We start from the raw sequence: 114,791 nt of genomic DNA, 5'->3' as shown, positions 1-114,791 counted from the left end.
AGGAAGAGCCCGGCAAGGATGCGACCCAGACACGGCTGTTGCAGATCATTCATGACAACACTCATCGTCTCGACCGGATGGTTCAGGATGTTCTGAAGCTTAACCGCAGGGACCGCGCCACGCCGGAAACGTTCTGCATGGGCACGATTTTGCACCAGTTCACCGAACGGTTTTGCCAGACCGAGAAAATCCCGTCGAGGGTTGTTGTTCTGGATGTGGCGGACGACCTGATGGTACGCTTCGACCGGCATCACTTTGACCAGGTGCTGTGGAATCTGTGCAGTAATGCCTGGCGCTACTGCCAGCGGCGGGATGGCAGCATCCGTCTGCACGCGGCATTTGCCTCGCCCGGGAATGTTGTACAATTGGATGTGGCCGATGACGGGCCCGGGGTTGCCGAAGCGTTGCGCGCCCAGCTGTTCGAGCCATTTTTTACCACAGACAGCACCGGCACCGGTTTGGGACTTTATATTGCCCGCGAACTGTGCGAAGCGAACGGGGCCACGCTCGATTATATTGAAGCCCCGCAAGGCGGGCAATTCAGGATAAGTACTGAAGGGGAGTTGCGTTGAACCGGACACTGCCAGTTTCTCGGAATAACGAAGAGCAACCGCGCCGTGTGCTGGTTGTGGATGACGAAGCCGACATCCGCGAACTGCTGGTAATGACGTTGCAGCGCATGGGCTTGGATGTCGATGCGGCGGCTAGCACGTTCGAAGCGGAGCAGTACCTGCACAAGAATTACTATAATCTTTGTCTTACCGACATGCGTTTGCCAGACGGGGATGGCCTTGGTTTTCTGGAATATGTGACCAAAAATTACCCCGGCAAACCGGTGGCGGTGATCACCGCCTACGGCAGCGCTGAAAATGCGGTCGCCGCCCTAAAGGCGGGCGCATTCGATTACCTTTCCAAGCCGGTTTCCCTGGCCCAGTTGCGTGCGCTGGTCAATTCCGCGCTCAAATTGCCCAGCTCAAGTCAGTCAAGAAAAATAGAAGAAAACCAGACTGCTGTCGGCCAGCCGGTATTGCTGGGTAATTCCCCCCTGATGCTGCAGACCCGCCAGATGATAGCCAAGCTGGCGCGCAGCCAGGCGCCGATTCATATTTCCGGGGAATCGGGTAGCGGCAAGGAACTGGCGGCACGGTTGCTCCATCTTGATGGCCCGCGTGGCGATGCGCCCTTCGTCGCAGTCAATTGCGGGGCGATTCCCGAAAACCTGATGGAAAGCGAGTTTTTCGGTTACAAGAAAGGCGCCTTCACCGGGGCCAATCAGGACAAGGAGGGTTTTTTTCAGGCTGCAGCCGGCGGAACACTGTTTCTGGATGAAGTGGCGGACCTGCCCTTGCCGATGCAGGTGAAGCTGTTGCGCGTCATCCAGGAAAAAATGGTGCGCAAGGTGGGTGCCACCCAGGAAGAACCCGTGGATGTGCGCATCATAAGTGCCACTCACCAGGATCTGACGCTATGCGTGGAAAGTGGAAAATTTCGCCAGGACTTGTTTTACCGGCTCAACGTGATCGTGTTGAAGATGCCGGCTTTGCGCGAGATCCCTGACGATATCCCGCTGCTGGCCGGGGAGATGCTCAAGAAAATGGCGGGTCTGAACACCGAGCCGCCGAAATTGAGCCTGGCAGCGTTGAAGGATCTGCAAGAGTACGATTTCCCCGGCAATGTACGCGAAATGGAAAACATCCTCGAGCGGGCGATGGCGCTAACTACGGGTGGTGAGATATGTCCCGAGGATTTGCAACTCGCGGCGAAGCAGCCAAAGGACATGGCACAGATGAAAAGCTTGCCGTTACAGGAATATCTCGACGCCGTGGAAAAAGAGGCGATTCTGGAAGCGCTGGAAAAAACCCGTTTCAACAAGACCGCGGCAGCCAAGCTGCTTGGCATCACCTTTCGGGCGTTGCGTTACCGACTGGAACGACTGGGGATGGATTAGTCTGGAAATGCAGTGCTGAGTCCGGAGTGGAAAGTGCCGAGTGCGTTGTATCGCTGCGCGATAGTTTTGAACTCAGACCTCAGGTCTCAGGACTGATTTCACTCCCCAGATGTTCTCCGCATATTCCCTGATGGTGCGGTCGCTGGAGAACTTGCCCATGCCAGCCACATTGAGGATGGCCTTGCGCGCCCACTCTGCCGGGTTGCGGTAGAGCGCATCGATTTTTTCCTGGCAGGCAATGTAATCGGTGTAATCGGCGAGCAGCAGGTATTGGTCGCCGCCAGCTGTCAGCGAGTCGATGACCGGTCTAAAGCGCTCGGGTTCATCCGGTGAGAAATAGCCGGAACCGATCATGTCGAGCACCTGCCGGAGTTCCTGATTGCCATGGTAATAATCCCAAGGGTTGTAGCCCTTGCTAGTTATTTCGGCGACTTCCGCCGTATTCAGCCCGAAAATAAAAATGTTGTCCGTGCCGACTTCGTCGCGAATTTCGATATTCGCGCCGTCCAGCGTGCCGATCGTCAGCGCACCGTTCAAGGCAAGCTTCATGTTGCCTGTTCCGGACGCTTCGGTGCCGGCGGTGGAAATTTGTTCGGAAAGGTCTGCAGCGGGAATGATTTCCGCGGCGGTGGTGACATCGTAGTTGGGTATGTACACTACCTTGAGCTGGTCTCCTATGACGGGGTCGTGGTTGACGATGTCCGCTACGTCATTGATCAGCTTGATGATCAGTTTGGCTCTGGCGTAGCCGGGAGCCGCCTTACCGCTGAAGATCACGGTACGGGGCACCCGGTTTTCCCCAGGATTGGCGCGGATTCGGTTGTACAGGGTGACTACGTGGAACAGGTTGAGCAATTGTCGCTTGTATTCGTGCATGCGCTTGATCTGCACGTCGAACAGGGAGGCGGGGTTAATTTTGATGCCCAGTTTTTCCTCGATTACTTTAGCCAGAGATTCCTTGTTGGCTTGTTTGACCCGCAGGAATTTCCCCTGGAAGGCCTTGTCGGTGGCGAATTTATTGAGCTTGCTCAACTGATCCAGATGGGTGATCCAGCCGTCGCCGATGTGCTCCGTGATCAGCCCGGCAAGGCCGGGATTGGCCTGGTTGAGCCAGCGCCGCGGTGTGATGCCGTTGGTGATGTTGATGATCTTGCCGGGATAGAAGCGATCGAAGTCGGCAAAAATGGTCTGGCGCATCAGCTCGGTGTGGATTTGCGCCACGCCGTTGACCTGGTGGCTGCCGACGATGGCCAGGTGAGCCATACGGATGCGCCGTCCGTTGTCCTCGTCAATGATCGAGATGCGCTTCAATAGCTCGGTATCGCCGGGATTTTGGTGTCTGACATCATTCAGGAAGAGGTGGTTAATTTCGTAGATGATTTGCAGATGACGCGGCAGGGTTTTCTCGAGCAGGCTTACCGGCCAGGTTTCCAGCGCTTCCGGCATGAGCGTGTGGTTGGTGTAGGAGAAGGTGCGGGTGACGATGTCCCAGGCACGATCCCAGTCAAGGTGGTTAAGATCCAGCAGGATGCGCATCAGTTCGGGAATCGCGATCGACGGGTGGGTGTCGTTGAGCTGCATCGCCACCTTGTCGGGCAGTTCATCGAAGTTTTTGTGAAACTTGTTGAAGCGGTAGAGCATGTCCTGCAGCGAAGCGGATACGAAGAAATACTGCTGCTTCAATCTTAATTCACGGCCCATTGCCGTGGTGTCGTCCGGATAGAGCACCTTGGACAGGTTTTCCGATTCATTCTTGTCCTCCACCGCCTTGATGTAGTTGCCCTCGTTGAAATACTTCAGATCGAAGTCGCGCGACGATTTGGCCGCCCATAGCCGCATGTTGTTCACCGACTTGCCGCCATAGCCTGGAATCGGGGTGTCGTAGGCCATCGCCATGACATCCTCGGTATCCACCCAATGGTGGCGTAAGCTTCCTGCCTCACTGGTGTATTCAACTAGCCGGCCGTAAAACTTGACCGGATACAGGACTTCCGGGCGAGGAAATTCCCAGGGATTACCGTAGCGTAACCAGCTGTCAGGGTGTTCCACCTGCCAGCCGTTTTCAATGCGCTGGTTGAACATGCCGTACTCGTAGCGGATGCCGTAACCATAGCTCGGCAGGCCGAGTGTTGCCATGGAGTCCAGGAAGCAGGCGGCCAGCCGCCCCAGTCCGCCATTGCCGAGAGCGGCATCGGGCTCCATCGCCCGCGCCTGCTCCAAGTCCAGTCCGGCCTCGGCCGCCATCTTCAGACATTCGTCATAATGGCCCATATTCATCAGGCTGTTGGTCAGGGTGCGGCCGATCAGAAACTCCATCGACATATAATAAATCCGTTTGGCGTCTGCTTCGTAATAGCGCCGCATGGTTTCCATCCAGCGTGCAGTCATCTGGTCGCGCGTGGTGTGGGCGAGCGCGAAGAACCAGTCGCGGGGGGTGGCGGTGTAATGGTCCTTGCCGACTGAATAGGTGAGGTGATTGGCGAGCGCCTGGCAGAAAGGTACGGAATCTGTGCTTTTCGCGGGTTGAGGTGATGGCTCTGTGGTTGCCGGTTTCTTGGCCATTGCGTTATCTCCCGATATGCGGATCTATCGAAGCAGATCCATGCATTACGGGCAGAATACCTCCATGCAGATTGGAGGTAAAGGTTCGGCTAAGAAGCTGTCTCAATAAATATCAGCCATTTACAGAGACAGCTTCTTAGCTCAGTACAATAATCAGGTAAGAAACATACATCGCCCCGTTAACGGCCAGATGCCAGACCTTGATCTGTCCGCGGCTAACCATCAGCCTGACCCATAGCGCGGCCAGAAGGGTGATGACGATGCCGGCCAGCACTTCCTGGCGTGGTTCCCAGGGCGTCAGCATGATGCCGATAGCGGGTAGCAGGGTGCCCTGGAATACCATTGCGCCGGTGATATTGCCGAAGGCCAGAGTATCCTTGCGCTTGCGGATCCACAGGATGCTGTTGACCTTTTCCGGCAGTTCGGTGGCGATCGGAATAATCAGGAGCGACAGCAGCAGGGGAGAGATGCCAAGCAGGCTGGATGCGTCTTCCACGCCATGAATGAAGCCCTTGGCGCCAGCCACCAGCAGAGCCAGGCCGAGGGCAAGCTGGAACAGGATTGCCGCCATGTTCTGCGGCAGTCCCAGACGGCACAGGAACATCTTTTCATTTGCTTCGGTACCATGGCCCTCCTTGACCAGATGGGCGGAAGCGCGCAGGGTAAGCATGATGTAGACGAAGTAAGTCAGAACCAGGGTGAAGCCGATGGCAGCGCGGATAGCGGCCTGTTGGTGCGGCACGAACAGGGCGATGGCGGAAAAGGCAAATGCCGCCAGGAAAAAGTTCAGGTCGCGGGTCAGGCCGGTTCGTTCCGGCGTGAAATGGCCGTGGGCACCGCGTGTTTTTAGTACCGCCAGTGCCATCAGGGAGATCGACAAGGTAGACAGCATCAGCGGTGCGCCGAGGATCGCACCGACCCCGATCTCCTCGTTGAGGTGGGTGTCGGCAGTGCCCGCCATCAGCGCCAGCAGAGGCACCATGGTTTCCGGCAGGGCAGTGCCCACAGCAGCAAACAGCGAGCCGGTGACACCTTCCGAAATCTTCAGCTTCTCGCCCAAATGCTCTAATGCGTTGGTAAATACCTCGGCGGCAATTAAAATGACGATCAGCATCAGGAACAGAGTGGCAAAAGTGGTCATGGGCAGTTTCCCTGAAAAAACGTGGCGCGATTATAGCATTGTGAAATTTACCAACTTGACCGAATTCGACTTCTACCCGCGACTGGCGCAAAGTCCCGGCTCCAGCCTGGTGCTGTTTTCAGGGCCGCACTGCGGCACATGCCGCAAAGCCGAGGCAGTATTGCCTCAGGCGCTGGCAGGCTGGGTCGACCGCTTGTACAAGGTAGATGTGGAAAAAAGCATCGCACTGGCGCGTGAGTATGAGATATTCCATCTGCCAGCGCTGATACTGTTCGTGGATGGCCATTTTCATGCCTGGATACATAGCCCGCTGCTGCCTGAAATGCTGCAGCAGGTTGTGGAGAAGGCCTTAATATTACCTGCCGAGGAGGCACCGTGAAGATAGACAAGTCAGGGTTCCTGCAGGGCGTGCATTTCATCGCCTCGCCCAACTGCGATGATCGACCGCCTGAAGTGGAGTTCGATATTCCGCTGCTGGTGATCCACAACATCAGCCTGCCGCCGCGCAGCTATGGTGGCAGCGGCGTGATCGATTTCTTCACCAACCAGCTCGATATCTGGCAGCATCCTTATTACGAGATGATTGCCGATCTCAAGGTTTCTACCCATTTTTTCATCCGCCGCGAAGGCGAGGTGATCCAGTTCGTGTCGTGCAACAAGCGCGCCTGGCATGCCGGTGTATCGAACTGGCACGACCGCATTCGCTGCAACGACTTTTCAATCGGTGTCGAGCTGGAGGGCAGCGATGACGACCCGTTTACCGATATTCAGTACGAGAAGCTGGCGGAGCTGACGCGTGCCCTACAGGAGGCTTACCCGATCAAGGAAATCGTCGGTCATTCGGATATCGCCCCGGTGCGCAAGACCGACCCAGGGCCGTGCTTCGATTGGCAGAGATACCGGAACCAGATTGCCACCACAGGGTCAGATTAATGAGCATACCTTTTTCGATGTCCAACCTGAACCATCATTACGCATGAGTAAAATCTTACCTCCTGTCGGTTCCGACTGCGTCAGTTGCAGCATCCGCAAAACGGTTCTGTTTGCCGGGCTGGAAATCAGCGATTGCGAGAGCATACACCACCCCATCGACGACATCGCGCTTGCCCCGAATGAAGTGCTTTACCGGGCGGGCGATACGGCGCGGGCGGTATTTACCATTCGTAGTGGTCTGCTCAAGCTGGTCCAGTATCTGCCTGATGGTCGCCAGCGCATCGTCCGGTTGCTCCGCGCCACCGATGTCACCGGTCTGGAAGCGCTACTTGGCCAGCCCTATCAGCATGACGCCATTGTTTTGCAGCAGTCTGAAATTTGCCGTATTCCGCTGGAAGTGATCCAGCGGCTTGACCAGGAGAATCACAAGCTGCGCAAGGAGTTGATGGTGCGCTGGCAGCGTGCGCTGGACGAGGCGGATGCCTGGCTGACCCAGCTCGCCACCGGCAGTGCCAGGGCGCGCATGGCTCGCTTGCTGCTGCGCCTGGTCAGCGGCAGTGAAGGCAACAGCTGCGAGCTGTTCGGGCGCGAAGACATGGGGTCGATGCTCGGTATCACCACCGAAACCGCCAGCCGCATCATCGCCGAATTCAAGCGTAGCGGGGCATTGCAGGAGATCCCTGGTAGTGTCTCGCTCAAATGTGATACCGCTACGCTTAACAAAATTGCCGCCGATTGAGAATTGTCAATGACGGTGCTTTCCCTCCTCGACTAATATCACTCTATCGCGTTCGTTCCCAAGGCGGCGCGCTAGACCCTTGGTTGGGTTGTCCTCCATGAGCCGCCCGCAAGCGGTTCTTTGACCCGCCTGTCTCCCCTGACAGGCGGGTTTTTTTATTTCCACTGTTACTCCCTGTCTGGCCCATCAATTTAGGGTCTTCTCCTATTCCGGCTGAACCGTGTTGCCGCTATGCTTCGGCTATGACTGTCTGGCCGGAATGAGAGGAAAAAGAATGAGTTTGAATCAGAGGAATGTCGGTCCTGCTTCGAGTATGGAGCTTCTGCTGCGCTGGCTTTTGATGTGCTTCGCCGCCGTGGCGATGCTTGCAGCTGCTTGCGAATCCCGGGCTGAAGAGGCGAATACCAACGCGACCAGCAGCCACCCTCTTCTGGGCAACGCGCGTATCGTTGACCCCAAGGAAGCGCGGCGCAACGATCCTTTCGCCACGCTGCACGACAAGCCAATGTCTGAAAATGAGGCGCTGATCCCGCAATTGATTGCCAGCGCCAATGTGCTCCCCCCGCAGTACCTGTACGAACTTTCGCGGCGCTTGTGGCCTGCCGATAAGACGGCGGCGATGGAATGGCTGGCCGTCGGCATGGCGCGCGCCCGCTACGATGCCTTGCGCTGCACTGACAAGACGGCACGGCAGGGGATTCTTTACCTGCCGATGATTGCCGAGGAAGTGGTCAAGGGTACGGAGCAGGACCGCAAGGCTTTCGGCGAGGCCGGCAAACGGGCCTTGGCCAGGTCGGATTTGTTTGTTGATACGGTTTCACCGATGTGGATCTGCATGCATGGGATGTCCGCCATCAACTCGGCCATTCAGGGCAGGAAAATGGCGGAGAGCGACTGGCTCGCCCCAGCTGCAGAGTGGACGGCATTGCGCGAAAATGTGCGCAAGGATCTGGCGAGCTACTTCGACGAGCAGGGCAAACCGCAAGACGATCCCATCCCTATGAGCAAGACGCCTTATCCCCGAGTTACCTTGCCGTGGCGTATCACAGGCGGCTACGCATGGCTCGACGGCGAACACTTGGTGGCGGCCACCACCGAGACCGGCCCGGCCGGCAAGCAGGCGGCGCGCTTGGCGGTCTGGAAACTGGACGGATCAAAGGAGGAAATCGGCGCACCGAATGGCATCTGGTGTGCCGGCAATGGGGTGATCGCCTGGCAAACCGAGAGCGAGAAACTGGTGAGCAAGGCCGAACGGCTGACTTTCAACGTCGGCCTGCCCGGTGCCTGGACGTCGCAGAGCATGGAGCTGAGGCGGCCGTTTCTCAATGCGGGCATGGCGCAGGGTTTTTCCCAATCCTGGAACCTGCCTGCCAACCCGGCGCGGCAAAGCCCTTTTGATTGCCACTGGGAAACGAACGAAAGCTTGTCCGGCACAAAATTCGCCACCCAGTGGTTTCCCCTGCTGTCTGGTCACGGTGCCATCCAGTTCGAGCCGCCGGTAAACACCAGCCTGGCCAGAAAGGCTGCCTGGGTGCGCAAGGATGGCGAGACCGTACGCCTGCCTGTGGATGAGCGTGCCCTGACGCTGGAATCGTTCCGCTATTTTGCCTGGAAGAAAGCCTATTTCGTGGCTCCGCTCTGGTCGCGTTTCCGTCAGGAAAGTGGGCCTCCTGCCTGTGTGCCAGCGGCCTGGATTTATCCGGCCGAGGGCCGCGTCGAGGAAGTCTGCGTGCCTTTCGATACCGCCAACCAGAGCAATGCGGTCCTGTTCTCGCCTTCGCGCGCGGGCTGGTTGCGTATGGCGTCAGCGCGCATCACGGCGCACGGCCAGAAGCCGGGCGGGCTGTATCTGGTAAAGCCCAACGGCCAAACGGAGAAGCTTGCCGAAACCCAGATGGATAGCTGGAACGTTTCCCCCGACGGCTGCAGAGTCGCCTTCCGGCATCGCAAGTCGGACACGGGTCCGTATGAGCTCGATATTCTGGATCTATGCCGCGCTAAATAATCGGGGGGCTTGTCCCAGCCTTTTCCGTATGTTGAACCCTTGGCTGGCTAGCGTCTTTCGTTCAGCTTGAGCCACAGCACCACCGCGGCGAGCGCCAGGGTGATGCCGTTGCCGATGATGATCGGCGTGCTGGCGATGATCAGGCCGTAGGCCAGCCAGAATGCGACGCCAAGGGTGAACAGGGCATACATCGGCAGCGAGATGCCGGACAGGTCGCGGGTACGCCAGGATTTCCTGGCCTGCGGTACGAAGGCCACGGTGGTGAGGATTGCGGCAGGGTAGCCGATCAGTTCGCTGAGTTCGCCGGACATCTTAGTCAAAAACCACTGTTTTGTTGGCATACAGCAGGATGCGGTTTTCGATGTGCCAGCGCACCCCGCGAGACAGCACGATCTTTTCCAGGTCGCGGCCTTTCTGGATCAGATCGTCGATCGCGTCGCGATGCGAGATGCGGGCGACATCCTGCTCGATGATCGGGCCGTCGTCGAGCATTTCGGTGACGTAGTGGCTGGTTGCGCCAATCAGTTTGACGCCGCGCTCAAAGGCACGATGATAGGGCTTGGCGCCGAGAAAGGCGGGCAGGAAGGAATGGTGAATGTTGATGATGCGGCTCGGGTAATGCCGGATGAAATCTGCGGACAAGACCTGCATGTAGCGCGCCAGCACGATCAGGTCGACATGGTGGTGGCGTAGCAGGGCGAGCTGGGTCTTCTCCGCTTCCTCCTTGCTGTCCTTGTGTACCGGGATGTGCTGGAACGGAATCCCATAGGAATCGGCGATCCATCGGGTGTCGTCGTGGTTGCCGATGATCAGCGGAATGTCGCAGTGCAGTTCGCCAGCCTGGTGGCGGTAGAGCAGATCGACCAGGCAGTGGTCATAGCGCGACACGAATATCGCCACCCGGGGACGATGGGTTGACAGTGCCAGGCGCCATTGCATCTCGAATTTTTCGGCAATCGGCGCGAAGAGTTGAGCAAACTGCTCCGGGGTCAGGGCGAAATCGTGCAGATCCCATTCCACGCGCATCAGGAACAGCCCCAATTCGCTATCCTGATGCTGGTCAGCGTGCAGAATATTGGCATTGTGGCGGTAGAGGAAGTCGGCAATGCCTGCGACCAGGCCTTTGCGGTCGGGACAGGAAATCAGCAGGGTGGCGGTATTTTTAGTCATTGTTGTTACAGAAGGGGGCCAAAAAATTCAATCATACACCAGCTTTAAGCTTTATTCGGAGGCCATCCCTGAGCGTGTCGCCGGGATGTACGATGACTTTTTCACCCGGTTCCAGTCTCTTTTCCACTACCGCCTCAAGACCGCCGCGCCGGCCCAATTGTACCGTGCGCCTGGCGGCTTTGCCGGCTGCGTCGTCGCGAACCTGGAGCAGAGCGGCACACAGCCTGTTGGCTTCAGCCACACCCACACGTCCGGTAAGCTCCCGTTCGGTGCGTGCATCCAGCAGGGCCGGCGAGCCGGGGTCGATTACCGCCAGTACCATGCCGGCGGTGACCCGTCGCCGGCCTTGAGCGTGATCCGCTGGAGCTTGACAGCCGGAGATCAGTATCCTTTATAACTGATGGTCACTATCCATGGTGGTGGTTCGCCATGATCGTTAACTCAATCTCAGTCTGCGCGCCCGCAGCGATGCGGAAGTACGGGCAAACTCAAACGGTGCTTGCGACGTGCCATGGCCGAGGATACGCGCCAGCGTGGCGAGCACGGTCGGCTTATCGTCGTCGAAATCGCCGTGGTGGCGTGCCGTGGAATGGATGGGGGTGCCGTCCTCGGCGGTGTTCGGTGAGCGTACCCAGTCGGCTTTGCCGTTCTTGAACAGTGTAGAGAGTTCCTTGTCGAGACGGACGAATTTCTCCATCCCCAGGATCGGCTCGCCATCTGGCTGGAATAGCGGGATGCGCACCCGCTCTTCGAAGGCGTTGGACACCAGATACAGCAGCGACTTGTGGTAGACGTTGGCGCAATTGTCGTCCTGTTCCACCTGGTCGGTGAGGGTAAACAGGGCAAAGCGCTTGATGTTGCCGCTTTTGACCGCCGGCAGGTAGGTCTGCTTGAACAGATCGACGGTGCAGGCGGGTGCCCACAGGGTGCAGGTTTCGACCTTGCGCCCCAGGCCGGTCGCTCCGCTCATCGGGCCGGCGGCGATTTTTCCCTTGGTGGTGATCAGCTGGATAATCGGTGCATTGAAAATGCTGCCCGCGCTGTGACCGGCAAAGTGGATTTCGATTGATGAATCCTGCGCCAGCAGCTGGTTCAGGTGGCCAAGCGCGATGCGTGCTCCACCATTCTCCTTCATCGTGGCGAACACACCATTTTCCTTCATCTCGCTCCACATCGCCTTGCCGCCCAGCATCCGCGCCAGAGGTTCGAGTGCATCGTCGAGCCGGTTGAGCATGAAGTCTTTGGCCGCATCGAGCAAACCTTCCGGGCGGCGCCGGCTGTGGGCGTCTTGCAGAATGTTTTTGATCGTGGTCCAGGCGTCGGTTTTCCAGCTAAAGGCCAGCGGGTACACTTCCTGCTCCAGCAGCGCATTGCGGTAGTCGGCGACGCGCTGGATGGCTGATTCCTCGTTCACCAGTCCGCCGTGGGCGTAGATCAGCAGGCGTTTCTTTTTCCAGCTTTGGGTGACGCGCAGGAAGTCCTTCTTGATAATTTCCTCCACGTCGCTAGCCGTGGTGCCGAAGGTGCCGCTGGTACGTAGCGCTCCGTCGTTGCCGATGCTGATGATGTGCGGCCGCAGATCGGGATAGGAGTAGGCCTTGGCGCGCGCGATGCCGGCGTGGCGTGGCGCGACGCCCTTGGCGGCAGTTTCCAGTATTACCGGCGCGCCCAGCCGGGCCACCCACACGTCGGTGCCGTTGGCGAGCCAGTCCTTGTAGGTGACCAGCGCATAGCCTTGCTTCCCCCAGTCCGGGCCCCACGAATTCTGGATCCAGAAGCCGCGCTCGTCGAAGGCGACGATGGCGAACGCATGGCCGCCCAGTATCTCGTCCTGCAGCGGGATCACGCCATTTTCGCCCACTGCTTCCCATCCCGCATGCACGCTGGCGGTGGCGTACAGAATACCGACTTCAGCCAGCGCCGCGTGCATCGCCACCAGATCCTGGTGGTTGACGCGGAAGTAGGCTCCCAGCGGACGCCCGGTGGCGTCTGCGAGGCGCGTCTCGGTCAGTCGCGGGTCGGGTTTTTTTGGGTCGTAGGGCCACACCGATGCGGCGCACACCCCATGCTTGTGCCAGCCCTTCATCGCGCCGCGCGCGCTGGAGCCGTCGTATTTTTCTCCCGGCCATTCGTCGTAGCGCTTGGCCATTTCATACAGCATGCGCGGGCTGACCGAGTCCTTGCCCTTTACTTCCTTGCGCTTGCGCAACAGGTAGTTGGCCACGGTTGCCAGCCCGAAGCCGGTACACGCGCCTTCCTGGCCCTGGTTGAGTATGGGCACTTGCACCTTGGCATAGTTTTCGAGGGGGATGTGCTTCGGCACTTCGATCAGCGTCGCCTCGTACATCTTGTCGCGAAAATCCATCGTGTCCGGTCGGACGTTGTAGACGCGTTGGGGAGTCTTGATTTTCTTGCCAGCAGCCATGATTGTTCTCCTTACTTGGTTAACGTGATGCCAAACTGTTCTTCCAGGTTGTAGCGGACGCCGTGGACGATGCCTTCGCCATTGGCGATGCATAGCTTCCTCGTTCTGACATCTTCGACCCAGCGCGAGTTGGCCGCTTCGGCGCGTCGGTTGGCGACGATTTTCATCTTCTCCATCTCCAGCGCCGCGCGTGGCAGGCCGGTTGCAAGACTGGCGAAATCTGCCAGTATCTGTGCCCTGGTAAGATCCCGGATACTGCCGTTCTGAACCTTGATATCGAACATCAGGGCGGCGGCGCGTTGCGACCAGAGGCCGAAATCGGAACACAGGTCGAGCGCCGACTGGTACAGCGTCGCCGCGTATTTTTGCTCGATCGTCTGGAACTCTCCGGTTCTCCCCAGGCTTTTGAACATGCCGCGCCAGGGTTCGTTGATGGTGTGCCGGACCGGGTGCTGGATGCTGGCTGCGAAACTCATCAACTCGCGTTTGCCGCCGTTCAGGGCCGTGGTCAGCACGTCATGCTGTTGCCGGAAAATGGACTGAACGATATCGGGGTGTTGCACTATCATCTCCTTGAGCAGCGGCTGAAGCGAACCCTGGCCGAAATTCCACTGGCACACGCCGAAGCTGATGCCCTGGCCATCGAAATTGCCAGAGAGACCAGCAAAGCAGTCGGGAAAGCCGGAATTGGTTTCGAACGCGCCGGTCAGCGCCAGGCAGCGATAGGCCAGGGGTTTGGAAAACAAAGAGGGGGCTGGAATTTTGGCATTGAACAGCGCCTTCCAGGTAATGGGGCCGATGGCGCCATCCACTTCGAGACCGGCTTTCTGCTGGAAAGTTTTGACCGCTGCTTCGGTGCCGCCGCCGAAGGCGCCGTCGATCGGGCCGCGGTAAAGCCCCTGAGTTTGCAGCTTTACCTGGATTTGTCTGACTTCTTCTCCGCTGGAGCCGAGCCGGTAAGTGGCCATGTCGATCCTCCTCCTGATTTTGTAATTAGTATCAATATAGTCAACTTTTGGAGACCTGCCAGCTATCAGGCCGGGCTGGGGATGCATCAAGAGAGATTGGCGGGAGGGTGATGCGTTTCCGTGCTTATTCAGCTCGCTGTCTGGTGTCAGTCAAGGGCGTTGACAGGGAAGACCCGCTCACTTTCTGGTTTTTAATACAGCTACCAGATCCAGGCAATCTACCCGGTTGCGCACGATCAGCGAGCTGACCACGCCGGCGGCCAGGATGACAAGGGCGGCGTAGGCATAGGTGCTGGAGGTGATGACAACCGGGAAGGTGATGGTCTCGGCCGTCATCATGGAGACGATCAGTACCGACAGCAGGTAGCCCAGCCACAGACCGAGCGGAATCGCCAGCGCGATTTCGATATCCAGCGCGCGCAACGCCGGTACCTCCGCTTCCCCCATGTGGTCAGTCTTGGTCAGGCCGCGAGCGACGAATACGATTATGGGTGAGGGCTTTATGTACAGGGATTTCTTATATTCAAATATAGTAAGTATCGCACTGTTTTGGAAATTCAATGACCTAGGTAAAAAGGTCATTAGACCTGAAAACCCGGCATGAAATAGCGGTTGCGTTTTGTCAACTGCGATACTAGAATTAGTGGTAACTTGATAGGCCAGACACAAGATGTTGTGGATATGTCAGGAATATGCAGTGGATATGTTGTGGACAAAACAGCCAAGACATACCGATGTATCGCAATAATAAAACCGGAGGATAACCACCCATGCAGCTTGCTACCGATTCCGTTTCACCTTCCCCTTTTGCAGCATCGAACTTCGGTTCCGGCGAAGCCGTGACGGGGACTGAATCCCTTTATACCCAATACCGGATCATCCGCCGTAACGGCTCGGTGGTCGGTTTCGAGCCCGCCAAAATCTCGATTGCACTGACCAAGGCGTTCATCGCTGTCAACGGCGGCCAGGGCGCGGCTTCTGCGCGTGTTCGCGAGGTCGTCGCCGCGCTGACCGAGAGCGTGGTGTCTGCCCTGATGCGCCGCCAGCCTAACGGCGGTACGTTCCATATCGAAGATATCCAGGACCAGGTCGAACTGGCGCTGATGCGCTCCGGCGAACACGACGTCGCCCGTTCCTACGTGCTGTACCGCGAGCAGCGCACCCAGGAGCGCGCCCGGCAGAAGCTGGAGCAGCCCGCTGCCGCGCCGCATGTCATCAACGTCATAGAAAATGGCCAGACCTCCCCGCTCGACATGGCGCACCTCAACGCGCTGCTGCAATCGGCCTGCGCCGGACTGGGCGAGGCCGTTACGCCGCAGCCTATCCTCGAACATACCCTGAGGAATCTGTACGACGGCGTGCCGATCGAGGAAGTGGGCAAGGCGGCCATCCTCTCCGCCCGTACCCTGATCGAGAAAGAACCGGCCTACAGCTACGTCACCGCGCGCCTGCTGCTCGACACCATCCGCAAGGAAGTGCTGGGCGAGACTACCAGCCAGGCCAACATGGAGACCCGTTACGCCGAGTATTTCCCCGACTTCATCAAGCAGGGTATCGAAGCCGAACGCCTCGACGAGCGTCTGGCGCAGTTCGACCTGAAGCGCATGGGCGCCGCACTGGTGGCATCGCGTGACCTGCAGTTCGGCTACCTCAGCCTGCAAACCCTGTACGACCGCTACTTCCTGCACATCGACGAGCGCCGCATCGAGCTGCCGCAGGCGTTCTTTATGCGTGTGGCGATGGGCCTTTCGCTCAACGAAATCGACCGCGAAACCCGCGCCATCGAGTTCTACAACGTGCTCTCCAGCTTCGACTTCATGAGCTCGACGCCGACCCTGTTCAACTCCGGTACACGTCGCTCGCAGCTTTCTTCCTGCTACCTGACCACGGTGAGCGACGACCTCGACGGCATCTACGAGGCGATCAAGGAAAACGCGCTGTTGTCCAAGTTCGCCGGCGGCCTCGGCAACGACTGGAGCCGGGTGCGCGCGCTGGGCAGCCATATCAAGGGCACCAACGGCAAATCCCAGGGCGTGGTGCCGTTCCTGAAAGTGGTCAACGACACCGCCGTGGCGGTGAACCAGGGCGGCAAGCGCAAGGGCGCGGTGTGCGCCTACCTGGAAACATGGCACCTCGACATTGAGGAATTCATGGAGCTGCGCAAGAATACCGGCGACGACCGCCGCCGCACCCACGACATGAATACCTGCAACTGGATTCCGGACCTGTTCATGAAGCGCGTGATGGAAGCCGGCGACTGGACCCTGTTCAGCCCGAACGACGTGCCCGACCTGCACGACCTGTTCGGCAAGGCGTTCGAAGAGGCTTACACCGCCTACGAAGCCAAGGCCGAGCGCGGCGAGATCAAGCTGCACAAGAAGGTTCCCGCCCTGCAGCTGTGGCGCAAGATGCTCACCATGCTGTTCGAAACCGGCCATCCCTGGATCACCTTCAAGGATCCGTGCAACATCCGCAGCCCGCAGCAGCATGTGGGCACGGTACACAGCTCCAACCTGTGCACCGAGATCACGCTCAACACCAACGAGCACGAAATCGCGGTGTGCAACCTGGGTTCGGTCAACCTGGTGGCGCATCTGAAAGATGGCGTGCTCGACACCGCCAAGCTGCAGCGCACCGTGCGCACCGCGATGCGCATGCTCGACAACGTCATCGACATCAACTACTACGCCGTGGCCAAGGCGCGCAACGCCAACCTCAAGCACCGCCCGGTAGGCATGGGCATCATGGGCTTCCAGGACTGCCTGCACGCCCTGCGCGTCCCCTACGCCAGCCAGCCTGCGGTCGAGTTCGCCGACCGCAGCATGGAAGCGGTGGCCTACTACGCCTACATGGCTTCCACCGAACTGGCCGAAGAGCGCGGCCGCTACGCTACTTTCACCGGTAGCCTGTGGGATCGCGGCATCCTGCCACACGAGTCCAACGCCCTGGTAAAAGAGGCGCGCGGCGGTTATCTGGAGCTGGACGAGTCCGTCACCCTGGACTGGGAAGCCCTGCGCGCCCGCATCCAGCAGTTCGGCATGCGCAACTCCAACTGCCTGGCGATCGCGCCGACCGCGACCATCGCCAACATCGTCGGGGTCTCCGCCAGCATCGAGCCGACTTACCAGAACCTGTACGTGAAATCCAACCTGTCCGGCGAATTCACCGTGGTTAACGATTACCTAGTGGAAGACCTGAAAGCGGCCGGGCTGTGGGACGAAGTGATGATCTCCGACCTCAAGTATTTCGATGGCACGCTGGCCAAGATCGACCGCATCCCGGCCGAACTGCGCCAGCTTTACGCCACCGCCTTCGAGGTCGACCCAAGCTGGCTGATCGAAGCCGCCGCCCGCCGCCAGAAGTGGATCGATCAGGCGCAGAGCCTGAACATCTACATCGGCTCGCCGTCCGGCAAGAAGCTCGATGAAACCTACAAGCTGGCGTGGCTGCGTGGCCTCAAGACCACCTACTACCTGCGTAGCCTGGGCGCCACCCACGCCGAGAAATCCACCTCCAAGGCCGGCGCACTGAACGCCGTGCCGGTGGACGGCGGGATAGTGGCGGAAACCCAGTTTTGTTCGATTGACAATCCTGAGTGTGAGGCATGCCAATGACGAACGCTCATGATTGCGGTGCAGGCTCACATTTCGCCGCAGGCGCAATGTTATGCCGTAGCCACAACCCCGAGTGCGAGGCTTGCCAGTAAAAGGCTTTATTCACCGCAAAGGACGCAAGGTTACGCGAGGTAAAGCAATATAAACCTTCGCGTCCCTTGCGGTGAAATCAAGAAATTAAAGGAGACAATAATATGCTGAATTTCGAAGACACCACTCCAACCAGAGCCGCCGCCCCTATGCCACAAGACACGCCACAACCCGCCGAGCCCGTTTCCGCTGCCCTCACCGGCATCCACGACACCCGCCGCATCAAGGCCGAAGATAAGCGCATCATCAACGGCGACGCCGACGTTAACCAGCTGGTGCCGTTCAAGTACAACTGGGCCTGGCAGAAATACCTGGATGCCTGCGCCAACCACTGGATGCCGCAGGAAGTGAATATGAACCGCGACATCGCGCTGTGGAAAGACCCCAACGGTCTGACCGACGACGAGCGCCGCATCGTCCTGCGCAACCTCGGCTTCTTTACCACTGCCGACAGCCTCGCCGCCAACAACATCGTGCTCGGCACCTACCGCCACATCACCGCGCCGGAATGCCGTCAATACTTGCTGCGCCAGGCATTTGAGGAGGCCATCCACACCCACGCCTACCAGTACATCGTAGAAAGCCTGGGCCTGGACGAGGGCGAAATCTTCAACATGTACCACGAGGTGCCGTCGATCCGCGACAAGGACGAGTTCCTGATTCCGTTCATCGACACTCTGTGCAACCCGAACTTCAAGACCGGCACGCCGGAAGACGACCAGAAACTGCTGCGCTCGATCATCGTCTTTGCCTGCATCATGGAAGGCATCTTCTTCTATGTCGGTTTCGTGCAGATCCTGGCGTTGGGCCGGATGAACAAGATGGTGGGCGCCGCCGAGCAGTACCAGTACATCCTGCGCGACGAGTCCATGCACCTGAACTTCGGCGTCGATCTGATCAACCAGATCAAGATGGAAAACCCGCATCTGTGGACGCCGGAATTCCGTGTCGAGATCGCCGGCCTGATCAAGAAGGCTGTGGAACTGGAATACGCCTATGCCGAAGACACCATGCCGCGCGGCGTGCTCGGCATGAATGCCTCGATGTTCAAGGAATACCTGCGCTTCATCGCCAACCGTCGTTGCCAGCAGATCGGGATCGACCAGCTTTATCCGGGGGCGGAAAATCCATTCCCGTGGATGAGTGAGATGATGGATTTGAAGAAGGAGAAGAACTTCTTTGAGACTCGGGTTACCGAGTATCAATCTGGGGGGGCTTTGAGCTGGGATTAAGGCTCGGTCAGGAAGGCGCAGGAGACTGCGCCTTTTTTGTTTTTGAATTGGAGCTTATATCTATTTAGCCCTCATGAGCAGACCTTATGAATAGCCAGTTATTGTTCGCGGACTATTTCGGCATAAACCAAGCCGTTATTGACCAATATGGTGCCCTCAACATCTGCTTGGAGGCTGATCTTCCTCTGTTCATTGATCCTTTCCTGCTCTTCGCTTCCGACAAACCTGAGTACCAATCTTTGCATGATCAAATTGTCGGTCATCTGATCAACCTAAAGAAACATGCGGTAACCAATCCTGGGGCAGGCCTAAATTTATTTCAGTTCCCGGAAGTCAGACAGAACTGGCTGGGCGTATGCAAGTGGGGAAACAATGGGAAGGGACTAGGACCGAAATTCGCCAATAATCTTATCAAAGCCTTCAACGGGTTCTATTCAAACTTTGGCGATGAAACAGTCACGTCTTCGTCACACATAGAGAAGCTTACGCTTGTTGGGTCCGGCATCGGACGTGACTTCATCAGCGATTTCACGACAAACTTGATGCTTGAGTACCTGCTGAACTACTCGCAGGATTTTGCGAGATCACATTTAGACGCGAAGCAGCGCAAAGTTTTTTCCGTTCGCTGTGCGTTTGATGTGGACTTGATGGTTTGGAAACCGAAGTGCTTTGAACTTCCGTACTTCTATAAAGGAGATAGAGAAGAAGACTTCATACTCCTTACGCCAATAGACATCCTCACAAAGGATGATGCCTTCATCTGCCATGGCGACTTTACAAACAACTTTAGGCAGATAACAAGCGCACTGGATAATTCATCTCTGCGGGGCGCAATTAACCTGTATTTTCAGAAGAGGCTTCCAACAAACCCAAGGAAGGAAGATATTGAACGAGCCATAGATGCAACGGTCCAGAAGTATCCAGAAATCCTTGACTATTACATCCGCAACAAAGAGAGCAATCGAAACAATGCAGTAGCGTTATCTTCGGAGAAGGTTAACAAGCTAAGAGCGGAACTGCTCGCAACGCTTGTCGAGTTCTGTGAGCACGTAGTCAGCAATAGTAACTTTTACAGCATCCCTCCGAATAGTTATCAGGAAGCATTGAAACGAGTTCGCTATTTGAAACAGGTCATCGAAGACAATGATGGCTATAGAATTTTCTATAAAAATGGCAAGCCAATAGCTTCGGAAGACACCATACAACGAATATTTCGGTTGACTTGGTTCGCCTCTCCGATAGATGTTAATGCTGAAGTCAATAATGGTCGTGGGCCGGCTGATTATAAGGTGTCCTACGGTAATAGGGACTCCACAATCGTCGAATTTAAGCTTGGAAGTTCGACATCTCTGAAGAAGAATTTGCTCAACCAAACCGAAATATACAAGAAGGCCTCAAAATCCATATCCGATATTAAGGTCATTTTGTGTTACACGAAAGCTGAGATAGCTAGGGTTGGGCGGATCATGAAAAGCATTCAGCAGGAAGGAGCAGAGAATGTCATTGTTATTGACGCAACCCAAAAGATCTCAGCGTCCAAGGTATAAGCTAATGGCTAACAATGCTTTGCAGATGACGTTCTGCCCGCGTAGGGCGCAATAAGCGAAGCACATTGCGCCGGATGTTTGGGGGTGCGCTATGCGCACAAATGCTTAGATGCCGGGGGCTGCCCGGCAGCAGGTTACTTTATTTTGCTTGTCCAAAATACAAGTAACCAAACAAAAAGACACCCTGCCGCGCCGGCCCTGCGGGCTACCTTCGGTTTGACGGCCAAATTGGGCGGCTGCGCAACTCGCCCTGACAGCTTGCACAAACCGCAAGCTGCTGCGGAGCTCGGACAGTGCTCGCCTTCATCCCAATTTGGCCGTCAAACCGAAGCGGCGCAGAAGGGGATTTAGGTTTTGTGGGCGAGGTCTCGCCGTTGTCCCCCTCACCCCAACCCTCTCCCCACTGGGGAGAGGGGGCAGGTGTTGTGGGGTTGTTGGGTTCCTTCCCCTTCAAGGGGAAGGCCAGGATGGGGATGGGGTGGTTTTGATGTTCGGTCCCCTTGGGCCGCCGTCGAGTAGCGCAGACGAGCCGGGAGATTTCTGCGAGGACTGTCTGAGCGCAAAGCGCGAGTTCCGCAGCAGCCCGGCTTGGTGAGCAACGCAGGGAACCCCGAAGGGGCGGTGGAGAGGGGCGGCTTTCTTTGGTTACTTTCTTTAGCCGTTTAAAGACAGCAACTAGCCCGCCGGGCTACCCCCGGCACCCAAATAATCGGTGCGCATGGCGCATCCCACAAAACCAGAAAGCCACAACCAAACAACCATGACTACTAAACCCAAATCCCTCCTCGCTGTAATCGAATTCATCACCCACGGCCGATTGCCTGATCTCTACAAGCAGCTCGGTTTCGAAGTGACAACCGAGTGGCGGGTGCGCAAGGCGGTTTCGCTGGTGCGCAAGCTGAAGCCTGACGTGATCGTGGCGGATTTCTATTTCCAGTCGGATTTTCGCGATCGCCTGAGCAATCTCGAATCCCTGCTGGCGACGGCTCAGCCGTTCAAGGACACCCGGATACTGGTGCTTTACGATCCGCAGGATACGCATGCGCTGGACCGGGTGCGCCAGCGCATGCACATCGATGCGGTATTGCCTACGCCTGTTTCTGACGAGGCGATCAAGGCTGTGCTGAGCGAGTGGCTATAATCCGGGCTGAATAAGAAACGATCATGTCCATAAAATTGTTCTCTCTGCATAACGTGCCCGATGACGAGGCCGAAGAAATCCGTGAATTATTGCGCAGCAATGAGCTCGACTTCTACGAGACTCCCGCGGGAAACTGGGGCGTATCGCTGCCTTACCTATGGCTGCATGATGAGAATCAACTGGAGAAAGCCAAAGTGCTCATCGATCATTACCAGCAAGAACGGCTGGTCAAGGTCAGGGAGGAATATGCACAACTCGAACAAATGGGAAGGCAGCGAACGTTAGGTGATGTGATCAGGGAAAATCCGCAACGCTTCTTTGTCTATCTGGTGGTCATTGCCACCGTACTGTATTTTTCCATCAAGCCTTTTCTGGATATCGGGAAATAGCGCAATGCAGCCCGGGTATCTGGGGGTATTGGCATTCTTCTGAGAGGCAGGCCGGAAGTCTCGCCGGTGCGCTCGTTCGATTGGCGCGCTTAATCCGCATATAACGACTTATTGGTCTGAATATCTAAATAATAGAAGCACTTGCATTTCAGAATGAGATGGGTATTCTTCAAATTGTAGGGTTTGCTGGATCGCTGGATCAGGGATTTGGCGGGTTAAATAAAATTAGAGTTGAACCGGAGAACAAGAAAACAGAAAGCTGTTGTTTCACCTAAAGGAGAACTGGAACATGAAAGACATATCCGATTACCTGTGGCGCATGTTTATGGCAGCTTTTCTTTGCCCTGTGGCCGCCACGTTCTGGCTGGCGTTTGGAAGTTTTGGGTTCGATCCGGGCAGGTTCATGCTGTTTATCGGTTCGCAGGGGCAGCACTATGTTGCTCTGGATAGTGACGGCCAGATGGCTTTTCTTTTCCAGGCACTCTTCGGCTGGGCCGCGCTGGCCTTTGTGTTCATGCTGATTTCTTTTGTGGTGAATCCGCCCCGTTTCCGTTATACCCTCAACAAGAAAAGCGGGAAAGCCGATGTTTCCGTAGTGCAATAAGCCTATCCAGGGTGCGTTCTGCGCACCCTGTCCATTTTCTCCCTTGTGGTTTACTGGGGACGTTTCTGACTTTTCCGGCCGGATTGCTGTTACTGTTGTTGCGTCGCTCGCAAAGTCCAATCCCGTGTCTGGTGCTATGCATTAAGCATGGGGTACAATTTCAGCCTGATAATATCCTCATTCATAATAGATAAACGTGGAACAAAACCCTCTCGGTAGATCCGGCATCATCAAACGCACACTCAAGCACATTTTCTTCGCATTTTTGATCCTGGCTTTTCTCGTCCTCGTCATACTGGGTATCCTTATTTTCAGGGAGACAGAATCATCGGCATTTCAGGCGGATTATCTGTCGCGGCTTGCCAAGGACCTGCGCTGGACAGTCAAGAGCGGGCCTAATCCGGGGCTGTCCATTCCACAGGCCGGGCCTTACGACGAGCGCCTGGGCTACAGCCGGTTGCCGGCCATGATCCCGCGCCTTGCGGGCCAGGGTTTCCAGGTGGGCGCTCAGGCACGGCTGTCGCCGCGCATGCAGGAGCTGGTCGATCTGGGATTGTTCATCCCCTACCGGGAAAAATCCCAGGCCGGTCTGCTCATCACGGATTCCAGCGGCCAGCCATTTTTCAAGGCGCTTTCCCCGGGGCGCGTCTACGAGAATTTCGAGGCGGTTCCTTCGATCCTTGTGAATAGCCTGTTGTATATCGAGAACCGCGATTTGCTGGACCCCAGCCACGTCATGAAGAATCCGGCCGTGGAGTGGACCCGGCTCGGAAAAGCCGTGCAGGACAAGGCGATCCAGCTTTTCCGTCCGGAACATGACGTGCCCGGAGGCAGCACGCTGGCCACGCAAATCGAGAAGTACAGACATTCTCCCAATGGCCTGACCCTCACTGCCAGCGACAAGCTGCAGCAGATCGCATCCGCTTCCGTGCGTGCCTATCTGGACGGGGAGAGCACGCTGCCTGCACGTCGGCGCATCGTGTTGAACTACCTCAACACGGTTCCGCTCGCCGCGGTTTCCGGGTTCGGGGAAGTGAACGGCATCGGTGACGGGATGTGGGCCTGGTATGGGTGGAACTTTAATCACGTCAATCGGACATTGCAGTCGATACCGGCGAGCGGTGCCGACCTGGGCGAATTCGCAAGGGTCTACAAACATGTGTTGAGCCTGATGATCGCTCAGCGTCGGCCATCGGCTTACTTGCTGAAAGAGCACAAGTCCCTTGAGGAGTTGACCAACAGCCATCTGAGGGTGCTGGCGCAGGCTGGCGTGATTTCGCCTGCGGTCAGGGATGCCGCCCTGAAGGTGAAGCTCCAGTTTCTTACCGCGGCAGTGCCGGAAGAAACCGGGGATTTCCTGCCCCGCAAGGCGGCCAGTGCCGTGCGTGTAAAACTGGCTTCCCTCCTGGGGTTGCCCCGTCTGTATGAACTCGACCGCCTGGACCTTTCCGTGCAAAGCACGCTCGACGGGGAACGGCAGCACAAGGTCACGGATATTCTGCGCGGTCTCAGGAAACCGGAGGCTGCGAGCGCTGCCGGGCTCTATGGCAGCCGGATGCTGGGCAAAGCCGATCCGGGCAAGATTATTTACAGTTTTACGCTCCATGAATTGACGCCGCAGGGCGCCAAACTTCGGGTTCAGGCCGACAATTTCGACCAGCCGTTCGACATCAACCAGGGCGCCAAGCTCGACCTGGGTTCCACTGCCAAGCTGAGAACGCTGGTGACTTACCTGGAAATCATCGAAAGTCTGCACGGACAATATGCATCTCTGCCCCCGAAAGAGCTGCGGCAAATTAAGGTGGAATCCGGTGACAACCTCACCCGCTGGGCAATCGACTATCTGCTGCAAGGCGGTGACAAAAGCCTCTCGGCCATGCTCGATGCTGCCATGGAGCGCAAGTATTCCGCTAACCCGCAAGAGCGGTTCTTTACCGGCGGTGGTGTACATGTCTTCCACAACTTCAAGCACGAGGACGACAGCAAGGTTATCAGCGTGCGCGAAGCCACCCGCTTTTCTGTCAACCTGGTTTATATTCGTCTGATGCGGGATGTGGTGCGCTACACCATGCACCAGACGCCGGGGGCGAATATCCTCAAGGACATGGACGACCCGCAGCGCCAGGAATACCTCAAACGTTTTGCGGACAAGGAAAGCAAGGAGTTCCTTATCCGCTTCTATCATAAGTACAAAGGCAAATCGGCAGCGGAGATCAAGGATATTTTCTTTTCCGGCATTCGGGTCACGCCGCGCCGGCTAGCAGCCGCTTACCGCTATCTTGAGCCGCAGGCGACCCTGGAGCAGTTCGCCAAATTCATGGAGTCTCGCCTGCCCGGATTCAAAGGTTCTGACGGTCATGCCTTGCGTGCCATGTATGAGAGCTACGGACCGGGAAAATACTCGCTGGCTGACCAAGGCTACCTTGCGAACGTCCATCCGCTGGAGTTGTGGTTGGTGCGCTACCTGAGCACTCATCCCGGCGCACAGTACAAGGATATGATCGCGGCCAGCAGCGCCGAACGTATTGACGTCTATGACTGGCTGCTCAGGACCGTGCACAGGAACGCGCAGGATGTCCGCATCCGCAGCCTGATCGAAGTGGAGGCCTTCCTGGAAATTCATCGTCGCTGGAAGCGGCTCGGCTACCCGTTCGATTCGCTGGTTCCCTCGCTGGCCACCGCCATCGGCAGTTCAGGGGATCGCCCCGCTGCGCTCGCCGAACTGATGGGCATCATACTTAACGATGGGGTCCGGGCTCCGCCAGTGATGATTGAAGGTATGCGCTTCGGTGCGGATACACCCTATGAAACCGTCGTCGAGCGCGCCCCCGTCAAAAACGAGCGTCTGTTTTCGCCTGAACTGGCGACTACGGTACGCAGCGTGCTGATCGACGTGGTGGAGGGAGGGACGGCCTCGCGCCTTGCCCACGCCATCGTGAGGGAGGACGGTACGCAGATCCCGCTGGGGGGCAAGACCGGTACCGGCGACCATCGCTACGTCACTTTCTCAGCGGCGGGCGTGATCAAGGAATCTCGCGCGGTGAACCGCTCCGCCACGTTCGTGTTCTTCATCGGGGATCGTTTCTTCGGCTCGCTAACCGCGTTCGTGCCTGGCGCAGACGCCAACGACTATGAGTTCACTTCGTCGCTTTCGGCGCAAGTCCTGAAGCACTTGTTGCCTACTTTGAAGCCGCTCACCGATACGGCCAGGCCCCTTCCTGAGCAACTGCGGATGGCGGCCGAGAAGAAAGGCAAGGCGAAAAAACCGGTGCCCGAAGCGGAGCAAAACGGCGATGGGGCGGTCAATTCCACGCAGCAGGCGGAGCCTGAGACGGAATAGCTGTCCGGCTTCAACTTGAACGCCTGCGCCGCTTACGCTATACAGAAAAATCCGGAAGTTTTGCGCTGCACGGAAATGCTGCCGTTGCGGGGCGATCATCGAGCCCATGCAGGGCCGACCAGCGAAAGGAATCCATGATGAAACGCATTCTGTTGCCCATGTTGTTGGGCTTGGCATTAACCGTGTCCGCAGCCGAAAACAGGGAAGAGGGCGCTCCGCCCAGGACGGACTCCGCCGATGTACGGAAAGAGACCGGGGAGGCCATCGATGCCATGACAGCCAAGGCCAGGCAGGAGCGCGACGAGTTCGTCGTCAAGGCGCAGAAGGAAATGGCGGAACTCAACCAGAAAATGGCGGAACTCAAAAAGAAGGCGAAGAAGCTTAGCGGGGAGGCGAAAGCCGAGCTTGACCGGCAGATCCAGAACCTGGAGCCGGAACTGAAGGCAGCGGAGCAAAAGCTTGCCGACCTGAAGACCGACACCAGCGAAAAATGGGAAGAACTAAAAGCCGGCGTTTCCGGCGCCATTGACCGCCTGAAGCAGTACATGCAAAAAACCAGGGAAGGCGACCGTTGATCCGGTAAGCCTGGCCACGAACTTTCTCGGTGCCTATACCGCATCCATTGCGATCACCGTGCCGGCCTTTCCGTCCAGTGTAATCACGATGTGCATGGGTCAATCCTGAGATGGCATCGCCTGTCGGTCCATCAGGCGCAGCCAGCCCCGCACGATGCGGTACAGCACCCACAGACCGGCGATGATGAAGACCGCTATCCCGAAGGGAATGCCAAACAGGGTGATAATCAACAGCCAGGCGATGGCCACCCACAGCAGCGCAAACCAGAAAGTGCGGATCTGCCAGCGGAAGTGGGATTCGAGATAGGTGCCGCGCGCCTCGTCCCGCTTCAGGTAGTTGAGAATCACTGCGAGGATCGATGGCCAGCCGGTGAGAAACGCGGTCAGGATGAAGGCCGAGCTGATGATGCCGGTGACCACTGTGAATGCGTGCAAGGCGTAAATCACATGGGTGAGGGTAACGAGCGAGTCTGCAGGTCGTGGGTTGCTGAATGTCGCATCGATGTCTGTCATGATTCCTCCGGGTGTACGAACTTTCCTAAGTATACAGTCACGCCAGCGGTGCGGCGGGAAGAGCGCGACCGTAGTAAAATGAATCTTCCTGACATGCTTCTGGCGGAACAGCCCCTGGACCCAACGACCATGAAATTCTCCCTGATTGACCCCGATACCGACCTTGCCCACGAATGCTACGCGCTGGTTTATGCGCCGACCCCCAATCGCAAGCGTTTCCCGGAAAACTGCGTGGAGGTGAAAGCGTCCGAGGAAGAGGCGCGAACCGGCGCCGATCCTGCCAAGCGGCTAGTGCCTGCCGTGGTATTCGGTCCCTCGCGTTCGTCCGAGGGTTTCAGGCTGTTCTATCTGGTGCGTTGGCTCGATTAGCAGGCTCAAGACCTGATTTGCGACTTTTTGGTCCGCACCTCGATAAGGGAAACTCCTAGGCAGTTGCAAGGGTTTTCTGTTAATTTATCAGCAACTTCAAAAAACTATCCAGCTTCTAATAATAAATACTTAGTCCACAAATAAAACTGTGGCCTGGGAGGGTTACGTGTGCATTTCCTTTTTTTCTTCCCACTTTAGCCCCGGACATGGCTTGCTGGGGAGCGCTTTGTTGCTTTCTGCCAGCATGGCGTCGGCGGGAGAATATGGTGTGTTTTCAGAAGACGCTTTTCTGGATGAAATGCCTGTCGTACTCAGCGTTTCGCGGCTTCCCCAACGGGTGGACGAAGCGCCTGCGGCCGTGACCGTAATCGACCGCGACATGATCAGAGATTCCGGTGCCTGGGACCTGTCGGAGGTAATGCGACTGGTGCCGGGCATGTATGTCGCTTACCACGCCAGCAACGTGTATACCACCAATTCCATGGTCAGCTATCATGGCTTGAGTGACGCCTATGCCCATCGCATGCAGGTTCTGGTGGACGGGCGCTCGGTGTACTCCCCCCTGTTCGGCGGTGTGCTGTGGGCTGACATTCCGATTGTGCTGGATGATATCGAGCGCATTGAGGTGATCCGCGGCCCTAATTCCGCCAGTTACGGCGCCAACTCCTTTCTCGGTGTCATCAATATTATTTCTCGTCATCCGGCGGAGCAGCAAGGAACGTTTGTTTCGGTTTCCTCCGGGCGCAGCCGGGACGAGGTGGTTGCACGGTACGGCGGCCGCAGCGACGATCTGACTTACCGCTTGACTGCCAGCCAGCGTAATGACAAAGGTGAAAATGTCAGGATCGACAACCCCCTGTCAAACTCGAATGTCTGGGCACTCAACAAGTTCGATGACAAGCTGATCAAGATGCTCAACTTCCGAGCTGATTACCATCTCAGCGCTGTTGACCAATTTGAGTTTCAGTTTGGTTTCAACGGAGGGAGCCGCCAGGAAGGTTGGTCGGTTGACAGTTTTTATCCGCGCAACAAGAGTGTCGAAAACCATTTCGAACAATTGCGTTGGCGCCGCAGCCTGGATTTGGGCAACGAATTGTCGGTACAGTTTTATCACAGCCAGGAAAGCACCGCTGACACCCTCTATCCGACCGCTTCCGGATATCAGGGGCTGAGCTTCAATGCCGACGTGGTCGCCCATCGTTATGACCTGGAGGTGCAGCACACCTTCTCGCCGAGCGATCATACCCGCCTGGTATGGGGAGGCAGCGTGCGCCTCGATCAAACCTATTGGCCGCTGTATCTGAACCGGCAGGATAGCTTTGATTTTCATCTTGCACGGCTGTTCGGCAACCTGGAGTGGCGCGTCAAGCCTGAAGTGTTGGTGAATGTGGGCGCGATGGCGGAGAACAATGATTTCACCGGTACTGATGTCACCCCCCGCATGGCGGTTAACTGGCATTTCGCAGCCGGCCATACATTACGCGCCAGCCACTCCAAAGCGACTCGTACCCCGACTTTGTATGAAGCGGAGGCCGACAACCGTTACCGTGTCCCGACCGGAGTGCCTGCATTTCCCCAGGCAGATTTGATTTTTCGCTCCGCCACAAACGGCCTGCGGCCAGAGCGCATCGCCTCGACAGAGCTTGGGTACATCGGACATCTGGCCTCGCTCAACGTGGATTTCCGCCTGTTCCATGACGAACTCACTGATCTGATTTCGCCTTACAAATACAATCCCTGCAATCCCACGGGTACTTTGCCGAATTTAGGGGGTTATGTGGTGCCACCTTTTGTGCCTGCGGGTTTGACTGTGCCGGGCATTGCCTGTTATGGAGTATCTTCAACCGCAAGCCATAATGCCGGCAGTGCCGTGGTCAAAGGTTTCGAAACCCAGTTGCAGTGGCAACTGGGTCAACGCACCAAACTGATTTATGGTTTATCCCATACCCGTATCGCCAGCCCCAACGAGGATGGACAGGCTTATACCAATTCAGCGCCTACCAACAGCCAGAGCCTGATGCTGACGCACCGGTTCAATGATCGATGGAGCGGCAGTCTGATGGGTTACCAGGTGGGTGAGGTGCGTATGGTGGGAGCAGATTCTGGTCCTGATAAGTTAAGTTATTTCGTCGATACTTACCGCCGTTGGGATGGCCGTGTGGCCTATCGTTTCAAGGCTGGAACTGGAAATGGCGAACTAGCTCTGGTGGTGCAGAATCTGGCTGATTCAAATTACTTCGAATATCGTCACGACAACCAACCACCTGGCCGCAGCGCCTGGCTTAATCTGAAGCTTGATCTCTGATGGTGATGGATAGCGCCATAATATGAGGGAATCCCCTATACGAATGGGAGAGGCTTTCTGGTAATTTGTCCTATCCTCCAAAGCCAGCTGACTTGACCGAATCAAAACCATGCTCGTATCTACGTACAAAGCGTGTCACCGCAATCCAGGCAAGAGGCTAAATGAATAAAACCCGTTCCAATTTAGTATCCGGCTTGCTGAGAAGCTCTCTGCTGTTTTACGCAGGCATGGCATCGGCGGCTGAAAACAACGCATTTTCTGAAGACGCCTATCTGGATGAAATGCCCGTCGTGCTCAGTGTCTCGCGCCTTTCCCAACGGGTGGACGAAGCGCCTGCGGCAGTGACCATCATTGACCGGCAGATGATCAAGGATTCAGGGGCCTGGGACTTGTCGGAGGTGATGCGGCTGGTGCCGGGGATGTTCGTGGCGTATCACGCAGCGCGTTATTATTCCAGCGAAAGTGTCGTTAGCTATCACGGCTTGATGTCGGAAACCATCTCTCATCGTATGCAGGTGCTGGTGGATGGCCGCTCGGTCTATTCGCCCCTGTTCGGCGGCGTGATCTGGAGCGATATTCCGGTAGCGATAGATGACATCGATCGCATCGAAGTGATACGCGGGCCAAACGCGGCTAGCTATGGCGCCAATTCATTCACCGGGGTGATCAACATCATCACATCCCATTCGGCCGAGACCCTGGGCCAGCATCTTTCCCTCTCCGGTGGGCGAGGTCGGGAGGAAGCGGTAGCGCGTTATGGCAGCAAAAACGATGGCCTTACTTATCGTATCACCGCCAGTCTGCGAAATGACAAGGGGGAAGATGCCGATATCAATAACCCTGATTTGCGGGGGGCCCCTGCCGCCATATATTCTTGGACCAAAAATAAATTCGACGACAAAAAAATTCGTCAGCTGACTTTCCGTGCCGATTATCAGGTTAATCTCGCAGATACGCTGGAGTTTCAGTTCGGCTACAACGGCGGGCCAAGACAGTCAGGGGAGGTGGATGGGTGGTATGCGCCAGACAAGCAGGCTGACAACCATTTTGAGCAGCTGCATTGGCGGCGGGCTTTGTCGGATGGAGGAGGGCTTTCGGTACAGTTTTACCATATGGTTGAAAGCAGCAGTGCACAGTTGATAAACACTAGCTCAGATCCGTTAAAGTTCAATGCAAGATCGAATGGCGATGTAATCCTTCAGCGTTACGACCTGGAAATTCAGCATACTTTCGCGCCAATCGCCAACACCCGTTTGGTGTGGGGTGGCAGCGTACGTCGTGACACTACTTACGCACCTCACGAGCTTGGAGACCTAGGGCTTGCACTTGGTCCGCCACGAGCGGATGATTTTGATACGCGTCCTTTTGATTTGTCCCGCTTGTTCGGCAACCTGGAGTGGCGAGCACGACCGGATCTGGTGTTCAACGTCGGAGCCATGGCTGAGAACAACAGCTATACCGGTACCGATATCACACCAAGGTTGGCGGCTAACTGGCATTTCCTGCCGGGACATACCCTGCGTATCTCGCATTCCAAGGCCACACGTACTCCTTCCGTGTTTGAGAAAGCCTGGGAGGTATATCAGCGCGTAGATAAGAACCATCCATCCCTTCCTATCTTGAATCCGGAAAGGGTTCACACCACCGATATCGGGTATCTGGGGAAGTTCTCCCGGCTGGATGTGGATTTTCGTTTGTTCTATGAGGAATACTCCAGCCTGATTGCAGATCGCAGAAATGATGCGGCTGATCATGGCAATCTCAATGCCGGCCGCGCCACCGTTAAAGGCTTTGAAACCCAGTTAAAATGGAACATCGGGCCGCATACCCGACTGACATATGGATTGTCTCATGCGGATACGGTGAGTCCCGATGTGGACAGGATTATCTACAGTTATTCGGTGCCGACCAACAATCAGAGTTTGATGCTGTCTCACAGTTTCGACAATCACTGGAGAGCCAGCGTGACGGGGTATCAGACTGATGAAACTCATTTTGACAGAACGGATGCTGATCTTAATCAAGGCAGGGGATATTTTATCGCCCCCGTACGTCGCTGGGATAGCCGCATCGCCTACACTTTCAGTACCGGAGGGACGAACGGTGAACTGGCGCTGATAGTGCAAAACCTCGCCGATGCGCGATATTTCGAGTTCCGTCACGACAACCAAGTTCCGGGTCGGACTGCCTGGCTTAATCTGAAGCTGGACCTCTGACAGCCTGATGTACTACCTGCGCGTCCTTTCCGCTCTGTGCCTTAGCCTGGCCATGCTCTGTCTGCCGCTCACTGCGGCAGCGCTGGATGGGGTGACTGTGGTGCTCAGCGAGGAAGGCGGCGCCTATGCCCAGGTGGCGGACAAGCTGCGCGCGGTCCTTTCCCGGAATGGCGGCACAGTCAGTCTGCCGGTCAAAGTAATCTCGCTGATGGAAGGGGCATCACTCCGTGCAGAACAGGGACAGGTGCTGGTGGCGGTCGGTACTGAGGCAATGGATGAGCTGGCGAAAAAGAAGCTACCTCAACCCATACTCAACGTGCTGGTGCCGCGCGCAGCGTTCGAAAAAACTGCCCGACAGAGCGGGCGCCTGGGCGATCCGCGTAATTTCTCCGCGATCTACCTGGATCAGCCATGGGCACGCCAGTTTGCCCTGATTCGCCATGCGCTTCCCGGCCGGATAAAAGTCGGTATCATGCTGGCCCCCAATTCCTCCGAACTTGCCACGGCGCTGAGTGCGGCGGCCAAGGCTGCCGGTTTTGTTGCGATCACCGAGACGGTGGATGGCGAGGCCGACCTGTTGCCGTCATTGAAGCGGCTGCTGGGTGAATGTGATGTGCTGCTGTCGGTGCCCGATCCGCTGATCTACAACCGCAATACCGTCCAGAGCATTCTCCTTACCTCCTATCGTCATCAGGTGCCGCTGATCGGGTTTTCACCTTCCTACGTCAAGGCAGGTGCGATTGCGGCGGTGTTCAGCGTGCCCGAGCAAATCGGCCAGCAGGCAGCTGAAGTGATCCAGCGCCTGGCGGCAGACAGGCGGTTGTCATTGCCCCAGCCACCCCGGTATTTCTCGGTCGGTGTCAATGCTCAGGTCGCCCGTTCGCTCGGGATCAGTCTCGATGATGAAGCCAGCCTGAACAACAAGCTGAAGGGCGCTTCAGAGGGCGAGCCGTGAAAAACTGGAACATTAAATACAGGATATTGTTCCTGGCGATGTTCCCGGTGGTCGTCATTTCCGCTTTACTGAGCATTCTGGTGGTGATTGGTGGCATCGCGGAAATGGATAGCACCCTGAAGTCGAGGGGCATGCTGATTGCCCGTCAGCTTGCGCCGGCCAGCGAATACGGTGCGTTTTCCGGCAACCGTGAAATTCTTCAGGCGCTCTCTCAGGCGCTCATGAAGGAAGAAGACGTCAACGCGATCATCATTACCGATGACCGCGACAAGATCCTCGCAGTGAGTGGCCACCCCAGCCATTTTGACTATAAATCGGCTGGACTTGTCGGTGTCGGCCAATTCGACTCGACCGGAAAGGATTCCCTGGTTTTTGCAGCGCAGATATACCAGAATAAAAACGATATCGACGAATATGGCCTGGTTGATTATGCGAAACCTCCTGCCGCCGATAAAAAGAAAGTACTTGGGAGGGTTTACGTTGAACTGTCCACGGCTGCCACCCAGCAGCGCAAAAACCATTTCATTCTGATCAGTATAACCATCGGCTTGCTCGGCTTTTTCGGGGCATTGTTGCTGGCGCTACGCATGAGTCGCGATGTCACCCATCCGCTGTTACGCCTGCTCGATGCGGTCGTGCGCATGACCCACGGCAAGCTTGATGCTCGCGTTGCGGTGGATTCCGGGGGTGAGTTGGCGAAACTGGAGCAAGGTTTCAATGAAATGGCAGGAGAATTGCAATCGGCCTACTCTGACATGCAGGAACGCATCGAGGAACGCACGCGAGATCTGGCAAGGCTCAAGGATGAGGCTGAGAAAGCAAAAGCCAGCGCGGAAATGGCCAATCAGGCCAAAAGCCAGTTTCTTGCCCACATCAGCCATGAAATCCGCACGCCCTTGAATGGCCTGATCGGATTCCTCGGTTTGATGGGTAAGACCCGCATTGACGATGTTCAGCAGGATTATCTCAATATTTGCGAAACTTCATCCCGAAGTTTGCTGGCGATTATCAACGACATCCTGGACTTATCCAAGATCGAAGCGGGCAAACTGTCGATTGAATGCCTGGCATTCGATCTGGGCTACTTGATCGAGCAATGCATCCTTTTCTATACGCCTAGTGCGCAGAGCAAGGGATTGCGTCTGATCCTGGAGATCGATCGAGATATACCTGTCAACCTGATCGGCGATCCATCCCGTATCCGTCAGATCCTGGCCAATCTCCTCGGCAATGCCATCAAGTTTACCCACTCCGGCGTTATCACCGTCACGGTGAAGCATCTGGATGGAGGCGACGGTTCCACACAAGTCGAAATCAGCGTGGCTGACACGGGTATCGGCATAACCGACGAACAACTGGGGCAACTGTTTCAGCCATTCAGCCAGGGGGATGCCTCGATTACCCGCCGCTACGGAGGCACCGGGCTGGGGCTGGCAATTACCCGGCGTCTGGTCGAAATGATGAATGGCACCATCGCGGTTGAAAGCGAGTCAGGCAAAGGATCACGATTCACGATTTCGCTGTGCCTCAAGGAAGCGGGCGGGGACACGGCTTTGCTTCCTTCACGACCTGTTGAGAGCCAAGTTGTCTCAACCCACTTCCCCTTGCCGGGGGAGGAGGAAAATCCCCTGCCCGACCAGTTACGGATTCTGGTGGTGGATGACAACGAAATCAACCGCAAGTTGAATTTGATTTTGTTACGTCAGTGGGGTGTTGCCGTGGATGAGGCCGCAGATGGCGTTGCTGCCATGGCGGCTTGCGGCAGGCAGCACTACGATCTTATCCTGATGGATGTGCACATGCCGACGATGGATGGGATCGAGGCGACGAGACGCATCCGGATGTTGCAGGAGGGGGGCAAGCAGACTCCCATCGTTGCGCTGACCGCCAATGCGCTGAGTGGGGACAGGGAGCGCTACCTGGCTGCCGGGATGGATGACTACCTGGAAAAACCCCTGACTGAGGAAGCTCTGCGCAAGGCCATAGAGAAATGGTGTCTCCTCCCTCCTCTTGGTGTTCAGGACGCCGGAAAGAAAGAGGAGTGGACTGTTGAGGAATATTTCCCCGATTCGCCTCACTCCGATCTGCCGATTATCGATGCCGAACTTGGCATGGAACGGGCAGGCGGTTGTCGGCAAGACTGGCTGGCTTCACTGAGAATGCAGCTTGCTGAATTGCCCTCCTGCCTGGATTCCTTTGAGACAGCCTATTCGGCTGCCGATCTTGAAAAAGTAGAGGAACTGGCTCACCGTCTGCGTGGCGGTGCGCTCTACTGCGGCATTTCTGCGCTTGAAATTGCCGCTTTGCGCCTGGAAGTGGCGTGCCGTAATCGCGCCCCGGATGTGGCTGACAAGCTCGCTCTTCTCCAGCAGGAGGCGGAAAGCCTCCTGACGCTGGAAGCGAGCGGAGCCATTCCGGAAGCTTAAGGGAAACGCTGATTTATTTGTCGCACCGGCGAAAGTCGGTGTCCAGTGCATTGCATTTTCTAGATTCCGGCCTTCGCCTGAATAACGATTTGTCACTTAATCGGCGCTTCCTTAGGAAAAGAAAAACCCGCATGCCTTCCAGCATGCGGGTTACAAGTAACGCTTACTAGCAGCCTGGCAGTTCGTCAGGCTGCTAGATACGTCAGTACGTCAGGCTGCGCCAGCCTTGCGCTGGTTAGCTTTCTCGACTTCCTCGTCCCAGCCGTCAGTCCGTACATAAGGATTGGCGCGCGGCTCAAGAATCATGTTCGCGTCGATATCGCGACCGATGCCTTCCAGGAAGTTGACCAGGCCGATACGGTCGATCATTTCGCCGGTACGCTCGTGCTCCAGGGCGTTTTCGGCGAAGAAGTCGATGGTGTTCTGGGCGAGTTCGACCAACTGTTCGAAGTCCTCATCGGATTCCAGCTTCATGAACGGCACGATTACGGTCCCCATGGTGGTGCCGATCTTCAGCACGCTCTTGCCGCCCATCAGGACGGTCACGCCCTTGTCCTTGCCCGGAGCCAGGGCGCCGGTCATGACGTTGATGCAGTGCATGCAGCGTACACAGCTATGGTTTTCGATCTGCATCGACTGGGTGTCGTTGATCGCGACGCTGGAGATGCCTTCGGCGGTGGAAACATCCTTGGTGTTCTTCAGGGACAGAGCCTTGGTCGGGCAGCGACTGATGACGTCGTTGACCAGCTCGTCCATGCCGTGCTTGGCGAACCATTTCTTGCCCAGCACGTCGTCGGTCTGGATGCTGTCGCGCCAGGTGCCGATGGTGGCCATGTCGGAACGCTGAATCGAGTTGACGCAGTCGTTCGGGCAGCCGGAGAACTTGAACTTGAACTTGTATGGCAGGGCCGGGCGGTGCATGTCGTCGAGGAAAGTGTTGACCACGGTGCGCAGCGCCTTGGCTTCGTCGAAGCAGGACTGTTCGCAGCGGGCTGCACCGACACAGGACATCGAGGTGCGCACGGCAGGACCGGCGCCACCCATATCGAAGCCCATTTCGTTCAGTTCGTCGAAAGCCGGTTGTACGTTTGCAGTGGTCGCGCCCTGGAACATGATATCGCCAGACTGGCCGTGGAAGGCAATCAGGCCTGAACCATGCCGCTCCCATACATCGGCCATCTTGCGCAGCAGGTCGGAGGTGTAGTGCATGCCGGCAGGTGGCTGGATGCGCAGGGTGTGGAACTCGGCTGCATCAGGATAGACATGTTTCTCGTTCTCGTCCTTGAGTTCGGAAAAACGCGGGATCACGCCGCCGCCATAGCCGAACACGCCAACGGTACCGCCCTTCCAGTAACCTTTACGGGTTGCGTAGGAGGTTTCCAGCTGACCCATCAGGTCAACCATCATATCGTTGTCATTAGCCAGACGCTTGAGGCCGGTCACAAAGCTGGGCCATGGGCCGCTTTCCAGTTGGTCGAGAAGTGGCGTGTCATGTTGTTTCTTAGCCATGGTGTTATCTCCTAAAAAATTGAAATAAAAAAAACTAGCTCTCAATTCCCCGTAATAACCATGGAATGGGTACGGGTAATAGACTATTTCTACTGTGTAAACAAAGTATAGTAATCCCAGATGGAATTAGTCAAGTATTTATGGGCCAAGGAAGACAATCCAAACGGAGTATTTCCGCTGAAAGCCCCATGTTGATTGGGTGATGCAGAATTTTCCAGCAGAACGATAATGTGTCAAGAATCGATGGGATGGAGGTAATCGTTCCTTCCCCCGCTTGTAGAGGAAGGTTGGGTGAGGAACCTCCTCGGCGGTAAAATGGTGTGCCGGATTTAATGCAGGTGTTTCTTCCTGAAGTGGAGCAGGCTCCCTCCCGGCAGCTGGAAATCGGGCTCGGACTCGGCACTCTTGCGCTTTTCCAGGTCGTGGTCGAACAGGACATTGACCAGATCAGTGACCTGCACGACATCTTCCTGGCTAAAGTGGCGGGAGAGCAGGCTTGCGACGTCCTCGATCATGTGCTGTCGTTGCGCTAGGTGGATGGATTCCTCGCTCGGGCCGACAAAGAGAATCTGGTATTCGTCGCGGCCATCTTCATAGTAGTAGGTCAGTTCGATCTGGGAAGCGCTCTCGGTTAGAGGGCCGAGTTCGTACAGCGTGTCCTGCAGCCGGCTCACGAAATTCCTGCCGACTTCTCCGGTCCAGCATACTTCCAGGGTGCGCTCGGGGCGGTGAAAGACGATGCCGGGCTCATCCTGCTCCATGCTGCGCGCTTCGGCGATGGTTTCCGCATCCAGATAATCCAGCCACTTGCGCAGGCCGTTTTCTATCTGAGTCAGGGTGACGCCCTTGCAGATGTTGAGGATGCCGTGAACGTGGACTTCGATGCGCATGATGCAACTCCCGGAAACAAACAACAGTGGCCATTTTACTCCATCGCTTCCGCTGCGGGCATGGAATATAATCCGCCCCATGTTCACGTTCGCGCCGATCGGCGTTATCCATTCCTGTTTCAAAGAAAAGTTCGGCATCCCTCGCCAGCCCGGCCTTGTGCCGGCGGCGCGGGCGGTGCTGGAACTGCTGCCACCGTATAACCGGGCAGAGGCGGTGCGCGGGCTGGAGGGTTTTTCGCACATCTGGGTGAGCTTCGTTTTTCACGCTTGCATGGACGAGCCATGGAAGCCGACGGTCCGCCCGCCGCGCTTGGGCGGCAATCGTCGCCTGGGCGTATTTGCCACCCGCTCCACCCATCGCCCCAACCCCATCGGCCTGTCGGCGGTCGAACTGGAACGCATCGAAGCCGAGCCGGGGCGGGTGCTGCTGCACCTGAAGGGCGTGGATCTGATGGACGGCACGCCGGTGCTGGATATCAAACCCTACCTGCCGTATTCGGATGTTATTCCCGGCGCAACCGGGGGTTTTGCAGCGGAAGCTCCTGCCGCCTTGTTCGAGGTGAATTTCAGCCAGCCTGCGCTTGATCGCTGCGCGGCGGTGCCGGAACTGGAGTTGCTGATTCGTCAGATTCTAAGTCAGGACCCGCGTCCTGCTTACTATGGGAAGAATGATAGCAAGCGTGTTTTCGGCATGAGGCTGCTAGACTACGACGTGAAGTGGCAAACTGATGGTTGTCTTGTTTTGGTCACCGATATTATTCCCGCAGGATAAATACCGAATCCATGAAATACCTCATCATCCCCGTCACCCCGTTCGAGCAGAACTGTTCTCTGGTCTGGTGCGAGCAAACCCTGGAAGCAGCCCTGATCGACCCTGGTGGTGATGCCGAGGTGCTGCTGGCCGGTGTTCAGGAAAACGGCCTGCATCTGACCAAGCTGCTACTGACCCACGGCCACATAGACCATGTCGGGGCGGCTGCGGAACTCGCGGCGAGGCTGGCAATTCCGATCGAAGGACCGCAGCGCGAGGACGCCTTTTGGCTGGAGTCGCTGCCGCAGCAGAGCGCGATGTTCGGCTTTCCGCATATCCCGGCGTTTACGCCAGATCGCTGGCTGGAGCAGGGCGATACGGTGAGCATCGGCAACCAGATCCTGGAAGTGCTGCATTGCCCCGGTCATACCCCCGGCCACGTGGCTTTTTTTCATCGCGCCAGCCAAACCGCCTTTGTCGGTGATGTGCTGTTCAGGGGCTCGATCGGCCGCACCGATTTCCCGCGCGGCGATCACCCGGCGCTGATCCGCTCGATCCGCGAGCGGCTATTCCCGCTGGGCGACGAGGTGACTTTCATTCCTGGTCACGGCCCGGTATCCACCTTCGGCTACGAGCGGCTCACCAATCCTTACGCGGGAGACGAGGTTTAACGAACGCACGCTCCGCCAACAGGCTTCGGACGCACGCGTTCATCGTCGGGAAATGGCTGCTAGGTTGAGGTTTTTTGCGCCGCGTGAAATCCCACCATTCCGCCCCAGATGCTTTTCTTGCAGGCGATATTCGAAAATCCAATGAGTTTCAGCACGCCGGACAATTCTTCCGGGGTATAGAAATGATGGATTGCATCGCTGAAATATCCGCTGCATCCTCGAGATGCCTCGGTCGATCCGAAAATCAGCGATGTCGTGAAAACAGAAATGCGCAAGAAGCGCAGATAGAACCACTCGACAATCGGGTGGGTCGGCTTGAGCATGTCGCAGTGATAGAAGAATCCACCCGGCTTGAGCACGCGAAGAATCTCGGGCAGTACCTTGTCCAGTTGCAGATGGCGTGATGCGGCCTGTAGCGTGATCACATCGAACGAGTTGTCCGGAAAGGGGAGCTCGTGAACATCGTGAATGATGCTATCTATGTGGAGACCGTTTCTTTCTGCCCTGCGCTGCCCTTCTTCCTGCATTTCCTGGCTGCGGTCAATGGCGGTGACAGAAATGCCCGGTTGTTTTTTCAGAAGCCTGACGCCCACATCATTGGTTCCCGCGCAGACATCGAGAACCTGGTATTGCGGCTGCAGTTTTATCGTTCTCACGAACTGCCAGACCCATAGTTCCCACAAGCCCAAACTCGCGACAATGTTCCCCGGACGATAATATTTCGGAACATCCTTAAAAACCTTGGGCACCATCTGTGACCACACGTTCGAAAAAAGTGAGCGTCGGTATTCTTCCCTTTGTTCGAATATTCCCCAGGTCACAGTTGAAGATACATTTTTTTCCATATGTCATATCCTTTAATTAATTCTCAATATAATTGGGCAAGATTAGCAGGAAATTGCCAATATTCGAAGAGGTCCGTTAAATGGCCGCTTCCCCATTTTTCATTGATTAATTCGCCTGTGTGCGCGAAAACCCTACTCTGACATAGAGTTTATCAGTACTGCCGGATTGAAAAGCTCAGGTAGCCGCAGGTCAACTGTTATACTTTGCGGTTCAGAATCCTCTTTTTTCTCATTCGGTTAAACCATCATGAACTCACTCATCCTCAATCCCGGCCGGGAAAAATCCCTGCAGCATCGCCACCCCTGGATTTTCACAGGCGCTGTCGAGCGCATCAAGGGCGAGCCGCAGTCCGGCGAAACCGTCGCTGTTCGCGATACCCACGGCGCTTTCCTGGCGCTGGCCGCGTATAGCCCCAAATCGCAGATTCTGGGGCGGGTGTGGACTTATCGGGAAAACGAGACAGTCGACGAGGCATTCCTCCGCGCGCGTCTGGCGCGCGCCATCGGCTTGCGCCAGGAACTGACCAAGGTTACCGACGGCATGCGGCTGGTACACGGTGAATCCGACGGACTGCCCGGTCTGGTGGTGGATCGCTACGGCGACACGCTGGTGATGCAGGTGTTGTCGGCGGGGATGGAGCGTTGGCGCAGCGCGCTGGCCGATTTGCTGGTGGAACTGACCGGCTGCGCCAATCTTTACGAGCGGTCAGATGCCGAGGTGCGTGATCTGGAAGGGCTGCCGGCGCGTTCTGGAATTCTGCGCGGCAAGCTGCCTGCGCCGCTGGTCATCCGCGAGCATGGGCTGAAATTTTATGTGGATGTGGAAAAAGGACAGAAAACCGGCTTCTACCTCGATCAGCGCGACAACCGCCGGCGCGTCGGCGAGCTGGCCAATGACAAGGACGTGCTCAACTGCTTCTGCTACAGCGGCGGTTTCAGCTTGAGCGCGCTCCAGGGCGGCGCTCGCTCGGTGCTGTCGGTGGACAGTTCCGCCGAGGCGCTGGCGTTGGCGCGGGAAAACCTTACGCTCAATAATCTGGCGGCGGATCGCGCCGAGTGGCTGGAGGCCGACGTGTTCAAGTCGCTGCGTCTGATGCGCGATCAGGGCAAGAGCTTCGACCTGATCGTGCTCGACCCGCCCAAATTCGCCCCAACCGCCCATCACGCCGCCAATGCGGCGCGCGCCTACAAGGACATCAACCTGTGGGCGCTCAAGCTGTTGCGGCCGGGCGGCTTGCTGGCCACTTTTTCCTGCTCGGGCGGCGTTACTGCCGACCTGTTCCAGAAAATTCTCGCTGGTGCAGCGATGGATGCGAACGTGACAGCACAGATCGTGGGTCGCTTCGCCGCCGATGCCGATCATCCGGCGGTGCTGAATTTTCCCGAGGGGGAATATCTCAAGGGCTTGCTGCTGCGCCGGGTGGAGTAGGCTGTGGTTTCATCGCTGAACCGAGGTTTTGTTATTTTCGCGGTGCTCTGCGCGGCATCCTGGACGACCGCTGTGTTTGCTACCAGCTGCCGTGAGGCGGCGCATGCGCTGAACCAGCGCCTGCAGCCGAAAATTGATGAAGCGGAGCTGGCGAATATGCTGGATGTGCTGAATGAAAGCCGCAACACGCAGTTGCCAGGAAAATTCGTCACCAAGAGGCAGGCGCAGCAGAGCGGCTGGCGACCCGGCCGGGATTTGTGGAACGTGCCCGCCCTCAGGTTCAAGAGCATAGGCGGCGACCATTTCGGCAACCGGGAAGGCAGGTTGCCTCGCGGCGACTGGCGCGAAGCCGACCTCAATTACCGGGGAGGGCATCGGGGAGCTAAACGCCTGTTGTTTTCCCGGGAGGGCCTTCGCCGTGTGACTGTGGACCATTACCAGACCTTCGTCGAGGTGCCGCCATGCCGTTAAAACGCTGCGTTCTACGTGATATCCATACCCTTGTACAGTTCTACAACGAACTGGCGCGTCAACTCGCCTTTCCGGCCTATTTCGGGCGCAATCTGGACGCCTTGTGGGACGTGTTGTCCGGTGAGGTCGCCGGGCCGTTCGAGATCGTCTGGGAAGGGTCGGCGCAGGCTCAGGCAAACCTGGGCGTGGATTATGCCAAACTGATCATCCTGCTCAACGACCTGGTAGCGGAGCGCGATGATTTTACTTTTACGCTGAGGTGAAGACGATGCCCCTTCCTTCCTGTCGAAATCTCCTGCTTTTCCCCGTCTTCCTGCCTCTGCTGGCGGGTTGCGCCATGGAGAGCGCTTCCTACTGGTTTGGCCCCGAACAGGCGCTGACCCTGGTTCGCAGCAAACCTTACTTCTGGAGCGATGAAGTCATGCGCACCATGACCGTCACTTCTCTGCCCGCCTGCCAGAGGCGCTACCCATTGCCGCCCGATGGGGGCCAGGCGGGCAGTGTGAAAGTGTTCAGGACGGCAGAGGGCAACTACGTGATGCAGGATGGCATGGGGCAATACCGGGTGGAGATTGCCCTCTGCGGGATGTCACTGGAGGGCAAAACCAGCACACTCGGCACATTGTTGGGCAGCTTCGAGCTTGTTCCCGAAGGGGGAATCCGATTTGCGCCCGCATCCGGCTCATAGATGAAATAATTGAGGCATGATGCACGCTCAAGCCACCCCAACCATAAACCAAGGCCCATTTTCTTCCAATCAGGCTTTTTGCCAGGCATTCTCTGCCGGCTTGTCCGGCCTCCTGCAGGGAGGCGGGCTGGGGCCGTTCATCCTGGTTTGCGCCAATGCCACCTTCGACTCGCAAATCCATTCCGCCACGTCTGTTGAACTCGAAGTGCTGTACCGTCGGCTGTGCAATCAATACATCGATGCCCTGGAAAGCGGACGGGCTATCCAGGAAGTGGAGGAGGATCTGCTGGTGTTCCTCAAGATACAGGCTGTCGGGCTGGAAAAGTTGAGGCACACGGAGCGGAGGCAGACAGGAAAATGGGAACTGCAGTTCAACCATCTGCGCTCGTTTCGCCCCAAGCGTATCACGGCGCGGGCGCCAGCAGGGATCCATGCGGATTTCGACGAGGCGGGCTTCAATTTCAACAAGGGCTTCATGCAGAAGGAGGCATTCTGGGCGGGGATGCTGGGCGGTAAGGACGCCACCCTGTATTACAACAAGTACCCTTTCGTCGATTTCCACGGTTTACTGGTGCCGGAGAGGGAGCGGAGGCTGCCCCAGTTTCTGACGCTGGAGCACCACAATTACGTCTGGGAGCTGACCTTGCAACTGGCGGAAACCCTGAACGGCGTGGGTTTCGGTTACAACTCCATCGGTGCCTTCGCGTCGGTCAACCACCTGCATTTCCAGATGTTCCTCAAGCCGCAGGGTTTCCCGGTGATGGATGCCGTGTGGAGCCACAACGGCGGCAGCGAATCTTATCCGGCGCAGTGCCTGGCGTTCGACGAGCCGCGCGCTGCATGGGGTTGCATCCAAATGCTGCATTCCGACGAGATCGCCTACAATTTGCTGTATGTGCCTGGCAGGCTGTTCGTGTTTCCGCGCCTGAAGCAGGGGGCCTACCCCCAGCCGGTATGGACCAGCGGTTTTACCTGGCACGAACTGGCGGGCGGGATCGTGGTTTTCAATCGCGACGATTACGAGAACCTCGATGACGCCACCATTCGGAAAGAGCTTGCCAGGTTAAAGTGATTCGATTGCTCTGAATGGTGGGAATGGTGTAACGTTTGAGCGTACAGTCCAGAGCGGCAAGCAATGAGCAAAAACCTGATAGAAGATCGACTCCGGGCAGCATACGGTACGCTGAGTCCGGACAGCAATCCTGCGACGGAAGCCGATGTCGTCGTGTCGCTGCAAACCGAAGCAGTGATATTTCCCAGGGAAAAGGTCCTCACTGTGACGGTCTACGTGCTGGGGGTCACTGATTTCCACGAGCCGGATGTCTTCGTTACCCAAGTGACCTGCACCGAGCAGGAGTACTACGAGGACTTCCTCCATCTCGCCGTGGCGGAAGAGCGTGCCAAGGAGCACGGGTTCGTCGACCCGCTGTTTTCATTCGACGAGCGTGAAAAAAACATCATCGACAAGTTGCGCGACCTGTTTGGAAAATGACAGCATGAACCACTATCACGTTGCATTTGTGGACAACGAGGGCACATTCTATTCCGCCTCGGTGGAAACGCCCAACGACCTGTTTACCACCGCGGGGATCGATGGCATTGCCGAGGAACTGGCCGAAAGGCTTGATCAGGACGAGCCGGTCGCGGTGATCAGTATCATACCGCTGAAGTCGTGAACGCCGGCTCTACATTACGCTGCCGAACGAGGCGTCCGCACTGTATGGCGGCAAAGGCAGTCCCGCAATCTTGCAGGCCTGGACGACCGGACCCCTGGGGAATAAATGGTAAAGGTGCTTTTTGCCGCCTTGTTGCGAGAAGTTGTCCTCGAGTAAACTCAGAACGGCTCGGCCGTTCGGGCAAGGACCGCATCGCTGATAGTGGTCGCGAAGAAAATTGATCACGTCCCAGTGTTCTTTTGACAAGGTGATATTTTCCTCCCCTGCCAGTTCTTGCGCAATCTGCTCGGACCAGTCGCCAAGATCGAGAAGATCGCCTTCCGGAGCGTTGCCTTCACGATTGATGATTTGGTTGATGTCGTACATTTTTCACCTCCTGCGCTTGATGTGGAACATTGCCGCATTCTGGCGGCGCATATGCATTCTGTGTGATTCATCCTTAATATTTAGATTAGTTGAGCGAATTAGTCAAGTTCACTATACTGACCTTAGATATTTTCAAAATTTGAGGGAAACATGATGGAAAACGAAGTGTTCATACCGAAAAACGAACTGGAAAAAAAGCTCTTGGCGGCGTGGGAAGGCAGCCTGTCGGGCGATGAGTTCATGCATGAACTAATGGTTTCAGAGGTCTTCATGCCGATTGAGGACGACGAGGTGATGCCGGGTGTGCAACGCTCCGCCCACGCACAGCCGCTGGTGCTCGAAGCCGAAGATGGAGTCAAGGTTCTTGCGGTATTCACTAGCCCTGATCGGGCCAAGCCTTTTCTCAAGGATTATCCTCAATACGGTGGCGGACTGCTGACCGAATTCAAGTGGGTTCTGGAAAAGATGGGCGCCGGCCACGGTGTCGCGCTCAATCCCGGTTGTGAAGTTGGCTTCGACATGGAGCCGGAAATGTTGAGCCAGCTCAGCTAAACTGGAATACGACTTTCGCTGTCTGATCTCGGGGAGCAGGAAATGCCGCAACTTCTGAATTTATCCAGAGCGGCGCGCCTGGTGGGTGTAACGCGGGTAGCGCTGCAGAAGAAAATCAAGGATGGAGTGCTGGCGTCTTTCGATGGTACGGTGGCTGCCGAGGATTTGCTGCGGGTTTATCCCGATGTCCAGTTCGAGGATAACACCGCCTTCGAGCGAGTTGCGCAGATCAAGGAAAAAGCCTTCGGCAAGCGGGTGTTCGAGCGTACCCTGCCAGATAAGGAAGTGCTTGCTGCCCGGCTTACCGGTTTGAGCAAGGAACTGGCAGAGACCAAGGTTTCTCTGAGCCAATATCAAGCTATCGTCGATGGACTGGAGAAGCAGCTCAGGGAGTGGGGCAACGGTGGTGAAGAGGTGCAGGCTGCGGCAGCTTCTCTCCGCATGTGGGTGCATCAGGAATTGGCAGCTAGAGATGCACAAGCAGGACTTCCCAATTTAACCATACGCGACAGTTTTCTCCGCGTTATGGCCGCACATGTAAAAATTCAGCCAAGCGGACACGAGTTTTTTGTCGAAGGCGCCGATACCCTGCTCGAAGCCGCGCTGCGTGCCGGACTCGCGCTCAACTACGGTTGTAGCAATGGCAATTGCGGTCAGTGCAAGGCGCGAGTCGTTTCTGGTCAGGTGATGAAAGTGCGCCCGCACGATTATGTTCTGAGTGCAGCCGACAAAGCCTCCGGCTGCGCGTTGATGTGCTCGAACACCGCCGTGACCGATGTGGTGATCGAGGCGGGCGAGGCGCATCTCGCATCGGATATCCCGCTCCAGCACATTACGGCGCACGTCAAAAGCATCGAGCAGGCAGGCGACGATATGCTGATTCTGAATCTGCAAACTCCGCGCAACAACCGGCTGCGTTTTCTGGCCGGGCAGAATGCGACCCTTCAGCTCGGACACGCGCTCTCGGCGGAATTTCCGGTGGCAAGCTGTCCATGCGACGACCGTAACCTGCAGTTTCATATACGTAACCTGCGGGGCAATCCTTTTGCGGATTATGTCGCCACCAGACTGACGGAAGGCGAGGCGGTGGCGGTGGAAGGCCCAAAAGGCAGCTTTGTGCTGCATGAGGATTCTACCCGGCCGTTGATTTTCATCGCTTTCGGGGCTGGATTTGCGCCGGTGAAAAGCCTGATGGAGCACGCTATGGCGCTGGATGTCGCCGAGTCGGTGCACCTCTACTGGGTGGTGTCTCGCGAGGTCAATCTGTATTTTTCCAACTTGCCTCGCGCCTGGGCCGATGCGCTGGACAACTTCCAATACACTCCGCTGGTGGCAGGAACCGACCTGGAAACCGCGGTTGGTCGGCAGGAAAGTCTGGTCGGTGGATTGTTGCAGCGAATTGTCGATGATTACCTGGTACTGGGTGGCTTCGACGTGCATGTGGCCGGTCCCGAGTCGCTGGTCGACGCGGCAAGGAAATGGTTGCTTGGACACGGTCTGCCGGATGCGCAACTCATCACGGGTGTGGTACGCTGATGCATTGATTCCAGAAAACGGATAATACAATGTCACATGAGCTGAAAGACCAGGAAATCGCCATGTTGCGCACCGAACTTGAAATTCTGATGGGCGAGCGTCAGACGCTCCTGCGCATCGCCGGAGCTGCCGCCTCTTTCATTGCTGAACTGGATGCCGGTGTGCTGCCTGAAAACACGCTGGAGGCCGCGGAAATGCTGGCCGAATGCATCAATGCAACGCCCGAGGAAACCATGCACGATGCGCTGGAAATCGTCAAGGCCGAGGTGGCGGGCGTATAGATCAGATGTCCGACGATTTACTCAACTTGCGCAACAGGCATTTGCCCACAGAGAACCAGGAGTTACAACAGCAGTTGGAAACGCTGGTGGCCCAGGCACGGCTGAACGAGCAGGTGATGCGCCGCTTCCAGGATGCAGAACTGCGCATGCTCGGTGTCAGCAGTTTCAAGGAATTGCTCCAGTATGTCCTGCAGGAAATGAAGGAAACCTTCGATCTGGATGTGGTGACGCTGGCGGTGATCGATCCGGAATATGAAGTGCGGCGCATGCTGATCGATATCGGTATTCCCGCCAATGAATACCCCGGCCTGATGTGCCTCGACAACCCCTCCCGTTTTCACCGCCTTTGTGGCACTTCGCTGGCGCCGGTGCTGGGGCAGTATAACGTTGCCAGTCGCGCCCCCTTCTTCCCTCGCGACACCCCTCCCGCCAGCATCGCCATCCTGCCGATGGTGCGTCAGAAAAAACTGATCGGCAGCCTTAACCTTGGAAGTCGCAATGAGGCGCGATTTGCGCCTGGCATGGCGACCGATTTTATCGGCCGCCTTGCGGCGATCCTCGGGGTTTGCCTGGAGAATGTCACCAATAGCGAGCGCCTCAAGCATCTGGGGTTGACCGACCCTCTTACCGGAGTGCACAACCGGCGTTATTTCGACCAGCGCCTGCAGGAGGAGGTCAGTCGCGCCCAGCGCCAGAGATTTCCGCTTTCCTGTTTATTTCTGGACATCGACCATTTCAAGCAAGTCAATGACCAGTACGGCCACCAGACTGGTGATTGCGTATTGCGCGAGGTGGCTTGGCGGATCAAGGGCCAGCTTCGTTCTATTGATGTACTGGGCCGCTATGGCGGGGAAGAATTTGCCGTCCTGCTGGTACAGACAGACATGGCGAGTGCGCTTACCATCGCCGAGCGCATTCGCCACAGCATCGCCGAACAGCGATTCAAGGGTGAGGGGGACGAAACTCTCGCGGCCACGCTTTCCATAGGCGTTGCCACCCTGCATGACTGTAATCGTACACAGAATGCCGAGACGCTTGCGCAGCAACTGGTGGCGCGTGCCGACCAGGGGTTGTACCGGGCGAAGCAAGGCGGCCGCAACTGCGTCATGGTCGTCATGCCCGAAAGCGATAAAGCGAGTTCTGTTGAAGTTAGGTAAAATACATTGTTCAATTAATTTACTCAGGAGCACAGCATGGCTGAAATTACCACCCCATCCGGACTGATTTACGACGACCTCGGCGAGGGAGAAGGCGAAGCTGCACAAGCTGGCCAGCGCGTTTCCGTACACTACACCGGCTGGCTGACGGACGGCACCAAGTTCGATTCCAGCAAAGATCGCAACGATCCCTTCGATTTTCCACTTGGCGCCGGACATGTTATTCGGGGTTGGGATGAGGGCGTGCAGGGCATGAAAGTGGGCGGTGCGCGCAAGCTCACAATCCCGCCTGAACTGGGTTACGGTGCGCGCGGTGCTGGTGGTGTCATCCCTCCGAACGCCACGCTGGTGTTCGAAGTCGAATTGCTGAAAATTCTTTAAAACCTGTTAGGGCCTGTTCATGGATAAGTTGGGCAATTATGGGCGCGCTGGCGGGATGCGATGCAAGGCGCCGGGTGCGCCGCATGGCCATTCCCTGCAAGCGACCGGCAACGCCGTAGCGCGCCTGCCAGTGCGGCCAGAATGTTCGAGTTATTCATGAATAGGCCCTTATGACTATACGCAGGCCGCCGAAGGGCAGGGTGGGTCCGGTTGGGCGGCGAAAGCCCGATGGCGCAGCGGGTGCCGTCACGGTGCCTGTGTCAACGCGGGTCAAACTGACGCGGCCAGATAAGCCTGGACCGAAGATGGGTGTATCGGAGACGGACGAAAATTCTGGAAAAATCCGTCTTTCCAAGCTGATGTCCGAACGCGGTCTGTGCTCGCGCCGCGAAGCGGATGCCCTGATCGAACGCGGCCTGGTGCTGGTTGATGGTGAACGGGTCACTCTGCTGGGCATCAAGGTCGATCCCAGTCAAACCGTCACCCTGGATAAGCGAGCCGAAAAGCAGCAGTCGCAACTCGCCACCATCCTGCTCAACAAGCCGGTGGGCTATGTTTCCTCGCAGCCTGAGAAGGGTTACCAGGCGGCAGTGACGCTGATCGGCAAGGAGACGCGCTACAAGGAAGACCGTGCACCGCAGCCTTACTCCCCCGAGCACTTGCACGGCTTGGCCCCGGCGGGGCGGCTTGATATCGATTCCACCGGACTTTTGGTGTTGACGCAAGACGGTCGCATCGCCAAGCAACTGGTCGGTGCCGATTCCGAAATCGAAAAGGAATACCTGGTGCGGGTGGAGGGCAGGCTGAACGAAGCCAACCTTAAACGCCTTAACCACGGCCTCAGCCTCGACGGCGAAACGCTCAAGCCGGCGGAGGTGTCCTGGCAGAACCAGGATCAGCTGCGCTTTATCCTGAAGGAAGGCAAAAAGCGCCAGATCCGCCGCATGTGCGAGCTGGTCGGGCTCAAAGTGGTCGGCCTCAAGCGCGTCCGCATCGGTCGCGTAAAGCTGGGCGATCTGCCGGTCGGGCAATGGCGCTATTTGCTCGAGAGCGAACGTTTCTAGCTGTAAAGATACAATAGTCTGTTCCCGATGGATTCATTGTGACCCAGTTGGGCGGATAAACGACGGATAGCCATCCGGTTCGGGTTGCTTGTGAACTCTCCGCATCGGAAAAAATTGGGGTGATGGATTGCGAATTTTACTTGTCGAAGACGATGCTGTTCTTGCACACGCCTTGAAGCAGGCTCTGGTGCAGGGTGGGGCGGTGGTCGATTGTGCTGTGGACGGCGAAGAGGCAAGCCGGGTGCTCGAAGACCAGACCTTCGACGTGGTGCTGCTGGATATTGGGTTGCCAAAGCTCGACGGGTTCAGCGTTCTCAGCCAGGTGCGCGCTCGCGACACCAGCACACCTATACTGATCATGACCGCGCGCGACTCTTTGATGGACCGGGTTCGCGGCTTGGACCTGGGGGCCGACGACTACCTCGTTAAACCCTTCGACCTGCCCGAGCTGGAGGCCAGGGTTCGCGCGCTGTTCCGTCGCCGGCACGGCACATCAGGCGCAACGCTTTCTCACGGTATGCTGGAGGTTAATCTGTTTACTCGCCAGGCTTTCATCGATGGGAAGCTGTTTGAGCTTACGCTACGCGAGTTTGGCACGCTCGAGGTGTTGCTGCTGAAAGTAGGCCAGGTTATTTCGAAAGAGGATTTCACCCGCCATCTCTATAGCTGGGGCGATGAAGTGACCGAAAACGCCATAGAAGTCTGCATGCACCGGCTACGCAAGAAACTCACACCTTATGGTATCGAAATCAGGACGGTCAGAGGGCTGGGTTATATGCTCGAGAGACCTGACCTGGGCAGCTGACATTCTTCCAGTTAAGACGCATGAAAATTTACCCCAATAGACTCCACTACAATTTGCTGGTGTGGTTGCTGGTGCCGCTGATTACTCTGTTTGCGGCGCGATCTGCCTATACCTACTTCGTTACTGCTCCCGACCTTTCTGCCCGTGTTTACGACCGCGCACTTGAAGATCTTGCCAAATCGTTAACCCAATATTTGGTGATCGATCAGGATGGAGTTCCATCGCTACATCTGCCCGAGACGGCTTCGCAATTATTGATGGCGGACGACAGCGACCAGATATTTTTCTCGGTGAGCGACCATGCGGGCAGGGTGTTGGCTGGAAACGGCCGGTTGTTGCCATCGAGTGAAAATCTTCGAGTCCATCGGAATTCGGTATTTTTTGACGGGACCGTGAATGGTGAAAAGGTCCGGGCAGTCACCCTTACACAGATCCCTGCACTCGATCGCCAGGATCTCTTTATCTCCATCAGCTTTGCGGAAACGCTGAACAAACGCAAACTGCTGGCACAAGATATTTTCAACAGTTCTCTCCAGCCGCAGGCGATGCTCATCCTGCTTGCCTCATTGACCGTCTGGCTCGGCATCAGCAAGGGATTGCAGTCGTTGCGTGTCCTGAAACGGGATTTGGCGCAGCGTTCTCACCTGGATCTTAGTCCGGTGGACTCGAATCTTGCACCCGAAGAAATCAGGCCGATTATCGACACCGTCAATGATCTGATGGAACGGCTCAAGCGGGTGCTGGAAGGCCAAAGCCGCTTTGCGGGGGATGCTGCTCACCAGCTCCGTACTCCTTTGGCCGGGCTCAAGGCGCAACTCGAACTGGTTTCCCGTCAAACCTCGACGGACGACGTGCGCACCGAATTGAAGCCGTTGATGACCGGTTGCGACCGGATGTGCCGTCTGGTAAACCAGTTGCTAGCCATGGCGCGTAACGAGCACGAGTCCAGTCAGGCAAAAGAATTTGGAATTGTCGATCTGAATGCTTTGGCGGCCGAGATGACCAAGGAATGGGTGTCGGAAGCCTACCGGAAAAAGATCGATCTCGGGTTTGTCGGCAGTCCATTGACTTCGATGGTGATGGGCGATTCCGATCGCCTCCGGGAGATGGTGACCAACCTCATTCACAATGCGATTTGTTATACCCCGCCGGGTGGCCAGGTGACGGTCAGTGTTGTCGCCGATCCGCCTGCATTGATCGTGGAAGACAATGGCGACGGCATTCCGCCGGAAGAGCGGCAAAAGGTTTTTGAGCGTTTCTATCGCGTACTGGGAAGTCGGGCTGAGGGTAGCGGGCTGGGCCTGTCCATAGTTCAGGAAATCGCGCTGGCGCATAAGGCCAGCGTGCAACTGGATGCAAACGTACAGGGCAAGGGGACAGTGGCAAAAGTCATATTTCCTGCCCGGTGATATAGTGAACTGATTTTTCTTGCCAAGTCTTTCAGTGTCTACGGGGCCTCTCTTTTTGCGGGCTATCAAGCTTACGAGTTACTTACAAAACCCCTGTCGAAAATTTCGGCCTGTCGTTTCGGTGGATTTCGTGGTGTGCTGGATGGAAACAAGCCCCCGAAATCTGCTGTCTTCTCTTGAGTTCCTTTGATTATTGGTGTCCGAGCTGTTTCCAGGAGATGGATATTGCAAAACCTGACGGATTCCTTACGAGGACCGTGTCGAGATATTTTACATTCCATTCAACTCCCCTCATTGTTTTTTGATACCCGAGCAATCGCAACATCCAACTGATTAAATTAGATTAAGTTAAATTAATGATACTTTAACTGAGGTTGGCATGAGTATTGCTTATGATGCTAATACTGCGTTATGGAATATTCCTCATTCGCCAGCAAGGCACCGCCAGATTCGAAAATGAGCCTGGCGGGTATCACAAGTCAACGCATCGACCAGGATATTGGGCGCCGCGTTTTCTGCCTTAGCCAAAAATTTTATTTTATTAGGGAAAAGTAACATGAAAAAAATCGCTCTCTGCCTGGTCCTTGCATCTCTGTATGGGACATCGCACGCCAGCAGCTTAAGCATTGAATCACTTTCTGCGGAATTTGCTGTTAACAATTACGATGGCCAGCCAAAGGAAGTTACTGGTGCCAAAAAAGCGGGTAATTTTGGTATTCTCATGGCTAGTGGGGCGGGTACATTTACGGCCACTTATTTAGGTAACGAAAGTAGCTATTTGGATGGATTCAGATTTGTCCTTGAAGGCAAGGAATTAAATGAAGCCAACGTATTAGGCAAGTCAATTTCAAAGCAGGTTACTGGAGGCGTAGTCGGTTTCCAGTTTTTTGATAGTAAAGGGGCTGTCTTCAATAATGGAGAGGTTTCAGGGGCAGCCCTGGGTTTTGCATTTTTGAAAGATCGTTCAGGGTCTTCATTCGCTGAATCTAATAAATACGGCACTTTCCAGTATCTGTTAGGTTTTAACGATAGCTACAAAGGCGATGCGGATTACGATGATTATGTGGTCGGTGTGAACTTCGTTTCCACCGCAGTTATGCCGTTGCCTGTCACCGCTGTGCCGTTGCCTGCCGCCCTCCCGTTACTGGCTTCTGCGGTCGGTATGCTTGGTGTGGTAATGCGTCGTCGTAAAGTGGCACTGGCTGACGCATAATTTCGATTTGTTCTGCTTTGACGGGATATCTTTCGGGGTATCCCTTTTTTATTTGTTCTCGGCACTTTTCCGGGGTCAGGCTTCCTTGAGTTTTAGTAAGAAGCGCTAAGTTGTTGCGTCGCGTAGCGCGGCGCGGCGTCCTCTCAGTACATCCACCCCGCTCAACAGCACCAATCCCACGACGAAGTAGCTGCCGGTGGCCAGGATGGCCATGCGATGGTCGCCCTTGGACAGCCAACTCGTGAGACCGTAGGTGATTGGACCAAGAATGGCGGAAAATTTCACTGCCAGTCCCCACAGCCCGAAGAATTCGGCGCGCCGTTTTGCCGGGCTCAGCAGCCCGATCATTGCCCGTCCCGCCGACTGGCTTGCCCCCATGGCAATGCCGGCGAGGTTGGCGGCTAGCCAGAACATCTGTGGTCCTTGCGCGCCCCAGGCGAGCAGCACCATGATGATCCACAGCACCAGGGTAATCGCGATGGTCTGGATGTGGCCGATCCGGTCTTGCAGGTGGCCGAACAGGAAGGCGCCGGCTGCAGCCGTGATGTTGACCACGAGAACCAGCAGGATGGTGTCGCGGGTGGAAAAGTGCATGGCCTGCTGGGCGTAGATTGCGGCGAGACTGATGACCGCCTGGATGCCTGCCTGGTAGAACACGGTGCAGATCAGAAATCGGCGCAGGTCGCGGTAGTGGGCGGCATGGCGCAGAGTCTGTCCGAGCCGGGTGTAAGTTTCCTGGATCAGGTGGTGTCGAGCGTGCGTTTGCGGTACGGCCCTTTCCTTGAGAAACAAAAAGGTAGGCAGGCTTGCCAAGGCGAATAGCGCCGCCGTGATCAGCATGGTGATCGGGACGAAATCCGCCGCTTGCTGGCCATGTGCTTCCGCCCAGTTTACATAGGCCAGGCAGGCGCCGAGGCTGACCAGTCCGCCGAGGTAGCCGAAGCTCCAGCCCCAGCCGGAAACCTTGCCCAGCGAACGGCCGCGTGCCAGTTCTGGAAGGAAAGCGGCGATCAGGTTTTCGCCGCTACCGTAAAAGAAGTTGGATAGCACGATCAGCGGGATAGCGAGCCAGATCTGGCCCGGCTCAACTAGGGCGAGTGCCGCAGTGAATATCACGCAACCAGCCGTGCTGATCAGCAGCAGTTTTTTCTTGGCAGCGTACAGGTCGGCATAGACGCCTGCCAGTGGCGCCATCAGCATGATGAGGGCATAGGACAGCGCGAGCGCGGCGGTCCAGGCAAAAGTGCCCCACGGCTGATCGCCGGCTACGACGGCAACGAAATAGGCATTGAAGATGGCAGTGATGACAACGGTGGTGTAGCCGGAGTTGGCGAAGTCGTACATAGCCCACGCCCAGACCTCGCGGCCGCTGACATCGGCGGCAAGGCTGCGCGCCATGCCTAATTGAGTTTGAAGGCGTTAACGGTGTTGTCCAGGCTTTCTGCCAGCGCGGTGAGGTTTTTGGCTTTAGCGGTGCCTTCGCGAGTGTTTTTCAGGGTACTTTCGATCAGGTCGCCGATTCCAGCAATGTTCTGTCGAATATTGTGAGCATCCTGTTTCTGTATCTGGGTGGCGCTGGCGATTTCTTGCACCATGGCGGTGACCTGTTCGGCGCTTTCGACGATATTACGCAGCGAGTTGCCGGCTTCGCGGGCATTCTCGACACCTTCCTTCACATCTGCTGTGCCCGCATTCATGGTTCTGACCGCTTCGCCGGTTTTTTGCTGGATTGCCTGTATCATTCCGCCGATTTCGGCCGTGGCGCTGCTGGTTTTTTCCGCAAGCTTCCTGACCTCGTCTGCCACCACCGCAAAGCCGCGCCCCTGCTCGCCGGCGCGGGCGGCTTCGATCGCCGCATTGAGCGCGAGCAAATTGGTCTGGCCAGCAATTTCGTTGATCACCGCCACGATTGCGCCGATCTGGTCGGAATTTCGTCCCAGTTCTTCGACGGCGTTGGCCGCTTCGTTGACGGCCCGGCTGATCTTGTCGATGCCCTGCACGGTTTTTTGTACCACATCACCACCCTGGCGTGCATGCTCGGTGGCTTCGCGTGCTTTGCCTGCAGCATCGGCGGAATTGTTGGATATCTGTTCGACGGTGTTGGCAAGACGGTCTATAGCGCTGCTGATTTCTCCGGTCCGGCCGGTTTGTTCGTTCAGGTTGCCGGTGATGCCTGACATGAAGTCACGAATGCTGGTGCTGTCGACGCGGACGCTGCCGCTCAGGGTGACGGTCTGGCCGATCAGCTCGCGCAGGTTCGTTGCCATGTTGTTGAAACTGGTAATGATCTCTCCGATGGTGTCGGCGCTTTGCATCGAGCATTTGTGCGTGAGATCCTTGTTAGAGATGGCATTTGCCACTTCGGAAATGCGTCGCAACCGGTTCAGCAGGATGGTGTTGAGCAGCACGTAGTTCACCACGCCAATACCCAGGCCTGCGATCAGGCAACCAACGACGAACCATGGCAGCATGCCTGGCTTCCAGTTGACGAAGAAGTTGGCATAGAAAGGAAAAACTGCCGCGACCAGGATGCCGAAACCGAGAAAAGACAGGAGCAGCGTGCGCAAAATACTTTTTTTCATGAAGAACTCCGTTACGAATGTTTTGTATTTCTGGTTATTTGGAAAGCTTAACCTCGAACCCCGAGGTTGTGAAGTGAAAAAAGGGGGCAGAGGCCTTTATCCGTGGTTTTCCCAGATAGGTGCCGGACGGAAATAGCGGGTGTTTTCATAAAAAAATTCGTAATTGTTGTCTGGCCACCAGCCGGGAACGCCGAGCAGCGGCAGTGGACTCAAATTCAAGGTGGCGCGGAGCGAATCTGGTTGGAGGAAATGTTCGGCCATCATGGCGTCGATTTCGGCCAGCTGGCGGGCAAAGGGTAGCGTGAGGAAGCCGGGTGATACTGGAAGAACCAGGGACTTGCCAGTCAGGCCGATGTAAGGCTGCAGAGCCTTTTCATAAAGGGAATGGCCGAAGACAAAAACTTCATGTTAATGTCCACCTCGCTGCGCCGCTGCCAGAACAGCGATTTCCATTGGTGCTGTCTCAGCATGTCGCTTAGTTCATCCTGCGCACAGGCGATCACCACGCCGCTTTCGTCGAAAAGGGTCAGCACGTCGCGGGCAGTGCCGCGGCCGACTGCGGGCTGCGGGTTTTCCTGGCTGGTGCGGTAATGCATCAGGTTGATAGCTGCCTTGGTGCGGGGGAAAACCCGCCACACCAGGGTGTTGAACAGGTCATGCCAGTTATGGGTGCGGGTCTGGACTTCGCCGGTCAGGTAGGCTCTTTGCTCGTAGTGGTCGTCGGCTTGGGGAACGCAGCGTACCGGCTTGCCATTGTGTGTGAGAATGGGGGGTGATGCGGCCTGTAGCAGGCAGTTGTAGTCTTCGAGATCAGGCCAGTTATCGTGTGAATAGCTCAGGCTATGTGCGGCTTCCAGCAGCGGCTGGTAGATCGGTGAACGCGTGTGCCACGCTGCGTCCCAGGCGGACGTCATTTTGCGGTGGCAGCACCCTTGTAGCACTGGATTACACCATGCGCCACCCGTTGCGGACCCAGTGCGGCCGATTCGATGCCCTCACTGTATTCCATGATGCGGTAGCCGTCGTAACCCAGTTCGGTAACAATCTCTCCGGCACGGCGCTTGAAAAGCATGTCTCCCTCAGAGTCGCCATCCTGCCGCAGCATATTCTTTTTCAGGGTGATACGGAACTTGTCATCGCCTGTCTGGATTTCTTCCAGCGTCCAGTTGTCCTTGTAGAGGTAGTAGGCGCCGGCGCCAAGCGCTGCGACGAATGGGATTCTCGGGCTCGGACTGGAGATGAAGCTGGGTAGCGCTGACGTGCCCCCGGACTGTCCCGTTGAACATCCCGCAAGAACAGGCACGAGGGCAAAACAAATAAGGGAGTGTTTCAGCATAGATTTTTCGGTGAGATTTTCACGATTTTATCGGCTCGTTGTTCTGGATGCTACCATATTCCATCGATGATTTCGCGGTGATTTCCAATGCCGGCAAGCGGTTGGAGTATTTAGCAATTTGATGGCATGAGACGAGCGGTGCGCCTGGTGGATGTGCACCTCTCCCCCAACTTTTTCCAAAAGGGATTGCCCTCTCCTCAATCCTCTCCCGCAAGCGGGATAGGATACAAATGAGAAAGGCGCTGGTTCTGATCTGGGGACAAGCGCGCCGGATTATGGTATTTTCGAGCTTTGCACGTGCTTGAACGGGATATCTCGCTTGAAAAAAAATTGGCTATATTTCCTGCTGGCTTTCGCTGCGCCACTGGTGGGTATTTTCTGGTGGGTGGGTGGCTTTGCCAGCGCCAAGGTTCAAACTGATCTGGTGCGCGGCCCTTATCATTACGCCTATCTGGAGCACAGCGGCGATTACGTCAAGTTGCCCGACAAGCAACTGGAAGCGCTGCGGGCCTTGCAGGCACAAGGGGTCGCCCACGGTGCAGCGATAACATTGATGCAGAATGACCCGCGAACCGCTGCCAAGTCCATGTTGAAGGCGCGGACCGGCTATCTGGTAGAGGCAGGCGTCAGCGTGCGCGAGCCGCTCAAGTTGGCGGATGTTCCCGCACGGTCAGTGGTCGTTGTGCAACTGCGGGCGCATCCCCGGCTGGCAGCCGGCAAGGTTTATGCGACGCTGCTGAAATACCTGGATGAACATGGCATGAAGCTCAAGCTGCCGACGCTGGAAATTTACCAGAATAGTACTTTGACCGTTGAAATGGATATCTGAGAACGCCTATGAGTTTGTTTTCCCTGATTGCCGCCTTGCTGCTCGAACATTTCCGCCCGCTGGGTGGAAGCAATCCTGTTAACTTGTTGTTTACCCGCTATGCGAATTATCTCGAGCGCCATTTCAACGCCGGCGAGAATGTGCATGGTACGGTGGCGTGGCTACTGGCGGTGTTTCTGCCGGTGGTAGTGGTTGGCGGCATTTATGGTGGACTGTATTACCTCAACTCGTTGCTGGCCTGGGCATTTAGTGCGGTTGTGCTGTATCCGCTATTAAGCCTGAAGCAGTTGGGTGGGCAAGCCGAGAGGGTTGCTGCTGCATTGCGTGTGGCTGATCTGGACGACGCGCGCCGTCAGCTTTCCCAGTGGCATGGACGCCCAGCCGACGAGTTTGGATCTGCGGAAATCGCCCGCGTGGGTATCGAGCAAACGCTGAGCTGCGCGCATAAAAATCTGTTCGGTATCATTATCTGGTTTGTTGTGTTCGGCCCTGCCGGCGCTGTGCTCTACCGCTTTTCCCAACTGCTTGGCCAGAAATGGGGCGGCCTGGACCAGCTCGATTTTGGCGAATTTGGCAAGTTCGCAACGCAAGCTTTCGACCTGATTGACTGGGTACCGTTGCGCCTGAGCGCCATCAGCTTTGCGGTGGTCGGCGATTTCGAGGACGCGGTCTATTGCTGGCGCGCCCAGGCTTCGGCCTGGGCGCAAGAGGGCATTGGCATCGTGCTGGCGAGTGGCGCAGGCGCCTTGGGCGTAAAGCTGGGCGAACCTCTGAGCTATGGCGGAAACATTGAGTTCCGACCCGAGCTCGGTCTGGGTGACGATGCAGATTCCGACTACCTGGATAGCGCTGTCAGCCTGGTATGGCGCACGGTGGTGCTGTGGCTGGTATTGCTTTTGCTGCTTACCCTTGCTGGCTGGGTGGGGGGCTAGCGGTCTGTCATGTTGAGTTCCCGAAATGTCGGGTTAAAACCCGACAATCAGTTCGTTCCTTAATTATTCCATGAAATCGACGATCATTGACCTGATACGCCATGGCGAGCCGGTAGGCGGACGGCGCTACCGTGGCCGTACCGACGACCCCCTGAGCGAAAAAGGCTGGAACCAGATGCGGGCAGCAGTGGGCGATTATCGCGGCTGGCAGCAGATCGTTTCTTCACCGTTGTTGCGCTGCTCCGAATTCGCTCATGAGTTGGGCAGGAAACTGGATATTCCCGTCAGCATAGACGAGCATCTGGCCGAACTGGGCTATGGCGAGTGGGAAGGTAAGACGCCGGCGGAACTCACTGCGCACGACCCTGACTTGTTGCTGCGCTACCGTCGCGACCCACTCAATAACCGGCCTCACGGAGCGGAAGATATTGAGGGTTTTGCCGTGCGCGTATCCGCCGTGTGGGGGCAGATCTGCGAGCAGCAGCACGGCCGCCATGTGCTGGTAGTGGCCCATGCCGGGGTGATCCGCATGATCATGGCGCAGACGCTGGCCATGCCGCTCAGTCATCTGTTTCGCATCCAGGTGGGCAATGCCGCAATCAGCCGCTACACGGTCGAGGGCGAAGGAGCGGATGCCTTTGCCAGCCTGATTTTCCATGATGGCAGGCTGGCACCCTAGCGCAATCCTGCTGCTTTTCCTCGCAGCCACTACAGCCGTTGCCGCCCCGCTCAAGGTGGTCGACGATGCCGGCAGGGCGGTAGTGATAAATCTGCCCGCCGAACGCATCGTTGCCTTGTCACCCCATGTCACCGAGATGGTCTTCGCTGCAGGTGCGGGAAACAAACTGGTTGGCGTTTCCTCCTTCAGCGATTACCCAGCCGCCGCCAAACATATCCCGCATATTGGCGATGGCGGCAAGGTCGATGCAGAGCGTCTTCTTGCTCTGAAGCCTGACCTGATTATCGGCTGGCACAGCGGTAACAGCGCCGCTGATATTGCCACGCTGGAACGCCTGGGGATCCCGGTATTCCTCACTGAACCTCGCCGTCTCGACGATATCCCGCGCTTGCTCGAAACCATCGGCAGGCTGGCTGGAACCGAACGGGTTGCCACATCAGCGGCGGAAGATTTCCGCGCCGGCGTGGCCGAGCTGAAGCGGCGCTACGCCGGTCGGCGGCCAGTGCGGGTATTCTACGAAATCTGGCATGAACCGCTGATGACGGTCAATAGCGAGCATCTGATCAGCGATGTGCTCGGGCTGTGCGGAGGCAAAAATATTTTTGCCGGAGTCTCCAGTCTGACGCCGTCGGTGGCGGTGGAGAGCGTGCTGGCGGAAGATCCCGAAGCGATTATCGCCAGCGGTGCGCTCTACGCAGAACGCGGCCCGCTCGAAAACTGGCGACGTTACCCGCGCCTTGCAGCAGTGCGTCGGGGACATGTGTTCTTTATTGATCCCGACCTGATCCAGCGTCAGACACCGCGCATCCTTCAGGGTGCGCAGCAGATGTGCGAGCAGATCGAGCAGGTGAGAAAAATGGAAGTCCGGAAAAACTAGCGTCGTTGCCAGGTGGTTTCCGCATGGCCGCTGTCGCGGTTGATGACGCGGGTAAGCACGAACAGCAGGTCGGACAGACGGTTGAGGTATTGCAGAAGTAAGGGCGCCAGCGTTTCCGCATGGTTCAGTCGCACGCAGGTACTCTCGGTGCGACGGCAGACGGTACGGGCGACATGGCACAGCGCGGCAGCGCGGCAGCCACCGGGGAGGATGAATTCCTTGAGTGGGGGCAGGTCGGCGTTGAATTGCCCGGTCAGCGTTTCCAGGCGTGCCAGCTGTACCTCGGTGATGACGGGACGTTGAGGAAGCGCCAGTTCGCCGCCCAGATCGAACAAGTCGTGCTGGATGGCGGCGAGGCAGTCTCGCACCGCCAGCAGGAGTTCCTCCGTTAGCAGCAATCCGATCTGGCTGTTGAGTTCGTCCACCGCACCGATTGCTTCGATGCGTGGGCTGTCCTTGGGAATGCGCGATCCGTCAGCCAGGCCGGTGGTGCCGTTGTCGCCGGTGCGGGTAGTGATTTTGGTCAGGCGCATGCGGTGATCTTTCGGCAACAATAAGCACGCAACATAGTTTGCACCATTTTGTTACTTCGGGCTGTCAGGAAAAAGCTTCGAAGCGGTTGCTGTCAGGGTTAAAGCGCAGTAGTTCGCCGTGCTCCAGATCGAAATACCAGCCATGCAGGGTCAATTTTCTTTGCGCGACCCGTTCCAGAATCCAGGGGAAAGTTAGCAGGTTGTCTAGCGAAACCAGGATAGCCTCCTGCTCGCAGGCGCGCACCTGCTTTTCCCGAGGTTCGCCGTGCATGCGCGAAAGCACACGGTTGCGCGCATTGCTGGCAACTTTCATCCAGCTGGGCACGAAGCCTTTTTGCTGCTCTTCGTCCGGCGCTTGTTGCATCAAGGCACTGATGCCACCGCACTGGGCATGGCCCAGCACGATGATGTTTTCCACTTCAAGGTTGCGCACGCCGAATTCCAGCGCCGCGCTGGTGCCATGATAGTTGCCGCCGGTCTCGAATGGCGGCACCAGGTTGGCGACATTGCGGATGATGAACAGGTCGCCGGGATCGCAGTCGGTGACGATGGCGGGATCCACGCGGGAATCGCAGCAGCCCACCACGATGGTCTTGGGTGTCTGCCCCTGACTGGTCAGGCGGTCGAAGAGGGCGGGGTTTTCGTCATAGATATTGTGTCGAAAGCGTTTGAAGCCTTCAAGCAGCTTGTTGATGTCGGCCATTATGCTTACTCCGTCAGGCGCTTGAGAGCTTCACGGTATTTCTCACCGGTTTTGGCGGCAACTTCGGCCGGCAGCTCCGGTCCCGGAGTTTTTTTGTTCCAGTCGGTAGATTCCAGCCAGTCGCGTACATACTGCTTGTCGAAGCTGGGTGGGTTGCTGCCCGGTGCGTACTGGTCGGCGGGCCAGAATCGGGAGGAATCCGGCGTCAGCGCCTCATCGATCAGATACAGCCTGCCGGCTTCGTCCAGACCGAATTCGAATTTGGTGTCGGCGATGATGATGCCGCGGGTGGCGGCGTAATCTGCTGCTTCCTTGTAAAGCGCGATAGCTGCATCGCGCACCTGTGAGGCCAGCATCGGGCCGATCAGTTCCGCGGTCTGGTCGAAGCTGATGTTCTCGTCGTGGGCACCCATTTCCGCCTTGGTCGAAGGGGTGAACAGCGGTTGCGGCAGCTGGTCGGCCTCGAGCAGGTCTTGCGGCAGGGGGATGCCGCACACGCTGCGGGATTTCTGGTATTCCTTCCAGCCTGAGCCGACCAGGTAACCGCGCACGATGGCCTCGATCGGCAGCGGCTTGAGCTTTTTTACCACCACGGCGCGTCCGGCAACCTGGTTCTTTTCGCTGCTGGCAACGACGGATTCCGGGGCGATACCGGTGAGCTGGTTGGGGATGAGGTGCTTGAGCTTGTCGAACCAGAAGTTGGAAACGGCAGTCAGGACCGCACCCTTGCCAGGGATCGGTGTGGGCAGAACGACGTCGAAGGCAGACAAACGGTCGGTGGTGACGATCAGCAGGCGATCGGCATCCACTTCGTAGATGTCGCGCACCTTGCCGCGGTTGAGCAGCTTCAGGCTTTTGATGTCGGAATTAAACATGGGTGGCATCATGAACTGGCTTCCTGAATAGGGTTTTTAAATGGTTTAGAGCATCTGGATGAGCTAGATTCTGGCGCTACATTGCGGGTCAGGGCGGCGCGCATATCCAGAGCAGTTCGCAGGGCCTTTTCGACGGTACTGTCCAGCACAGTGAAATGGCCCATCTTGCGTCCTGGCCGCGCTTCGGTTTTGCCGTACAAGTGTAGCTTGGCACGAGGCTCTCCGAGCACGGCATCCCAGTTGGGTTCATTTCCTTCCGGCCACAGATCGCCCAGCAGGTTAACCATCACTGCCGGGCTCAGCAGATCGGTCGCCCCCGGCGGCAATCCGGCCAGGGTGCGCACTTGCTGCTCGAACTGCGAGTGGAGGCAGGCGTCCAGGGTGTAATGGCCACTGTTGTGGGGGCGGGGGGCGATTTCGTTGATTACCAGGCGGTCATCCTCGAGCACGAAAAACTCTACCGCCAGTACCCCGCAGAAATCCAGGGTGGCGGCCACGGTCATGGCGCTTTCAGTTGCCTGGCTGGCCAGGGCGGGGGAAATCCGTGCCGGCACGATGCTGATATCCAGAATGCCGTTGACGTGCTGGTTTTCGGCTGCCGGGTAGGCGGCGATCCGGCCATCTTCGCCCCGTGCCACCACCACCGAAATTTCGGTTTTCAGGGGTAGCAGCGCTTCCAGTACACAGGGCACCGCACCCAGTTTCTCGAAGGCCTTTTCCAGTTCGGCCAGGCTGCCGACCCGTATCTGTCCCTTGCCGTCGTAGCCGAGGCAAGCGGTCTTGAGCAGGGCGGGCGCACCGATGCGCTGGAAGGCCGCGGCCAGGTCGCCATGTCTTTCCACCGTGATGAATGGCGCTGTGGCGAGGCCGTGCGATTGCAGGAAGGTTTTTTCGCGCCGTCGGTCCTGTGCGATCTCGACGGCGGCTGCGCCGGGACGCACCGGGCAGAACTGCGTCAGGAATTCCAGGCTGTCGGCCGGTACGTTCTCGAATTCGGTGGTAATCGCCGCACAGTCGCGGCCCATCTGTTCCAGGGCGGCGGGGTCGCGGTAGGGCGCACGCAGATGGAAATCTGCCAGCATGCCGGCGGGGCTGAGTTCGTCCGGGTCCAGTACCATGACTTTATAACCCATGGTGCGGGCGGCGATGACGAACATGCGGCCGAGCTGGCCGCCGCCGAGGAGGCCGAGGGTTGCGGGCGGCAGGATCATGGTTGGTCCGGCAGGGTCGAGGCCATTGCGGCTTCGCTCTGCATCCTGCGGAAGTCTGCCAGGCGGCCGGCGATGGCGAGATCGTGAGACGCCAGCATGGCGACGGCGAACAGAGCGGCATTGGCCGCGCCCGATTCGCCCACGGCGAAGGTGGCGACCGGGATGCCTTTGGGCATTTGCACGATGGAGAGCAAAGAGTCGATGCCTTTCAGATAGCGGGAGGGCACCGGCACGCCCAGCACTGGCACCGCGGTTTTGGCCGCCAGCATGCCGGGCAGGTGGGCCGCGCCACCTGCGCCGGCGATGATGCAGGTCAGCCCGCGACCAGCGGCCTCTTCAGCGTACTTGAACAGCAGGTCGGGGGTGCGGTGGGCCGACACCACGCGGGCTTCATAGGTTACGCCGAGGTTACGCAGCACGTCGCAGGCGTGGCGCATGACTTCCCAGTCGCTGGTGCTGCCCATGACGACGCCGACTTTTACTTGTTCGCTCATTCCTTACGATCCTTGATCAGTGGTGTGGTTTTCCAGATTGTGCGCCGATGGGCTTGTGCCCGGTAAATATTTCCTCAGCCGGTATTGCGCAGCCCCCCGGCAATGGCATTGATAGAGCGCAGCAGGGAGCTGAGCCAGCGATCGCGCTCCACCTGTGGCAGACTTTCGTCGCGGCAGCGTTGCAACAGCAGCACCTGGATATGATTCAGCGGGTCCAGGTATGGATTGCGGCGCGCCAGCGACAAGGCCAGCTGCGGCGTTTCCTGCATCAGACTGGTGGCATCGGCGATGCTCAGCACCTCGGTGACGGTTCGGTGATACTCGTCGCTAATCGTCTGGTAGATCGCGTCAGCGGTTTCCGTATTTTCGGCCAGTTCAGCATAGCGGGCGGCGATGCCCATGTCGGCCTTGAACAGGGCCATCTGGGTGTTGCCGAGCAGAGCACGGAAAAAGGGCCATTCCCGATACATGCGCTGCAGAGTGGCCAGACGCTGCGGATCGTTGCTGCGCCAAACCTGCAGAGCGGTGCCGATGCCGAACCAGGCGGGCAGGGTGTGGCGCGATTGTGCCCAGCCGAACACCCAGGCGATAGCACGTACTGAGGCTTTGGAACGGTCGCCCTTTTTGCGATGTGAAGGGCGTGAGCCGATATTGAGCAGGCCGATTTCGGTAAGCGGCGTGACTTCGTAAAAATAGTCGATGAAGCCTGGGGTGCGGTCGGTCAGGCCACGGAAGGTAGTCTCGCCGTCTTCGGCCAGCTTGTCCATGACGCCGAGGAAGTCGGCGCGGTTTTGCTTCTGTTCGCGGATCAGGCTGGTACTGGCCTTGAGCAGGCCGGTCATGCCCATCGACAGCTCGTAGACTGCGGTTTCTGCATTACTGTACTTGAACGACAGTACCTCGCCCTGCTCGGTGAACTTGATCTGGCCGCGCACGGTGCCTTCCGGTTGCGACAGTATGGCCTCGTGGGTGGGGCCGCCACCGCGCCCGACCGTACCGCCGCGGCCATGGAACAGGCGGCATTCGATGCCACGCGCTCGCGCCAGTGCGGTGATCTGGGTCTGCGCCTCGTAAAGTGACCAGGCTGATGCGAGAATGCCGCCGTCCTTGGCGGAATCGGAATAGCCGATCATGACTTCTTGCAGGTTGCCGTAGCATCCGAGGAGTGCCGCATAGGCCGGGTTGTCAAGCAGCGCCGTCATCACCGGCTGGATGTGTTCCAGGTCGACGATGGTTTCGAACAGGGGCGAGATGCCGATATGGCAGAACCAGCCATTGTTGTTGTGGCCAGCCAGCCCCGCAAGGCTGGCGAGGAACATGACTTCCATGACGTGGCTGGCGGCATGGGTCATCGAGATAACGTAGGAGCCAAAAGCCTGTGGGCTGATTTCATGGCGCATGCGCGCCATCACTTCAAATACCTCGAAAGTTTCTCGGCTGGTCTCGCTGAGCGGTTCCCGGCTGATAGAAAAGTTCTGTGTGCGGCCGATCAGGTCACCCAGCAATTCGAGCCGCTGGACTTCGCTGAGGCTGCTGTAATCGGGCAGGCCTGGCTGCTGGGCGAGCAATTCGGCAACGGCTTCAGTGTGGCGGGTCGATTCCTGGCGGATATCGAGATGTACCAGGTAAAAGCCGAAGGTTTCCGTGTTGCGGATCAGGTCCTGTAGTTCGCCGTGGGCAGCCGTGTGGTCGCCATGGCTAATGAGAGAATCACGCATCAGGGTGAGGTCCGCCAGGAACTCCTGTTCCGACGGGTAGCTGTCGACAAACGGGGTTCCGCTACGACCCTCGATCAGCGCATCTACGGCATTCAGGTTGTGTTGCAGCCGATACCGCATCAAATAAAGCTTGCGGCGGTAAGGTTCCTGGCCGAAATGCTGGGGATAGTCGCCGAACACCGCGGCAAAGCGCTGTTCGTCTTGCGCCAGGCTGGCGGCCATCGGAGCGCTGATCGTGCACAGGCGTTTCGAATGGGTCAGTACGTGGCTGAGATTGACGACTTCGCTAAGGTAATAGCGCAACACTTCCCGCTTCTGCAGACGCAGGGCCAGTACGGTGGTGTCGGGGGTGACAAAGGGATTTCCATCGCGGTCGCCGCCGATCCAGGAGCCGAAGCGCAGGATGTTCGGCACCCGGATGCGCTGGCCTGCTGTCAGTTCCGGCCCATAGACGCGGTCGATGGCCTTTTCCAGATAGCGGTAGGTTTCGGGCACGGCCTTGAACAGGCTTTCGCGGAAGTAGAACAACCCGTTCTTGATCTCGTCACGGACCTGCGGTTTGTTGGAACGCACTTCATCGGTTTTCCACAGGATCTGGATCTGTCCCTCGAGCTGGCTGACCAGTTCAAGTCGCCGGTCCTTGCCGGTGCGCGTGTCGTCCAGTTGCTCGGTAGTGAGAAAGATTCGGCGCAGGTGTTCCATGACGGTGCGGCGCTTGGACTCTGTGGGATGGGCTGTGAACACCGGAATGTACGCGGCCTGGTCGAGCAGGGTCTGAAGTTCCGCGGCGCTGATGCCCTGAGCGCGAAATCCCCGCAACGTGGCGTCGAAGGAGCCATTCCACAGGGGGCCACCGAGACGCACCTGGGCGCGACGAGTCTGGTGCTGGAAAGATTCCTCGGCCAGGTTGACGAGGCTGAAGTATATGCTGAAGGCGCGTACTACGTGGGTGAGTGTTTCTGCATCCAGAGATTTGATGAGCTTCTCCAGTCGGCGCCGACTGGTTGGCGAATCTTCCTTGTGCAGGCGAATGTAACCTTTACGCAAGGCTTCCACTGCCTCCAGCACGCGGCCGTCCTCCAAGGGGCGCAGTACATTGCCGAGCAAATTGCCGAGCAGTTTTACGCGGGCGCGCAACTGGGTATCGCTGGGTGTTCTAAACATGCTTTAAGTTGTTCTATTTTTCATCCTGAGAGTCACTCCAGCATGACCGTTAAAGGTCATAAAAGCGGAAATAGCTCACGATTTTGGGTTAGTCGCTAAGTTCGAAATCCATGGCAGTCCGATCCGTTGCGCCATACTGTGACAGGCTGTTGGCGAATTTGAGCTGGTCCGGGTGGCTGTTGAAGCTGGCAGCCGCTTCCGGCGTGGCCAAGCGCACCAGCCAGCAGCGGCGGTATTTTTCGCCATTAGCCGAGGTCCCGGTCTGCACGAGTCGTACACCGGGAATAGCCGAGAGGGTTTCCTTGCCCTGGCGCATCATCGCGGTTGCTGCCTCTTCGGACATGCTTTCGGGCTGATTATACATCATGATCCGCTCGACTTCACGCCATGGCCGGCACTGTGCCATGACCTCCGCCGCGCGACCGCTACTGCCCCAGATGCGGATGCAGCGCTCCACTTCTTCACGGATAGCACTCCTGACGCTGTGGGTGACCATTTTGTAGCTCTTTCTGTCGGGGCCTGCGTTGGCATTGATGGAATTGGCAGCCACCTCCGACAGCGCCGTGTAGTAGTTAATCTTGGTCACGCCGTGAGCGATCAGTTTTCTGTATTGCTCGTCGGAAAGTCCAGTGCCTCCATGGATGACCAGTGGGATGCCAGCTGCCTCCTGAAGCTTGGCCAGCCGGGTGAAATCCAGTTTTGGGCTGCCTTTTTTCCGGCCATGTACCGTGCCGATCGACACCGCAAGGCAGTCGATGCCGGTGCGTTTCACCATGGCTTTGGCCTCGGCGGGCAAGGTGTAGGTCAGCCCGTCCAGATCGTTCTCCTCCTCGTCTTCTGCGTTTCCCGGCACATAACCCAGTTCTCCCTCTACGCCCACGCCGCAGGCGTGAGCCAGGGCGGCGACTTCCCGGGTAAGCTTGAGGTTTTCATCCAGAGGCAGCTGCGAGGTATCCACCATCACGCCGTTGCAGCCGGCCCGGATTCCGCGCTTGGCCGATTCGATGCTGCTGCCGTGGTCGAGATAAATCGCTACTGGCACCTTGGCGCGACGCGCTGCCGTCAGGACAGCGGGCATCAGCAGTTCGAAATCGTAATGGGTGAAATGGGATTCGATCAGGTTGATGATGACCGGTGCGCGGCAATTCTCCGCAGCCTGCATGACCCCTTCCAGAAAATCCAGGTTGACCACACCGAACGCGCCGACGGCGTAGTTGTGGCGGTAGGCGTGATTGAGCATGTCGGTCAGGTGGATAAGGGGCATGGTGTACCTTAACAGTCAGAATTTAACGGCGGCGCGTTGCAGCAGATCGGCTACCGCGCGCCATAATTCAATTCTTGGTTTGGTTAATATTCTGCAACTCGACTGCCTGCTCTTCACCAAGGTAGGGATAGCGGACATGGCCGAAGCGAATTAGCAGCACTGCCACCGTCAGCATCAGGATCGAGCCGCTCACCGCGAGCATGCGCCAGTCGTCCATGGCCTTCATGTCCAGGATCAGGTAGCGCGCCAGCGCCACCATGCCGATATACAGCGGGAAGCGCACCGGCAGTTTGCCTGTGCCGTAATACAGTCCGACCATCGCCAGTACTTCCAGGTAGAGGAAGAGCAGCAGCAAGTCAGCCAGGGTCACTTGCACCGCGTGCACCATGACCATGGTTTCGCTCGCCATGGCGAACACCGTGGCAACGGCAATTACCAGCAAGCCGAGGTGCTCGACTAGCGAGAGCAGCCACTTGTTGAATTCATGGATCGGTTTTTTCATGGTTCCTCTCCTCAAGGCGGTGCAAAGCATGGATAATTATTGCAGCTTGTCCAAAATCAAGGAGTGCGCATGCAAATCACCTGCTATCGTAACCCCGAATCAGCGCGAGAGCCCCGGTTTTTGCCTGCTGCGACCTACAACCTGGCGCATGCGCTGCTGTCCCGCAGTACCTCCGGTTGTCTGTTTGTTCCAATCCGTTCCATGCAGTATCTGGCGATTCTGGATGCGGAGGAGTTCGTATTCCTCGATGGCGAACGAAAATGCTGGATCGATATCGCCTGGCAGAATTTTCGTCCCCAGGTTCGCACCTCGCTCGACGAACCGGTTCCGTACCAGGCGGTCTATTATCAGCCCGATGCGGCCCAGCTCATGGCACGCCTGCAAGCTGAACTTCCCCGTGCCCTGACCGATCTGGCCGCGAAGGGGCGCTTAGCCGGACCGGCACGCGTAATCAAATTTCCGGCACCCGAGCGGCGATAATGCTAGGTAAAGTTTATTCGTCCTCGCCCAGCTCCGGGTCCCATCCCTCGCCACGGGCAGTCGTGATGGCCTGGGCATAAAATCGGGTGTGCCGCTCGCGCAACTCTTCCGGCAGACGGCTGGGCAGATGGGCATAGGGCTCCCAGGCGGCATAAACCTGCTCGTACAGGTTCTGCATGCGCGCCGAATCCCATCCTGCGCAGGTTTCCGTTTCGGGCAGGATGCCGAATACCCAGGCGTCGCGTACCATGCGTCCGAGGTGGGTGAGGCCGGCGTTGGCATCCTGATCGATACCGACATAAGTTTGTACTGTCATCGTGTAAGTCCTGCGTAAAGTAGTGGTAGCTTTTAGTTACGGTCGCCGCTTCGCGGCTTAACTTGCTTGAGCAAGTTAGCCTTCACTGAAAGCAGCCGCACATCAAATTAAATAGCTCGATGGAGCAATAATTACATTTACCGTGTTAATCCGGCATAGAGAAGCGGCAGCTTCTCGGGCAACCGTTCCACATGATCCACCACCATGTAGTTCTTGGCGCCAAAAATCCGGGAAACATATTGATCCGCTCTCGGATCGAGCGACATGCAGAAAGTGGTTACGCCGGAACGCGCCATTTCTTCCACCGCTTTCTTGGTATCGTAACGCAGATACTGCGGATCGCGTACATCTACGTCGGCCGGTTCGCCGTCGGTAATCACCAGCAGAAGTTTTTTGGCTGATTTCTGCAGCTTCAGATAATGCCCGGCATGGCGAATGGCCGCACCCATGCGTGTGGAAAGCTGGCCGCTCATGCCCGCCAGGCGGGATTTCGGTACTTCGTTGTAAGGCTGGTCGAAATCCTTGAAACGGGAATATTCGACGTTGTGGCGCCCGTCCGAGCAGAAGCCGTGAATCGCGAAAGGGTCGCCGATCTTGTGGATGGCGTCCGCCAGCAGCACGGTGGCCTGGCGCTGCAGGTCCAGTACGCTATAGTCCTGCCCGCTGACTTTCTCGTTGGTGGATTCAGACAGGTCCAGCAGCACCATCACCGAAATGTCGCGTATCTTGCGCACCGAACGCATCATGATGCGCGGATCGGGCTGCTGCCCCATGCGGATGTCGATCATGGCGCGGATGGCGGCGTTGACGTCCACCTCGTCGCCGTCCTCCAGCTTGCGGATACGCGTCACCCCCTGAGGTTGCAGGGCATCGAGCAGGAACTTCAGCCGGCCGATGGTACGCTTGTGCTGGGAAGTGATGTCGTTGATCAGCTGCAAATCCCCTATCTTGGAGCGCTTTTCCAGTACCGTGGCCCAGGCCGGACGTTCGAGCTGGATCTGGTAATCCCATTCCGAGTAATGATAGGGCTCGGAAATCGGCTCCTTTCCTTCCAGTTCGTTGAAGGACTTGCCCATGTCTTCGTAGGGGAAGAGCTCCGTGCCCAGCACCCAGATTTCTTCCGCGTCGTCGCCGGCGTTCTCGACGTCGATTTCATTGGCAAACTCCATCAGGCTGACGTGCTTGCGCACCTGCTTGGGGGCTTCGTAACCCGCCGACATCGCCTTTTCGAAATCGAATTCTTCGAACTCCCAGAAATAGCGGTTGTCATCGCGGTAGGGTGCGGTGAGCAGGTCGCTGCGCGGATTGAAAGCGATACGCTTAGCCATGAATTCATGTGCCAACTGCACGCCGATATCCCAGGACACCTGGTTAGTATCGAGACTCTCTGCAGCTTGCTTGAATAGCACCCGCCCCTGGGCGATCCACGGATCGTTGTCCTGATAGTTGTCATCCAGCAGCGCACGCGCCAGGCGGTTGAGATAATCCCCCACCGACTTGCCTTGCCCGGATTCTATGGTGTGCAGCTGAGCCCACAGGTGCTTGAGGCCAGGGAACTTGCGCACCGCCAGGGTTTCCACCCGGGCATCCTCGATCACGCTGATCACAGCCATCTGAAAGGGATTGAGCGACTCGGCCGAGATCGGGTCGCGAGTGTAGACAATATGGGCGGCGCTATGGGCGGCGGCGGCGCGGTACATTTCCAGGCCTGGCAGCTTGGTTTCCCCTACGCTTTGATCGTCATAGGCGTCGGGCAAGTGGATGAAATACCCCTCCACGTAGGGTCGGTAGCCTTCACGCGTTTCGAAGTCACCGGAAGTTGGCTTCATAAAGAAATCCCGTGCCCACAGGGCGCGCAGATACATGTTGATGCGGCGTTGCACGTCGATGAACAGCGTGCCCTTGCGCTCCTTCTGGAGCATGGCCAGCGATTCCTTGGATTGCAGGCTGAAATAGTTTCCCTGCTCCGGGTAGTTGGTGCGATGGGCATGCGCACCCCATAGCGCCCAACGGCGCAAGCCGCCCAAGGTGAGCTGGCTGAATAATTTTTCCAGGTTTTCCAGCATCGGGCGCACGCCACGCGGCGCCTGAGACAGCAGGGTATTGAGGAATTGCAGGTAAGCGCGGAACAGCACCTCGTCGCCGAGGCGGTTGGCCGCCGTGGGCGCAGTGCTGAGAACCAGTTCGATCACCGCACCCGAGGTTTTGGATGCCAGTTCAAGTGCAGTCTGCACCAGATCAGGTACGACATCCTCGCCGATTTCCTTGGCTACCAGCGGTGCATGATCGATCCAGGTGGCGATCAGATCGTCGCCCTTGCCCAGGGTTTTCAGTGCGGCAGCGCCTTTGAGATAATTGTCCAGGCCGCGTGCACTGAATACCTTGGTCGCTTCATGCCACGCGGAATGCAAGCTTTCCTGCAATGCCGGTGAAAGCGAGTCTAACAGTTCCTGATAGTCTTCGAGATTGATAGCCATGGTTTAGTGAGGAGTGAGGAGATAGGAGTGAGGGGAAATCCCGCTCTTACTCCTCACTCCTCACTCCTGTCTCCTCACTTAGAAAAACGTGGTGACTGCCGCGTCGAGCGCGTCGCGCATGTCGGGATCGTCGGTGATCGGGCGCACCAGGGCCACGCGACAGGCTTTGACCGGATCAACCCCGGTGGCGATCAGGCTGCCGGCGTAAATCAGCATGCGTGTCGAGATGCCTTCGTCCAGACCATGCCCCTTGAGGTTGCGGGCGCGTTCGGCGATGGAAACCAATTTGCCGGCCACTTCCGCATTGACGCCGGTTTCATGGGCGACGATCTCGGTTTCGATGGCATGATCGGGGTAATTGAAATCGAGGCCGCCGAAACGCTGCTTGGTGGATTGCTTCAAATCCTTCATCAGGCTCTGGTAGCCGGGGTTGTAGGAAATCACCAACTGGAAGTCCGGATGGGCATGGACCAGTTCGCCTTTCTTTTCCAGCGGCAGCACGCGGCGGTTGTCGGTCAGCGGGTGAATCACCACCGTGGTGTCCTGGCGCGCCTCGACCACTTCGTCCAGATAGACGATGGCGCCGAAACGCGCACCGAGGGCAAGCGGACCGTCCTGCCAGCGGGTGCCTTGGGCATCCAGCAGGAATCGGCCAACCAGGTCAGAGGCAGTCATGTCCTCGTTGCAGGCTACGGTGATCAGCGGCTTGCCCAGCTTCCAGGCCATGTGTTCGACGAAGCGGGTTTTGCCGCAACCGGTCGGGCCTTTCAGCATCATCGGCATGCGTACGCTGTAGGCGGCTTCGTACAGTTCCACCTCGTCGGAGACGGGACGGTAGTAGGGTTCTTTTTCGATCCGGTACTGCTGGATGATGTCGCTCATGGTCACGCTCCTTGATAGGGTGGGAGAGGAAACAAACCGATAAACACGGGTCGGCGTTCATGAGATTGCATCCTGATTTGGTGAAACCCCCCGCGCCTTGCGGCGGCGGGGGTCGTTACTATTTACTCAACCGCGTTGCTGCTTAAACCGTCTTGCCGCGGAAAATCACCATCGCCGCGCCCTGCGACTGGTTGAAGTTGTTGTAACCAATCAGACGCACGTGGTTGTTGGGGTTGGCCTTGTGACAGGCTTCCGCTTCAGCCAGCACCTTGGTCACATCGGTTTCGCCGAACATCGGCAGCTTCCACATATACCAGTAGGAATCCATCAGGTACTCCGGCTCGACGTGCTCGATAGCCGGGTTCCAGCCTTTGGAAACCAGGTATTCCACCTGCGTCTTGATTTCAGCCGCAGTCATGGCCGGCAAGTAGGAGAAGGTCTCGAACTTGCGGCTGGCCGGGTCGGACATACGCGATTTGTAATCCATTACTTCGCTCATGATTTGCTCCTTAATTTCGGGTGAGGGGTTAGGCGGGAGGGGTGAGGGGATGCGAGGTTTTTCGCCTCACGTCTATCCCCTCACGCCTCACCTGCTTATTTATGTGCCACGTCCAGTTTGTCGACGGTGTCGAACTCGAACTTGATCTCTTTCCATGTTTCCATGGCGATTTTCAGTTCAGGGCTGCTGGCGGCTGCCTTGGTCAGGATATCTTTGCCTTCTTTTTCGATATTCCGGCCTTCGTTACGCGCTGCCACGCTGGCTTCCAGTGCGACACGGTTGGCTGCTGCGCCGGCTGCGTTACCCCAGGGGTGACCCAGCGTGCCGCCGCCGAACTGCAACACCGAGTCGTCACCGAAGATGTTGACCAGTGCAGGCATGTGCCAGACGTGGATACCGCCGGAAGCAACCGGGATCACGCCGGGCATGGAGCCCCAGTCCTGATCGAAGAACAGGCCACGGCTGCGATCTTCCTTGATGAATTCATCACGCATGGTGTCGATCCAGCCCAAGGTAGCCTCGCGGTCGCCTTCCAGCTTGCCCACCACGGTACCGGAGTGCAGGTGGTCGCCACCGGACAGGCGCAGTACTTTGGTCAAGACGCGGAAGTGAATACCGTGGTGCGGGTTGCGATCCAGCACGGCGTGCATGGCGCGGTGGATGTGCAACAGCATGCCGTTCTTGCGGCACCAGTTAGCCAGACCCGTGTTGGCTGTCAAACCGCCGGTGAGGTAATCGTGCATGATGATCGGTGCGCCGATTTCCTTGGCAAACTCGGCACGCTCGTACATCATTTCTGGTGTTGGAGCGGTGACGTTCAGGTAGTGGCCCTTGCGCTCGCCGGTTTCGCGCTGAGCTTTCATGGTGGCTTCGTGTACGAATTCGAAACGGTCGCGCCAACGCATGAACGGCTGGCTGTTGACGTTCTCGTCATCCTTGGTGAAGTCCAGACCGCCGCGCAGGCACTCGTATACAGCACGGCCGTAGTTCTTGGCGGACAGACCCAGCTTGGGCTTGATGGTGCAGCCCAGCATCGGACGGCCATACTTGTTCATCTTGTCGCGCTCAACCTGGATACCTTGGGGAGGGCCGCCGCAAGTCTTGACGTAGGCGATCGGGAAGCGGATGTCTTCCAGACGCAATGCGCGCAGTGCCTTGAAGCCGAACACGTTGCCCACCAGCGAAGTCAGAACGTTGACGACGGATCCTTCTTCGAACAGGTCGATCGGGTATGCCACGAAGGCGTAGAAGCAGGTATCATCGCCAGGTACGTCCTCGATGCGATAGGCGCGGCCCTTGTAGTAATCCAGGTCGGTCAGCAGATCGGTCCACACCGTGGTCCAGGTGCCGGTTGAAGATTCGGCAGCAACGGCTGCGGCAACTTCTTCGCGGGGTACGCCAGCCTGTGGCGTGATTTTGAAACAGGCAAGGATATCGGTGTCCAGCGGGGTGTATTCCGGTGTCCAGTAAGTTTGCCGGTATTCTTTGACACCGGCGTTGTAGGTCTTGACTGCCATTGCAAGCTCCTTGATTTCAGGTTAAAACGGTTACTTTCCGGTATGGAAAGCTTGTGGCTCGTTTGAGCGTGGTATCACTATAATCAAGTAAAATCATAAATAATAATTGTGATTTCTTATATAAACGATAGATAATTATCTATGTTAATGCCGAGCGATAAATTGCAATGAAACATGCGACCCTGCATCAACTCAGGGTTTTCGAAGCGGTTGCGCGCAACCTGAGTTTTACTCGCGCCGCCGAGGAACTGCACCTGACTCAGCCGACCGTGTCGATACAGATCAGGCAGTTGACCGATATCGTCGGCCTGCCCATGCTGGAGCAGGTCGGAAAGCGCATCCATCTGACCGAGGTGGGGCGCGAGTTGCTTGCCGTGTGCCATGAGATTTTCGACGGGCTGTCGCGCTTCGAGATGCTGGTTTCCGATATGAAAGGGGTGAAGGCCGGCAAACTGCGGTTGGCAGTGATCACCACCGCCAAATATTTTGTGCCGCGTTTGCTCGGTCCATTCTGCGATCTTTATCCCGGCATCGATGTATCGCTCAAGGTGACCAACCGGGAGCGGATATTGCAGCGCCTGATGGACAACGAGGACGATCTCTACATCCTCGGTCAGCCGCCCGAACACATGGATATGCAGGTCGAGCCTTTCCTGGAAAACCCGCTGGTGGTGCTGGCACATGGTGGCCATCCACTGGCCAGGGAAAAGAATATTTCTATCAAGCGCTTGGCCGAAGAACCTTTCCTGATGCGCGAGGCTGGCTCGGGAACGCGTCTGGCCACCGAGCGCTTCTTCGCCGAGCAGGGGCTCAGCCTCAAGGTCCGGATGGAATTGGGCAGCAACGAGGCCATCAAGCAGGCGGTTGCCGGCGGCTTGGGCGTGGCTGTGCTGTCCGCCCATACCCTGGCCCTGGAGAAAAGCTCGGACGAACTGGTGGTGCTGGATGTCGAGGGTTTTCCCATCCGACGCCAGTGGTATGCGGTGTATGCACGCGATAAGCAGTTGACGGTGGTGGCACGGGCTTTCCTTGATTTTTTGCTACATGAAAGCCAGAAAATCTCACTCAGTTACATGAAGTGCATTCCCGGATTTCAGGCCCTTGCCTGTGACGATAAGTGCAAAAAAAAATGTGCCAAGAGGGATCGCGCTAATTCTGGCTGAATTATCCGCTCCTGATGTCGAGATCGACGTAGACCGTGAGCGCGCCAAGCTCAGTTCGCCAAGGTAGTACGCAGCGAATTCCCCTGGCTGGCGGGTCAGATTTTCGAGTGTATTGCCGTGCTGAACAGGGGATGCAGGGCACGAAGTAGGTTACTTGAGAGTCTTGGCTAGCCCTAAAATATTTCTCAAAAAATGGCGTAGAATGCATCGGTTGCCCTGCTAAAATGCGAACTATCCGAACATCTTCATACATACAACTCATCTATAATCTTCGCGTAGATAAAATGCTCTATGTTCATTAAGCCCGGCCGGGTAAAGTTTGAGGCAGCTCAGTCCGACGAAGAGCTGGATTTGTACCGGGGCTACCTCGAGACACTGGGTATGGTCGCCGGATTGCTGCTGGAAGAAGCAAGCGAGCAGAATCTGACGGAAGTCATGCGCTTGCTGGCCGAGACCACCGGCGTGAGCTGTTGCTCCCTTTTTCTTAATAAACTCGATGACAGTGGTGAGGCCTGTGCAAATCTCCATTGCACTTCGTCTACCTCCACCGGGGTCAGGCTCTTGTCGGATTCCCCCAAATTCCACGAGTTTCAGTACCAGAACTATCCTTTGCTTTCCGATACCCTGCATGTGGGTATGGTGCTTTCAAAACAAATTTCCGAACTTCCTCAGGCCGAAGCCACCCTTTTTGCCGGTCAACAGATACACACGGTGCTTTGCATCCCTCTCCTGGTTAGCGGTGAAATGGAAGGATTTGTCGGCCTGTTCAGCCGCGACACAACGCGCAACTGGCTGCCGCTGGAGATCAAGGTGCTATGCACGATTGCCAACAGCCTGGCGCTGGCTCTGGTGCGAAAACGCGTCGAGCAAAGCCTGGCAGTGGTTGCCACCCGTCTCAGGGCGCTGGTGGGCGCTACCGAAGACCTGGTCATTGAATACGACCTGATGGGCCAAATTCTGAATATCTGGACTGACAATCAGACCTTTTCCCTCGGGCTCAATGACAGTCTTGCAGGGAAGACTCTGCAGCAGTCCCTGCCTGACGACATGGCTCAGGCCATATTGCTGGCGACGCCCCGAGTGCTTGCCAGTGGCAACCGGGAAATTTTCGAATTTACCCTGAGTGTCGATGAAGAAGACAGGTTCTTCATGGGAAGGCTGCAAATGCTGCCATCCGAAACCGGGAAGGCCAAGAATCTGGTAGCACTAATACGCGATGCGACCGAACTGATTCAGGAAGAAGCACGGCGCCAGTCCATGCTTGAAACGATGAATCTGCTCGAGGAAGCGATTGTCGATCTGTCCCCCGAGGGCTGGCTGCTCAACTTCAGTTCGGCCTGGAGCAAGCTGTGCGACATACCAGTAGAAAATGGGAATAAGTGCCTCGGTACCCCCTTGTCAGAATACATTTATCCGGATGATCGCGCATCGCTGGGCGAGCTTATCGAGCAACTGGCTTCCGCACAAAAACATTCCGATGTCATCCGTTTTCGCCTGCTGCCCATTCAGGAAGACCCGATTTGGGTGGAGGCTCGGCTGTTGGCTCACTGCTCCCGCCAAGGGAATGTCATTGCCTTGCGTGGGGTGCTGCGCGACATTACTTCGAGCCACCTGCAGGAGCAGCGTATTACCCAGCTTGCCCTGCACGATGCGCTAACCCAGTTACCCAATCGCATTTTGCTTGAAGATCACCTGCATCAGGCCATTGCACGTGCCGAGAGAAACAAGACCAAGGTCGCGCTGGGTTTTATCGATCTTGACCACTTCAAGCATATCAACGACACGCTGGGGCATAACGCCGGAGATGCGGTACTGGTTACTTTAAGTAAGCGCCTGCAATCCGTTCTGCGGGGAATCGATACATTGTCGCGTTGGGGTGGGGATGAATTTGTCGTGCTGTTGCCGGATGTCAACAATGAAGAAGACTTCCGCAGTGTCGCCGAGCGTCTGCGTGACGTGGCCCGGGATAGCATCGACCTGGATGGCGTGGAAACCAAGATAACGCTCAGCATCGGCTTTGCTGTTTATCCGGATGATGCAGATGGCCCGGAAACGCTGATGAGTGTGGCGGACCATACCATGTTTCATGCCAAGAGCGTTGGACGCAACAATGTGCAGTTTTTCCAGGACATCCACGACAAGACTCTGGATCGGGAACATGTCCAACTACAGACTCGCCTCAGTCGCGCCATCCAGGATGGTGCACTGCAGGTGTTTTATCAACCGGTGGTGGATGCCGAAACGCAACGGATCGTGACGTTCGAGGCATTGGCTCGCTGGCATGACGATCAGAATGGCTGGGTCGGGCCGGATGTCTTTATCCCCCTGGCGGAACATCTGGGCATTATTCAGGAACTGGGAGAACAGATATTCGACCATAGCCTGCAACGGCTAAAAACCTGGCGGGAGGTGAACAAGCTCGTTCAGGTCTCGGTCAATGTCTCGCGACTCCAATTATTTGCGCCCGCATTTGTGCAGAACCTGTTGAAAAAAGTCGATGATCATGGGCTTAAGCCGCAGGATGTTGTACTGGAAATTACCGAAAGCGTGGCGCTTCTGGATCTTAACTACGAATCGAAGCGCCTGCACGAGCTTCATGCTGCAGGGTTCCCCATCGCCATCGACGATTTCGGTACCGGCTATTCCGCACTGTCTCAATTGCACAAAATGCCCGTGGATATTCTGAAAATCGATACTTCATTCACATCCCGCATGGATACAGAAGATGGCCGCCGCATCGTTCAAGCCATTGTGCAAATGGCTGATGCGCTCAACCTGAAGATGGTGGTGGAAGGCGTCGAAAAACTTGAAACCGTGCATTACCTTCGAGGCCTGGGCGTAAGTCAGATGCAGGGCCATTATTTCAGCGCGGCAGTACCGGCCGGAATGTGCGACAGTCTGCTCCAGAACAATCAGGTCTTGTTTAAGTAATCCTGGGTCTGTCAGTTGGGCGAGGAGTCGTGTGCGTTCATCGCGGTGCAAAGTAAGCGTTCAGGGAGAATAAAAATGAATACCTACAACAAACCGATCCAGGAGCGCATCGAATGGCTGCTCGGTCATGCGGGCAAATACTCGGCTGCGTTCTGCAGCCCTGAAGAATATCTCGCCCGTGAGCGCTACCTGGCTGAGCACCCGACGGACATCGTGGTACTCAAGTGCATGGACGGGCGCATCAACATTCCCGTCGCCACCCATACGCCGCCCGGCATCATTATGCCGATCCGTAACCTCGGCGGCATGTTCAACCTGGGCTGGCCGCATCTCGGCGAGGTGCTGGCCAACCACGTGCAGGACATCGTAACGACCGGACGCCGGGTGCTGATGCTGATTACCTACCACTTTTCCAAGGGTGACCCGCACCGCGGCTGCGCCGGCTTCTGCTACGATACCGAGGCAGCGATAGCCCACACCTACGGGATCAAGGCACAGGTCGAGCATGTCTTCGGTACCGGCCATAGCACCGTCTATCCGATCGTGTGCGGATTCGAGACCGACGAGGACGCCATCGTTCTGCACGGCAACAACGGCGAGACCCTGGAGGTGGCGAAGCTGACCGAAAAAGACGAAAACACCCTGGGACGGCGTCTCGAAGCCCTGTTCCCGGACATGCCGGAGCGGGTGAGCCGCGATCTTCTGCCGCTACTGGTCGGCAACATTCGGCATGTCATAGAAACCCGGAATATTCAGCGCACCCTGGATATCGAGCACCGCGAATGGATGATCTGCCTGGGACGCGGCTTCGATTTCCTGCATATGCCCAACCTCGCCCTGATTATTGGCCCTTACAGCCCGGACCTGGCCGACCCGATTCGCAAGGCGGCGGGCATCATCCAGAGCAACATGTCGGCCGGTCGTATTCCGGACGACGGCTTCCTGCTGCTGGCTTCGGTGCCTTACAAGGAGATCGGTGTGGATCGCGCGCGCGCCGAACTCAAGTCGCGGTTTCTGTCACAGTTTGCTGCCGAAGTGATACGCAGGGAATTCCCGGATCTCGCCGGCCGGATGTACGAACGCACTGCGGTGCTCGACTGGCGTTCGCGCGAGCTGGAACTGATTTGTAAGGATTGAGCAGGCCGGACTTACCTGGAGAGACAACGGCTATTTTGCGTCGTTTCCGCTTTTGGTGCCGCCAGTCACTGCGGTGAGGATGCCCTGCAATAGGGCAATTGGTGTGGGTGGGCAGCCAGGCACCGCGATGTCCACCGGGATCACATTAGAGATTCTTCCGCAGCTGGCGTAGCTCTCGCCGAAGAGACCGCCATCGCAGCCGCAGTCGCCAACTGCGACCACCAGCTTGGGTTCGGGGGTGGCATCGTAGGTGCGCTTGAGCGCAATTTCCATGTGGCGTGCAACTGGCCCGGTCACTAGCAGCATGTCGGCATGCCGTGGGCTGGCGACGAAATGGATACCCAGTCCTTCGATGTTGTAGTAGGCGTTGTTGAGGGCGTGGATTTCCAGCTCGCAGCCGTTGCAGGAGCCGGCGTCGACGTGGCGGATGGCCAAGGCACTGCCAAGCTGCCGCAGGATTTTTTCCTGCAGGTTCTGGATTTCCACGCGCAGTGTATCGTCCGGCTGCGGAGGCGCTTCGGTCTTGATGCCTGTGCTCAATATTTGTTTGATGATCTGGTACATGGTTTCCAGCTTTCAATAAGCAGCTATCAACTATCAGCTGTCAGTATGGTTTTGTGCGCGGCTTGCCGCGCGGGGTTTAGCTGAAGGCTCAGAGCAGACAGCTAATACTCATAAATCAACCCCGGTGTAGCTCAGATTGAACGATTTGTTGATGAGCGGGAAATCCGGCACGATGTTGCCGATAATCGCGTGCTCCAGTACCGGCCAGTTTTGCCATGACGGGTCGTGCGGGTGCAGGCGATGGATCGCGTTGTTCTTGCCGGTATGCAGCGCAATCAGAATCTCGCCGCGCCAGCCTTCCACCCAGCCCAGCCCCAGCGCATTTTCCGGTGCATCGCCGACGGTTGTGTGAAGCTCTCCTGCCGGTAGCTGATCCAGGATCAGGCGAATTAACCGTATTGATTCCAGCACTTCTTCGAAACGTACCGTGACCCGGGCTGCAACATCGCCATTGCGATGGGTAGCCATGCGCACGTCGAGGCTATCATAGGGCGCGCAGGGGAATTGGGCGCGCAGATCCCAGGCTTGGCCGCTGGCCCGTCCAGGCAAACCGGTCAGTCCCAGTTGCGCAGCCAAGTCAGGCGAGACCCGGCCAGTGGTGAGGAAGCGATCCTGGGCTCCGGCGTGTTCATCGTAAATGCCTTTCAGGATATTGATCTCATGTTCGAGATGCCGGAACACACGAGAGATACGTTCGCAACCCTTGTCGTCAAGGTCGCAGGCGACGCCGCCGGGTACGATTTTGTCCATCAGGTAGCGGTGGCCGAACAGTTCACCATTCAAGCGCAGCACATCCTCCTTGAGTATCCAGAACTGGGCGAAGCCGAATGCCAGTGCCACATCGTTACCAAGGTAGCCAAGGTCGCCAAGGTGGTTGTGGATGCGCTCCAGCTCGAGTAGCACAGCGCGTAGCACCAAGGCACGGGGTGATGGCGTGGTGCCGGTGACACTTTCCACTGCCTGGGCGTAGGCCCAGGCATAGGCCACGGTGCTGTCGCCGCTGACGCGTCCGGCGAGCTTCGCGCCCTGTTCCAGGTTCATGCGCTCGAAAATCTTTTCGATGCCCTTGTGCTTGTATCCAAGACGCTCTTCCAGCCGTAGCACACGCTCGCCGATGATGGAGAAACGGAAGTGGCCCGGCTCGATGGTGCCGGCATGTACCGGGCCGACCGGGATTTCATGGACGCCATCGCCGGTAACCGTTACGAACTGGTAGCCATCTATTTCCGTGGGGAATACCGTGTTCCCATCAAAATTCTTGCGTAGCGGGTGCACTGTATTTGGCCAGGATTTGTGGCGCAGCCATTTGCGGCGGTCGTTGCTGCCGCTGGCATGAAGACCAAGCATGTCGGCGGCGGCACGCTGCATGCGGTTGGCGCAAGGGAACAGGTCGCTGATCCTGGGGTACGAAGGGCGCTCGGCAGAAAGCGGCAGGGTCAGGCAGAGCATTCCCAGGGCGGTGACCAGCGAGACATGCAAGGCGTAACCGGCATCTTGCGCCAGTTCGTCGCTGCCCCACAGCGCGATCAGTTTGCCGCCGCCGCGCGCGACCTGCTCGCACAGGTTACGGAATTCTTCAGCATCAACCGTGCCGTGCCAGATCGGCATGGCGCCGGGTAGCTTGGGAAACTTTGTTGGAAATTCGTCCAGTCTCATGATTCTTTATCCGATCAACGCAGCAGCTTGGCGATACCAGTCTGCCAGGTAGGGTGGGATATATAGGCCGAGTAGAAGCACCAATCCCAGATGCACGAACACCGGGACCAGCGCGGGCGGATGGGGCAGGCGTTCGCCGGTAGTTTCGCCAAAGACCATGCTCTGTACCCGGCTGAATATCGCGGCGAATGCCACGCCCAGCGCGGCGAGCAGGAACGGCGTGGTCCACGGGTAGGCGTGCATGGCGGTGGTGATGATCAGGAACTCGCTGGCGAACACGCCGAATGGCGGCATACCGAGGATGGCCAGGGAGCCGATTGCCAATCCCCAGCCGATGGTGGGGTTGGTCGTGATCAGGCCGCGGATGTTTTCCATCAGCTGGGTGCCGGATTTCTGCGTGGCGTGGCCGACAGCGAAGAAAATCGCCGACTTGGTCAGGGAGTGTACCGTCATGTGCAGCATGCCGGCGAAGGTCGCTACCGGACCGCCCATGCCGAAGGCAAAGGTCATCAGACCCATGTGCTCGATCGAGGAGTAGGCGAACATGCGCTTGACGTCCTTCTGGCGTGACAGAAAGAATGCGGCCATGACTACACTGAGCAATCCAAATCCCATCATCAGGTTGCCGGCGAGATGGTTGCCCAGTGCGCCGTCTACCAATACTTTGGAGCGCACTACGGCATATAGCGCGACGTTGAGCAGCAGACCGGAAAGCACGGCTGAAACCGGTGTTGGACCTTCAGCATGGGCATCGGGTAGCCAGTTGTGCAGCGGCGCCAGACCGACTTTGGTGCCGTAGCCTACCAGAAGAAATACGAAGGCCAGTGACAGCACGGTCGGTTCCAACTGGGTTTTGACCGCGTCGAGATGCGTCCACAGCAGCGCCGTACCGCCTGCGCCGAGGATTTTTTCCGCCGCAAAATAGACCAGGATGGTACCGAACAGCGCCTGTGCGATGCCGACGCCGCACAGGATGAAATATTTCCATGCCGCTTCCAGGCTGGCCGGGGTACGGTAGAGCGAGACTAGAAGCACGGTGGTGAGGGTTGCCGCTTCCATCGCCACCCACATGATGCCGAGATTGTTGGTGAGCAGTGCCAGCAGCATGGTGAAGGTGAATAGCTGGTACATGCTGTGGTAGAGACGCAGCATGTTGATGGTAAGCTTGCCATGTGCCTGCTCGATGCGCATGTAGGGGCGCGAGAACAGCGAGGTGGTAAAGGCGACAAAGGCGGTCAGTGCGACCAGGAAGACATTGAAGGAGTCGACGAAGAACTGCTCGCTGAGTGCGGTCATCGGTCCGTCGGTAATGACCCGGACAGTGAGGAATGCGGAGGCTACAAAGGTACCGAAGCTCATGATGGAGTTCAGCTCGGGAGCGAAGCGCTGGCTGCCGAACAGCGCCAGCAACAGGCCGCCGAGCAGGGGAATCACCAGTATCCAGAGAATTTCCACGTTAATCTTCCTTGAGTTTTTCCATGTGCTTCAAATCCAGGCTGTCGAAAGTTTCCCGAATCTGGAAGAAGAAAATGCCCAGGATGAACATGCCCACTAGCACATCGAGTGCAATGCCCAATTCCACCACCATTGGCATGCCGTAAGTGGCGCTGGTAGCTGCAAAGAACAGGCCATTTTCCATTGCGAGAAAGCCGATCACTTGCGGCACCGCCTTGTTGCGCGTGATCATCATCAGGAAAGAGAGCAGTACACTGGCCATGGCAATTCCCAGGGTGCTCTTGGTGATGGCGCCTCCCATCATGGAGATCGGTGCAGCCAGGTTGAATGCGAATACCACCAGGGCGATGCCGACCAGCATGGTGGTCGGGATGTTGAATAAGGTCTCGACGTCCCATTTGACGTTCAATTTGCGTATTAGGCGGTGCAGGATCCACGGCAGGATAATGACTTTCAGCACCAGTGTCAGCGCCGCCGAGTAGTAAAGGTGATGCTGGTGCGAGGAATAGGCCACGATCACGGTGCTGATGGTGAGCATTAACCCTTGCAGCGCAAACAGGTTGATCAGCGACAACACCCGGCGCTGCGACAACATGGCAAACGAGACCAGAAGCAGCAGTGCTGCAAACAGGTTGATGAGTTGTCCGGAGAAATTTTCCATCTCAGTTTCCATGCAGGAAATGGACGAGCAGACCCAAAACGGCCAGCAGAAAGGCCGTACCCATGAATTCCGGTACACGGAAGATGCGCATCTTGGCGGAGACGGTCTCGAGCAGCGCCAGGCCGGCTCCTGCCGCCATCAGCTTGATGAACAAGGCAACCAAGGCAAGTGGTAGCGCGCTCAAGTTGCCGGCTTCGGCGATTCCCCATGGCATGAACAGAGCGATGCCGATGGTAGTGAATGCAAGGAGCTTGAGTGCACTCGCCCATTCGATCAGGGCAAGGTGGCGGGCAGAGTATTCCAGAATCATGGCCTCGTGGATCATGGTCAGTTCGAGGTGGGTGGAGGGGTTGTCCACCGGGATGCGCGCGTTTTCTGCCAGCAGCACCATGATGAAGGCGACGGCGGCGAAGGCCAGGCTGGGATGGATGACGAACTGTTTGTGCGCGAGGGTCTCGACGATGGTGGTAAGCGAGGTGGAGTGGCTGATTGCGGCAGCGGTGAAAAACACCATCAGTAGTGCCGGCTCGGCAAGGAAGCCAACCAGCATTTCGCGCCGTGCGCCGAGCGTGCCGAATGAGGTGCCGATATCCATGGCCGCCAGGGAGACGAAGACGCGCGCCAGGGCGAAAATGCCAACCAGCGCGATCACGTCCACTGCCGGGGAGAGAGGCAGGTCGGTCGCGATCACTGGTACCAGGGATGCCGCCAGCCACATACAGGCAAACAGGATATAAGGGTGGAAGCGGAACATCGGCGAGGCATTGTGCGCCAGCACCGCATCCTTGTGAAACAGCTTCACCATGTTCAGGTAAGGCCGCAGCACGCCAGGGCCGCTGCGATTCTGCAGCCAGGCTCGGCACTGATTGACCCAGCCTAGAAGCAGGGGTGCGATCAACACTACCAGCGTGTCCTGAAAGAGTTGTAAAAGTATGCCGTTCATCGGATAAACGCCAGTAGCGCGAGCAGGGTGACAAAACTATACAGCAGGTAAACATGGATGCGGCCGTGCTGGAGTTTGCCAACCATGACGGAGATTATTTCGGTGACTCGGGCGATCGGCAGGTATAGCAGGTCCCACAGGCGGTCGCGCGATTCACCGTGATAGTGGGGCTTTTTGTCGAAAGGGGATGGGACGATGCGGGTCACTCCGAGGAAGGGCTCGAAAATCTGGCGGATAGGCTGGCCAAAACCTTCGGCGGTATCTTGCATTCGTGCCGTCTGCTCAGGAAAGCCGCAGTCCCAGGCCGGGCCGCGGCGCAGGCGGCCATGATAGAACTTCTTCACCGCGAAAGTCGTGAAAACGACACCGACGACAATGATCAGGAACAGGATTAGCGGGCTGTAGCTGGCACGTTCGGGCTGGATCGGAGTGAGCAACAGCCAGCCGGTCTGTGCGGCGGTGCTTCCAAGGGTCTGGCCAAGCAGCATTTGGGTGACGGGGTCGATAAGCAGGATGACGAATACCGGGAACACCCCCAGCAGAATGCAGCCCAGGGCAAGCCAGGTCAGACCCAGTCGTTCAAACATGCCAATGTCGTGGGCCTCGTGCAGTGTCTTTTCGCGCGGCTGCCCAAGGAAAATCACCCCGTAGAATTTGACCATGACATAGCCGGACAGCGCCGAAGCCAGGACCAGCGCGGCCGCAGCGACTGGAATTAGCATGTTGAGATAGGAATGAGGCAGCCCCGGTGAGAGCAGGAAAGCCTGTAGCAGCAGCCATTCGGATACAAAGCCGTTGAGCGGGGGCAGTCCGGCAATCGCGAGAGCACCCACCAGCATCAGCAGCGCCAGTTTCGGCATTTGATGGATGAGCCCTCCCAGTTTGCCGAGATTTCGTTCTCCGGTGGCGTGCAGCACCGCCCCGGTACCGATGAACAGCAGGCCCTTCATGAACGCGTGGTTGAGGGCGTGATACAAGGTTGCGGTGAGCGCCAGTGCTGACAGCGCATCCATGCCAAAGGCGTGAAAGGTGAGGGCGAGGCCGATGCCAACAAGAATAATGCCGATGTTTTCGATCGAGGAGTAGGCGAGCAGGCGTTTCATGTCCGTCTGTACGGCGGCGAAGATCACACCGAACAGTGCGGTGAACAGGCCCAGCGTCAGGGCCAGCACGCCCCACCACCAGATGTGTGCATCGAGAAGGTCGAGAGAAACCCGCAGGATGCCGTAAATTGCGGTTTTCAGCATGATGCCACTCATCAGCGCCGAAACCGGGGAAGGGGCGGCAGGGTGTGCTTCCGGCAGCCAGATGTGGAGGGGCAGGATGCCTGCCTTAGCGCCGAAGCCGAACAGGGCGAGCAGGAAAGTGACGCTGGACCAGAATTCGGTCAGGTGCGCATCGCGCATGGCGGCGAAGGTGAAATCGCCGTGGCCACCCTGCATTACGCCAAAGCACATCAGGATAGCGATAGCACCAACGTGGGCGACCAGCAGGTAGATGAAGCCCGCTTGGCGAATTTCCGGCACTTTGTGGTCGGTGGTGACCAGGAAATAGGAGGACAGCGCCATGGTTTCCCATGCCACCATGAACATATAAGCATCATCCGCCATCAGAACCAGGGCCATGCTGGCGAGGAAGACGTGGTATTCCAGGCACAACAGTCCGAGAGTGATTCCCTTCATGTCGCGGAAATAGCCCGCCGAATAAAGCGAAATTCCGATGCTGGAAGCGCCGAGCAGTAGCAGGAAAAATGCGGACAGAGCATCCAGACGCAAATGGAAGGGCAGGTCGGGCAGGCCGAGCGGTAAAACCGCAACATTGACGGCGCCGCCCAAACTACCCAAAGCGGCGGCCGCCAGAATCAGTGAGCCCAGCGCGCCTGCTGGAAAAATAAATTTCGTGATGGCGCGGCCGTTTTGCAGGAGCAGTCCTGCCAAGCCCAGTAGCAACCAATAGACGATGACACCTAAGGTGACGTCTATGGGCAGCAGGGTTGCAAATATCACGAGGGGTTCTCCAGCATCTTGTTATTGCTGCGCATTATAGCCAGGTTTTCACCCCATCGGCACCGCCGATATGATGATCCTTCATCAGACGGCATTGTGCATTGGGATCGGTTTCGAGTACCTCGGCGTAAATTGAATCGAGTGCCTTGTCCTCGTCGGGAAAAATATTTTCTTGTCCAATATACACAAACAGACCGGAGTGCTGCATGACGTTGAGGACTTGTTTTTTCAGGCCGCTGAAAACCACCCTGATGCCATTGGAGCGAAATCTTTCCACCATGTGGTGGATAACTTCATCGCCCGAAGCGTCAAGCTGGTTGATGCCATTTGACACGATCAGCAGGTGTTTGGCGCAAGGGCTTTTGGAGACAGCCTCCAGAAGGGTGTCTTCGAAATAGGGTACGTTGGCGAAATACAGCGAACCGTCATAGCGGATGGCGATGATGTAATCGCTGACCGGCAAATTGTTTGCTTTTGCGTCGCGTAGCGTGCCGTCCTGATAGCGACCCAGAATAGCAACACGGGGTGACATGGTGCGATACAGATACAGGATGATGGACAAGCCTGCGCCGACCATAATGCCGTTGTCGAGATGAGGCGCAAAAGCCAGCGTGGCTAAGAATGTGACCGCTGAGGCAATTCCATCGTGTTTGTGAGTCTGCCAGGCGTGTTTGATTGCCTTGAAATTAACCAAGCCAATGACTGCCATCATGATTACAGCCGCCAATACCGCCTGAGGCAGGTGATACAGTAGCGGTGTCAGGAACAGCAGAGTAACCAGCACGATGATGCCGGAAAATACCGAAGACATGCCGGTTTGGGCGCCGGCATTCAGGTTGACTGCCGAACGCGAAAATGAGCCACTGGCCGGAAAAGCCTGGCTGAAACTGCCGATGATATTCCCGAGACCCTGGCCGATCAGTTCCTGATTCGGGTCTATGCGATCTTTGGTCTTGGCAGCCATCGCCTTGGCGATGGAAATCGCTTCCATGAAGCCCACCAGAGAAATCACCAGCGCGCCGGAAAACAGTGTCGACATCATGTCCCAGCTGAAACTGGGCATGCTTAACTGCGGAAGGCCAGCCGGAATAGCCCCCACGACTTCACCGCCTCCAACCAGTTTGAGTTCACCTTTGCTGAACTTCTTGATGCGCCAGCGATACCCATCGGTTTTTTCGCCTGCAGGTACCTGGTTGGTCAGATAGAGTTTGGCAGGCTGGCCATTAGCAGGAGGCACCTGTTCAAAAATGAATTTTCGGAGGGAGCGGGCGAGTTTGCGATTTTCACCTTCAGTATTTTTGAGTTCCAGCCTGAGCAATTCAATTTCATAGTTCAGAGCGGCAGTGCGTTGGCTGCCGCCTTCATGGCTCTTTTGATGTTGTTTGAGTTCAGCAGATTTTTCGCTGAGTTTGCTGTTCAGTTCGTCATTTGTTATTTCGATACGGGAAAAATTATTGGCCAGCGTTTTGACATCTTCGTCCATGATTTCATCGACCTTGCCGTTGCTGTTGTGCTCGAAGCCGATCGACCAGCTGACGATGGTGGTGAGGGCAACGGCAATCAATACGCCGGGCATTTTAGGGGCGAATTTTTTTAGCCCCCACATGATGGCGAAGGCTGAAACTCCCATGATCAATGTTGGAATGTGGGTGTCGCCGACCTGTTGCAGTACACCCCAGATATCCTGGATAAAATGTTCGCTGCGACCCATCGAGACCCCGAACAGCTTGTTGAGCTGGGAAAGACCGATGATGATGGCGGCGGCGTTGGTGAAACCGACTATGACCGGGTGGGAAAGAAAATTCACTACCACCCCGAGTTTGAACACGCCTAAGGCGAGCTGGATGATGCCGACCATCAGTGCCATCATGATCGCCAGCGCGACGAACTGGCTGGAGCCGGTAGCTGCCAGCGGAGCAAGAGCGGATGCAGTCAGCAACGAGACCACCGCAACCGGGCCGGTGGCCAGTTGCGCTGACGAGCCCCACAGGGCGGCGATGATGCCGGGCAGGAAAGCTGCGTAAAGTCCGTAGTAGGGTGGCAGGCCGGCAAGCTGGGCGTAGGCCATGGACTGGGGAATCAGTACCAGGGCGACAGTGATGCCGGCGATCAGGTCGGCCTTGATATTTTCACCGCGCAGAGGAAACCAGCGCAGGAATGGAAGAAAGCGTGCTAGCTGATGCATAACGAATCCCCGTATCGAGCAGAAAGCCGAGTGTTAAGGCGGCGCGTACTTATTTTTTATGGTTTATTGACTACCTCAGATGATACCAGTGTAAATCGGCTCAAGGTATAAAAACACTTTATGGACCCATTTGTCCCGAATGTGAGAAGTCTTGTATCGCGGAGCGAGTTTATTGATTTTGTGCTGCTTTGGCTTTTTCGGTCCAATATTCAGCGGTTTTTCGATCTGGTGTCACGCCATCGATTCCCTTTTCATAGATGTGAGCGAGGCTTTTCATGGCCATAATGTTCCCATTTTTCGCTGCTTTTTGAAACCAGTATAACGCTTTGCCATAGTCCAGCTTTTCGCCATGGCCACTTTCATATTGGGTAGCTAGCCGATATTGGCTTTTGACATCGCCTGCCTCGGCCAGTTTTTGCAGATTGATCGATGGTTCATGGAAAACCTCGATAAATTCGTTGATGGTTTTTTCCATGAATTGCATGAATTCAACGCCGGATTGGTAACTCTCTAGTGCGGCGTCCGCCAATAAATTTTCCTCCAATTCGTATTCGCGCGACTCAAGCAGATGGGAGGTGCGTGATTGGTAAATTTTGATAAGAAGAATCCGAGCCTCGAAGTTGCCTTTTTTAGCCGCGCGTTTGAGCCAGCGTTCGGCTTGTTCCGGGTTCATTTCAACACCCTCGCCGGAAAGATACATTTTCCCGAGGGCAAATTGAGCGTCGGTGCTGCCGCGGGTGGCAGCCTTCTTCCGCCACGCTGCGCTCAATGTCAGGTTCCTGGGGACGCCAAGACCGCGTTCGTAAAGGTCGCCAAGCATTTGCTGGGCGGCCGCATTGTTTTGTTCCCCGGCGAGTTCCAGCCAGTGGGCTGCGAGTTTTGCATCTTTGGGTTTGCCGCCATCACCGTATAGATACTCGATTCCGAGCAGTAATTGAGCGCCATCGCTTCCACGTTCGGCGGCGTTGGTAATCAGGATGGTTTCTGCCGGTGTCATGGCATGGGACGGAGAGGGAAAAAACACCGATAGTGTCAGTAGTGTGGCCAGGAGAAAATGCATTTTTTGTACTTGCCTTGTTAGAGTCTTGATAGATGGATCGCCTGTACCGTGTGTGGGGTCCTTCCTGATTTTGCGGCGGAGAAATACGTTATTAGGTGATGACAGGCAATACACTTGTCAGCAGGCAACAAGGTTGAATGTTAAGGATGAAAACAGATTAAGTTGTTGTCCAATTATCCAGCTTGTACGATATCTTGCTGCATGGGAACGGTGTTGTCCATATGGGAAGTCATGGATGGCCGACACACCCGAAGGGGTCGTCTCCATGCTGTTCACACCCAGTTAATCTTCCTTCATGGCATTTCGATGAGTATCATACTGCTAGTCATGCTCGGCCTCGTCATAGTTACTCTCTGGTCGCTGCTGGGCATGCTGATCTGGGTCAATCAATAAACCAAAGGAAATCTTCATGGGCTACAAGATACTGCTTCCCATCGACGGCTCGGAAGGATCGTCGAATGCCGCGCGCCATCTTGCTCACATCGCCAGTATGTTACAGGGTGCCGAAGTGCATTTGCTGAATGTACAACCCCCCGGCGACGATTGGATGGTACGGCGCATGATTAAGACAGAGGAACTTGCTACGTTGGAAAAAGAGTGGGGCGAAGCGGCCATCGCTCCAGCTCGCAGCATCCTGAATGCTGCTGGTATTTCTTGCCAAGCCCACATCGTGCAGGGCGAAGTGGCTACGACCATTGCGCGCCTCGCCCAGGAACTTGGCTGCGACCAGATCATGATGGGCACACGGGGCCGCTCCGCGCTGGGCGATCTGTTCCTTGGCTCGGTTGCCATCAAGGTGTTGCATCTTTCCAGTATGCCGGTCACTTTGGTCAAATAATAACAAGAGGTTCTTATGGACAAACGCTGGACCTGGGTCATCCTCGGCCTGCTCCCGGCCCTGGCCCACGCCGCTGAAGGGCCAGTCATACTGGGCATTCCGCTGGACTTTATCCTGTTTGCAGCCACTCTTCTCGGTGTGGCTCTATTCCACCATCACACGCTGAGTGTGGCTCTCACCGGCCTTTTCGTGATTTCGCTGTACAAAATCGGTTTTACCGGCTTCAACGAGGGCGCGGGTGTGCTGGGTTGGCTAGTGCATATGCAACATGAATGGGTGGTGCTGACCAACCTGCTCGGCCTGCTCCTCGGATTTGCGATTCTTGCCCGTCATTTCGAGGACAGTAGTGTGCCACACGTTCTGCCGCGCTTTCTGCCGGACGACTGGAAAGGCGCCTTTGTGCTGCTGGTGATGGTGTTCGTGATGTCCGCATTTCTCGATAACATCGCCGCCGCACTGATCGGTGGTACTGTGGCAGCCAGCGTATTCAATCGCCGCGTACACATCGGCTACCTCGCCGCCATCGTCGCCGCCTCCAACGCCGGGGGTTCCGGCAGCGTGGTGGGCGACACCACTACCACCATGATGTGGATCGACGGCGTGGCTCCTTTCGATGTCATACACGCCTATGCGGCGGCCATTCCTGCATTGATCCTGTTCGGCTTCTTCGCCGCACGCCAGCAACATGCCTACCAGCCGATCCAGAAGGACGCCAGCGCGGGGGTTAAAGTGGACTGGGCACGGCTAGGCATCGTAGTCTGGATACTGGTCGCTGCGATTGCTACCAATGTCATGATCAACACCCGGTTCCCGGAATCCTCTGATGCTTTCCCGTTCATTGGCGCAGCGGTGTGGGTGGCGATTCTGCTGGCAATACCATTGCGCAAACCCGAATGGAGTCTGCTGCCGGATGCGACCAAGGGCAGCGTGTTCCTGCTCTCACTGGTGGTCTGCGCTTCGATGATGCCGGTGGAAAAGCTGCCTGTTGCCTCGTGGGAATCCGCTTTCGGTCTGGGCTTCGTTTCTTCAGTATTTGACAATATTCCCCTCACTGCCCTGGCGCTGAAGCAGGGGGGATATGACTGGGGAGTGCTGGCCTATGCGGTGGGTTTCGGGGGGTCGATGATCTGGTTTGGCTCGTCGGCTGGCGTAGCCCTTTCTAACCTGTTTCCCGAGGTCAGGTCGGTTGGCTCCTGGCTAAAAAATGGCTGGCACATCGCGCTGGGTTATATCATCGGCTTCTTCATCATGCTCGCCCTGGCAGGCTGGCATCCACACGCGCCGCACAAGGCGTCCGTGCCCACCATTCAGAGTGGCACGCAGGTGCATTAAGCGTCTGTCGTTCTCGGCTCCCCGTCGGGCAAATAGGTTTGGCACTCAGGGAAAATGCGGTATTTGCAGTTGCGGCATATTTCCGGGTTGAGGGTGCTGTAGATCGGCTTGATCCAGTTCGACATGGCGGGGAAGAAGGCGCCCGCGCCGATGTCATCCAGCTTGTCGGATTTGCGCAGGAATTTGTAGATGGAATCCTTGCAGCGATAGAAATACAGGCCGCCACCCAGTTTGCGCCGGCGGCGCGCTTCCTGGGCCAGCATTTCCGCGCCCGCCACGTCGATGAAATTGATGCCGCTGGCGATGATCATCACCGATTTTTGATCCGGGTTAGCTTCGTCGATCTGGGTCAAGCCATTCTGCACATAGTCCACCGCGCCGAAGAAGATGGATCCGTTGATGCGCACAATGCGGAACTGGGGGCATTCGTGATGGCCGTGGGCATCCATGAGGTGGTAGGCGCCTTCTTCCTTGGCCGGTACCTCTGGGATAAGAGAAGGGCGCGAAACGCGATACAGGTAGAGCGTAAGTGAGAGCAGGATGCCGAAGAAAATGCCCTTTTCCAGGTCAACCAGGGTGCCGATCAGGGTCACCCACAACACCACGGTTTCAGCCTTGCTGGTTTTGCCGATGGAGCGGATGTGGTGAAAATCGATCAGGCTCCATGCAACCAGAAACAGGATGCCGGCCATGGCAGCGTTTGGCAGGTAAGAGGCGAGCGGCGCGACCAGCAGCAGGATCAGTACCAGGAAAATTGCGGCGTAAACCGTTGCCAGCGGGGTCTGCGCGCCAGAAGCGTAGTTGACGCCGCTGCGGTTGAAGGAGCCGGCAGAAGCATAGCCGGAGAAAAAGCTGCCGATCAAGTTAGCCAGTCCCTGGCCGACAAATTCCTGGTTGCCATCGATGCGCTGTTCTGATTTGGTGGCAATAGCGCGGGAAATGGAAACCGCTTCAGTTAGCGCCAGCATGGTGACCACCAGCGCCGGGAACACCACCTTGTGGATGGTTGCATAGGAAAAATCGGGTAGCGACAGCGGCGGCAGATGGGCCGGCAGCGCGCCCACCGTCTTGATCTTGGTGAGTTCGACGCCGAATTCCAAGTTGATAAGAAAAGCTACGATGCTACCTACCACCATGGCGACGATCATATAGGGGACTTTGGGGATAAATTTCCTGGCCAGAATGCCGGTTGCCAGCGTGACCGCGCCGACTGTTGTGACATAGGGGTTGAGGTGGTCAAACTGCATAATCAGCTGTTCGAGCACAACATGGAAGTGTGCGCCGCGCTCGATGGCAATTCCAAAAAAGCTCTTCACCTGGCTCGCCGCGATCAGCAATGCTGCACCTGCGGTAAAGCCGATCACCACGGTGTGGGAAATGAAGTTGACCAGTACCCCCATGCGTGCCAGACCCAGCGCAAGCTGGAATACGCCGGTGAGGAAGGTGAGGGTGAGCACCATGCTGACAAACTGGGGTGATCCTGGGTCGGCAAAAGGGCTCATGGCGGCAAATACCGCGATCGAGATGGCAGTGGTTGGCCCTGAAACCAGATGCCAGCTCGATCCGAACAGGGCGGCGATGATGGCCGGCACCATGGCGGCGTAGAGGCCGTATTCGGGCGGCATGCCAGCGATAGTGGCGAAGGCCACGCCCTGCGGCAGCACGATCATGGCGCCGGTAATGCCGGCAATTATGTCGGCCTTGTTGGAGTCCTTGTTGACCATGGGCCACCAGCGCAGGAAGGGGAATACGCGGTACAGCCAGAGTTTGCAGGAGGGGCAGTTGTCTAGTGAGAGGCTCATCTTAATTTTGGAGTCGGTCTTGGAAAGGGATAGTCGGTCAATGTTTGTGTTTTTCTAATATTGTTTGATTTTACTTGATTTTCACCATTCCTGATAGATCGTTGATATAAACAATTGTTCATTTCGTTACTGAATCATGTTATAAATAGAACATAATTTATGTTCCGGTAAAGAATTGTGAAATCTGCGTTTAACTCAGAGAAATGGTTGGCCCTGGTGGTCAGCCTGCCGACAGCCAATGCCACCCTGCGCATGCGGGTGTGGCGCGCCATGAAGGGGCTGGGCTGCGCCGTGCTGCGCGATGGCGTTTATCTGCTCCCGGCTGGACGGGGGCTGCGGCAGGCACTTCGCATGCATGCCGAAGACATCAAGCAGGGCGGCGGTAGTGCCTATCTGTTGAATGTCTCTAATCCCTCTGCCGAGGAGAAGAGCGATTTTCAGGGGCTGTTCGACCGCAGCGAAGACTATTTCAAACTGATGGGGCAGGTGACTAAATTCAAAGCCGCCATTGGCAGCATCGATGCTGCCGCCGGGCGGCGTCAGATCAAGGCATTGTGGCGGGATTTCGAGGCGCTGGTGGCGCTGGATTATTTTTCCAGCCGGGGCAAGGTCGAAGCTGATGCCCTGCTGACTGAAGCAGAATCCCTGTTTCTGGCCAGTTTGTCTGCCGACGAGCCCAAAGCAGTGCCGGGCAGCGTCACCCTGCGCGACGCGGCGGACTATCAGGGGCGCTTCTGGGCAACCCGCCGGCATTTGTGGGTGGATCGCATGGCCAGCGCCTGGTTGATTCGCCGCTTTATCGATCCGGAAGCGCGCTTCCTGTGGCTGGAACAGCCGGAAGACTGCCCTGAGGATGCCCTGGGTTTTGACTTTGACGGCGCCGAGTTCACCCATGTCGGCCAGCAGGTGACGTTCGAGGTGCTGCTGGCGAGTTTCGGGCTGGAAGCCGACCAAGCGCTGATGAAGCTGGGTACGCTGGTTCACTGTCTCGATGTGGGCGGCATGCCGATGGCGGAAGCGGCGGGGCTGGAAATGGTGCTGGGTGGGTTGCGCGTCAGCCAGCAGGATGATGATGCGCTGCTCTCAGCTGCAGGGGGTGTTTTCGACGGGATATATCTAAATTTTAAAACAGGAGAATCAAGATGAGCGAGACGAAGGATCTGGCGCGTCCCGCCCAACCCACGTTCTGGGAGGCGTTTCGCTACTGGCTCAAGTTGGGATTCATCAGCTTCGGCGGTCCTGCCGGGCAGATTTCCATGATGCATCAGGATCTGGTGGAGAAACGCCGCTGGATCTCCGAACGCCGCTTCCTGCATGCCCTCAACTACGCCATGGTACTGCCGGGACCGGAGGCACAGCAGCTCGCCATCTACATTGGCTGGCTGATGCACCGCACCTGGGGTGGTATCGTCGCCGGCACGCTGTTTTTGCTGCCTTCGTTGTTCATTCTTTCGGCGTTATCCTATGTCTATATGGCTTACGGCGATCTGCAATTTGTCCAGGGCGTATTTTCCGGTATCAAACCGGCGGTAGTGGCGATTGTTGTTTTTGCCGCCTGGCGCATCGGCTCGAGAGCGTTGAAAAACAAGGTGTTGTGGGGATTCGCTGCAGCCTCATTTGTCGCCATCTTTGCGCTAAAGATCCCTTTCCCGGCCATCGTGCTGGCTGCGGGTGTGCTGGGATTCATCGGCAGCAAGATCGCACCGGAAAAGTTCAAGGTCGGCGGTGGTCATGGCGCGTCCAACAAGTCATATGGCCCGGCCCTGATCGACGACGACACGCCGACGCCCGAACACGCGAAATTCAAACTGTCGCACCTGTTCATCATGACCATCGTTTTCCTCGCCATCTGGGCGGCGGTAATGTGGGTGTTGATGGGTAGCCCAGTGCTGCTGGATATGGGTGAATTCTTCACCAAGGCCGCGCTGGTCACCTTCGGCGGCGCATATGCCGTGCTGCCCTATGTCTATCAGGGCGGTGTCGAGCACTACCAGTGGCTCACCGGCCTGCAGATGATCGATGGTCTGGCTCTGGGCGAGACCACTCCCGGCCCGCTCATCATGGTGGTGGCTTTCGTTGGCTTCATCGGTGGCTGGACCAAGGAAATCTTTGGTCCGGAGAGCCTGCTGCTGGCCGGGTTCGCCGGTGCCTGTGTTGCCACTTTCTTCACCTTCCTGCCGGGCTATCTTTTCATTCTGGCCGGTGGCCCGCTGGTGGAAGCGACGCATGGCGACCTCAAGTTCACCGCACCGTTGACCGGCATTACCGCCGCCGTGGTGGGCGTAATACTGAACCTCGCAATTTTCTTCGGCTGGCACGTTTTATGGCCCAAAGCCACCGAGTCTGCGCCATTCAGCGGCGGCTTCGAATGGTTCTACGCCCTGATTTCCATCGCCGCCTTCTTCGCCCTGTGGAAGTACAAGCAGGACATCATGCGCGTGATCGGCGCCTGCGCAGCGCTGGGATTGATTTACACTTTTGCCATTTCCTGAAGGAGTCTGAGCATGGACCGCACCATTTCCCCCAACGACCTCAAGAAACTGAGGAATTCATCGCCCTTTGCATTACTCGATGTGCGCCGAAAAACCGATCTTGATGCCTCCAAGGAAAAAATCCTGGGAGCGACCTGGTGCGACCCGGACGCGATTGATGAATGGGCCGACAAGATACCCAAGAACCGGGATGTGGTGCTCTACTGCGTGCGCGGTGGTTCGGTCAGCAATGCCGTGGTGGATGTCTTGCAGGCTGTAGGCGTTCAGGCCCGCTTCATCGAGGGCGGCATCGAAGGCTGGAAAGCGGCAGGTGGCGACACGGTGAGCAAGTAAATCCTTTTCCTGCTTCAGGAGAAAACCATGAAATGGATCACCCGAGAACGTCCCAAAATCGACCGCATCGCCTGCCCCTGGCTGATTGCGCGCTTCATCGACGAAGCGTCGGAGTTTCTGTATGTCCCCGGCGGCGACGTGATGAAAATTGCCGCTGACACCGGCGCCGTTCCCTACGACGTGCCCGGTGTTGAACTGGGTCATCATGGCGACCAGTGCAGCTTCGACGCTTTCATTGCCAGGTACCAGCTCACCGACCCGGCGCTGGCCAGGCTCGCGCGCATCGTGCGTGCAGCCGATACCGGCACTCCCGAGCTGGCGAAGGAGGCGGCGGGGTTGCTGGCAATCTCGAAAGGACTGTCTCTCAACTTCGAGGATGACCACGAAATGCTCAAACACGGCATGGTCATCTACGATGCGCTCTATGCCTGGTGTGCGGAAGCGCCGCTGCAGAAAATGGTGGGGTTGCTGCGCCGCGCGGTGAGCTAGACAGAAACATGGTTCGCGACCGCCACATTCTCTATACCACCGCCTTCCTGCGGGCACTGGCCACCGGCATGATGGGGGTGCTGCTCGGCATTTACCTCGCCCGCATGGCGTTCACGCCCTCGCAAATTGGCCTGGTGATCAGTGCCGGCCTGGCGGGTGCAACGCTGGCTGCCTTGCTGGTGACCTTCGCCGGCGACCGCCTGGGCAGGCGCCGCCTGCTGTTCTGGCTGGCGTTACTGAGTGCGTTGGGTGGCGCCGCGGCGGCGTGGTATTCCAGTCCAGTCGCGGTCGGCATCGCCGCTTTCGTCGGCATGCTTAACGGCATGGGGCGGGATCGCGGCGCCGCACTGGTGCTGGAGCAGGCGATTATCCCCGCTACCGCCACCGATCAGGAGCGTACCCGCGCCTTTGCCTGGTACAACGTGTTGCAGGATGTCGGTCACGGCCTCGGCGGCCTGCTGGCGGCGATCCCCAGTATTTTGCGTCTGGCTGGGGTGGGCGAGCTGGCATCGTTCCAGACTGCGGTGATGTTGTACGCCTTGCTGTTGCTTGCTACCGCCGTGCTCTACCTGCGTCTTTCTTCCCAGGCGGAAGCGCCGCTGAAGCAACCCCGTTTAATTGTCTCGCCACAAAGCCGCAAGGTGTTGTGGCGCATTTCCCTGCTCTTTGGACTCGACAGTGTGGCCGGTGGCTTTGTTGGCACGGCGCTGCTGTCGTACTTCTTTTACCAGCGCTTCGGTGTCTCCGAATCGGTGATCGCCGTGCTATTTTTCGGCGCTCGCGGCATGAATGCCGTCTCGCACCTGGGTGCGGCCTGGCTGGCCAAACGGATCGGGTTGGTGAACACCATGGTGTTCACGCATATTCCTTCAAGCTTGTTATTGATGACTGTCGCCTTCGCGCCGAATTTCTGGGTGGCGGCCGTGTTGTTCCTGCTGCGCGAGGGACTGGTGGAGATGGACGTGCCGACGCGGCAGTCCTACGTGATGGCGATGGTGCGGCCGGAGGAACGCACGTTTGCTTCCGGCGTCACCCACCTGGTTCGGCTGGGAGGCTGGGCGGTCGCACCTTCTTTTGCGGGATTTCTGATGCAGTTTCTGACGCTTTCTACCCCGCTGTTTATCGGGGCGGGGATGAAGATCGCCTACGACGTGATGCTGTATCGGGCGTTCCGCGGTCTCAAGCCGCCGGAGGAGCGAGAAGGGTAACTGAGTGGGGCGGCTGCACTCGCAGGCGCACGAAAAGGCCACGCTCGTGCCAGCGGCTCAAGCGAGACACAACCGCCGCCGTATCGCTCAGTATCCCTTGCGGAACTCGGTGCCGTGGCAGCTCGGGCAGGGCGGAATTTTGGTGGTGCGCTTAAGGTGCACCTTCTGGCCGCATTTCGTGCAGTTTAACGTCCCGGCCGCCGTGATGTCGCCGGTATTGTAGTGCAGGGCATCCTCTGCCTTGCGCGAGAGAGATTGCAACGCCGAGCCAGTCGCCTCGAGCAGCCTGGCTATCGAGGATAAGGCGCCGGCGCCCAACCGAGCTGGATTCAAATGTTCCTTGGCTTCCTGGCTCAGCGCCCGCATATCTTGCGAGGTCTGCTCCAGGTCGCGACGCATGAATTTCTTGAATGCCTCGCCCTGTTCTGCGGAAAACTCTCCGGCGTCGGATAGTTGCTGGCGTGCCACCTCCATGGCCTTTTCCATGGCATCCTTGCCTTTTTCCTGGCCGGCCTCGAATAGCTCGCGCGCTCGCTCTGCATAACGGTCGTAAAGCGCTTCGTGTTGAGTCTGCTCTCCTTTCCCCGTAGCGGATTCGGAATCGGGCTTGTGTTCGGATTCGGTCGTGTTCATGGTCTGTCTCCTTGTCTGCGGGCAATGGAAAAGCTAAGTTGAAACTCGAACCTGCGCCGGAGAGCGCAGCCGAGGCGCTCTCGCCATAGCGGCAATGGCGCGATAACCGTAGACTCTTCAGTCGTGGGGCATGTGCAAAAATAAGTGCTCATAAAAGTATAGTACACGCTGAAGGGGAGCTGCCCGTGGCGAGGCTTGCATTGCACCAGTTCACGCAGCTGAATTTGGACTAGACTGAACTGAAGGCGATGCGCGATTCCGGCATCTTGTTGCTCATAACGGCTAGTGCCTCCAGGGCATGGAAACAGGGGCACGCGAGGCTAAACTTTGCCTGGCACCGGCGCGACTGCATGCGCCCGGATGAGGGTGGCCTCGATCTTGATGCAGATGGTTACGGTGGTGACTCTTTCCACCCATTGCCAGACCGCGCTACAACAGCTTCTTTTGGCGCCCCCATGTGGTGTCAGCAAAGCCTGGCATGCATTTTAATGAGTTGCCACGAAGGAGAACGCCATGCAACCCCTTACCCCTATCGTCGTCGCCACCGACTTTTCCGCTAATGCCGGCCGGGCGGTGCGGCGCGGTGCGCTGATCGCGAAACAGCTGGGTGCGGAAATGCACTTGCTGCACGTGGTGCATCCTCTGGATCTGTATCCGGGCCCGGACCCCGCTGCCGATTTCTGGCTAATACATGAGCAGGCATTGCAAGCGGCTGGCAAAAATCGGCTCGATATCCTGGCTGCCAGCCTGCGCAAGGATTACGGCATCCCAGTTGTGCCCGTCACACGCATCGGCCGCGCTCACACGGAGATCGCCGACTATGCTGCGGAAAAAGGGGCTGGCCTGGTGGTGGCCGGCGCGCGCGGTGAGAACACGCTGCTCGATTTGCTGATTGGTTCCACCGCCTCCCGTCTGTTGCGGCTGGCCACCTTCCCGGTGTTGATCGTCAAGAACGCGAAGGTGGAACCCTACCAAAGTGCTATCGCCGCAGTGGATTTCTCGCCGGGATCGATCAATGCGCTGGAACTCGTCCGCACCGTCGCATCGGGTGCGCGGATCGAGGTGCTGCATGTTTACGATACCGAGCATGCTGACCGGATGCAACAGGCGGGGATGGACGGGGCGTTCATCCTGGATCGTCAGGCACGCGTCCTGAAGGATGCGGAAAATCGGCTGGATATCGAGTTGGCGGGGGCGAACGAGGGAAAATTTACGCGGAACGTCATGGCGGCCAATCCTCCCACCGCCATCTGCGATCGCGCCAAGGCTCTGCGCGCCGACTTGGTCGTCCTTGGCCGACACGGCAAGAGCGGCATGCAGGAATTGCTGCTGGGCAGCGTCAGCAAGGACGTGGCCCATGTGGCGGACTGCGACGTGCTGTTATGCTACTGAACCTGCGTGAAGAGATACAGACCTAATTAGCTGGACAGCCGACTGTGGACAGCACGCCATGCAGTGCGCAGGGAGAGATAGCCGATAAACAGATTGGCGCCCACAAAAACAGGTATCGCAAGAATCTGCGCAGCACTGACACCCGCCAATGCCAATTTGAGACCACAGATTGTTGCAGCGGCAATGCCGAAGGTATAGGCCCAATAGGATGGGGAAAAGGGTTGAGCACCGAGCCATGAACCCAGACGAATGCCCAGCAAAAGCTGGAACAAACCGTAGCCCCACAACATCAGCAGCCAATGATCAGTAGAGCCCGGGTCGAGCATTAACCAAGCCATGGCGCAAACCACCGGTGGGGCAAACTGGATGCCAAGCAGTGGGCGCTGAGCGGTGGGTAAGGCTTTGGAAAGCCAGAGGCGCTGGATGATAAGCGATTCAAGCGCCAGCCACGAAAAGACACCCGCACCCAGAAACAACCAGCCCCAGTCTGGATGGCCGAGCCCGCCGAGTGCGGCAGCGCTCGTAAAATTGCCGGCCACAGTGGGCAAATAAAGGGTCGGTGCCGTATCGAGTGAATCACGTCCCCCTTGCCAGAGCGCACCGGTATGCCAGAGGGAAAAAGCTAAATGCCAGGCAATTCCAGCGGCGGCGAGAACCCATGCCAATGCCCGCGAATAGGGTAAAACCGCCAGCACAATCAGCAGGGTAGAAACAGCCAGCAGCGCCGGTGTACTCCCTTGCACCGGATGCTGGAATTCGCTTTTGACAACGGCTGGATACCTTATTGCTTGCCAACCATACACCACTAGCAACCCAGCCCAGACCAGTGCTGCCAACAGCAGCAAACCTTCCCCGATAGCCGCCGGCATGCCCCAAAGAAGAACGGCAATGCGCCAAGCCTGACCGAGGCCAGCGAGTCCCAAAACCATACCAAAAAAAGAAGCCGGAAGCGGCGAACGTGCCACGAGGATTGCCTTGTAAATGAGTGCCTGTTTTTGAAACAACCGGCTTAATCATAGCAAACCTGCCCTGACGCCGATATGATTTGGATAATCATCGGGAAAGGCAGTCTTCCCTTCGCGACTCTTTTCGGTCCTCCAAACTGGTTGGAAGCAGACGATCTGCGAACAACTCCAGAAGTAAAAACGGCGACCAATTGGCCGCCGTTATCGTGAGCAAAAGTCTATTAAGTTGCCTTGCGACGTGCCACCCCAACCAAGCCAATCAAACCAGAGCCGAGAAGCCAAGCTGCGGCGGGCACAGGAACAACAGCCGCGGGTAAATTGCTGCTGAAGCTCAGCGAATACTGCGGATTAGTTGCGAGAAAGGTCGGGTCGATCTGTATGGTGGGATCAGCCCATGCATGGGCATAAGAGCTCGGATAATTTGAGTTGGTAGTGACGCTTGCCGATACGATAATTTCAAATATGTTGCCACCGTACCCAGAAGCTGAAGAGCCGGGTTTGAGGTTTGTGAGACCACCGCTAAAACTGGTTGTGGAACCGGCCCAGCAACCATAGCCCGCACAAGCATACCAACCGTCACCACCAATTTTGACGCTGGCGGACGCCGTGTTCATACTGTAGCTAGAACCGATAGGCGATGGACTGCCACCTACATCCGTATATCCGTTTGCAAGTACCAAGATAGGCACAGTAAAGAAATAGTCGCTAGGGAAACCACTGCTGGAGGCGAGTTCCATGTAATAGCGCACACTAGCCTGGGCAGTAGATGAGTATGGGGCGTTCTGGTCAATGTTTGCGGTGGCGGTCAGATCGCTCAGCCGCGCCTGTGAAAAAATACTGACGCTGGAGTTAGATTGGCTACAGGTCTTGGTATCCGACGTGGTGCTGGTTGTGCACGATCCGGTGCTCAGGAATGCGTCAGGCAAAATGCTTGCGGACGCCGCAAGGGGGTGAGCCCAAAACCCGCAGCTAATTATAGCTATCGTGAGCCTTGATAGATTAACGTCATAGAAATGGACGGATGTTTTCATTATGGTTTCCCCTTTTTTTGCTTAATCGGCGGATGCTGATATTCCTATGGAATTAAAGCACAAACCGTGCCAAATATATTATATATTATGCAAAAACAATCTGTTACACATTTTATTTGGGGATTTGCAGCATTATTTGCTCATCAAGTGTAAAAAAATCCGACAAACTGCATCTTGCTCCGGATTGTTTGCAAGTGATTGATCAAAATTGTTGCTTTGCTATCCCATTAGCATCGGCATGCATTAAAAATGCTCAGCTATTGGTGGCTTTCAGAGTAAGGTAAACCGTTACAAAATTCGGGCATCCAATGAAACAGTTCGCCCAAGGTGATATTAGCTTTGGGTGTAGCAGCTTGGAACGTTCTATATGCTTACCCACGGCTTTTCGCATGCACATTCGGCAGTGTCCTGCTCAGGAACTGCTCGCCTATGGACTGGAAACGAAGCGGCACATCGGTGACGTGGCGCTGATAAATTGAGTTCAACCAATTTGGCGTTAAGCGTCCGCTATCTGGAATCTTTATGGAGGTCTCTTAATTGGCTCAACTGGGACATTCATGGCTCGGACAGGGTAAGCGTAGATCAATCCTTTTGCTCTGTGTCCTCGCGGGGCGGAGCAGGTTTGCGACGGCGCCGCCGCCAGGACAGACTGATTTTTAGCCGCCACAACAAGGTCACTATCAGATAGGCGAGCAGACCCAGGGTGCTGGCCATGATCGCCAAGCCCAGCAGTAGCGGTTTGCCTACTGTGGTGATGCGATCCCAGGCGGATGCCAGCCATGCGGCAGCGCCTTCTCCACGGGGTATCGGCGGTTTTTTTGTCGCGCGTGCTTCGTCCTCACCGATCAGCGTGACGCCGATGCGGTAGGCCGCATAGTAGATCGGGCCGAAGGTGACCGGATTGGTGACCAGCGTGCTGGCGATGGCGGTGGGCACGCTGGCACGCAACAGCACGGCCATGCCTGCGGAAAGAGGAATCTGGGCGAGGGGAACGAGCAGCCCGAAAAATACTCCAAGTGCGATGCCCAGGGCAATACCGCGCCGGGTGGGCCGCCATAGTCGGGGATGGTGCAGGGCCGGCCCGATCCAGCGCAGCCAGCGGCTCTTGCGCACCGTTTCCGGGTCGGGCAGCAGGCGTTTCAGGCGGTCAATTATATTGCTCATGGTTATTCCTGTGCTGCCTCACGTGCAGATGCCTTGGCGACAAGCAGGCGCGCTGCCTTGGCGGCCTGCTGCACCGCGCGATGGATGGCGCTCGCGGCGCGCAAGCGAGCATCCATATCTGCCACGGGCAGGCGGCTCAGGGCGCCGGCCTCCAGGAGTTCCGCTTTCAACATCTGATAGTCCCCTTCCAGGCTCTGCAAGCCGGTATCGACGTCGGCGGCATATTCCTGATATCCCTCTGGGTCAATGCGGGAAAAAAGCCGGGTTACCTGATCGAGAAAGCTGCTACCCGTTTCGATCAGCGTCGGCAGGGGCGTTTCGCGTGCTGCAGCAGCGGCCTCCATGGCCAGTTCGGCCACCGCCTCATAGTAGCGCGCCACGCGCAGAATATGCGGCAGGCGCTGGGCGCTGTCTTGCGACATGCCGGCCTGGTTGATGCGTGAAATGAAATCTGCCACCGCTTGATTCAGCTTGGCCACGATTTGCTGATCCCGCGCCAGTTTGTCGTAGGCGGCGCCCGCCATGGCCTCACGCATCATGCGCAGGGCAATGCCGCCCATGCGTCGCACTTCCTGCTCCAGGGCGTTCAGCGCCAGCGCCGGTACCGTTGCGATGTTGGCGTCCAGATAGCGTGGCCGGGCTTCATCTTCTTCGGCGGCATGGAAACGTTTTCCGAGAAACAGAACCATGCGTTCGGCGATAGGCCAGATCAGGATCACGCCGAGCAGGTTGAAGGTAGTGTGAAACAGGGCCAGTTTGGCCGCCGGCGACGAACCGAGTTCCAGCGCTTCGCCCGCCGTGCCAATGGCCGATACCAGCCAGGGTAGCAGCGCCAGCGCCACGGCGCCGGTCAGGAGATTGAACAGGATATGGGCGGCGGCGGCCCGTTTTGCGTTGGGCGTGGCGCCGATGGAGGCGATCAGCGCGGTGACCGTGGTGCCGATATTGGCGCCTATCACCACGGCGGCGGCACCCTGGGCCGTGAGCAGTCCGCCCTGGGCGGCAGTCAGCGCGATGGTCAGGGAGGCGCTGGAGGATTGCATCAGCACGGTAAGCGCGATGCCGATCAGCACCTGCATCAGCGTGTCCCTGATCCCCTCGCCTTCCGGCATGCTGAAATCCGCGGATAGCCCGGAAAAGGATTCCTTGAGCATGTCGATGCCCAGGAACAGCACGCCGAATCCTGCCAGCGCCTGTCCCAGTGCGCCGCGCCGTTTGCCGTCGCCGGAAAGGCGCAGCGCCATGCCGATGCCGATCAGCGGCAGCGCCAGCACCTCGATCTTGAACTTCAGCCCGACCAGCGCCACCAGCCAGCCGGTCATGGTGGTGCCGACGTTGGCGCCGAACAGCACCCACATCGATTGCCCCAGCGTGAGCAGTCCGGCATTCACGAAGCCGATGGCAGCCACTGTCACGGCGCTGGAAGACTGCACCAGCGCGGTGACCAGTACACCTGAAGCCAGCCCGCGCAAGCGGGTTTTGGTGGAATGGGCGAGGATGCGCTCCAGCGCCGGGCCGGCGGCGAGCTTGAGGCCGTCGGTCATCAGTCCCATGCCGAGCAGGAACAGGCCGATGCCGCCGAGCAGGCCGCCGGCTGTCGTCCAGGTGCTCATTTCACTTTTTCCTGGTGTTTCGCAACGTGATTCCCACGCCGGTGCAAGGCCGCCTTGGCCAGCAGGTGGGCGGTCACTGGCGCGGTGATAAAGAGGAAGACCATCACGGCGATCTCATGCAGGCTGACGCCGGGCTGGGTGGCGGTGAAGTAGATGGCTGAGGCCAGCACCATGGCGCCCACACCCAGGGTGGTGGCCTTGGTGGGGCCGTGCAGACGAGTGAAAAAATCCGGCAGGCGGACGAGCCCTATCGAACCCAGCAGAGCGAACACGGCACCCAGCAGGATCAGGGCAGAGACGGTGAATTCGATGATGACGTTCATTCGATAATGTCTCCGCGCAGCAGATATTTGCATAGCGCCATGGTGCCGACGAAGCTCATGGCGGCCAGTACCAGCGCCGCTTCAAAATAGGCGCTGCTGCCGGCGCGGATGCCGAACAGCACCAGCAGCGCGATGGCGTTGATGGTCAGCGTATCCAGCGCCAGAATGCGATCGGTGGCGTCCGGTCCGCGCACCAGGCGCCAGAGATTGAGGGTCATAGCCAGCCCGATGAGCACGAAACCGACCTCAACGGCGAGCGTCAACATGCGAATATCTCCTTGAGCGGCGCCTCGTAGCGCTGCTTGATTTCCCGGATCAGGGCAGCGGGATCGGGTGCGTCAAGCGCATGCAGGCAGAGTACCCAGCTCTCCTGATCCACGTCGATGGACACGGTGCCCGGCGTGAGCGACACGATACTGGCGAGGATCGTGGCGACGAAGGGGTCGCGCAAATCCAGCGGCACCTCGACGAAGGCCGGTTCGAGGCGGGCAATCGGGCCGATCACACGGCGTGCCACGGCCCAGTTGGCGATAACGATATCCATGACTACCCGTGCCGCGAGTGTCAACATCGTGCCGGGGCGAGCGAGGCGCGGTGCGTCGGGCCAGAAGGGCCGCGTGACGAAAGGAAGCGCCAGCGCCAGTACGGCGCCCAGCAACAGCATGCCTAGCGAGGCCGCATTGGTAAGCGCGGCCCAGAGCAGGAAAATGGCCACGGACAGGGCGGGGCGGGGAAAGAGGCGGCGCATCACGGTCGTGTCTCCCGGATGATGGTATGCCTGTTCGTGCCCAATACCGCGTTGACATAGGCGCCGGGGGTATGCAGCTGGACCGCGGCACGGGCAGCGTAATCCGACACCGGTCGGGCGAAGAGCGCCAGCAGTGGGCCGGCGGCGACCAGCAGCAGGACGGCCGCCGCAGGCTGCCATGCGATGGTTGGGGTTGCATGGGGCTGAGTATCCGACTTGTGCTTCCAGAACAGGCGGCTGCCGGCCCTTGCCAAGGCGGCCATGATCAGAAAACCTGCTGTCAGCGAAATAATCCAGATTGCCGGGCCCGCCGGCGTTTCCCGCACTGCGGAAAGCAGCATGAGTTTGCCGAGAAAGCCGGAAAGGGGGGGTAATCCGGCAACGCTGATGGCAGCCAGAAAAAAGCCCAGTGCCAGCCAGGGAGCATGGAATGCCGGCCCGGGTTTAATGGCATCGGAAACCTTCCCGCGTCGCTCGGCGATCAATTCCGCCAGCAGGAAGAAGGCAGCAACGACGAAGGTGGACTGGAACAGGTAATACAGGGCCGCGGCGGTGATACCGGCCTGCGCATAGGAGGGAACCACCAGCAGCGTACCGGCGGAAACCAGCACCAGCCAGGCGGCGAAATATCGCAGCCGGGTGGCGGCGAGAGCGCCCAGGGCGGCGAACAGGAGTGTCGCCAGCGCCAGCGGAACCAGCCAGTCAAGCAGGTCAGCCATCGTCGCAGCCGGGGCGAAGGCCACGGCCTGTACCCGCAGGATGGCGACGATACCGACCTTGGTCATGATGACGAATAGCGCCGCCACGGGCGCACCGGCGGAAGCATAGGCGTGGGGCAGCCAGAAAGACAGGGGCAGCAGCGCCGCCTTGAGGGCGAATACGGCAATCAGCAGCGCGCCCGCCAGCCTTGCCAGGGCGATATTGTGATCCGGGTTTTGCAGGCGTAGCGCCACATCGGCCAGGTTGAGGGTGCCCAGTGTCCCGTAGAGCAGACCCAGTGCGATCAGGAACAGGGCCGATCCAGCCAGGTTCAGCACCACATAGGCCAGGCCTGCGCGGGTGCGCGCCAGTCCTTCGCCGTGGGCCAACAGCGCATAGGAGGCAAGCAGCATTACCTCGAAAAAGACAAACAGGTTGAACAGGTCGCCGGTCAGGAAGGCGCCCTGGATACCCATGATCTGCAACTGGAACAGCGGATGGAAGTGGCGGCCCCGGCTGTCGAAACCACCGCTGGCATAGAGCAGGGATGCGCCTGCCAGCAGCGCGGTGAGCAGGGACATGCCGGCGGCTAGGCGGTCTACCGCCAGCACGATGCCGAAAGGTGCCGTCCAGTTTCCCAGGGCATAAACCAGCATGGCGCCAGCATCGGCCAGTTGCACCAGCCAGGCGGTTGCGATGATGCCGAGCAGTGCCGCGCCCAGCCCGACGTTGCGCTGGAAAGGCAGCCCGCGGCGGCCGCCCGCCAGTTGCAGCAGCGCGGCAGCAAAGGGAATCAGGATGGGGAGGATGGCGGCATGAGCGTTCATGGTTTCAACCGTCCATCCACATGGTCATCGCCGGTTTCAGCCAGCGCGCGCAGCGCCAGCATCAGCAGGTAGGCGGTCATGCCGAAACCGATAACGATGGCGGTCAGCACCAGAGCCTGGGGTAGCGGGTCGGTGTAGGCGGCGCCGGCCCTTATCAGGGGCGGTGCATCCAGCCTCAGCCGTCCGCTGGCGAAGAGAAACAGATTCACCGCGTAGGACAGCAAGGTCAGGCCCAGTACGACCGGGAAGGTGCGTGCACGCAGAATCAGGAACACCCCGCAGGCGGTGAGTACGCCGATGGCAATGGCGACAACGGTTTCCATCAGGCGGCTTCTCCAAAATTTTCAGGACAGCCGTGGCGCGACAGACGGCCCAACTGTGCCAGCACCATCAGCACCACGGTCACGACCACGATGTACACGCCCAGGTCGAACACCATGGCCGAGGCCAGTTCGATCTCTCCAATCAGCGGCAGGGTGAAATGGCCGTGGGCGCTGGTAAGGAAGGGTCGGCCGAACAGCCAGCTCGCCGCGCCGGTGCCGCCCGCAAGCAGCAGTCCCAGCGCCAGTAGCCTGGTTTTGTGGCGGGGCAGGCGCGGCTGGGCGAAATCGATGCCGCTGGCCAGATATTGCAGGACCAGGGCCACGCCGGTGACCAGGCCGGCGACGAAACCACCCCCCGGCAGGTTGTGGCCGCGCAGCAGAATGAAGATCGATACCGCCAGTGCCAGGGGCAGCAGCGGGCGCATCAGCATGGACAGGAACAGCGGGTGACGTTCCGTTGCCCAAGGCCGGCCGTCGATATCGCGCTCGGGCACGGTGAGCACCAGCCGATTCAGCATGGCATGGGCAGCCAGGCCCACCATGGCCAGTACGGTGATTTCACCCAGGGTGTCGAAGCCGCGGAAATCCACCAGGATCACGTTGACCACGTTGGCCCCGCCACCCCCCGTCACCGACTGGTCGAGGTAGAAGCCGGAAATCGTCTCGAATGGCGAGGTCATCATGGCGAAGGCTGCCGCCCCCAGACCCGCGCCGGCGCCAACGGCCAGCGCGGCATCGCGCGTCAGTCGCAGGCCGGAATCCTCGGCGGGGGAGGCTTGGGGAAGGTAATGGAGAACCAGCAACAGGAGCACGATGGTGACCACTTCCACCGCCAGCTGGGTCAGTGCCAGATCCGGTGCCGAGAAGCGCACGAAGGTGAGCGCCACGACCAGACCAACGACGCTGGTGAACACGATGGCGGTGAGGCGGTGCCGGTGCAGCAGGGTTGCACCCAGTGCGCCCACGATCAGGGTAGCCAGGGCCGCGAAAGCAGCGCTATCGGCCGGCTGGTATGCCGCGGCGGCAAGCGTCGGTGGCCCCGAGAACCAGGCCCAGCCGCCAAGGCTGAGCACGAAGGCGATGAAGAGCGCCAGGTAACGTTGCAGCGATCTATTGTCCAGCCAGCTCACGATGCTGCACGCGAGGGCCTTCAGGCTTTCATAAAGGCGCTCGAAGGCGATGTGGGCATGGATCGACGGTAGTCGATCGTGGAGGGCGAAAAGCGGCTTGCGCAGGGCGTAGACGGTGACGCCGCCCGCCAGCGCCACCAGACTCATGATAAATGGCAGGTTGAAGCCGTGCCACACCGCCAGCTCGAAGGCAGGCAGAGGCGCTAGCAGCGTTGCGCCAGCCGCAGCTGCGAGCAGAGGGGCGACGCTCCATTGCGGGAAGATGCCGACCAGCAGGCACAGCACTACCAGCACCTCCACCGGCGCACGCATCCAGCGCGGCGGCTCGTGGGGCTGGCGCGGCAGGTCAATGGGGTCGCCGTTGAAGAATACGTCGTGGATGAAGCGCGACGAATAGGCCACAGCGAGAATGCCTGCCACCGTGGCGAATAATGGCAGCAGCCAGCGTATCTCCTCGAACACCGGATGGCCGACCGTCTCGGTAAAGAACATCTCCTTGCTGAGAAAACCGTTCAGCAACGGCACGCCAGCCATGGAACCGGCGGCGACGATGGCCAGCGTGGCGGTGATCGGCATGAACTTGAACAGCCCGTTCACCCGCCGCATGTCGCGCGTGCCGCATTCATGATCGACGATGCCGGCGGCCATGAACAGGGAGGCCTTGAAAATGGCATGGTTGATGATGTGAAACACGCCGGCCACCACCGATAGCGGCGTGTCGAGTCCGAACAGCAGCGTGATCAGGCCGAGGTGGCTGATGGTGGAATAGGCCAGCAGCCCCTTGAAGTCGTAGCGGTGAAAGGCCATGTAAGCCGCATACACCAGCGTGGTTGCACCGACTCCGCTGACCAGCCAGAACCACAGCTCGCTGCCGGCCAGCGCCGGATGCAGCCGCGCCAGCAGAAAAACGCCGGCTTTCACCATGGTTGCCGAATGCAGGTAGGCCGACACCGGCGTTGGCGCCGCCATGGCGTTGGGCAGCCAGAAATGGAACGGGAACTGGGCCGATTTGGTGAAAGCGCCGAGCAGGACCAGGATCAGCATCGGCGCATACAGGCTGTGGCCGCGAATACGCTCTCCTTCGGCCAGCACGGTCGAAAACTCGAAACTGCCGGCGATGTAGCCGAGCAGCAGTACCCCGGCGAGCAGCGCCAACCCGCCGCCGCCAGTGACGGCTAGCGCCATGCGGGCGGCGATGCGCGAGTCGCGATGCTCGCGCTTGTAGGCGATGAGCAGGAAGGACGAAATGCTGGTGATCTCCCAGAACACGACCAGCAACAACAGGTTCTCGGACAGTACGACGCCGAGCATGGCCGCCATGAACAGCAGCAGGTAGGAATAGAAACGCCCCAGGTGATCGCTTTCCGGCAGATAGTAGTAGGCGTAGAGCACCACCAGCAGGCCGATGCCGAGTATCAGCAAGTTGAAAAGCAGCCCCAGCCCGTCGAGCCGGAAGGAAAGGTCGAGGCCGTAGGCGGGCAGCCAGGGGTAGGCCGTTACCAGCGTTTCCCCCGCCAGCACGGTCGGCACCAGGGGGGCGAGCAATGCCAGGCAGCCCGCCATGACCCCGGCCGCGCCCAGGGCGGCCACTCTCCTGCCGAAGCGGGCCAGCAGTGCGGGAAGGAGACAGCCGATGAAGGCGGTTGCGACGATCAGAGGCAGCAATGAAGTTCCGGACATGGGGGGACGTGGAAAACGGGTGTGTGATGGCTATGGTAACATCGAAGCAGAAAGGCAAAAACAGGATTTGGAACCAGATAATCCAGGTCTAAGGGCTTGTCGGGTTTGGCCCACAGGGCCGCCGCAGCCTGAGCATGCGCAGCACCCAGCAGGCGGCCAGGGCAGCAAAGACGTGCTTGACGGTATGGCCGCCGACGATTCCGCCGAGGGCGAAAATCTGCCGGTCGAGGAGTTCGGCGCCGAGCGCCGCGGCATACCACCCGAGCACTATCAGCACATCGCCGCCGCGAGTGTAGCGGGGCGGAAACAGCAGGATAAGCAGCGGAATCAGCAGCGCCGGATAGAAATGCACCATGCCATAAGGACGTAGATCTCCTGCCCCCAATGCCTCGGTGGCGCCCCAGTAGAGCACGGAGGCCGCGCCCGCGGCCAGCAGCACCGGTAACAGCGCCAGCCCCGCTGCGACGCTGATGCGCTCGGCGATAATTGCCGCCAGCCAGGACATCAGGGCAACGGTCATCGCCAGTCGATCCCACAGCAGTCGCCCATTGTCCGGGTTCAGATGGTACCAGGCCGAAGCGATGCCGGTCAGCGCCAAGCCGAGAAAAAATATCAGATAAATCCAGCGTTCGCGGCGATCCCGGAAGGCCGTATCGCCTCCCGCTGCGGTAAGCCAGCGTAGGCCGGCCGCACTCACCAGCACGAACAGGCCGTTGGAAGCCACATTAAGGAAGTTGGGCAGGCCCAGGAAGGCGCGCTGGTCAGCGAAGTCGTGATAGGCCGCTGGCTGCGGAAAAGACGGGAGAGCCGCAATAATCGCCGCGACCACTCCGGTGAGCAGGACAAGCAGCAGCAGGCGTATCCGGCGGGAATCAGCCGTCATCACGGCGTAGCGAAGCGGAGTGGGTCATGGGGGGCGTATCCGGTGGAAAAAGTCGGCATCAGTGCAGGGAGCGCCTCAATAACTCCTTCGTAAATAACGAACACTTCGTAAATAATATACGAATTTTCTTGATGAAACAGGGTCGGTATCATGACGCTGTCTAATTCCACTCTCCTGTATATATGAATACGAATAGCGCAGTCTCCATTGGCGAACCCTGGATGTGGGCTGCCTTCATCGCTTTCGTGCTGGTCATGCTGGCGCTGGACCTGTTCGTCTTCGGCGGCAGGAAGGCGCACAAGGTCAGCGGCCGGGAGGCGACCGCCTGGTCGCTGGTCTGGGTCAGCCTCGCGCTGTTATTCAACGCCGGCCTGTGGTGGTATCTGAACGGCACGGCCGGGCAGGAGATCGCCGACCGCAAGGCGCTGGAATTCCTCACCGGCTATCTGATCGAGAAGTCGCTGTCGGTGGACAACGTGTTTATCTTCCTGCTGATTTTCTCGTCCTTCCACGTCTCCGCTGAATTTCAGCGTCGGGTGCTTATCTACGGCGTGCTGGGTGCGATCGTCCTGCGCGCCGTCATGATTCTGGCCGGGGCCTGGCTGGTGCAGGAGTTCAGTTGGGTGCTGTATATCTTCGGTTTCTTTCTGGTGGTGACCGGTATGCGCATGCTGGTCATGGCGGAGAAGGAACCTGACCTGAACAAGAACCCGGTGCTGAAATTCGCGCGCCGGCATCTGCGCATCTCCGAGAGCCATCACGGCGAGGAATTCACCGTGATGAAGGACGGCGTGCGCTATTTCACGCCGCTGTTTCTGGTGTTGATCCTGATCGAGACTTCCGACGTGGTGTTCGCAGTGGACTCCATCCCGGCCATCTTCGCCATCACCACTGACCCCTTCATCGTCTTTACCTCCAACATCTTCGCCATCATGGGCTTGCGGGCGCTGTATTTCCTGCTCGCCGACGTGGCGGACCGCTTCCATCTGCTGAAATACGGCCTGGCCATGGTGCTCACCTTCATCGGTGCCAAGATGTTGATCGCACCCTGGTATCACGTGCCGGTGGCAGCCTCGCTGGCCATCGTCGCCGTCCTGATCGGGGCGAGCGTCGTCGCCAGCTTGATTGCCACGCGCAACAAGCCCTCCCATTGAATCCCTTTATGAAAGGAATGATCCCATGATCGCTCGCCTCTTCGCTGTCGTTCTTTTTGCACTCAGTCTCGGCGCTTGCGCAGAGCCGCCCTACACCAACGTCGATAACGCCAAGTTGAAAGAGCTGCTGGCGCAGGGCGTGCCTCTGTACGACATCCGCCTGCCGGAGGAATGGCGCCAGACCGGCGTGGTGGAAGGCAGCCGCAAACTGACCTTCTTTGACGCAGCCGGACGGACGAACCCGGAATTTTTGCCGCGCTTCAGCGCCGAGGTGGACAAGAATGCGCCGGTCGTCCTGATCTGCCGCAGCGGCAACCGCACCGACGCCGCGGCGCGTGAACTGGCGAAGATGGGCTATACGCAGGTTTACAACGTGCGTAACGGCATCAACCGCTGGATGAGCGATAACAACCCGGTCATCCGAAACTGAAAAGCGCTATGGTAGGGAATTTAATCAACTTTTTTGCGGGTATCTGGAATCCGGAATGGGTGACTGAACATGCTTTCGCCATTTATTGATAATCTTTGGCAATCAAAGGGATTGGTTTAATCAATTGGTGGTATTGACTACACGCTCTCTATAATGAAAGTCATGAATTGTTCAATAGCCCAAGGAGATCTCCATGAGCAAGAAAAAACTCACCACCACCGGCGGCGCGCCGGTACCCGACAACCAGAATGTGATGACTGCCGGCCCGCGTGAGCCCATGCTGCTTCAGGATGTCTGGTTTTTGGAGAAGCGGGCCACTTCGATCGCGAGGTGATCTCCGAGCGACGCATGCATGCCAAGGGCTCGGCTGCCTATGGCAGTTTCACGGTGACGCACGACATCACCCAATACAACCCGTCATATCGAAAACTGCACCAAGGCCAACTCCGCTTACGGTGCTGGCGTAGCCAAGGCGCTGGGCATCAATAAGTAAGTCCCAAAGCCAGGGGTTTTTAAAAAATGCCGGTGGCAACTGGATTACCGCCGGTTATTGTTGTTTCTCCAGACAACCGCGCTCATCGGGTAGTTCGTCAGCGCCATCCTTCCTGGAGAACAGCATCCAATAAAATTGATGTCCTAGCCGGGATGTAAATGAAAGGTCGCGATAATTGTTCTCTATCTATGGTGTCACCGGCCCAATTTTCCACGGACCACTGGAGCAGTTGATTCAGGTACCGGGGGTGATGCGCGCCCGGCATGCTCGCGGCCTT

At 57.6% G+C, this 114,791-nt stretch carries 106 protein-coding genes and 2 pseudogenes (2 of these 108 only partly in view); 57 read left to right on the top strand and 51 right to left on the bottom strand.

What is annotated here, in order from left to right; genetic code table 11:
• Positions 1-572, top strand: the final stretch of a protein-coding gene (locus tag SCD_RS10400) for a sensor histidine kinase (RefSeq protein WP_009205109.1). Its footprint begins 1,030 nt before the window's first position; only the last 572 of its 1,602 coding nucleotides appear in the window; its start codon lies off the left edge, out of view; it ends in the stop codon at positions 570-572.
• Positions 569-1,948: a sigma-54-dependent transcriptional regulator gene (locus SCD_RS10395; RefSeq protein ID WP_009205108.1), complete on the top strand. Its 1,380-nt coding sequence runs from the start codon at positions 569-571 to the stop codon at positions 1,946-1,948. The genes SCD_RS10400 and SCD_RS10395 overlap by 4 nt, the downstream gene beginning before the upstream one ends.
• A 72-nt stretch (positions 1,949-2,020) precedes the next feature.
• On the opposite strand, the gene SCD_RS10390 is transcribed toward SCD_RS10395, so the two are convergent.
• Positions 2,021-4,510, bottom strand: a complete 2,490-nt coding sequence (locus SCD_RS10390; protein ID WP_009205107.1) for a glycogen/starch/alpha-glucan phosphorylase — start codon at positions 4,508-4,510, stop codon at positions 2,021-2,023.
• A 136-nt stretch (positions 4,511-4,646) separates the two neighbouring features.
• Positions 4,647-5,651: a sodium:calcium antiporter gene (locus tag SCD_RS10385; protein WP_009205106.1), complete on the bottom strand. Its 1,005-nt coding sequence runs from the start codon at positions 5,649-5,651 to the stop codon at positions 4,647-4,649.
• A gap of 40 nt (positions 5,652-5,691) precedes the next feature.
• Here SCD_RS10385 and SCD_RS10380 point away from each other — a divergent pair, with 40 nt between their 5' ends.
• The 4 genes from SCD_RS10380 (at position 5,692) to SCD_RS10365 (ending at position 9,328) form a co-directional block, all read left to right on the top strand.
• Positions 5,692-6,030 carry a thioredoxin family protein gene (locus SCD_RS10380; protein WP_161626933.1) on the top strand — a complete coding sequence of 113 codons (339 nt, stop codon included), beginning with the start codon at positions 5,692-5,694 and terminating at the stop codon, positions 6,028-6,030.
• A complete protein-coding gene (ampD, locus tag SCD_RS10375; protein ID WP_009205104.1) occupies positions 6,027-6,584 on the top strand; it encodes a 1,6-anhydro-N-acetylmuramyl-L-alanine amidase AmpD in 558 nt (185 codons plus the stop codon). The genes SCD_RS10380 and ampD overlap by 4 nt, the downstream gene beginning before the upstream one ends.
• A gap of 43 nt (positions 6,585-6,627) precedes the next feature.
• Positions 6,628-7,323 carry a Crp/Fnr family transcriptional regulator gene (locus tag SCD_RS10370; RefSeq protein ID WP_009205103.1) on the top strand — a complete coding sequence of 232 codons (696 nt, stop codon included), beginning with the start codon at positions 6,628-6,630 and terminating at the stop codon, positions 7,321-7,323.
• A 274-nt stretch (positions 7,324-7,597) separates the two neighbouring features.
• Positions 7,598-9,328 (top strand): hypothetical protein, encoded by a 1,731-nt coding sequence (locus tag SCD_RS10365; RefSeq protein ID WP_148290768.1) that lies wholly within the window; start codon positions 7,598-7,600, stop codon positions 9,326-9,328.
• Positions 9,329-9,375: 47 nt separating this feature from the next.
• On the opposite strand, the gene SCD_RS10360 is transcribed toward SCD_RS10365, so the two are convergent.
• From SCD_RS10360 to SCD_RS10335, 6 genes are all read right to left on the bottom strand, one after another.
• Positions 9,376-9,639 carry a SemiSWEET transporter gene (locus SCD_RS10360; protein WP_009205101.1) on the bottom strand — a complete coding sequence of 88 codons (264 nt, stop codon included), beginning with the start codon at positions 9,637-9,639 and terminating at the stop codon, positions 9,376-9,378.
• 1 nt (position 9,640) lies between these two features.
• Complete coding sequence (gene purU / locus SCD_RS10355) at positions 9,641-10,498, bottom strand: formyltetrahydrofolate deformylase (RefSeq protein ID WP_009205100.1); 858 nt, start codon at positions 10,496-10,498, stop codon at positions 9,641-9,643.
• A gap of 31 nt (positions 10,499-10,529) precedes the next feature.
• Positions 10,530-10,820 carry a hypothetical protein gene (locus tag SCD_RS10350; RefSeq protein ID WP_009205099.1) on the bottom strand — a complete coding sequence of 97 codons (291 nt, stop codon included), beginning with the start codon at positions 10,818-10,820 and terminating at the stop codon, positions 10,530-10,532.
• Between the two features lie 114 nt (positions 10,821-10,934).
• Positions 10,935-12,923 (bottom strand): C1 family peptidase, encoded by a 1,989-nt coding sequence (locus tag SCD_RS10345; protein WP_009205098.1) that lies wholly within the window; start codon positions 12,921-12,923, stop codon positions 10,935-10,937.
• A gap of 11 nt (positions 12,924-12,934) precedes the next feature.
• Entirely contained in the window at positions 12,935-13,891 is a 957-nt protein-coding gene (locus tag SCD_RS10340; RefSeq protein ID WP_009205097.1) for a peptidoglycan-binding domain-containing protein, read from the bottom strand.
• A gap of 177 nt (positions 13,892-14,068) precedes the next feature.
• Positions 14,069-14,338 (bottom strand): ABC transporter permease family protein, encoded by a 270-nt coding sequence (locus SCD_RS10335; protein ID WP_009205096.1) that lies wholly within the window; start codon positions 14,336-14,338, stop codon positions 14,069-14,071.
• A 323-nt stretch (positions 14,339-14,661) separates the two neighbouring features.
• Between SCD_RS10335 and SCD_RS10330 the strand changes: the two genes are divergently transcribed.
• From SCD_RS10330 to SCD_RS15765, 8 genes are all read left to right on the top strand, one after another.
• Positions 14,662-17,505, top strand: coding sequence for a ribonucleoside-diphosphate reductase subunit alpha (locus SCD_RS10330; protein WP_009205095.1), 2,844 nt, complete (start codon positions 14,662-14,664; stop codon positions 17,503-17,505).
• A 239-nt stretch (positions 17,506-17,744) separates the two neighbouring features.
• Positions 17,745-18,827, top strand: coding sequence for a ribonucleotide-diphosphate reductase subunit beta (locus tag SCD_RS10325; RefSeq protein ID WP_408645533.1), 1,083 nt, complete (start codon positions 17,745-17,747; stop codon positions 18,825-18,827).
• A gap of 86 nt (positions 18,828-18,913) precedes the next feature.
• On the top strand, positions 18,914-20,374 hold the full coding sequence (locus tag SCD_RS10320; protein WP_009205093.1) for a hypothetical protein: 1,461 nt from the start codon (positions 18,914-18,916) through the stop codon (positions 20,372-20,374).
• 760 nt (positions 20,375-21,134) lie between these two features.
• Entirely contained in the window at positions 21,135-21,515 is a 381-nt protein-coding gene (locus SCD_RS10315) for a hypothetical protein (RefSeq protein WP_009205092.1), read from the top strand.
• Between the two features lie 23 nt (positions 21,516-21,538).
• Positions 21,539-21,904 (top strand): DUF6164 family protein, encoded by a 366-nt coding sequence (locus tag SCD_RS10310; RefSeq protein ID WP_009205091.1) that lies wholly within the window; start codon positions 21,539-21,541, stop codon positions 21,902-21,904.
• Positions 21,905-22,193: 289 nt separating this feature from the next.
• Entirely contained in the window at positions 22,194-22,508 is a 315-nt protein-coding gene (locus tag SCD_RS10305) for a hypothetical protein (protein ID WP_009205090.1), read from the top strand.
• A 196-nt stretch (positions 22,509-22,704) separates the two neighbouring features.
• Positions 22,705-25,848: a transglycosylase domain-containing protein gene (locus SCD_RS10300; RefSeq protein WP_009205089.1), complete on the top strand. Its 3,144-nt coding sequence runs from the start codon at positions 22,705-22,707 to the stop codon at positions 25,846-25,848.
• Positions 25,849-25,982: 134 nt separating this feature from the next.
• Positions 25,983-26,423 carry a sll1863 family stress response protein gene (locus tag SCD_RS15765; RefSeq protein WP_009205088.1) on the top strand — a complete coding sequence of 147 codons (441 nt, stop codon included), beginning with the start codon at positions 25,983-25,985 and terminating at the stop codon, positions 26,421-26,423.
• Positions 26,424-26,522: 99 nt separating this feature from the next.
• Here SCD_RS15765 and SCD_RS10290 read toward each other — a convergent pair whose 3' ends face one another.
• Complete coding sequence (locus SCD_RS10290) at positions 26,523-26,936, bottom strand: DUF4870 family protein (RefSeq protein WP_009205087.1); 414 nt, start codon at positions 26,934-26,936, stop codon at positions 26,523-26,525.
• A 129-nt stretch (positions 26,937-27,065) separates the two neighbouring features.
• Between SCD_RS10290 and SCD_RS10285 the strand changes: the two genes are divergently transcribed.
• The 5 genes from SCD_RS10285 to SCD_RS10265 all read left to right on the top strand — a co-directional run bounded on the left by SCD_RS10285 (position 27,066) and on the right by SCD_RS10265 (position 35,207).
• Positions 27,066-27,305: a hypothetical protein gene (locus SCD_RS10285; protein ID WP_041673981.1), complete on the top strand. Its 240-nt coding sequence runs from the start codon at positions 27,066-27,068 to the stop codon at positions 27,303-27,305.
• Between the two features lie 166 nt (positions 27,306-27,471).
• Entirely contained in the window at positions 27,472-29,610 is a 2,139-nt protein-coding gene (locus tag SCD_RS10280; RefSeq protein WP_232504399.1) for a TonB-dependent receptor plug domain-containing protein, read from the top strand.
• Positions 29,611-29,771: 161 nt separating this feature from the next.
• Positions 29,772-31,826, top strand: coding sequence for a TonB-dependent receptor plug domain-containing protein (locus SCD_RS10275; protein ID WP_009205084.1), 2,055 nt, complete (start codon positions 29,772-29,774; stop codon positions 31,824-31,826).
• Between the two features lie 7 nt (positions 31,827-31,833).
• On the top strand, positions 31,834-32,781 hold the full coding sequence (locus tag SCD_RS10270) for an ABC transporter substrate-binding protein (protein WP_009205083.1): 948 nt from the start codon (positions 31,834-31,836) through the stop codon (positions 32,779-32,781).
• Positions 32,778-35,207, top strand: coding sequence for an ATP-binding protein (locus SCD_RS10265; RefSeq protein ID WP_009205082.1), 2,430 nt, complete (start codon positions 32,778-32,780; stop codon positions 35,205-35,207). Before SCD_RS10270 ends, SCD_RS10265 begins: the two co-directional genes overlap by 4 nt.
• A gap of 210 nt (positions 35,208-35,417) precedes the next feature.
• Here the strand turns inward: SCD_RS10265 and dsrA are convergent, their stop codons facing one another.
• Both dsrA and SCD_RS10255 read right to left on the bottom strand, forming a co-directional pair.
• Complete coding sequence (gene dsrA, locus SCD_RS10260; RefSeq protein WP_009205081.1) at positions 35,418-36,716, bottom strand: dissimilatory-type sulfite reductase subunit alpha; 1,299 nt, start codon at positions 36,714-36,716, stop codon at positions 35,418-35,420.
• Positions 36,717-37,045: 329 nt separating this feature from the next.
• Positions 37,046-37,606 (bottom strand): DUF6806 family protein, encoded by a 561-nt coding sequence (locus SCD_RS10255; protein ID WP_009205080.1) that lies wholly within the window; start codon positions 37,604-37,606, stop codon positions 37,046-37,048.
• 79 nt (positions 37,607-37,685) lie between these two features.
• Between SCD_RS10255 and tsaA the strand changes: the two genes are divergently transcribed.
• Positions 37,686-38,378, top strand: a complete 693-nt coding sequence (tsaA, locus tag SCD_RS10250) for a tRNA (N6-threonylcarbamoyladenosine(37)-N6)-methyltransferase TrmO (RefSeq protein WP_009205079.1) — start codon at positions 37,686-37,688, stop codon at positions 38,376-38,378.
• An 11-nt stretch (positions 38,379-38,389) separates the two neighbouring features.
• Complete coding sequence (locus SCD_RS10245) at positions 38,390-39,028, top strand: MBL fold metallo-hydrolase (RefSeq protein WP_009205078.1); 639 nt, start codon at positions 38,390-38,392, stop codon at positions 39,026-39,028.
• A 59-nt stretch (positions 39,029-39,087) separates the two neighbouring features.
• Here the strand turns inward: SCD_RS10245 and SCD_RS10240 are convergent, their stop codons facing one another.
• Positions 39,088-39,873, bottom strand: a complete 786-nt coding sequence (locus tag SCD_RS10240) for a class I SAM-dependent methyltransferase (protein ID WP_009205077.1) — start codon at positions 39,871-39,873, stop codon at positions 39,088-39,090.
• 247 nt (positions 39,874-40,120) lie between these two features.
• On the opposite strand from SCD_RS10240, the gene SCD_RS10235 reads away from it, so the two are divergent.
• The 7 genes from SCD_RS10235 (at position 40,121) to SCD_RS10205 (ending at position 44,137) form a co-directional block, all read left to right on the top strand.
• A complete protein-coding gene (locus SCD_RS10235; protein WP_009205076.1) occupies positions 40,121-41,302 on the top strand; it encodes a class I SAM-dependent rRNA methyltransferase in 1,182 nt (393 codons plus the stop codon).
• Positions 41,303-41,374: 72 nt separating this feature from the next.
• On the top strand, positions 41,375-41,773 hold the full coding sequence (locus SCD_RS10230) for a ribonuclease domain-containing protein (RefSeq protein WP_198408599.1): 399 nt from the start codon (positions 41,375-41,377) through the stop codon (positions 41,771-41,773).
• Positions 41,764-42,036 carry a barstar family protein gene (locus SCD_RS10225; RefSeq protein ID WP_009205074.1) on the top strand — a complete coding sequence of 91 codons (273 nt, stop codon included), beginning with the start codon at positions 41,764-41,766 and terminating at the stop codon, positions 42,034-42,036. The genes SCD_RS10230 and SCD_RS10225 overlap by 10 nt, the downstream gene beginning before the upstream one ends.
• Positions 42,037-42,041: 5 nt before the next feature.
• Positions 42,042-42,461: a hypothetical protein gene (locus tag SCD_RS10220; protein WP_009205073.1), complete on the top strand. Its 420-nt coding sequence runs from the start codon at positions 42,042-42,044 to the stop codon at positions 42,459-42,461.
• A gap of 16 nt (positions 42,462-42,477) precedes the next feature.
• Positions 42,478-43,533: a GDP-D-glucose phosphorylase 1 family protein gene (locus SCD_RS10215; RefSeq protein ID WP_009205072.1), complete on the top strand. Its 1,056-nt coding sequence runs from the start codon at positions 42,478-42,480 to the stop codon at positions 43,531-43,533.
• Positions 43,534-43,596: 63 nt separating this feature from the next.
• Entirely contained in the window at positions 43,597-43,953 is a 357-nt protein-coding gene (locus tag SCD_RS10210) for a hypothetical protein (RefSeq protein ID WP_009205071.1), read from the top strand.
• 4 nt (positions 43,954-43,957) lie between these two features.
• Entirely contained in the window at positions 43,958-44,137 is a 180-nt protein-coding gene (locus SCD_RS10205) for a hypothetical protein (protein WP_009205070.1), read from the top strand.
• Positions 44,138-44,146: 9 nt separating this feature from the next.
• On the opposite strand, the gene SCD_RS10200 is transcribed toward SCD_RS10205, so the two are convergent.
• Positions 44,147-44,503 carry a TusE/DsrC/DsvC family sulfur relay protein gene (locus SCD_RS10200; RefSeq protein ID WP_009205069.1) on the bottom strand — a complete coding sequence of 119 codons (357 nt, stop codon included), beginning with the start codon at positions 44,501-44,503 and terminating at the stop codon, positions 44,147-44,149.
• A gap of 150 nt (positions 44,504-44,653) precedes the next feature.
• Here SCD_RS10200 and SCD_RS10195 point away from each other — a divergent pair, with 150 nt between their 5' ends.
• The 9 genes from SCD_RS10195 (at position 44,654) to SCD_RS15760 (ending at position 52,901) form a co-directional block, all read left to right on the top strand.
• The gene (locus SCD_RS10195; RefSeq protein ID WP_009205068.1) at positions 44,654-45,055 is read left to right on the top strand and encodes an SseB family protein; all 402 of its coding nucleotides are present in this window, start codon (positions 44,654-44,656) and stop codon (positions 45,053-45,055) included.
• A 42-nt stretch (positions 45,056-45,097) separates the two neighbouring features.
• Positions 45,098-46,591, top strand: a complete 1,494-nt coding sequence (locus tag SCD_RS10190) for a 2Fe-2S iron-sulfur cluster-binding protein (protein ID WP_009205067.1) — start codon at positions 45,098-45,100, stop codon at positions 46,589-46,591.
• A gap of 29 nt (positions 46,592-46,620) precedes the next feature.
• The gene (locus SCD_RS10185) at positions 46,621-46,872 is read left to right on the top strand and encodes a hypothetical protein (RefSeq protein ID WP_009205066.1); all 252 of its coding nucleotides are present in this window, start codon (positions 46,621-46,623) and stop codon (positions 46,870-46,872) included.
• Positions 46,873-46,877: 5 nt separating this feature from the next.
• Positions 46,878-48,029 (top strand): GGDEF domain-containing protein, encoded by a 1,152-nt coding sequence (locus SCD_RS10180; protein WP_009205065.1) that lies wholly within the window; start codon positions 46,878-46,880, stop codon positions 48,027-48,029.
• Between the two features lie 36 nt (positions 48,030-48,065).
• Positions 48,066-48,410 (top strand): FKBP-type peptidyl-prolyl cis-trans isomerase, encoded by a 345-nt coding sequence (locus SCD_RS10175; RefSeq protein ID WP_009205064.1) that lies wholly within the window; start codon positions 48,066-48,068, stop codon positions 48,408-48,410.
• A 305-nt stretch (positions 48,411-48,715) separates the two neighbouring features.
• Positions 48,716-49,474: a pseudouridine synthase gene (locus tag SCD_RS10170; RefSeq protein ID WP_009205063.1), complete on the top strand. Its 759-nt coding sequence runs from the start codon at positions 48,716-48,718 to the stop codon at positions 49,472-49,474.
• A gap of 127 nt (positions 49,475-49,601) precedes the next feature.
• On the top strand, positions 49,602-50,279 hold the full coding sequence (locus SCD_RS10165) for a response regulator (RefSeq protein WP_009205062.1): 678 nt from the start codon (positions 49,602-49,604) through the stop codon (positions 50,277-50,279).
• Positions 50,280-50,299: 20 nt separating this feature from the next.
• On the top strand, positions 50,300-51,688 hold the full coding sequence (locus SCD_RS10160; protein ID WP_009205061.1) for a sensor histidine kinase: 1,389 nt from the start codon (positions 50,300-50,302) through the stop codon (positions 51,686-51,688).
• A gap of 556 nt (positions 51,689-52,244) precedes the next feature.
• Complete coding sequence (locus SCD_RS15760; protein WP_009205060.1) at positions 52,245-52,901, top strand: hypothetical protein; 657 nt, start codon at positions 52,245-52,247, stop codon at positions 52,899-52,901.
• A 105-nt stretch (positions 52,902-53,006) separates the two neighbouring features.
• Here the strand turns inward: SCD_RS15760 and SCD_RS10150 are convergent, their stop codons facing one another.
• From SCD_RS10150 to SCD_RS15755, 4 genes and pseudogenes are all read right to left on the bottom strand, one after another.
• Positions 53,007-54,299 carry an MFS transporter gene (locus SCD_RS10150; RefSeq protein ID WP_009205059.1) on the bottom strand — a complete coding sequence of 431 codons (1,293 nt, stop codon included), beginning with the start codon at positions 54,297-54,299 and terminating at the stop codon, positions 53,007-53,009.
• A gap of 2 nt (positions 54,300-54,301) precedes the next feature.
• Positions 54,302-55,483, bottom strand: a complete 1,182-nt coding sequence (locus SCD_RS10145) for a methyl-accepting chemotaxis protein (protein ID WP_009205058.1) — start codon at positions 55,481-55,483, stop codon at positions 54,302-54,304.
• A 96-nt stretch (positions 55,484-55,579) separates the two neighbouring features.
• A pseudogene (locus SCD_RS10140) lies at positions 55,580-56,397 on the bottom strand (DUF3025 domain-containing protein).
• Complete coding sequence (locus SCD_RS15755; RefSeq protein ID WP_009205055.1) at positions 56,394-56,819, bottom strand: hypothetical protein; 426 nt, start codon at positions 56,817-56,819, stop codon at positions 56,394-56,396. Before SCD_RS15755 ends, SCD_RS10140 begins: the two are co-directional and overlap by 4 nt.
• A 319-nt stretch (positions 56,820-57,138) precedes the next feature.
• Between SCD_RS15755 and SCD_RS10130 the strand changes: the two genes are divergently transcribed.
• From SCD_RS10130 to SCD_RS10115, 4 genes are all read left to right on the top strand, one after another.
• Positions 57,139-57,648 carry a GyrI-like domain-containing protein gene (locus SCD_RS10130; protein WP_009205054.1) on the top strand — a complete coding sequence of 170 codons (510 nt, stop codon included), beginning with the start codon at positions 57,139-57,141 and terminating at the stop codon, positions 57,646-57,648.
• Between the two features lie 8 nt (positions 57,649-57,656).
• Positions 57,657-58,580 carry a CobD/CbiB family protein gene (locus tag SCD_RS10125; RefSeq protein ID WP_009205053.1) on the top strand — a complete coding sequence of 308 codons (924 nt, stop codon included), beginning with the start codon at positions 57,657-57,659 and terminating at the stop codon, positions 58,578-58,580.
• A gap of 70 nt (positions 58,581-58,650) precedes the next feature.
• Complete coding sequence (locus SCD_RS10120; protein WP_009205052.1) at positions 58,651-59,259, top strand: histidine phosphatase family protein; 609 nt, start codon at positions 58,651-58,653, stop codon at positions 59,257-59,259.
• Positions 59,237-60,136, top strand: a complete 900-nt coding sequence (locus SCD_RS10115; RefSeq protein WP_009205051.1) for a cobalamin-binding protein — start codon at positions 59,237-59,239, stop codon at positions 60,134-60,136. Before SCD_RS10120 ends, SCD_RS10115 begins: the two co-directional genes overlap by 23 nt.
• Here the strand turns inward: SCD_RS10115 and SCD_RS10110 are convergent.
• The 8 genes from SCD_RS10110 to SCD_RS10075 form a co-directional block, all read right to left on the bottom strand.
• Entirely contained in the window at positions 60,133-60,669 is a 537-nt protein-coding gene (locus SCD_RS10110) for a cob(I)yrinic acid a,c-diamide adenosyltransferase (RefSeq protein ID WP_009205050.1), read from the bottom strand. The two genes, SCD_RS10115 and SCD_RS10110, sit on opposite strands and share 4 nt — an antisense overlap.
• 64 nt (positions 60,670-60,733) lie before the next feature.
• Positions 60,734-61,372 carry a carbonic anhydrase gene (locus SCD_RS10105; RefSeq protein WP_009205049.1) on the bottom strand — a complete coding sequence of 213 codons (639 nt, stop codon included), beginning with the start codon at positions 61,370-61,372 and terminating at the stop codon, positions 60,734-60,736.
• 5 nt (positions 61,373-61,377) lie between these two features.
• On the bottom strand, positions 61,378-62,259 hold the full coding sequence (locus SCD_RS10100) for a phosphoribosylaminoimidazolesuccinocarboxamide synthase (protein WP_009205048.1): 882 nt from the start codon (positions 62,257-62,259) through the stop codon (positions 61,378-61,380).
• Positions 62,256-63,458: a 5-(carboxyamino)imidazole ribonucleotide synthase gene (locus SCD_RS10095; protein WP_009205047.1), complete on the bottom strand. Its 1,203-nt coding sequence runs from the start codon at positions 63,456-63,458 to the stop codon at positions 62,256-62,258. The genes SCD_RS10100 and SCD_RS10095 overlap by 4 nt, the downstream gene beginning before the upstream one ends.
• Positions 63,455-63,952: a 5-(carboxyamino)imidazole ribonucleotide mutase gene (purE, locus tag SCD_RS10090; protein ID WP_009205046.1), complete on the bottom strand. Its 498-nt coding sequence runs from the start codon at positions 63,950-63,952 to the stop codon at positions 63,455-63,457. Before purE ends, SCD_RS10095 begins: the two co-directional genes overlap by 4 nt.
• A gap of 74 nt (positions 63,953-64,026) precedes the next feature.
• Positions 64,027-66,834 carry a phosphoenolpyruvate carboxylase gene (gene ppc / locus SCD_RS10085; protein WP_009205045.1) on the bottom strand — a complete coding sequence of 936 codons (2,808 nt, stop codon included), beginning with the start codon at positions 66,832-66,834 and terminating at the stop codon, positions 64,027-64,029.
• Positions 66,835-66,922: 88 nt separating this feature from the next.
• On the bottom strand, positions 66,923-68,098 hold the full coding sequence (locus tag SCD_RS10080; protein WP_009205044.1) for a ketose-bisphosphate aldolase: 1,176 nt from the start codon (positions 68,096-68,098) through the stop codon (positions 66,923-66,925).
• Positions 68,099-68,165: 67 nt separating this feature from the next.
• The gene (locus SCD_RS10075; RefSeq protein WP_009205043.1) at positions 68,166-68,600 is read right to left on the bottom strand and encodes a phosphate-starvation-inducible protein PsiE; all 435 of its coding nucleotides are present in this window, start codon (positions 68,598-68,600) and stop codon (positions 68,166-68,168) included.
• A gap of 69 nt (positions 68,601-68,669) precedes the next feature.
• Between SCD_RS10075 and SCD_RS10070 the strand changes: the two genes are divergently transcribed.
• Entirely contained in the window at positions 68,670-69,080 is a 411-nt protein-coding gene (locus SCD_RS10070) for a hypothetical protein (RefSeq protein ID WP_009205042.1), read from the top strand.
• 13 nt (positions 69,081-69,093) lie between these two features.
• On the opposite strand, the gene SCD_RS10065 is transcribed toward SCD_RS10070, so the two are convergent.
• From SCD_RS10065 to SCD_RS10045, 5 genes are all read right to left on the bottom strand, one after another.
• Positions 69,094-69,396: a hypothetical protein gene (locus tag SCD_RS10065; RefSeq protein ID WP_009205041.1), complete on the bottom strand. Its 303-nt coding sequence runs from the start codon at positions 69,394-69,396 to the stop codon at positions 69,094-69,096.
• A 137-nt stretch (positions 69,397-69,533) separates the two neighbouring features.
• Positions 69,534-71,873: a nitric oxide reductase activation protein NorD gene (locus tag SCD_RS10060; protein ID WP_009205040.1), complete on the bottom strand. Its 2,340-nt coding sequence runs from the start codon at positions 71,871-71,873 to the stop codon at positions 69,534-69,536.
• Between the two features lie 78 nt (positions 71,874-71,951).
• Positions 71,952-72,755 carry a CbbQ/NirQ/NorQ/GpvN family protein gene (locus SCD_RS10055; RefSeq protein ID WP_009205039.1) on the bottom strand — a complete coding sequence of 268 codons (804 nt, stop codon included), beginning with the start codon at positions 72,753-72,755 and terminating at the stop codon, positions 71,952-71,954.
• Positions 72,756-72,897: 142 nt separating this feature from the next.
• Positions 72,898-73,254, bottom strand: coding sequence for a ribulose bisphosphate carboxylase small subunit (locus tag SCD_RS10050; RefSeq protein WP_009205038.1), 357 nt, complete (start codon positions 73,252-73,254; stop codon positions 72,898-72,900).
• 95 nt (positions 73,255-73,349) lie between these two features.
• Complete coding sequence (locus SCD_RS10045) at positions 73,350-74,771, bottom strand: form I ribulose bisphosphate carboxylase large subunit (RefSeq protein ID WP_009205037.1); 1,422 nt, start codon at positions 74,769-74,771, stop codon at positions 73,350-73,352.
• Positions 74,772-74,938: 167 nt separating this feature from the next.
• On the opposite strand from SCD_RS10045, the gene SCD_RS10040 reads away from it, so the two are divergent.
• The 3 genes from SCD_RS10040 to SCD_RS10030 all read left to right on the top strand — a co-directional run bounded on the left by SCD_RS10040 (position 74,939) and on the right by SCD_RS10030 (position 80,002).
• The gene (locus tag SCD_RS10040; RefSeq protein WP_009205036.1) at positions 74,939-75,934 is read left to right on the top strand and encodes a LysR family transcriptional regulator; all 996 of its coding nucleotides are present in this window, start codon (positions 74,939-74,941) and stop codon (positions 75,932-75,934) included.
• A 291-nt stretch (positions 75,935-76,225) separates the two neighbouring features.
• A complete protein-coding gene (locus tag SCD_RS15750) occupies positions 76,226-78,865 on the top strand; it encodes a sensor domain-containing phosphodiesterase (protein ID WP_009205035.1) in 2,640 nt (879 codons plus the stop codon).
• A gap of 75 nt (positions 78,866-78,940) precedes the next feature.
• Complete coding sequence (locus SCD_RS10030) at positions 78,941-80,002, top strand: carboxysome shell carbonic anhydrase domain-containg protein (protein ID WP_009205034.1); 1,062 nt, start codon at positions 78,941-78,943, stop codon at positions 80,000-80,002.
• A gap of 30 nt (positions 80,003-80,032) precedes the next feature.
• Here SCD_RS10030 and SCD_RS10025 read toward each other — a convergent pair whose 3' ends face one another.
• The 8 genes from SCD_RS10025 to SCD_RS09990 all read right to left on the bottom strand — a co-directional run bounded on the left by SCD_RS10025 (position 80,033) and on the right by SCD_RS09990 (position 90,532).
• Positions 80,033-80,566 carry an NADH-quinone oxidoreductase subunit B family protein gene (locus SCD_RS10025; RefSeq protein WP_009205033.1) on the bottom strand — a complete coding sequence of 178 codons (534 nt, stop codon included), beginning with the start codon at positions 80,564-80,566 and terminating at the stop codon, positions 80,033-80,035.
• Between the two features lie 108 nt (positions 80,567-80,674).
• On the bottom strand, positions 80,675-82,222 hold the full coding sequence (locus tag SCD_RS10020; protein WP_009205032.1) for a hydrogenase large subunit: 1,548 nt from the start codon (positions 82,220-82,222) through the stop codon (positions 80,675-80,677).
• 6 nt (positions 82,223-82,228) lie between these two features.
• Positions 82,229-83,677 carry a hydrogenase 4 subunit F gene (locus SCD_RS10015; RefSeq protein ID WP_009205031.1) on the bottom strand — a complete coding sequence of 483 codons (1,449 nt, stop codon included), beginning with the start codon at positions 83,675-83,677 and terminating at the stop codon, positions 82,229-82,231.
• Position 83,678: 1 nt separating this feature from the next.
• A complete protein-coding gene (locus tag SCD_RS10010; RefSeq protein WP_009205030.1) occupies positions 83,679-84,338 on the bottom strand; it encodes a formate hydrogenlyase in 660 nt (219 codons plus the stop codon).
• 1 nt (position 84,339) lies between these two features.
• Complete coding sequence (locus tag SCD_RS10005) at positions 84,340-85,281, bottom strand: respiratory chain complex I subunit 1 family protein (protein WP_009205029.1); 942 nt, start codon at positions 85,279-85,281, stop codon at positions 84,340-84,342.
• Complete coding sequence (gene hyfB, locus SCD_RS10000; RefSeq protein WP_009205028.1) at positions 85,278-87,287, bottom strand: hydrogenase 4 subunit B; 2,010 nt, start codon at positions 87,285-87,287, stop codon at positions 85,278-85,280. Before hyfB ends, SCD_RS10005 begins: the two co-directional genes overlap by 4 nt.
• A 34-nt stretch (positions 87,288-87,321) precedes the next feature.
• Complete coding sequence (locus SCD_RS09995; RefSeq protein ID WP_009205027.1) at positions 87,322-89,472, bottom strand: SulP family inorganic anion transporter; 2,151 nt, start codon at positions 89,470-89,472, stop codon at positions 87,322-87,324.
• Positions 89,473-89,641: 169 nt separating this feature from the next.
• Complete coding sequence (locus SCD_RS09990) at positions 89,642-90,532, bottom strand: tetratricopeptide repeat protein (protein WP_009205026.1); 891 nt, start codon at positions 90,530-90,532, stop codon at positions 89,642-89,644.
• Positions 90,533-90,941: 409 nt separating this feature from the next.
• On the opposite strand from SCD_RS09990, the gene SCD_RS09985 reads away from it, so the two are divergent.
• Together SCD_RS09985 and SCD_RS09980 are read left to right on the top strand one after the other, a co-directional pair.
• Complete coding sequence (locus SCD_RS09985; RefSeq protein WP_009205025.1) at positions 90,942-91,370, top strand: universal stress protein; 429 nt, start codon at positions 90,942-90,944, stop codon at positions 91,368-91,370.
• Between the two features lie 15 nt (positions 91,371-91,385).
• The gene (locus SCD_RS09980; protein WP_009205024.1) at positions 91,386-92,702 is read left to right on the top strand and encodes a citrate transporter; all 1,317 of its coding nucleotides are present in this window, start codon (positions 91,386-91,388) and stop codon (positions 92,700-92,702) included.
• Here SCD_RS09980 and SCD_RS09975 read toward each other — a convergent pair.
• Complete coding sequence (locus SCD_RS09975; protein ID WP_009205023.1) at positions 92,699-94,504, bottom strand: SulP family inorganic anion transporter; 1,806 nt, start codon at positions 94,502-94,504, stop codon at positions 92,699-92,701. The two genes, SCD_RS09980 and SCD_RS09975, sit on opposite strands and share 4 nt — an antisense overlap.
• A 177-nt stretch (positions 94,505-94,681) precedes the next feature.
• Here SCD_RS09975 and SCD_RS09970 point away from each other — a divergent pair, with 177 nt between their 5' ends.
• From SCD_RS09970 to SCD_RS09950, 5 genes are read left to right on the top strand one after another with little or no spacing between them, the layout of a single operon-like run.
• Positions 94,682-95,650: a chromate resistance protein ChrB domain-containing protein gene (locus SCD_RS09970; protein WP_041673436.1), complete on the top strand. Its 969-nt coding sequence runs from the start codon at positions 94,682-94,684 to the stop codon at positions 95,648-95,650.
• A complete protein-coding gene (gene chrA, locus SCD_RS09965) occupies positions 95,647-96,996 on the top strand; it encodes a chromate efflux transporter (protein WP_009205021.1) in 1,350 nt (449 codons plus the stop codon). Before SCD_RS09970 ends, chrA begins: the two co-directional genes overlap by 4 nt.
• A 12-nt stretch (positions 96,997-97,008) precedes the next feature.
• Positions 97,009-97,329, top strand: coding sequence for a rhodanese-like domain-containing protein (locus SCD_RS09960; RefSeq protein WP_009205020.1), 321 nt, complete (start codon positions 97,009-97,011; stop codon positions 97,327-97,329).
• A 27-nt stretch (positions 97,330-97,356) separates the two neighbouring features.
• On the top strand, positions 97,357-97,818 hold the full coding sequence (locus SCD_RS09955; RefSeq protein WP_009205019.1) for a chromate resistance protein ChrB domain-containing protein: 462 nt from the start codon (positions 97,357-97,359) through the stop codon (positions 97,816-97,818).
• Positions 97,819-97,826: 8 nt separating this feature from the next.
• Positions 97,827-99,026: an MFS transporter gene (locus tag SCD_RS09950; RefSeq protein ID WP_009205018.1), complete on the top strand. Its 1,200-nt coding sequence runs from the start codon at positions 97,827-97,829 to the stop codon at positions 99,024-99,026.
• A gap of 87 nt (positions 99,027-99,113) precedes the next feature.
• Here SCD_RS09950 and SCD_RS15745 read toward each other — a convergent pair whose 3' ends face one another.
• The gene (locus SCD_RS15745) at positions 99,114-99,659 is read right to left on the bottom strand and encodes a zinc ribbon-containing protein (RefSeq protein WP_009205017.1); all 546 of its coding nucleotides are present in this window, start codon (positions 99,657-99,659) and stop codon (positions 99,114-99,116) included.
• 513 nt (positions 99,660-100,172) lie between these two features.
• Between SCD_RS15745 and SCD_RS09940 the strand changes: the two genes are divergently transcribed.
• On the top strand, positions 100,173-101,051 hold the full coding sequence (locus SCD_RS09940) for a universal stress protein (RefSeq protein ID WP_009205016.1): 879 nt from the start codon (positions 100,173-100,175) through the stop codon (positions 101,049-101,051).
• A 26-nt stretch (positions 101,052-101,077) separates the two neighbouring features.
• Here SCD_RS09940 and tehA read toward each other — a convergent pair whose 3' ends face one another.
• The 11 genes from tehA to SCD_RS09890 form a co-directional block, all read right to left on the bottom strand.
• Positions 101,078-102,016, bottom strand: coding sequence for a dicarboxylate transporter/tellurite-resistance protein TehA (gene tehA / locus SCD_RS09935; protein WP_148290767.1), 939 nt, complete (start codon positions 102,014-102,016; stop codon positions 101,078-101,080).
• A 221-nt stretch (positions 102,017-102,237) separates the two neighbouring features.
• On the bottom strand, positions 102,238-103,047 hold the full coding sequence (locus SCD_RS16730) for a VPLPA-CTERM sorting domain-containing protein (RefSeq protein ID WP_084607499.1): 810 nt from the start codon (positions 103,045-103,047) through the stop codon (positions 102,238-102,240).
• Positions 103,048-103,629: 582 nt separating this feature from the next.
• Entirely contained in the window at positions 103,630-104,211 is a 582-nt protein-coding gene (locus SCD_RS09930; RefSeq protein ID WP_009205012.1) for a DUF2062 domain-containing protein, read from the bottom strand.
• 2 nt (positions 104,212-104,213) lie between these two features.
• Positions 104,214-105,824 carry a Na/Pi cotransporter family protein gene (locus SCD_RS09925; RefSeq protein WP_009205011.1) on the bottom strand — a complete coding sequence of 537 codons (1,611 nt, stop codon included), beginning with the start codon at positions 105,822-105,824 and terminating at the stop codon, positions 104,214-104,216.
• Positions 105,821-106,147, bottom strand: coding sequence for a Na+/H+ antiporter subunit G (locus tag SCD_RS09920; protein ID WP_009205010.1), 327 nt, complete (start codon positions 106,145-106,147; stop codon positions 105,821-105,823). Before SCD_RS09920 ends, SCD_RS09925 begins: the two co-directional genes overlap by 4 nt.
• Positions 106,144-106,413, bottom strand: coding sequence for a K+/H+ antiporter subunit F (locus SCD_RS09915; protein WP_009205009.1), 270 nt, complete (start codon positions 106,411-106,413; stop codon positions 106,144-106,146). The genes SCD_RS09920 and SCD_RS09915 overlap by 4 nt, the downstream gene beginning before the upstream one ends.
• Entirely contained in the window at positions 106,407-106,895 is a 489-nt protein-coding gene (locus SCD_RS09910; RefSeq protein WP_009205008.1) for a Na+/H+ antiporter subunit E, read from the bottom strand. The genes SCD_RS09915 and SCD_RS09910 overlap by 7 nt, the downstream gene beginning before the upstream one ends.
• Positions 106,895-108,421: a monovalent cation/H+ antiporter subunit D gene (locus SCD_RS09905; RefSeq protein ID WP_009205007.1), complete on the bottom strand. Its 1,527-nt coding sequence runs from the start codon at positions 108,419-108,421 to the stop codon at positions 106,895-106,897. Before SCD_RS09905 ends, SCD_RS09910 begins: the two co-directional genes overlap by 1 nt.
• The gene (locus tag SCD_RS09900; protein ID WP_009205006.1) at positions 108,418-108,744 is read right to left on the bottom strand and encodes a Na+/H+ antiporter subunit C; all 327 of its coding nucleotides are present in this window, start codon (positions 108,742-108,744) and stop codon (positions 108,418-108,420) included. Before SCD_RS09900 ends, SCD_RS09905 begins: the two co-directional genes overlap by 4 nt.
• Positions 108,744-111,554 (bottom strand): monovalent cation/H+ antiporter subunit A, encoded by a 2,811-nt coding sequence (locus tag SCD_RS09895; protein WP_041673434.1) that lies wholly within the window; start codon positions 111,552-111,554, stop codon positions 108,744-108,746. Before SCD_RS09895 ends, SCD_RS09900 begins: the two co-directional genes overlap by 1 nt.
• A gap of 88 nt (positions 111,555-111,642) precedes the next feature.
• Positions 111,643-112,437: a hypothetical protein gene (locus SCD_RS09890; protein WP_009205004.1), complete on the bottom strand. Its 795-nt coding sequence runs from the start codon at positions 112,435-112,437 to the stop codon at positions 111,643-111,645.
• A gap of 182 nt (positions 112,438-112,619) precedes the next feature.
• Between SCD_RS09890 and SCD_RS09885 the strand changes: the two genes are divergently transcribed.
• The 4 genes and pseudogenes from SCD_RS09885 to SCD_RS09870 form a co-directional block, all read left to right on the top strand.
• Positions 112,620-113,591: a TerC family protein gene (locus SCD_RS09885; RefSeq protein WP_198408598.1), complete on the top strand. Its 972-nt coding sequence runs from the start codon at positions 112,620-112,622 to the stop codon at positions 113,589-113,591.
• A 25-nt stretch (positions 113,592-113,616) separates the two neighbouring features.
• Entirely contained in the window at positions 113,617-114,021 is a 405-nt protein-coding gene (locus SCD_RS09880) for a rhodanese-like domain-containing protein (RefSeq protein WP_009205002.1), read from the top strand.
• Positions 114,022-114,214: 193 nt separating this feature from the next.
• Positions 114,215-114,432: pseudogene (locus SCD_RS16160) on the top strand (catalase); the annotation flags it as partial.
• 257 nt (positions 114,433-114,689) lie between these two features.
• On the top strand, positions 114,690-114,791 hold the 5' end (the start) of the coding sequence (locus SCD_RS09870) for a CBS domain-containing protein (RefSeq protein ID WP_009205000.1). Its footprint extends 546 nt past the window's final position; 102 of the gene's 648 nt are visible here — the first part of the coding sequence; the start codon lies at positions 114,690-114,692; the stop codon falls past the right edge of the window.

The sequence above is a fragment of the Sulfuricella denitrificans skB26 genome (assembly GCF_000297055.2).
In the GTDB taxonomy this organism is placed as follows: domain Bacteria; phylum Pseudomonadota; class Gammaproteobacteria; order Burkholderiales; family Sulfuricellaceae; genus Sulfuricella; species Sulfuricella denitrificans.
The sequence above is the reverse complement of the archived record's forward strand: the minus strand, read 5'-3'. Positions and strand labels throughout refer to the sequence as shown.

What these genes read in the sequence shown, in the direction of transcription:
- SCD_RS10390 (WP_009205107.1), bottom strand. Translation starts at nt 4,510, where the DNA reads ATGGCCAAGAAACCGGCAACCACAGAGCCATCACCTCAACCCGCGAAA.
- SCD_RS10385 (WP_009205106.1), bottom strand. Translation starts at nt 5,651, where the DNA reads ATGACCACTTTTGCCACTCTGTTCCTGATGCTGATCGTCATTTTAATT.
- SCD_RS10370 (WP_009205103.1), top strand. Translation starts at nt 6,628, where the DNA reads ATGAGTAAAATCTTACCTCCTGTCGGTTCCGACTGCGTCAGTTGCAGC.
- SCD_RS10365 (WP_148290768.1), top strand. Translation starts at nt 7,598, where the DNA reads ATGAGTTTGAATCAGAGGAATGTCGGTCCTGCTTCGAGTATGGAGCTT.
- SCD_RS10360 (WP_009205101.1), bottom strand. Translation starts at nt 9,639, where the DNA reads ATGTCCGGCGAACTCAGCGAACTGATCGGCTACCCTGCCGCAATCCTC.
- purU (WP_009205100.1), bottom strand. Translation starts at nt 10,498, where the DNA reads ATGACTAAAAATACCGCCACCCTGCTGATTTCCTGTCCCGACCGCAAA.
- SCD_RS10350 (WP_009205099.1), bottom strand. Translation starts at nt 10,820, where the DNA reads ATGGTACTGGCGGTAATCGACCCCGGCTCGCCGGCCCTGCTGGATGCA.
- SCD_RS10345 (WP_009205098.1), bottom strand. Translation starts at nt 12,923, where the DNA reads ATGGCTGCTGGCAAGAAAATCAAGACTCCCCAACGCGTCTACAACGTC.
- SCD_RS10340 (WP_009205097.1), bottom strand. Translation starts at nt 13,891, where the DNA reads ATGGCCACTTACCGGCTCGGCTCCAGCGGAGAAGAAGTCAGACAAATC.
- SCD_RS10335 (WP_009205096.1), bottom strand. Translation starts at nt 14,338, where the DNA reads ATGGGGGAAGCGGAGGTACCGGCGTTGCGCGCGCTGGATATCGAAATC.
- SCD_RS10330 (WP_009205095.1), top strand. Translation starts at nt 14,662, where the DNA reads ATGCAGCTTGCTACCGATTCCGTTTCACCTTCCCCTTTTGCAGCATCG.
- SCD_RS10325 (WP_408645533.1), top strand. Translation starts at nt 17,745, where the DNA reads ATGCCACAAGACACGCCACAACCCGCCGAGCCCGTTTCCGCTGCCCTC.
- SCD_RS10320 (WP_009205093.1), top strand. Translation starts at nt 18,914, where the DNA reads ATGAATAGCCAGTTATTGTTCGCGGACTATTTCGGCATAAACCAAGCC.
- SCD_RS10315 (WP_009205092.1), top strand. Translation starts at nt 21,135, where the DNA reads ATGACTACTAAACCCAAATCCCTCCTCGCTGTAATCGAATTCATCACC.
- SCD_RS10310 (WP_009205091.1), top strand. Translation starts at nt 21,539, where the DNA reads ATGTCCATAAAATTGTTCTCTCTGCATAACGTGCCCGATGACGAGGCC.
- SCD_RS10305 (WP_009205090.1), top strand. Translation starts at nt 22,194, where the DNA reads ATGAAAGACATATCCGATTACCTGTGGCGCATGTTTATGGCAGCTTTT.
- SCD_RS15765 (WP_009205088.1), top strand. Translation starts at nt 25,983, where the DNA reads ATGATGAAACGCATTCTGTTGCCCATGTTGTTGGGCTTGGCATTAACC.
- SCD_RS10290 (WP_009205087.1), bottom strand. Translation starts at nt 26,936, where the DNA reads ATGACAGACATCGATGCGACATTCAGCAACCCACGACCTGCAGACTCG.
- SCD_RS10285 (WP_041673981.1), top strand. Translation starts at nt 27,066, where the DNA reads ATGAAATTCTCCCTGATTGACCCCGATACCGACCTTGCCCACGAATGC.
- SCD_RS10275 (WP_009205084.1), top strand. Translation starts at nt 29,772, where the DNA reads ATGAATAAAACCCGTTCCAATTTAGTATCCGGCTTGCTGAGAAGCTCT.
- SCD_RS10270 (WP_009205083.1), top strand. Translation starts at nt 31,834, where the DNA reads ATGTACTACCTGCGCGTCCTTTCCGCTCTGTGCCTTAGCCTGGCCATG.
- dsrA (WP_009205081.1), bottom strand. Translation starts at nt 36,716, where the DNA reads ATGGCTAAGAAACAACATGACACGCCACTTCTCGACCAACTGGAAAGC.
- SCD_RS10255 (WP_009205080.1), bottom strand. Translation starts at nt 37,606, where the DNA reads ATGCGCATCGAAGTCCACGTTCACGGCATCCTCAACATCTGCAAGGGC.
- tsaA (WP_009205079.1), top strand. Translation starts at nt 37,686, where the DNA reads ATGTTCACGTTCGCGCCGATCGGCGTTATCCATTCCTGTTTCAAAGAA.
- SCD_RS10245 (WP_009205078.1), top strand. Translation starts at nt 38,390, where the DNA reads ATGAAATACCTCATCATCCCCGTCACCCCGTTCGAGCAGAACTGTTCT.
- SCD_RS10240 (WP_009205077.1), bottom strand. Translation starts at nt 39,873, where the DNA reads ATGGAAAAAAATGTATCTTCAACTGTGACCTGGGGAATATTCGAACAA.
- SCD_RS10235 (WP_009205076.1), top strand. Translation starts at nt 40,121, where the DNA reads ATGAACTCACTCATCCTCAATCCCGGCCGGGAAAAATCCCTGCAGCAT.
- SCD_RS10225 (WP_009205074.1), top strand. Translation starts at nt 41,764, where the DNA reads ATGCCGTTAAAACGCTGCGTTCTACGTGATATCCATACCCTTGTACAG.
- SCD_RS10220 (WP_009205073.1), top strand. Translation starts at nt 42,042, where the DNA reads ATGCCCCTTCCTTCCTGTCGAAATCTCCTGCTTTTCCCCGTCTTCCTG.
- SCD_RS10215 (WP_009205072.1), top strand. Translation starts at nt 42,478, where the DNA reads ATGATGCACGCTCAAGCCACCCCAACCATAAACCAAGGCCCATTTTCT.
- SCD_RS10210 (WP_009205071.1), top strand. Translation starts at nt 43,597, where the DNA reads ATGAGCAAAAACCTGATAGAAGATCGACTCCGGGCAGCATACGGTACG.
- SCD_RS10205 (WP_009205070.1), top strand. Translation starts at nt 43,958, where the DNA reads ATGAACCACTATCACGTTGCATTTGTGGACAACGAGGGCACATTCTAT.
- SCD_RS10200 (WP_009205069.1), bottom strand. Translation starts at nt 44,503, where the DNA reads ATGTACGACATCAACCAAATCATCAATCGTGAAGGCAACGCTCCGGAA.
- SCD_RS10195 (WP_009205068.1), top strand. Translation starts at nt 44,654, where the DNA reads ATGATGGAAAACGAAGTGTTCATACCGAAAAACGAACTGGAAAAAAAG.
- SCD_RS10190 (WP_009205067.1), top strand. Translation starts at nt 45,098, where the DNA reads ATGCCGCAACTTCTGAATTTATCCAGAGCGGCGCGCCTGGTGGGTGTA.
- SCD_RS10185 (WP_009205066.1), top strand. Translation starts at nt 46,621, where the DNA reads ATGTCACATGAGCTGAAAGACCAGGAAATCGCCATGTTGCGCACCGAA.
- SCD_RS10180 (WP_009205065.1), top strand. Translation starts at nt 46,878, where the DNA reads ATGTCCGACGATTTACTCAACTTGCGCAACAGGCATTTGCCCACAGAG.
- SCD_RS10175 (WP_009205064.1), top strand. Translation starts at nt 48,066, where the DNA reads ATGGCTGAAATTACCACCCCATCCGGACTGATTTACGACGACCTCGGC.
- SCD_RS10170 (WP_009205063.1), top strand. Translation starts at nt 48,716, where the DNA reads ATGGGTGTATCGGAGACGGACGAAAATTCTGGAAAAATCCGTCTTTCC.
- SCD_RS10160 (WP_009205061.1), top strand. Translation starts at nt 50,300, where the DNA reads ATGAAAATTTACCCCAATAGACTCCACTACAATTTGCTGGTGTGGTTG.
- SCD_RS15760 (WP_009205060.1), top strand. Translation starts at nt 52,245, where the DNA reads ATGAAAAAAATCGCTCTCTGCCTGGTCCTTGCATCTCTGTATGGGACA.
- SCD_RS10150 (WP_009205059.1), bottom strand. Translation starts at nt 54,299, where the DNA reads ATGGCGCGCAGCCTTGCCGCCGATGTCAGCGGCCGCGAGGTCTGGGCG.
- SCD_RS10145 (WP_009205058.1), bottom strand. Translation starts at nt 55,483, where the DNA reads ATGAAAAAAAGTATTTTGCGCACGCTGCTCCTGTCTTTTCTCGGTTTC.
- SCD_RS15755 (WP_009205055.1), bottom strand. Translation starts at nt 56,819, where the DNA reads ATGCTGAAACACTCCCTTATTTGTTTTGCCCTCGTGCCTGTTCTTGCG.
- SCD_RS10125 (WP_009205053.1), top strand. Translation starts at nt 57,657, where the DNA reads ATGAGTTTGTTTTCCCTGATTGCCGCCTTGCTGCTCGAACATTTCCGC.
- SCD_RS10120 (WP_009205052.1), top strand. Translation starts at nt 58,651, where the DNA reads ATGAAATCGACGATCATTGACCTGATACGCCATGGCGAGCCGGTAGGC.
- SCD_RS10115 (WP_009205051.1), top strand. Translation starts at nt 59,237, where the DNA reads ATGATGGCAGGCTGGCACCCTAGCGCAATCCTGCTGCTTTTCCTCGCA.
- SCD_RS10110 (WP_009205050.1), bottom strand. Translation starts at nt 60,669, where the DNA reads ATGCGCCTGACCAAAATCACTACCCGCACCGGCGACAACGGCACCACC.
- SCD_RS10105 (WP_009205049.1), bottom strand. Translation starts at nt 61,372, where the DNA reads ATGGCCGACATCAACAAGCTGCTTGAAGGCTTCAAACGCTTTCGACAC.
- SCD_RS10100 (WP_009205048.1), bottom strand. Translation starts at nt 62,259, where the DNA reads ATGATGCCACCCATGTTTAATTCCGACATCAAAAGCCTGAAGCTGCTC.
- SCD_RS10095 (WP_009205047.1), bottom strand. Translation starts at nt 63,458, where the DNA reads ATGATCCTGCCGCCCGCAACCCTCGGCCTCCTCGGCGGCGGCCAGCTC.
- purE (WP_009205046.1), bottom strand. Translation starts at nt 63,952, where the DNA reads ATGAGCGAACAAGTAAAAGTCGGCGTCGTCATGGGCAGCACCAGCGAC.
- ppc (WP_009205045.1), bottom strand. Translation starts at nt 66,834, where the DNA reads ATGTTTAGAACACCCAGCGATACCCAGTTGCGCGCCCGCGTAAAACTG.
- SCD_RS10080 (WP_009205044.1), bottom strand. Translation starts at nt 68,098, where the DNA reads ATGCCCCTTATCCACCTGACCGACATGCTCAATCACGCCTACCGCCAC.
- SCD_RS10075 (WP_009205043.1), bottom strand. Translation starts at nt 68,600, where the DNA reads ATGAAAAAACCGATCCATGAATTCAACAAGTGGCTGCTCTCGCTAGTC.
- SCD_RS10070 (WP_009205042.1), top strand. Translation starts at nt 68,670, where the DNA reads ATGCAAATCACCTGCTATCGTAACCCCGAATCAGCGCGAGAGCCCCGG.
- SCD_RS10065 (WP_009205041.1), bottom strand. Translation starts at nt 69,396, where the DNA reads ATGACAGTACAAACTTATGTCGGTATCGATCAGGATGCCAACGCCGGC.
- SCD_RS10060 (WP_009205040.1), bottom strand. Translation starts at nt 71,873, where the DNA reads ATGGCTATCAATCTCGAAGACTATCAGGAACTGTTAGACTCGCTTTCA.
- SCD_RS10055 (WP_009205039.1), bottom strand. Translation starts at nt 72,755, where the DNA reads ATGAGCGACATCATCCAGCAGTACCGGATCGAAAAAGAACCCTACTAC.
- SCD_RS10050 (WP_009205038.1), bottom strand. Translation starts at nt 73,254, where the DNA reads ATGAGCGAAGTAATGGATTACAAATCGCGTATGTCCGACCCGGCCAGC.
- SCD_RS10045 (WP_009205037.1), bottom strand. Translation starts at nt 74,771, where the DNA reads ATGGCAGTCAAGACCTACAACGCCGGTGTCAAAGAATACCGGCAAACT.
- SCD_RS10040 (WP_009205036.1), top strand. Translation starts at nt 74,939, where the DNA reads ATGAAACATGCGACCCTGCATCAACTCAGGGTTTTCGAAGCGGTTGCG.
- SCD_RS15750 (WP_009205035.1), top strand. Translation starts at nt 76,226, where the DNA reads ATGTTCATTAAGCCCGGCCGGGTAAAGTTTGAGGCAGCTCAGTCCGAC.
- SCD_RS10030 (WP_009205034.1), top strand. Translation starts at nt 78,941, where the DNA reads ATGAATACCTACAACAAACCGATCCAGGAGCGCATCGAATGGCTGCTC.
- SCD_RS10025 (WP_009205033.1), bottom strand. Translation starts at nt 80,566, where the DNA reads ATGTACCAGATCATCAAACAAATATTGAGCACAGGCATCAAGACCGAA.
- SCD_RS10020 (WP_009205032.1), bottom strand. Translation starts at nt 82,222, where the DNA reads ATGAGACTGGACGAATTTCCAACAAAGTTTCCCAAGCTACCCGGCGCC.
- SCD_RS10010 (WP_009205030.1), bottom strand. Translation starts at nt 84,338, where the DNA reads ATGGAAAATTTCTCCGGACAACTCATCAACCTGTTTGCAGCACTGCTG.
- SCD_RS10005 (WP_009205029.1), bottom strand. Translation starts at nt 85,281, where the DNA reads ATGAACGGCATACTTTTACAACTCTTTCAGGACACGCTGGTAGTGTTG.
- SCD_RS09995 (WP_009205027.1), bottom strand. Translation starts at nt 89,472, where the DNA reads ATGCATCAGCTAGCACGCTTTCTTCCATTCCTGCGCTGGTTTCCTCTG.
- SCD_RS09990 (WP_009205026.1), bottom strand. Translation starts at nt 90,532, where the DNA reads ATGCATTTTCTCCTGGCCACACTACTGACACTATCGGTGTTTTTTCCC.
- SCD_RS09985 (WP_009205025.1), top strand. Translation starts at nt 90,942, where the DNA reads ATGGGCTACAAGATACTGCTTCCCATCGACGGCTCGGAAGGATCGTCG.
- SCD_RS09980 (WP_009205024.1), top strand. Translation starts at nt 91,386, where the DNA reads ATGGACAAACGCTGGACCTGGGTCATCCTCGGCCTGCTCCCGGCCCTG.
- SCD_RS09975 (WP_009205023.1), bottom strand. Translation starts at nt 94,504, where the DNA reads ATGAGCCTCTCACTAGACAACTGCCCCTCCTGCAAACTCTGGCTGTAC.
- chrA (WP_009205021.1), top strand. Translation starts at nt 95,647, where the DNA reads ATGAGCGAGACGAAGGATCTGGCGCGTCCCGCCCAACCCACGTTCTGG.
- SCD_RS09960 (WP_009205020.1), top strand. Translation starts at nt 97,009, where the DNA reads ATGGACCGCACCATTTCCCCCAACGACCTCAAGAAACTGAGGAATTCA.
- SCD_RS09955 (WP_009205019.1), top strand. Translation starts at nt 97,357, where the DNA reads ATGAAATGGATCACCCGAGAACGTCCCAAAATCGACCGCATCGCCTGC.
- SCD_RS09950 (WP_009205018.1), top strand. Translation starts at nt 97,827, where the DNA reads ATGGTTCGCGACCGCCACATTCTCTATACCACCGCCTTCCTGCGGGCA.
- SCD_RS15745 (WP_009205017.1), bottom strand. Translation starts at nt 99,659, where the DNA reads ATGAACACGACCGAATCCGAACACAAGCCCGATTCCGAATCCGCTACG.
- SCD_RS09940 (WP_009205016.1), top strand. Translation starts at nt 100,173, where the DNA reads ATGCAACCCCTTACCCCTATCGTCGTCGCCACCGACTTTTCCGCTAAT.
- SCD_RS16730 (WP_084607499.1), bottom strand. Translation starts at nt 103,047, where the DNA reads ATGAAAACATCCGTCCATTTCTATGACGTTAATCTATCAAGGCTCACG.
- SCD_RS09930 (WP_009205012.1), bottom strand. Translation starts at nt 104,211, where the DNA reads ATGAGCAATATAATTGACCGCCTGAAACGCCTGCTGCCCGACCCGGAA.
- SCD_RS09925 (WP_009205011.1), bottom strand. Translation starts at nt 105,824, where the DNA reads ATGAGCACCTGGACGACAGCCGGCGGCCTGCTCGGCGGCATCGGCCTG.
- SCD_RS09920 (WP_009205010.1), bottom strand. Translation starts at nt 106,147, where the DNA reads ATGAACGTCATCATCGAATTCACCGTCTCTGCCCTGATCCTGCTGGGT.
- SCD_RS09915 (WP_009205009.1), bottom strand. Translation starts at nt 106,413, where the DNA reads ATGTTGACGCTCGCCGTTGAGGTCGGTTTCGTGCTCATCGGGCTGGCT.
- SCD_RS09910 (WP_009205008.1), bottom strand. Translation starts at nt 106,895, where the DNA reads ATGCGCCGCCTCTTTCCCCGCCCCGCCCTGTCCGTGGCCATTTTCCTG.
- SCD_RS09905 (WP_009205007.1), bottom strand. Translation starts at nt 108,421, where the DNA reads ATGAACGCTCATGCCGCCATCCTCCCCATCCTGATTCCCTTTGCTGCC.
- SCD_RS09900 (WP_009205006.1), bottom strand. Translation starts at nt 108,744, where the DNA reads ATGGAAACCGTTGTCGCCATTGCCATCGGCGTACTCACCGCCTGCGGG.
- SCD_RS09895 (WP_041673434.1), bottom strand. Translation starts at nt 111,554, where the DNA reads ATGTCCGGAACTTCATTGCTGCCTCTGATCGTCGCAACCGCCTTCATC.
- SCD_RS09890 (WP_009205004.1), bottom strand. Translation starts at nt 112,437, where the DNA reads ATGACGGCTGATTCCCGCCGGATACGCCTGCTGCTGCTTGTCCTGCTC.
- SCD_RS09885 (WP_198408598.1), top strand. Translation starts at nt 112,620, where the DNA reads ATGAATACGAATAGCGCAGTCTCCATTGGCGAACCCTGGATGTGGGCT.
- SCD_RS09880 (WP_009205002.1), top strand. Translation starts at nt 113,617, where the DNA reads ATGATCGCTCGCCTCTTCGCTGTCGTTCTTTTTGCACTCAGTCTCGGC.